This is a genomic window from Promicromonospora soli, assembly GCF_014653785.1.
Classification (GTDB): domain Bacteria; phylum Actinomycetota; class Actinomycetes; order Actinomycetales; family Cellulomonadaceae; genus Promicromonospora; species Promicromonospora soli.
The window spans coordinates 482,245-597,587 of record NZ_BNAS01000003.1 but is presented as its reverse complement, the minus strand read 5'-3'; the positions used below and the strand labels follow the sequence as shown (position 1 = coordinate 597,587).

The window sequence follows — 115,343 nt, the reverse complement described above, 5'->3', positions numbered from 1 at the left end:
CCCCTTGAGCGCCTCGATGACCGCGGCGACGCCGTCGTGCCGCCCCACCCGCAGGTTGTCACGCTGCGCGACGTCGTGGGTGAGCACCACGCGCGAGCTCTGGCCGATGCGCGACAGCACCGTCAGGAGCACGTTCCGCTCCAGGGACTGCGCCTCGTCCACGATCACGAACGAGTCGTGCAGCGAGCGCCCGCGGATGTGCGTGAGCGGCAGCACCTCGAGCATGTCGCGTGCGATGACCTCGTCGACGACGTCGGGCGAGACCAGCGCACCGAGCGTGTCGTAGACGGCCTGCGACCACGGGTTCATCTTCTCGGACTCGGATCCGGGCAGGTAGCCCAGCTCCTGACCACCCACCGCGTAGAGCGGCCGGAACACGACCACCTTGCGGTGCTGCTGCCGCTCCAGCACGGACTCCAGGCCGGCGCACAGGGCGAGCGCCGACTTGCCCGTACCGGCCCGGCCGCCGAGGGAGATGATCCCGATCTCCTCGTCGAGCAGCAGGTCGATAGCCACCCGCTGCTCGGCCGAGCGGCCGTGCACCCCGAACACCTCCTGGTCGCCACGGACCAGCCGCACCCGCTTGTCCGCCGTCACCCGCCCGAGCGCGGAACCGCTCGGCGAGTGCACCACCATCCCCGTGTGCACCAGCAGCGGCGACGCCGCCTCGACCGTCGCCGGGTCCAGCGCGGCGATCTCCACCGACTCGTTCTCCCAGAGGGAACCCATCTGCTCGTCCGACAGGTCGATCTCGCGCATCCCGGTCCAGCCGGAGTCCACCGCGAGCTCGGCCCGGTACTCCTCTGCCTGCAGACCGACGGCGGACGCCTTCACCCGCATCGGCAGGTCCTTGGAGACCAGGGTGACGCGGTTGCCCTCGGCCGCGAGGTTGGCGGCCACGGCGAGGATCCGGGTGTCGTTGTCGCCCAGCCGGAAGCCGTCGGGAAGGACCGTCGGGTCCACGTGGTTGAGCTCCACCCGAAGGGTGCCGCCGGCGTCCCCCACGGGGACCGGTGAGTCGAGACGGGCGTGCTGGACGCGCAGCTCGTCCAGCATCCGCAGGGCGCTCCGGGCGAAGTACCCGAGCTCGGCGTGGTGACGCTTCGCCTCCAGCTCCGTGATGACGACGATCGGGAGTACGACATCGTGCTCCGCGAACCGCAACATCGCCTTGGGGTCACTCAACAGCACGGACGTGTCGATGACGAAGGTCCTGCGTTCGTCACCTGCCGCGCCGGGAGCGGCGTCGGCACTCTGGTCGGACGGACGGGTGGTGTGTGCGGAATGGCTCACTGCGGTTCTCCCTCCGGCGCCGAAACGCCGTGACAGCCTCTTCGCTACCTGGCGAGCACCGCCTGTCGGCGGAACCGACCCGGACGAACCGGGGCTGGTGGATGGGCCGGATGACCGACTCGGTGCGCCGCGTCGTGGCGTCGAGCCGGGACCGGCCCTTCTCCACGGAGCGAGCACTCCATAGGTTGGCCTCCCGAAGGGGCGACTGGGTGCCGTCCCTGAGGTGGAAACTACGCGCCCGGCCAAGCCATGACCAGACCCTCGCCCCGGTGGGTCGCAAGTTGTCACGAATTGTTCACACGCTGGCAATAGCTTGACGATTCATTCAAAAAACGGCAAAACTCGCTGGAAGACGCGCCGAGACGGCAGGATGGGCCGCATGATCTGCTTCGCCGTCCTCCTGCGCGCCGTGAACATCGGGCCTGGCCTGCGCGTCACGTCCGCGGACCTGCGCGGCGCCGCCGACGACGCCGGCCTCGGCGCGGCCCGCACGCTGCTCAACAGCGGCAATCTCGTGGTCACGCCCGGCACATCGGGCGTGACGCGGGCCGACGACGTCGCGCGCCTCGTACAGGAGCAGCTCGCCGCGCGCCTGGGCCAGGACGTGCCCGCCGTGGGGCTGAGCGGCCAGCAGCTGGAGGCGATCGCCGGCGCCAACCCTTTCACGGCCGCCGCCCGGGACCACCCGGCCCAGCTGCAGGTGCACGTCCCGTTCGGCGATCTCGACGAGGCGGGCGTAGCCCGGCTCGACCTGGCCAACGCCGGCCGTGAGGTGCTCGCGACCGCCGTCGGCGTGCTGTACGTGCACTACGCGGACGGGATAGGCCGGTCGAAGCTCACCCCGAAGGTCATCGACCGGGCGGTCGGCGCGCCGACAACGGCGCGGAACTGGAACACGATCACCAAGCTGCGCAATGCGTGCGCGGAGCTGGCGTCGGAGTAGGACCATGTGTGGGCAGGTAGGGTAAGACGCAGGGAGTGCCGGGAAGTCTGGTCGGCGTGGACCGGGTCGACCGGTCCGTCTCAGACGACCCGCAAACCCGAGAGGCCAGCCGTTGATCATCAACGCTCCTGCCCCCACCCGAGTCCAGCGCCTGCGCACGTGGATCTCCCGCGAGACGACGGGCGGCGCCCTCCTGATCGGGGCCGCGTTCCTGGCCCTCCTCTGGGCCAACTCTCCCTGGCGAGACGCCTACGAGACCCTGTCCGACACCGTGGTGGGACCCGCCGCGATCGGGCCGCTGCCGGTCCACCTCGACCTGCCTCTCTCCGCGTGGGCCGCCGACGGGCTGCTCGCGATCTTCTTCTTCGTGGTCGGCGTGGAGCTCAAGCAGGAGTTCGTCGCGGGCAGCCTGCGCAACCCGAAGGAAGCCGGCGTCCCCATGATCGCCGCGGTGGGCGGCATGGCCGTGCCCGCCCTCATCTACGTCGGCACCCTTCTGGCGCTCGGCGACTCCAGGGCCCTGCATGGCTGGGCTATCCCGACTGCAACCGACATCGCGTTCGCCGTGGGTGTCCTGGCGATCTTCGGCCGGGGGCTGCCTGCCGCCATCCGGACCTTCCTGCTCACGCTCGCCGTGGTGGACGACCTGCTGGCGATCGTCGTGATCGCCATCTTCTACACCAGCGAGATCCACTGGCTGTCGCTGCTCGGCACGCTCGTCTGCGTCGCGCTGTTCTGGTGGCACGTCCGCTCGCGCGGGCCCCGGTGGTTCGTCCTGCTGCCGCTCGCGATCGTGGCCTGGGCCCTGATGCATGCGTCGGGCATCCACGCGACCATCGCGGGTGTGCTGCTCGGCTTCACCGTCCCGGCGATCGCCATGCACGGCGAGGCCCGGTCGCGCACCGCCCAGTACGAGCACAGGATCAAGCCCGTCTCGTCAGGCTTCGCCCTGCCCGTGTTCGCGTTCTTCGCGGCGGGCGTCTCGCTGCTCGACGGTGACGGTCCCGGCGCCGTGATCGGGCAGCCGGTCGTCGCGGCGATCGCCGCCGGCCTCGTCCTGGGCAAGCTCGTGGGCGTGCTGGGCACCACGGCGCTGATCACGCGGATCACGCCGCTGCGTCTGCCCGACGGCATCGGCGTGCGCGACCTGCTGCCCGTCGGGTTCCTGGCCGGCATCGGGTTCACCGTGTCGCTGCTGATCAGCGAGCTGTCCTTCGGGGACTCCGAGCACGCGGACGGCGCCAAGATCGCGATCCTCGGCGGCTCCGTGGTGGCAGCGATCCTCGGCGCTGTCTCGTTGCGCTGGGACGCGCGGCGCGCGCGTACGGCGGACATGAACCTCGACGGGCGCGCCGACGAGGTCCGCGAGTACATCGGCGACGCCAAGGACCGCGAGACCCACTGACCGCGGCTGGTGAGCCCCCGCTGGTCGAGCCCCCCGCTGGTCGAGCCCCCCGCTGGTCGAGCTTGTCGAGACCTGGGTCTCGACAAGCTCGACCAGCGACGTCAAGCTCGACCAGCGACGTCAAGCTCGACCGCAGGGCCTCAGAACTCCAGGAGCAGGGCCTCTCCCTGGCCTCCACCGCCGCACAGGCCCACGGCGGCCCGGCCTCCCCCGCGCCGCGCCAGCTCGTGCGCCGCGTGGACAGCGATGCGAGCGCCGGACGCCCCCACGGGGTGGCCCAGAGCGATCCCGCCGCCGTGCACGTTGACGATGTCCAGCGGCAGGCCGAGAGCCTTGGCGGACACCCCGACCACCACGGCGAACGCCTCGTTGATCTCGACGAGGTCGAGGTCCTCCGCCGTCCACCCCTCCCGGTCAAGGGCCTGGGCGATCGCCTGCGCCGGCTGGGAGTGCAGCGAGTTGTCCGGGCCGGCCACCTGGCCGTGCGAGCGAACGGTCGCGAGCACGGGAACACCGGCCGCCTCCGCACGTCCTCGGGTCGTGAGCACGAGCGCCGCCGCGCCGTCGGAGATCTGCGACGAGTTGCCCGCAGTCAGGCTCCCCTGGCCCGCGAACGCGGGGCGCAGCTTCGCCAGCGACTCAGGTGTCGTGTCGGGCCGAACGCCCTCGTCGGTGCGTACCTCCACCGGTTCGCCTCGGCGCTGCGGCACCAACACGGGCGCCAGCTCCGCCTCGAACACGCCGTCCTTCGCGGCCGCGGCGGCGCGCTGGTGCGACGCGGCAGCAATCTCGTCCTGCTCCTGCCGCGACACGAACACCGAGCCCGAGTTGTGGTCCTCCGTCGAGACACCCATGGAGACGCCATCGAACGCGTCCGTCAGGGCGTCGTGGGCCGTGGCGTCCAGCAGCTCGGCCGTGCCATAGCCGAACCCGAACCGGGACCCGGCCAGCAGGTGCGGGGCGTTCGTCATCGACTCCTGCCCGCCCACCAGCACCACCGACGCCTCGCCCGTGCGCAGCAGCCGCGCGCCGTCGATGATCGCCGTCAGCCCGGAGAGGCACACCTTGTTGATCGTCACGGACTGCACGTCCCACGCCACGCCCGCGGCCACCGCGGTCTGCCGGGCCGGGTTCTGCCCCGCGCCCGCCTGGATCACCTGGCCGAAGACCACCTTGTCGACGTCGGCCGCGAGTGCCCCCGCGCCCTCCAGGGCACGTCGCGCCGCCACGGCGCCGAGCTCGACAGCGCTCAGCGCCGACAGGGAGCCCTTCAGCCGCCCCTGCGGCGTCCGCGCCGCCGAGACGATCACCACGTCGTCAGCGCTGTTTTTCGCGTTCAGATCAGTGGCACTCGGATCGGTGCTTGTGGCACCTCTCGGAGTGGAAATCGGGTCAGTCATGAGACCTCCTTTGGCCGTTCCTCTCAGCGTATCCCCCGGGATTCGGTGCCGGTTCAACCCGGCTTCAACATGGGCTCAACCCGGCTTCAGCCCGGCGACCCGACGAGCTCCACCGTGACCTCCGGCTCCGTCTTGTCGAGAACCTCCTCGGCCGTCACCCCCGGCGCGAGCTCCCGCAGGACCAGCCCGGACGGGGTCACGTCGAGCACCGCCAGGTCGGTGATGATCCGGTTCACCACACCCTTGCCGGTCAGGGGGAGAGTGCAGGAGCGCAGGATCTTCGGCGACCCGTCGCGCGCCACGTGCTCCATCAGGACGATCACGCGGCCGGCGCCGTGCACCAGGTCCATCGCGCCGCCCATGCCCTTGACCATCTTGCCGGGGATCATCCAATTGGCCAGGTCACCCTCCGCCGAAACCTGCATGCCGCCCAGGATCGCGGCGTCGATCTTGCCGCCGCGGATCATGCCGAACGACATCGCGGAGTCGAAGATCGACGAGCCGGGCAGCAGGGTCACCGTCTCCTTGCCCGCGTTGATCAGGTCGGGGTCCACGGCGTCCTGGGTGGGGTACGGCCCCACACCGAGAATCCCGTTCTCGGACTGCAGCACCAGGTGCCTGCCCTCCGGCACGTAGTTCGGTACGAGCGTCGGCAGCCCGATGCCCAGGTTCACGTACATGCCGTCGGTCAGCTCGCGCGCGGCGCGCGCGGCCATCTCGTGTCGTGTCAAGGCCATGGTTCAGGCTCCCTTCGTGTCCGGGGTGGTGTCCGACGGCGACGGAGCGACCGTGCGCCGCTCGATCCGCTTCTCGATGTCGGTGCCGACGTGCACCACGCGGTGCACGTACACGCCCGGCAGGTGTACGGCGTCCGGGTCGATCTCCCCCGGCTCGACGAGCTCCTCGACCTGCGCGATGCACACGCGCCCCGCCATAGCCGCGAGCGGCGAGAAGTTGCGGGCCGACTTGTTGAACACGAGGTTCCCGTGCCGGTCGCCGCGCAGGGCGTGCACCAGCGCGAAGTCGGTGCTGATCGCCTCCTCCAGGACGTACTCGGCGGATTTCGCGCCGGCGCCGCTCCCGGTCGTGAACGTGCGGACCTCCTTGGGGGTGGACGCGATGGACACGCCACCGGCTCCGTCGTACTTGCGCGGGAGGCCGCCGTCGGCCACCTGGGTGCCGACGCCCGTGCGGGTGAAGAAAGCGGCGATGCCCGCGCCACCGGCGCGGAGCTTCTCGGCGAGCGTGCCCTGCGGGGTGAGCTCCACCTCGAGCTCGCCCGAGAGGAACTGGCGCTCGAACTCCTTGTTCTCACCGACGTACGAGCTGGTCATCTTGCGGACGCGCTGGGCGCTCAGCAGCACGCCGAGCCCCCAGTCGTCGACGCCGCAGTTGTTGCTCACCACGGACAGGTCCGTCGTGCCCTGCGCCAGGAGCGCCTCGATCAACGCGATCGGGTTGCCGCACAGGCCGAAGCCACCCACGGCCAGCGAGGCCCCGTCGGGGATGTCGGCGACGGCCTCGGCCGCGCTGGCGACCACCTTGTCGAACCCGCTGCTTATCGCAGCGCTACCCGTCCCAGCACTACCGAGCTCAGTCATCTTCGACTCCATTCCGCTTCTGTGATCAGGTTCCGGTCGGGTTCCCGGTCAGGCTCCGGGCCCGACGATCAGCAGGGCCACGCGAACACGATCCCGCACTCCTCATCATCGCGCGCTCCATCCGCCGTCCATCGTCCACGAGGCGCCGGACACCATCGCGGCGTCCGGCCCCGTGAGCCACCCGACCAGCGAGGCCACCTCACCGGGCTCGACCAGCCGCTTCACCGCGGACTCCGCGAGCATGACCTTCGCCAGCACCTCGGACTCCGGGATCCCGTGCACCTTCGCCTGCTGGGCGATCTGCTTCTCGATCAGCGGCGTGCGGACGTAGCCGGGGCTGACGCAGACGCTGGTCACCCCGTGCTCGCCACCCTCCAGGGCGGTCACCTTGGACAGGCCCTCCAGTGCGTGCTTGGCCGAGACGTACGCCGACTTGAACGGTGAGGCCACCAGGCCGTGCACCGACGAGATGTTGACGACCCGGCCCCAGCCCCGCGCGTACATGCCGGGCAGCGCCGCCCGGACGAGCAGGAACGGCGCCTCGACCATGATCCGATGGACCAGCCGGAAGTCGTCCGGCGCGAAGTCCTGGATCGGGCTCACCCGCTGGATGCCGGCGTTGTTCACCAGCACGTCCGCCTCCAGCTCGAGGGTGTCGAGCGCGCGGGTGTCGGACAGGTCCACCACCCACGCCTCGCCGCCCACCTCCTCGGCGACCGCCTTGGCGCCGTCGCCGTCCAGGTCGGCCACCGTGACGTACGCTCCGCGCGCGGCGAGCTCACGTGCGCACGCGGCGCCGATGCCGCTCGCACCGCCGGTCACCAGGGCCCGGCGGCCCTCCAGGGTCGGGTTCATCGTCCGTCCTTCTCCTCGGTCGTGCTGTGGTCGATCGGGTGCGCTGGGAGATCGCGGGCCGGGCCGTCGCGGGCCAGGACATCGCGGGGCAGGACGTCGTGCGCCGGCTCGGCCCGCACTCAGTCGTCCTGCAACGCGAGCGCGCGCTCGCGGGCCTGGTCCTCGGCGTCGAGGGCATGCAGCGAGGCACCCCGAGTCTCGCGGAGTGCGAGCGCCGCGACCAGCGTGATCGCCGCCGCGATGGCCATGTAGACGGCGGTGGGCCACCAGGAGCCCGTGTTCTTGAGCCAGGTGGTGGCCAGGATCGGGGCGAGGGAGCCGGCCACGATGGACGTGACCTGGTAGCTGATCGAGACACCCGAGTACCGCATCCGGGTCGGGAACATCTCCGACATGATCGCCGGCTGCACCGCGTACATCATGGCGTGGAACAGCAGGCCGGCCATGAGGACAGCGAGGATCACCCACATGTTCCGGGTGTCCATCGCCGGGAAGGCGAACCAGCACCAGGTCGCGCCGAGGATGGCGCCGGCCACGTACAGCGGCTTGCGTCCGATGCTGTCGGCCAGGCGCCCCACGACGAGGATCACCACGAAGTGGAACGCGTGCGCCGCCGCGACGACGCCGAGGATGCCCGTGGTGTCCATGCCGAGCGCCGTCCCGAGATAGACGATCGAGAAGCTCACCACGAGGTAGTACAGGATGTTCTCCGCGAACCGCAGGCCCATGCCGGTCAGCACGCCACGCGGGTAGCGCCTGATCACCTCGAGGACGCCGTAGCTCTTGGTGCCATCGGAGATCTCGGCCTTCGTCTCCTCGTAGATCGGGGCGTCCGAGACCCTGGTCCGCACGTAGTAGCCGATGACGATGACCACGGCGGAGAGCCAGAACGCGACGCGCCAGCCCCAGGCGAGGAACGCGGCGTCACTGAGCGTGCCGGACATCGTGTAGAGCACCACCGTCGCGAGGAGGTTGCCGCCGGGGACGCCCGCCTGCGGCCACGCCGTCCAGCGGGCCCGCTCGTCGTCCTTGCTGTGCTCCGCGACGAGCAGCACTGCGCCGCCCCACTCCCCGCCGAGCGCCACACCCTGCACGAAGCGCAGGATCACCAGGAGCGCCGGGGCGAGGAACCCCACCTGCTGGAACGTCGGCAGGCAGCCCATGAGCACGGTCGCGGCGCCGATGAGCAGGATCGTGAACTGCAGGGTGTGCTTGCGCCCGAGCTTGTCGCCCAGGTGGCCGAAGATGACGCCGCCGAGGGGACGGGCGAGGAAGCCCACGGCGTAGGTCACGAACGCCGCGATGATCGCGTCGTACTCGTTGCCCGTCTCGGGCATGAGGACCTTGTTGAACACGAGCGCCGAGGCGGTCGCGTAGAGGAAGAAGTCGTACCACTCGACGACAGTGCCGGCCATCGAGGCGGCGACGATACGCCTGATCAGCGACCGGTCCTCCGGTGCCGTGGTGCTCTGCTGTGCAGACATGCTGCTCCTAGGTGTCGACTCTGACACGGGTGTGACCTGCCTGAGTGTTCCCGGGAAGCACTGTGCGCAGCAATGACGAAGTCGGCAGACCACGTGTGCACGAATGCACACCTGGTGCTTGGTACTGTCCCCGCATGCCCGCCCGCAACGATCCGCCGGCCGGCCAGGTGGCCGACCAGCTCCTGGTGCTGCTGGAGGTGGCCCGCACGGGCCGGTACACGACGGCGGCACGGGCGCTCGGCGTCAACCACACCACCGTCGCCCGCAACATCACCGCGCTGGAACGCGCCCTCGGCGGCCGTCTCCTGGTGCGCGGCGCGGACGGCTGGGAGCTCACGACGTTCGGCAGGCGCGCGGCACGGGCGGGCGAGGCGGTGTCGGACGCCGTCGACCGGCTCATCGCGGGCGATACCGAGGCCGATCCGATCACCGGCGTCGTCCGCATGACGGCGACCGACGGGTTCAGCGCGTACGTCGCCTCCCCCGCGATCGCCCGGCTGCGGGGCGCGCACCCGGAGCTGTCCGTCGAGCTCGTCACGGTCACCCGCGTGGCGACCCACCACCGCTCGGGGGTCGACATCGACGTCGTCGTGGGTGACCTGAGCGTCCAGCGGGCGAAGGCCGTGCGTCTGGGCGAGTACGTGCTCGGGATGTACGGCTCGCGCGACTACCTGGCGCGACACGGCACGCCCTCCACGGTCGCCGAGATGTCCCAGCACGGGCTCGTCTACTTCGTCGACTCCATGCTCCAGGTGAACGACCTCGACGCGCCGCGCCGCCTCGTACCCGGCATGCAGGACGCGCTGGCCTCCACCAACGTGTTCGTGCACGTCGAGGCCACCCGGGCCGGGGCGGGGCTCGGATTCCTGCCGTGCTTCATGGCCGACCGGCACGACGACCTGGTGCGGCTCATGCCCGAAGAGGTCACCGAGCGCCTGCCCTACTGGGCGGTGATCCGCAGCGAGTCCTGGCGTCGGCCCGCGGTGGCCGCCGTCGTCCAGGGGCTGGCCGAGGAGATGACCCGCCAGCGGGACCGCATGCTCGGTGTCCGGCCGGACAGCTGACCGGCCGCCTCAGCCGTCCGGAGCGTGTCGTCCGGAGCGTGTCGTCCGGAGCCCTGCCCGTCGTCAGTCCTCCGGAGCGTGCCGCTCCAGGAACCGGTAGACCTCCGTGGTCTCCACCCCCGGGTACGCGCCGGACGGCATCGCAGCCAGCATCGACGCGTGGGGGCGCGCGGAGGGCCAGGCGAAGTCGCCCCACTTGGCGGAGAGCTCCTCGGGCGGACGCCGGCAGCAGGACTCGTCAGGGCAGCGCGAGGCGTTTCGCTCCGTCGTCTCGCGCCCCTCGAACCACTTGACGTGCGCGAACGGCACGCCCACCGACACGGAGAAGGCGCCGTCAGGTGTGTTCTCCACGCGCGACGTGCACCAGTAGGTGCCCGTGGGCGTGTCCGTGTACTGCGCGTACGGGTTGAACCGGTCCTCGATGTCGAACACCCGGCGCGCCGTCCACTTCTTGCACACGTGCTGCCCCTCGACCGCGCCCAGGGCGTCCGAGGGAAACCGCACGCCGTCGTTCTCGTACGCCTTGTGCAGGATCCCCGACTCGTGGACCTTCATGAAGTGCACCGGGATGCCGAGGTGTCGCGTCGCGAGGTTCGTGAACCGGTGCGCCGCCGTCTCGAACGACACCCCGAAGGCGTCACGCAGGTCCTCGATCGCCATGGAGCGCTCGTCCTTGGCGTCGCGCAAGAACTTCACGCCCGGCTTCTCCGGCACCATCAGTGCCGCTGCCAGGTAGTTGGCCTCGACCCGCTGGCGCAGGAACTCGCCGTAGTCGCCAGGCTCCGTGTGGTCGAGCACGTGAGAGGCGAGCGCCTGCAGCAGCGCCGAGCGGGTGTTCGAACGCCCCCGGAACCCCTTGGACGGCAGGTAGAGACGCCGGTTCCGCGTGTCGATGACGGAGCGCGTCGAGTGCGGCAGGTCGCTCACGTAGTGGAGCGTGAAGCCGAGGTGCGCCGCGATCTCGGCGGCCATGCGCTGCGGCAGCGGCCCGGACGTGTGCCCGACGTCGGCGAGCAGCTCCTTCGCGACCTGTTCCAGCTCGGGCAGGTAGTTGTCCTTGGCGCGCATCTCGTCGCGGAGCTCCCCGTTGGCCCGACGCGCCTCCTCCGGCGTGGCCGCGCGCTCCGTGTGCAGGCGCTCCAGCTCGCGGTGCAGCGCCAGGATCGTGGCGAGCGCGTCGTGGGGCAGCGACTTGCCGATGCGCACGCCCTCGATCCCGAGCGACGCGAACAGCGGGCCGCGCTGCGCCCGCTCGAGCTCGATCTCCAGCGCATCCCGCTCCGACGGCGGCTCCGCCGACAGCAGGTCGTCGACGTCGGCGCCGAGCGCCCGCGCGATGGCCTGCAGCTGGGAGAACTTGGGCTCCCGCTTGCCGTTCTCCAGCGTGCTGACCTGCGACGGAGCCCGGTCGATCGCGGAGGCGAGGTCTTCGAGCGTCATGCCCTTGCCCGTCCGCAGGTGCCGGATGCGGCGTCCGATCGTGAGTGCGTCCGGCTCGGCCTGCGGGTGCCCGAGGGCCAGCCCGGACGCCTGACCGGGAGCCTGTCCGGATCGCTGGCCGGATCTCTGTCCGGCCGGCTGCCCGGATCTCTGTCCGCCCGGCTGCCCGGTTCCTTGCCCGGCTGCCAGCCCGGATCGCTGGCCAGAAGCCTGCCCAGGACCGTTCTGCGCGAGACGCGAGGATGTCGCGTTTCGCGGGGTTCTGTGATTCTCGGTCGTTCCTGCCATGCCCGAGGGTGACATACGGACAGCCTTCCGATCAACAGAAGAACTCCAAATCTTCTACTCAGTTCTGCTTGAGATGTGGGTTGCGCAGGACGGATGGTCGTTACACGTCACCCGGCAGCGCGGTGACACGTTCCGTCCGAGAAGGAGACCCGCCATGAGCGCACCCACGATCGATTCCACGTCAGAGGCCACCGCGTCCACGACAACTGGGTCCGAGACGACTGCGGCGACGCCCGTGCGCACCGGCGACCAGGTGCAGACCGCTGCGGACCTGCAGCAGTCCTGGGAGTCCGATCCCCGCTGGGCGGGCATCGAGCGCACCTACACCCCCGAGGACGTCGTGGCGCTGCGCGGCTCGGTCGGCGAGGAGAGCACCCTCGCCCGCCGCGGCGCAGAGCGCCTGTGGCGGCAGCTCCACGAGGAGGACTACATCAACGCCCTCGGGGCGCTGACCGGCAACCAGGCGGTGCAGCAGGTCAAGGCGGGCCTGCAGGCCATCTACCTGTCCGGCTGGCAGGTCGCCGGCGACGCAAACCTCTCGGGGCAGACCTACCCCGACCAGTCGCTCTACCCGGCCAACTCGGTGCCGGCCGTCGTCCGCCGCATCAACAACGCGCTCCTGCGGGCCGACCAGATCGACGTCTCGGAGAACGGCACCCCCACCCGCGACTGGCTGGCCCCGATCGTGGCCGACGCCGAGGCGGGCTTCGGCGGCCCGCTCAACGCGTACGAGCTGATGAAGTCGATGATCCAGTCGGGCGCCGCGGGCGTGCACTGGGAGGACCAGCTCGCCTCGGAGAAGAAGTGCGGCCACCTCGGCGGCAAGGTGCTCGTCCCGACGCAGCAGCACGTCCGCACCCTGAACGCGGCCCGCCTGGCGGCCGACGTCGCCGATGTGCCGTCGATCGTGATCGCCCGGACCGACGCCGAGGCGGCGACCCTGATCACCTCCGACGTCGACGAGCGCGACCGCCCGTTCATCACCGGGGAGCGCACCAACGAGGGCTTCTACAAGGTGACGAACGGCATCGAGCCGTGCATCGCCCGCGCCAAGGCCTACGCGCCGTACTCCGACCTGATCTGGATGGAGACCGGAACGCCCGACCTGGAGCTCGCCCGCAAGTTCGCCGAGGCCGTGAAGGCCGACTTCCCGGACCAGATGCTGAGCTACAACTGCTCGCCGTCGTTCAACTGGAAGAAGCACCTGGACGACGACACGATCGCGAAGTTCCAGCGTGAGCTCGGCGCGATGGGCTTCAAGTTCCAGTTCATCACCCTGGCCGGCTTCCACGCGCTGAACTACTCGATGTTCGACCTGGCCCACGGCTACGCCCGCGAGCAGATGTCGGCGTACGTGCGGCTGCAGGAGGCCGAGTTCGCCGCCGAGGAGCGCGGTTACACCGCCACCAAGCACCAGCGCGAGGTGGGCACCGGCTACTTCGACCGCGTGGCGACGGCGCTCAACCCCGACTCCGCCACCACCGCCCTGGCCGGTTCTACCGAGGAGGCGCAGTTCTGATGACCGCCACCATCGACACCCGAAGCCAGGGCACCAGCCCCTACGACGCCGACGCCGGCCTCGCCGGGATCGGCACCCCGCCGGCGTCGCACCTCGACTCCGCCCCGGTCTCCAGGAGCTCGGCACCGAGCTCGCTGCTGGGCGGCGGGGTGGGTGCCTCGAGAACCGGCACCCGCCGCGGCGTGATCACTGTGACCGGTCCCGTCGGGCCGCGGTACAGCGAGATCCTGACCCCGGACGCGCTGGCGTTCCTCGCTCTGCTCCACGACCGGTTCGACGCCGCCCGCGACGAGCTGATCGCGCAGCGCCAGCTGCGCCGCCAGGACATCGCTGACGGAAGCGACCCGGACTTCCGGGCCTCCACGCGGCCGGTGCGCGACGACCCGCACTGGCGCGTCGCCGGCTCGCGTCATGCGCCCGGCCTGGAGGACCGCCGCGTCGAGATCACGGGACCCACCGACCCGAAGATGACCATCAACGCCCTCAACTCGGGCGCCAGGTGCTGGCTGGCCGACGCGGAGGACGCGTCCAGCCCCACGTGGCCCAACGTGGTGGAGGGGCAGCTCGCGCTGCACGACGCCATCCGCGGCACGCTCAGCTTCACGAACGAGGCGGGCAAGGAGTACACGCTGCGGTCGGCCGACATCGTGGACCTCCCGACCATCGTGTTCCGCCCCCGCGGCTGGCACCTCGACGAGGCCCACCTGCGCTACACGGACGCGAACGGCATCACGAGCAGCGCACTGGGCAGCCTCGTCGACTTCGGTCTCTACATCTTCCACAACGCAGCCGAGCTCATCGCGCGCGGACGCGGTCCGTACTTCTACCTGCCCAAGCTAGAGGGATACAAGGAGGCGCGGCTCTGGAACGAGGTGTTCGAGGTCGCGCAGGACGCGCTCGGCATCCCGCGCGGGACCATCCGCGCGACGGTGCTCATCGAGACGCTGCCCGCGGCGTTCGAGATGGAGGAGATCCTCTATGAGCTGCGCGACCACTGCGCCGGCCTCAACGCCGGCCGCTGGGACTACCTGTTCTCGGTGATCAAGTGCTTCCGCACGCGCGGCGACTCGTACGTGCTGCCGGACCGTGCGCAGGTCACCATGACCGCACCGTTCATGCGTGCCTACACCGAGCTGCTCGTGGCCACGTGCCACAAGCGCGGGGCGCACGCCATCGGCGGGATGAGCGCGTTCATCCCGGACCGCCGCAACCCGGAGGTCACCAGGCAGGCGTTCCAGCAGGTCGCCGGGGACAAGAAGCGCGAGGCCGGCGACGGCTTCGACGGCACGTGGGTGGCCCATCCCGACCTCATCCCGGTGGCCGAGGCCGAGTTCGACGCCGTCCTCGGTGACGCGCCGAACCAGGTCTCGCGGCAGCTGCCCGACGTCGCGGTGGGGCAGCACGAGCTGCTCGACGTCGCGTCGGCCCGCCGCGCGGGGGCGACGGTGACGTCGGCCGGACTGCGGTCGAACGTCTCGGTGGCCGTCCGCTACATCGACGCGTGGCTCCGGGGAACGGGAGCCGCAGCGCTCGACAACCTCATGGAGGACGCCGCCACGGCCGAGATCTCGCGGTCGCAGGTGTGGCAGTGGATCGCCTCGGGCACCGTGACCGACGACGACCAGCTGCTGGTGACGCGCGAGCGGGTCGAGGCGATCCTGCTCGACGTCGTCGCCACGCTGCCGCACGATCGCGGGAACCGGATCGACGACGCGGCTGCGATCTTCCGCGCGGTCGCCCTCGAGGACGACTTCCCGGCGTTTCTCACCAGCCCCGCGTACCAGGGGTACCTGGTGGGCTCGCCCGTCGACCGGCCCTGAGGTCAGGGGCGCCCCGTCACCGGGGCGTGCGCCCCGCCGCTCATCCCCTCCCCCCTCTCGCGTCTCGCTGTTCCGGAACTTCTTCCAGATTTCTGTTCGTGGCGCCTAGGCGCCAACCTCAAGCCGCCCGACGCCGTGCCGGTCGCCGATCTCTCTCCGCTCCCCACCACCCCAGGGGTTAAGCCGGCCCGGCGTCGGGCTTTCGCGCGTCCGCAGGAGCGCACGACCGCTCTGCCACCCCCTGTTGAGCCCTCGAAGGGTTATCCACAGATTCTTTATTGGCCCATCGGTGCGCACGTTTGTTCGATAGGATCGGGGGTAGGTCAGGGAGCCCGACTGGGGCTCCCGGTGTGCGTGGCGGGAATGGGGTGGGGAGCATGCCGGCAGGCCGGTACGACGGCGGTGTCCCGCGCCCGGTGGAGGAGGTCCTGGACGACGTGGACGGGCTGCTGGACGAGCTGGCCGCGGCGTTGGGTCCGGAAGCACGGGACGGCCACCGTGCCGGCGCTGGTGCTGGCGGTCTTGTCCCGGCCGGGCCGGTGGCGGTCTCGCGTCTGGTGGGGGTCTCGGCGCGGCTGCGGGTGGCGGGTGCCCGGATGGACGCGGTGCGGTGGTCGGTGCTGCCCCGGATCGAGGCCGAGGGGTCGTGGGCGGTGACCGGGGCGAGGTCGTTCGCGGTCTGGCTGGCGCGGGTCGAGGACGTACAGACCCTGACCGCACGGAGAGACGTGCGTACGGCCCGGGCTCTGCGGGACCATCTGCCGGCGACGCTGACCAAGGTCCTGGCCGGGAACATCGGGGTGGACAAGGTCCGCGCCCTGGTCGAGGTGGCGACCACCAGCACGCCACGCACCGACGCCCTCGGTGCGCCCGCGATCGACCTGCCTACCACCGGACCCACAACCCCGACACGACCGGCACGGGACGGCACGGCTGGCACGGCCGGCACGGACAGCGACACCAGCGGTGACGCGGACAGTGACCCGGCCGGTGACACGGCTGGTGACGCGGCTGGTGACACGAGCGGTGGTATAGCTGGTGAGACGAGAAGCGGCCCGGGTGACGGGCCCGCGCCCAACGGTCCTGCTGGTCCTGCTGGGGTTGGGTCGCCGACGTGGGAGGAGCAGCTGCTGGACTGGTCGGCCGACAACGGCCCGGACCGGTTCCGGGGACTGGTGCGCTACTTCGCCCGGCACGCCGACCCCGACGCCGACGAACGCGGCTACACCAAGACCAAGGACCGCGAATACCTGGACGTGTCCCCCACCCTGGGCGGGTACCACCTGTCCGGATTCCTGACCGAGGAGCACGGGCAGGGCCTGACCACCGCGATCGGGTCCGTCATGGGCGCCCCGGCCGCCGGGGACGACCGCACCCCCGGACAACGCCGCGCCCAGGCCCTGGCCGACCTCGCCCGCACCGTGCTGGACAACGGGCACACCGGCACCGGCGCCTCCGTGCGCCCCCACCTGACCGTGACCGTCTCCTGGACCGAGCTCCACATCCTCGCCCGCACCACGAACACCACCACAGGCACCACCAGCACGGGCAGGACGGGCACGGGCGCCAACGGCACGACGGGCACGGCGGGCCTGGGTGCCACCGGCAACGGCCTCACCAGCACGACCGGCACGAACCAGACCGGCACGCTGTTCACCGGGACCGGCGACGTCACCGAACCGACCCGGCCGCCGGGAGCCAGCGCGCCCGAGCCGGGCGCGACCGGTGTGTTCGGCGGCGTGATCAACACGACCACGACAGGCCCTGCCAGGCCCGGCCCCGACCGGGTGCAGCGTCCGGCGGTGTTCACCGAGACCGGCACCCCCGTACCGAGCACGCTGCTACGCCGGATCGCGTGCGACAGCGAGATCACCCGCATCGTGTTCGGACCCGACTCCCAGGTGCTGGACGTCGGACGCGCCCAACGCACCATCACCGGACAGCTACGCCGAGCCGTCATCGCCCGCGACCAACACTGCGTCCTGGGACAGTGCGACCAACCACCCTCGCGCTGCGAAGTCCACCACGCCCTGCGCCACTGGGCCGATGGCGGCGAGACCAGCGTGAGCAACGCCGCCCTGCTGTGCTGGCACCACCACGACCTCGTCGACAGCCAAGGCATCACCATGCACTACGACAACGGCTGGCACTTCACCGACCGACACGGCAACCCCATCCACACCACCAAACCCACACCCAAGACATGACACACCGGCCGCCCGACTGGGCCCGGGCGGCTAGCCCGCCACCGCCTCAGCACCCGACCACTCGTCATGAGCGGCTACGCATGCGCCTGACCGAAGCTCCGTATTCGCCAGCGCACAGCACCAGCGGTACGCGAGCCGTGGCGGTGTCGCCTTTCGAGCCGTCCACCGAGCGGCGAAGGGAATCAGCGCATATCGGGAGAATGCGTTGTTGCGTGGAGCGTCAGTATCGCTACCCTGGGCGTCCTGAACCGACGGCATCGGGGCCGCACCCTGCATCGATACTCATTTTGGTGGGTTGGCTCGACCGCTGCTGTCGCGGACATGTCCGGGGCGTAAGGGGGCGTTGACCAGTGATTGAAGGACCAAGCGAGCGCAAGAAAGTCCGTGCAGCGACAGGCGACACCGAAGCGAGCAGGCCCGAAGCGAGCAGACGCAAAGCGAGCGGGGCCAGAACGGGAAGCCCTGAGCCAAGCGGCACCAAAGCAGGCAGTGCCGAGTCGAGCAAGCAGAAGCTGAACCACCAGCTGCCGAGCGAGCACCTGCCGAGCGGGCAAGAGGCGAGCGAACAACAGGCCAGCGAACAACAGGCCAGCGAAGACCTGGCCGGCGAACACAGTTCGAACAAGCACCAGCCGGGCGCCGCGTTTCTGCGGAAAGGTGGAGCGAATCCGCGCCGCGCAGCGGCCGGCCGACGCGCCCGCACCGCCTGGACAGGAGCTGTCGCTCTGGCGGTGACCGGCGGAGTTCTGGTCAGTGCGTCGGCGAGCGCGCCGACGTCGGGCACCGTGGCATCAAGTTCAGCGGCAGCCAACTCGGTCGCTTGCGCGGCATCAAACATGGCGACGTCACACGCAGAGACGGGCACCGATCAACCGCGGGCGGGGCTGAGCGGCGTGAGCCAGGACGCACTTGCCGCCCCAGCCGCGTCCATGGGCGTCACGGTCAGCCAGGTGCTCGCGGTCCTGGACCGGGCCGAGCGGACGCTGCGGCAGCGGGACTCGTCGCTCAGCCCGAGCATCGCGCAGGCGGCGGCAGAGCTCGGGATGCTCTACACCACGTATCAGGCTCAGCAGCTCGCGCTCGCCCAGGCCGACGAGCCGCTCCGGGTCGATACCGCCCCCGCTGCAGGCAAGGCGAGCACGCGGGAGGTGGCTGACGCCCCGGTGTCAGCCGAGCAGGTGTCGTTGCTCGTGACCGAGAAGGCTGAGCGGGTGTCGTCGGTCGTACCCGAGCAGGCCCAGCGCGGTCGGGCCCAGCCGACCCAGCCCCAGACCCAGACCCAGACCCAGACAATTCCAGCCTCGGCACGGACGGTGTTCGAGGCACGGCCGTCGTCACGTCCCCACACCGAGGCGCAAGGCCCTGGCTACGTGACCTTCGACGAGGTGGCCGTCGCGGCGATGCGGCTCGCCAACATGCTTGATCCGTCGTCGCCTACCGCGCTGATCGAGACGCTGCCAGACGCCGGAACCTCGCTCCGCCGGAATCTGCTGCAGACTGTGGCCGCTTATGGCAGCTCCACCGTCGGGTACGCGAACGGCCGCATCCCCGCCGACGTGCTCTGCCCGCTCGAGTTCGCGCCCGGGCACCTGCTGCGCTGCGACGCCGCGGAGCGGCTGACGGCGCTCAGCGCACGGTTCGAGAGGGAGTTCGGCTACCCGATCCCGCTGACGGACTCGTACCGCTCCTATGAGATGCAGATCGCGGTCAGGGACACAAAGCCCCACCTCGCGGCGATCCCGGGCACGTCTAACCACGGCTGGGGCCTCGCGATCGACCTGGACGACCCCATTGCCGGCGGCAGCTCACCCGAATACATGTGGCTACGCCTCCACGCGCCCGACTACGGCTGGGACAACCCCTCGTGGGCCCAGCTCGGCGGCGCCAAGCCTGAGCCGTGGCACTTCGAGTTCTTCGCAGCAGGCTCCATCCCGAACCGCGCCATCAACCCGTCCGACGTCGGTACCTGGGCACCCGCAGGCGTCGCGAACCCGGCCTTCCTGTCGACCGCCGCCCAGCGAGGGGCCGGAAGCGACCCCGCGTCCGGCGGAAGCACGGGTAGCGACGACGGAGCACCCGCCGCCACCGGCAGCTCGTCGGAGAGGCGGACCGAACCGGAGCCGGAGGCGCCGGCCCCGCCGCCGTCGGAACCTGCGCCGTCCGAGCCGCCCACACACGGGGACCCGGACGACGCCCCTGGGGACACCTCTCCGGCGGACCCGGGACTCGTCGAGGACGTGCTGGCCGGAACTGTCGAGCTGGTCGACGGGACCGTCGACGGAGTCGTAGGTAGCGTGGTCGGCGGCCTCCTCGACAGCGGTGGCACACAGACCGACAGCACGAACAGAACCGCTACGAAGACTACCGATACCGACTGAAGCGCCACCAAACGCCCGGCTCAAACCAACTACCAATGGTGCAAATCGCCCAGAGCACCCGCGCCAAACCTTCCTTGCACGGGCACTCTGTCCTACGGTGTCCCGCGTCACGTTTTCTTCACATAAGGGAACACACATATGCCTCAGGGGCCTTCCGAACGGGGAGCACGCGTATGAATCGCAGCAGGTACCTCGGAGCGCTCGCCGCGCTCGCACTGGCTGCCGGCGGGGTCACCACCCAGGGCCTCGTAGCCCAGGGCGCGACGGCCGGGCTGGAGACCAGCGCCATCGACCCGATTGCGCCGGTGCACGACATACCGAGCTCCGTCGACAGCACGCTGGTCAACGAGACCAAGGGCTCGTGGTTCGTCGAGCTGGAGAGCGAGCCGGCGTCGTCAGGCACGGACGCAGAGACCCTGACGGCCGAGCGCCGGGACTTCCGCGCGGCCGCCAACGACGCGGGCGTCGACTACTCGGTCCGGCGCACGTTTCACACCCTGTTCAACGGCTACTCCATCAACATGGACTCGGCCCAGCTCGGGCGGTTGCAGCGCACCGAAGGCGTCAAGGCGATCTACCCCATGACGCAGATCGAGATCCCGGAGACTCCCGCCGGCGGCCCCGGCAACAAGCCGGATCTCGCGACGGCGCTCGGCATGACAGGCGCCGACATCGCGCAGAACGAGCTCGGTTTGACGGGCGAGGGCGTGAAGGTCGCCGTCATGGACACGGGCGTCGACATCGACCACCCCGACCTGGGCGGCCCCGGCTTCCCGAACAGCCGCGTGGTCGCGGGCTACGACCTGGTCGGCGACGACTACAACGCCGCTTCGAGCGACCCCGACAGGCGAGTCCCGCACCCCGACGCCGTACCGGACGACTGCCAGGGCCACGGCACCCACGTGGCGGGCATCGTCGGCGCGAACGGCGAGGGCCGGGACGGCGGGATCACGGGCGTGGCGCCCGGCGTCTCCTTCGGGGCGTACCGCGTGTTCGGCTGTGAGGGCTCCACCGACGCGGACATCATGATCGCGGCCATGGAGCGCGCACTGGCGGACGACATGGACGTGCTGAACATGTCCATCGGCTCCGCCTACTCCTGGCCGACGTACCCGACGGCTACCGCGAGCAACCGGCTCGTCGACCGCGGCATGGTCGTGGTCGCCTCGATCGGCAACTCTGGGGCCTCCGGCCTGTACTCGGCGGGAGCGCCCGGCCTGGGCGAGAAGGTCATCGGCGTCGCGTCGTTCGACAACACGCACGTCACCGCACGATCCGCTGTCGCGAACCCGTCAGGCACGTCCGTGCCCTACCTCGGGCTGAGCAGCGTCGCTGCCCCGCCCACCGAGGGCACCACTGACCCGCTGGTCGACGCCGGAAAGGTCTGCCCCAGCGTCGGCATTCCGCTGGAGGCCGACGTCGCGGGCAAGACCGCGCTCATCGCACGCGGTTCGTGCACCTTCGAGGAGAAGTACGCGACGGCGGCCCAGGCCGGTGCCACTGCTGTCGTGATCTACAACTCGAGCCCGGGCCTGTTCTCCGGCGGTGGCGTCGTGGACCGCGGCATCCCGGGAATCGGGATCTCGCAGGCGGAGGGCCAGGCACTCGCGGCCGAGCTCGCCGCCGGCACCGAGGTGACACTCACCTGGACCGACGACGAGGTGTCCGCGCCAAGCCCGACGGGCGGCCTGATCAGTTCGTTCAGCTCGTACGGCCTGTCGCCCGACCTGGCCCTGAAGCCGGACATCGGCGCCCCCGGCGGCAACATCAACTCGACCCTGCCGCTGGAGCAGGGCGGCCACGGCGTCAACTCGGGCACATCGATGGCGTCGCCGCACGTCGCGGGCGCCGCAGCCCTGCTGCTCGAGGCGAACCCGCGCCTGCGGGCGTGGCAGGTCCGGGACATCATGCAGAACAGCGCGGACCCGGCGAAGTGGTTCGGCGCGCCGGGAGCCGGGTACACCGAGAACGTGCACCGGCAGGGTGCCGGCATGCTCGACATCCCGGGTGCCGTGCAGGCGGGTGCGAGCGTGCTGCCCGCGAAGCTCGCGCTCGGTGAGAGCGCCACCAGGACCGGAACGACGACCAAGTGGGTAACGGTCCGCAACACCACTCGCGCGACGGCCACGTACACCGTGTCGCACACACCCGCGCTCGCGACGTACGGCAACACCTTCGCGCCGTCGTTCGCGGATGCTTACGCGGACGTGTCGTTCAGCCGCGAGTCGGTGACGCTGCAGCCGGGCCGCTCCGGCGTCGTCGGCGTGACGGTCACCCCGCCCGAGGCGACGGATGCCGACCAGCTGATCTATGGCGGATACGTCGTGGTCACGTCCGACGACGGCACCGCTTACTCCGTGCCGTACGCCGGATACGCGGGCGACTACCAGGCCATCGACCCGATCACGCCGATCCTGTCGAACGGCGAGGTGGTGGCCGATCTGCCGTCGGTCGCGAGCATCACAGCGTGCGCCGAGCTCATCGAGCTCGACTGCATCGACCCGCAGGGCGACTACGAGCTGATGCCGGACGGCGGCACTTACACGCTCGGTACCGTCGGCGGGCTGCCCGACGTGCCGTACACGCTGGTCCACTTCCAGCATCAGGTGGAGAAGCTGCAGGTCACGGTGCTCGACGCCGCGACCGGCCGCCCTGTGGACCGCCGCGGTGCGTACGCCGTCGACGTGACCGGCGAGAGCCGGAACGAGACCGCCGGAGGGTTCACCGCCTACGCGTGGGACGGCACGTACACCACGGTCCGCGGGGACACGAAGAGCGTGCCCGACGGCGACTACGTGCTCTCCCTCAAGGCGCTGAAGGCCGACGGCGAGTTCTGGAACTCCGACCACTGGGAGACCTGGACCTCACCGACGATCTCTATCGACCGGCCGTAGTCGGAACCCGGCCCCCGCTGCTCGCCTCGCGCGACCGGCGGGGGCCGGCAATCCGTCGGGTGAACTTCCTGCGATCGGCTGGCTTTGGCGCTTTCCGGCCATTTTCGGCCGGTACGTTGCCCGCATGTCCGACGACGAGAGCGCGCGTCCCGCCGCTGAACCGGCCGCCCCGGCCGAACTGACTGCATCAAGCCCCACTGAACCAACGCCGGCCTCTGGACCCACACAGCCCGCCGAATCGGCATCGCCTGCTCAGCCGGCACTGCCCACTGAGCCGGCATCGCCTGCTCAGCCAGCATCACCTCCGGCGCCCGCACAAGCTTCCGAGCTCGCGCCCGAGCCCGAGTCCCCTGTGCCGGCGCCGGCCGTCGCCGGGCCAGGCCGTGCGCCCGGCAGAGCCGTGGCGTTCCTCAAGGCCAACGTCGCGGCGCTCGTGCTGGCGGTGCTGCTGGTCGGCGCGATCGTGTGGGGCGTGCTCGGTGCGGTCTCGGCCAACGAGTGGGAGTCGCGCGCCGCCGCGCTCTCGGCGGGCCTCGCCACTGCCGAGGAGAGCCTCGCCGAGGCAGAAGCCTCGATCGAGGACCTCGAGACGGCCAAGGAGCGAGCCGAGAGCACGGCCACGGCCTGCATCGGTGCGATCGACGACGCGGACGCGATGCTCGAGGTCTCCGAGAAGCTGGACGAAAAGACCCTCACGTACGTGGAGGGGCTGAACGACTTCATCGCCGCCGTCACCGTGGGCAACGTCGAGGCGGCCGAGGCCGTCGGGGCGGAGATGGACAAGCTCACCGTGCAGATCGAGGACCTGACCAAGGAGATCGACGGGCACATCGACGACTACGGCGATTCCGCCGAGGGCTGCCACGTGGACGACGCGCAGAACGCCTGACCGGAGCACCCGGCCAGAAGCACATAGCCGGAGCACCTGACCGGAGCACCCGGCCCGAAGCACCTCGCCGGAGCACCTCGCCGGAGCACCTCGCAGACGCTCTCGACCCCGGGCCGACGCCGGGGGTCGAGAGCGTCAGCCCTGGTCGAGACCCAGCAGGTCGTCCTCCGTCTCGCGGCGCACCAGCACGCGCGAGACGCCGTCGGACACCGCGACCACCGGTGGGCGGGGCAGCATGTTGTAGTTAGACGCCATCGAGCGGCCGTAGGCGCCGGTCGCGGCGACGGCGAGCAGGTCGCCCGCACGAACGTCGGCGGGGAGCTGCACCTCGTGAACCACGATGTCGCCGGACTCGCAGTGCTTGCCCACCACGCGCGCCAGTACGGTCTCCGCGGCGGACGACCGGCCCACGACCTCCGCGTGGTACGCGGCCCCGTACAGGGCGGGGCGGATGTTGTCGCTCATCCCGCCGTCGACGGATACGTAGGTGCGTGTGAAGTCGGCGCCGCCGTCGGCCGAGACCGTCACTGCCTTGACCGTGCCGACCGTGTAGAGCGTGAGGCCCGCAGGGCCGACGATCGCCCGGCCCGGCTCGATCGAGAACCGCGGAAGGCTCGTGCCCAGCTCGCGGCACACCCCGGCCACTGACTGCGCGATGTCCTTGGCCACCCGCTCCGGGTCGAGCGCGACGTCGCCCGGCAGGTAAGCGATGCCGTAGCCGCCGCCGAGATCGACCTCGCCGACCAGCACGCCCGACCTCTCGGCCAGGTCCGCCCGGAGGCGCAGCACCACACGGGCGGCGGCCTCGAACCCGTCCGGGTCGAGGATCTGCGAGCCGATGTGCGAGTGGATGCCGAGCAGCTTCAGCTCGGGATGCTTGAGCACCTCCAGCAGCGCGACCATCGCGGGGCTCTCGCCGCGCTGGTCGGGGCCGCCCACCGGGTTCACGGACAGCCCGAACTTCTGGTCCTCGTGGGCCGTCGCGATGTACTCGTGCCCGCCCGCGTGCACCCCCGTGGTCACCCGGACCATCACCGGCGCCACCAGTCCGCGCTCTGCCGCGAGCCGCGCGACCCGCTCGATCTCTACCAGCGAGTCCACGATGATGCGGCCCACCCCGGCGTCCAGGGCGCGCAGGATCTCGCCGTCGGACTTGTTGTTGCCGTGCAGCCCGATCTCCGCGCCGGGAACCTCCGCGCGCAGCGCGATCGCGAGCTCGCCGCCCGACGCCGTGTCGACCCGGAGGCCCTCCTCGCGCGCCCAGCGTGCGACCGCCACGGTGAGCAGCGCCTTCCCGGCGTAGTACACGTCCACGCCTGCGCCCACGGCGCCGAAGGCCGCCTCGAACGCCGTGCGGTAGGCGCGGGCCCGCATGCGGAAGTCGGCCTCGTCCAGCACGTAGGCGGGTGTGCCGTGCTCGGCGGCGAGGTCGCGAACGTCGACTCCTCCGACTGCGAGCGCACCGTCGGACAGCCGCCCGACGCCGCTCGACCAGGGCGCGCCCGTCACATCCGCTCCGGCGCGCTCACGCCCAGCAGGTCCAGGCCGTTGGCGAGGACCGAGCGGACGGCGTCGTTCAGCCAGAGGCGGGCGCGGTGCGCGTCCGTGACCTCTTCGTCCGGGTACGGGGTGACGCGCAGCTTGTCGTCGTCGTTGTACCAGGCGTGGAAGTCACCGGCGAGCGCCTCGAGGTACCGGGCCACGCGGTGCGGCTCTCGCAGCTCGCCGGCCTGGGCCACGATCCGCGGGAACTCGGTGAGGCGCCCGATCAGTGCCGTCTCGGAGGCGTGCGACAGGTACGACGGGTCGAACCCGTCGGCGCGGCGCACGCCACGCTCGACGGCCTTGATCCCGATCTGGACCGTGCGGCTGTGCGCGTACTGCACGTAGAACACGGGGTTGTCGTTGGACTGCTTGATCATGTCCTCGCCCTGCAGCTCCAGCGGCGAGTCCGCGGGGTAGCGGGCCAGGGAGTAGCGGACGGCGTCCTTGCCGATCCAGTCGACCAGGTCGCGCAGCTCGATGATGTTGCCCGCGCGCTTGGACAGCTTGGCGCCGCCGACATTGACGAGCTGGCCGATCAGGACCTCGATGTTGGTCTCCGGGTCGTCCCCCGCGCAGGCCGCGATGGCCTTGAGGCGGTTGACGTATCCGTGGTGGTCGGCGCCCAGCAGATAGATCTTGCCGGGGAACCCGCGGTCCTTCTTGGACAGGTAGTAGGCGGCGTCGGAGGCGAAGTACGTGGGCTCGCCGTTCGCCCGGATCATCACGCGATCCTTGTCGTCCGTGAAGTCGGTGGTACGCAGCCAGACCGCGCCCTCCTTGTCGAACACGTGACCCTGCTCCCGCAGGCGGGCCACCGCCTTCTCGACGGCGCCCGAGCTGTGCAGCTCGCGCTCCGAGAACCAGACGTCGAAGTGCACGCCGAAGTTCGCCAGCACGTCGCGGATCTCGGCGAGCTGGTGCGCGTAGCCCGCCTCGCGAGCGACCGCGACGGCCTCGTCGCGCGGCAGCTCCGGCAGGTCCGGGCGGTCCGCGAGCACCTTGGCCGCGAGCTCCTTGACGTACTCGCCGCGGTAGCCGCCCTCGGGCACCTCGCCGCCCGTTGCCCGCGCCAGCACGGACTCGCCGAAGCGGTCCATCTGCGCACCGGCGTCGTTGATGTAGTACTCAGCGGCGACCTCGGCGCCGGCGGCCCGGAGGATGCGCGCCAGCGAGTCGCCCAGCGCTGCCCACCGCGTGTGCCCGATGTGCAGCGGACCGGTCGGGTTGGCGCTGATGAACTCCAGGTTGATCACCTGGCCGGCCAGGGCCTCGCCCCGGCCGTACGCAGCGCCCGCCTCCACGATGGTGCGCGCGAGCTCGCCGGCCGCTGCGGCGTCGAGCGTGATGTTGAGGAAGCCCGGGCCGGCGACGCCCACCGACTTGATGCCGGGGGTCGCACCGAGGCGGGCGGCCAGGTCCTCGGCCAGCGCACGCGGCGTCGTGCCGGCCTTCTTCGCGAGCTGAAGGGCGACGTTCGTGGCCCAGTCCCCGTGCTCTCGCTGCCTGGGTCGCTCCACGTGGACCGACGCCGGGACGGCGTCGGCGGGCAGGGCGAGTGTGCCGTCGGCGACGGCCGCGGCAAGGGCAGCGCTCAGCGCTTCAGAGAGCTCGGAAGGTGTCACTCGACGATTCTACGGGCGAGCGCCGACACACAGCCCACACTTTCCACAGGCCGGGAACGTGATGTCCGACGGCGGTGGCGCGCCCCGTGCTGGTGCGCGCCACCGACGTCGGACACGGGTGTCAACCGGTGGCTATCTCGAGGCTGCCGAGGATCTGCCAGAAGCGCTCCTCGAACTCGGGGCCGGACCCGCCGTCGTAGCCCACCATCAGGTGGCTGCCGTCAGCCAGACGGATCTCGGCATGAGCGCGGAACACGCCGAGCTCCCCGTACTCCGTGTAGTCGCCCATCCTGATGGTCGCCTGGTCAGCGCCCGGGATGTCGAGGCGATACCCGCCGACAGGGATCTCGTCGAAGCCGGTGACACCGGGTTCCACCAGCATCGCGTCGACGCTCTCGTCCGGCCCGGCATCCGACGGGGCGTTGAGCAGGATCTCGCCGTCCTGGGTAGCGCCCGGGTCGGCCCAGCCCGGCGGTACCCGCAGGCTGAAGCCAGCGCCCTCCACGACCACCCAGTCCTCCGGGATCTCCGGTGCGTCGTCGATCAGGGGCTGGGCGTCCGCCAGGTCCGCATAGGAGGGCACATCGTCCGCCTCGGCCGTGAACTCCAGGCTTCCGGCGACCGTGCTCACCAGGCGTTCGCCGTCCTCGCCCTCCGGGACCTGCATGTCGATCGAGTAGGTGCGGCCCCCGGCCTTGCGCACCTCGAGCCAGGCGGTGAGCGTCCCGCCGTCCGGAGTCAGCTCGGCGCCTGCCCGGTCGGCCCCCGGCGGTGGCTCGAAGACGTACATGTAGCTGTGCTCCTCGTCCGAGTCGAACGTGGACGAGAGAACGGTCGCCTTCAGCCGGAACTCCCCCGCCGCGTCGTTCATCGACACGGCCGGCCAGCGGGCGTCCCGGGCAGCGGAGGTGTCGTCCTCCACCCAGTCCTCCGGCACGGCGAACGTCAGGCCCTGGTGCTCCTGAGTCTCCCACCCGGACGGAAGCTCTTCCACGACGTCGAGAACGGGCTGCTCGTCCTCGGGCATCGCCAGCGTGCTCTCGTCGAAGGACGGGTCGACCTGCACGGTGCCCACGAGCTGCTCGAGCATCCCCTCGGGGTCCGGCACATCGGCCAGGATGATCATGAGCCGGATCGTCCTGCCGGACTCCAGCTCGACGTCCAGCGCGCCCTCGAGGTCGCCGAGGGCGTCTTCCTCAGTAGTCCATGCGTACTCGGCCGACGCCGCGCCGGGCACTTCCGTCTCGACCGGCTGGCTGTACGTCTCGGGAAACGGACTCTCGTCCGAGAGCGGCCAGGGCTGGACGATCACCGCGGAGTAGTCACCGAACTCGTCGTCCTGCTCCGGTTCGACGACCCAGCCGACGCCCATCTCCTCGTAGGGCTCGAAACCCTGCGGGACCGCCAGCGTCAGTCCGGCTTCGGACACCTCGGTCCAGCCGGCCGGCGCGTCTCCGGACGTCCCCCACCCGGCCGGCAGGAGCTGCCGTCCGCCGGCGACGAAGGCGCCGACGGCCGCGAGGGCCAGGACGGCGAGAACCACCACGCCCCCCAGCACACCGCGCCGTGGCCGCTGACGGCGGGTCACCCGCGCTTCCAGCGCAGCGCCGTCGGTCTCCTCCAAGGGGCCGACCTGGCCTGCGGCGTCTTCACTCGCCATCCCTACCACCTCGTTCGTCGATGACCGCACACGTCCGTACGCGGACAGGGTTCGGCTCTTCGTAGATTCACGGCACACAGACGCACGCAGCCTCAGGAAAGTTGCCTGGTGAGCGTGGGAATTTCGCGGATCGTGAATGTCCGACGCCGGCCGGTGCAGCTGGGTGCACCGGCCGGCGTCGGACAGGGGTATCGGACAGCGGTCAGGACACGTCCAGATCGCCTGCGTCCAGCGACGCGAGGATCTGCCACCACCGTTCCTCGGTCGCGCCCGAGCCCTCGTACCGGACCTCGAACGACTTGCGCCCGTCGGCCGTCAGCCAGAAGGTGGCGTGCCCCAGGAAGCTCTCGCCGGTCTCGGGGTCAGTCCCGACGGTCACGACCCCGCGTGCTGTACCGGGCGGCTCGTACCGGTACCCGCTCTCATCGAGGTCGAAGGGCTGCTCGTACGCCTCCAGATCCCAGAGCGAGATCGACAGGTCCTCCCAGGAGTCCGGGGAGTCGCTGTTCCAGATTCCCCACGACCCCTCGTCGCTCTTGAGCTCCTGCGGCAGGCTCATCTCAAGGCCCTCGAACGTGACCGGTTCCCAGTCCGACGGCGGGTCCTGCAGCAGCGGGTCCGCGGGATCCAGGTCGTCGTAGGCAATGGCTCCGTCCTTCGACGCCGCGGTCAAGCCGAGGCTGCCGAGGAGCGCCGCGAGGTCGTCGTCGAGGTCCCCGGCACCGGGGCGACCGAAGAAGTTCACGATGTAGCCCCTGCCGCCGGCGCGACGCACCTCGATATAGGCCTGGTACTCGCCGTCGAAACGCTCGATCCGGACCTGCGCCACGTCCGAGCCCGCCAGGTCGAAGCGGTAGTAGTCCCCGAGTTCATCGCCGAGCTCGGCGTACTCGGCGGCCATCTGGGCGTTGTCGAGGTACATCAAGTGGTCGGTCAGCTCCATCCGGAGCTCCACCTTGCCGTCGGGCCGCTTGAGGATCTGCGTCTCGCCAACGTTCTCCGCGCTCAGGCCGGTCCCCCAGTCCCCGGGCACCGCGTACTCCAGACCGTGGAACTCTGCCTCTCGCCATGACGCGGGCACTTCGCCCGTCTTGAGGAGCGGCAGGTCCTCCTGGGGAATCATCGGCAATGTCTCCGGGCCTTCGTACTCCTCGTCGATCCGAACCGTGCCGACGAGCCGCTCGAAGGTGGCCTGCGGCGTGGCGTCGTCGTGGAGCTTCATGGTGACCCTCACCACCGTCCCGTCGACGAGCTCGACGTCCAGCTCGCCCACGAAGTCGCCCGCGTCCGCCGTGAGCTCGTCGGCCATCGGCTCGCCGGCGCCGTCCGCGGTGTACCAGGAGTACTTTGCCGCCACCGCCCCGGGCACCTCGGTGTCGACCACCGGGTTGCCGACCTGCCTGCCCACGAGCGGCACACCGTCCACCGGGTCGACGGCGACCCACGACTCAGCCGACGGAAGGGAGTCCATGTCCAGCTCGCCCGGGATCACCGGGTCGAGTCCCCACATCGGGTCCCCCGTGGGGCTGAACTCCTCGTAGTCGTCCGGCACCTCGAAGACGAGGCCGTCCGAGCGAACCTCGTCGTGCATCCACGGCAGAACCGCCGGCAGCAGCGGTCTTTCGGTAATCCAGGCCGTTCCTACGGTGCCCAGGGTCACCAGCACGATGGCTACGGCGCCCCCGATCACACCTCGACGCGTGCGCTCGTGGCGGATCGCCCGCCGTGCCATCGCCTCACCATCGATTCCGTCCAGGGGCCCGACCTGACCCGCGGCGTCGTGGATCAGCTTCACCAGGGTGTCGCTCTGCTCCTTCATCACTTCGCCTCCTTCCGCGTGGTCGTGTCGTTCGTCGCCGTCGCCGTCGCTGATCGTGGGATCCCCTTGCCGAGGATCTGCCGCAGCCGGTCGAGGCCGCGCGACGCGCCAGACTTCACGGCACCCACGGAGATACCGAGGTCCTCGGCGGTCTGCTTCTCCGTGCGGTCTAGCAGGTAGCGCAGGACGACGATGCGCCGCTGTCCTGCCGGGAGCTGACGTAGTGCCCGCACCAGTTCGTCGCGGTCGACGACGTGCTGCGTGCCGTCCGATGCGGAACCCGGGCGAAGGTCTGCCGGGGCCACGAGCACGTCGTGCTTGGTCCGCCGCCAGGAATCGATCCGGGCTGTGGCGATCACCCTCCGGGCGTAGGCGAACGGATCGCCGTCGCCCACCCGGTTCCAGGCCCGGTACGTCCGCTCCAGTGCGAGCTGCACCAGGTCGGCTGCCCGATGCACGTCACCGCACAGCAGATAGGCGATGCGGGACAGCTCGGGTGATCGCTCCCTGGCGAACGTCGTGAACCGGTCGGCCCGCGTGCCCGTGGTCACCACGATGGCACGGGGGTCATCCAGGACCACCGCGTCGTCACTCACGTGTCCACCTCTGGTCGTCGTCACCTGCGTACACGTCCGTACGCAGAACGGGTCGGGCTCTTCGTCGATTCACGGCACACAGACGCACGCGGCCGTAAGAAGGTTGCCTGGTGAGCGTGAGTATGTGCCCGACGGCGACTGGTGTGCGCGGGTGCGCCGGTCGCCGTCAGGCACGATGCTCGTCACAGGTATCAATGCACGCCCCAGGTCCGTCACCTGGTAGTCTCGTTTCGGCCGATACGGTGAGCACCAGCTCCTGGACGTCGGCCACGCGCCTGTAGCTCAGTGGATAGAGCATCTGCCTCCGGAGCAGAAGGTCGGGGGTTCGAATCCCTTCAGGCGCACCACCAGGTAGGGCCTCTGATCTGCGACAACGCGGACCGGGGGCCCTTCGCCATTTTGGCCCCCGGGCGGTTCGAGGCACCGGGCTACCGATCACATCCAAAGTGCCGCTAGTGTCCCGGTATGCCCGACGAGTCCGTGGACTTCTATCCGTCCCGCGCGCACGTGCTCACCCTCGCGCTCGCCACTCTCGCGCTGGTGGTGCTGTGCGCGATCGCCGCCCGCCTCGGCTTCGACGCCGCGCAGACCACCGGCTCACGGTTCGCGCTGGTCGCCGTGTCCGCGAGTGCGATCGGCGTCCTGGTCTTCACCGGCATGGGCCTCATCGTCGTGCGCCGCCTCTTGCTCCCCGACTGGCCCGTGCTCACGCTCGACGACGACGGCCTCACCGACTGGCTGCCCAACCTCGGCGTCGAGCAGGTGCTCTGGTCGGAGGTGACCGGCATCCGCGAGACCCGGCTGGCCTTCCGGCGGGTGCTCGCCGTGGACGTCTCGGACCCGAGGGCCGTCGTCGTCCGCCAGCGGACGTTCGTCCGGCGCATCGCGGCCTCGGTCAACGCCCTCGTGGTCGGGACGCCGGTGGTCCTCAAGCCCGGGAGCATCGACAGCCGCCCGGAGGAGCTCACGGCGGCGCTGAGCGAGTTCGTTGCCGGCTACACGCCCGGCCACACGCCCGGTCACGCGCCCGGTCACACGCCCAGCGCGAAGCCGGTTGCGTAGACTCCTTAAATCATCTGCAGACAGTCGTCTGCCGAGCATGGCAAGCGAGCAGGACAGGGACCTCTCATGAGCGACGATCGCTTCGACGAGCCTGCCGCGGCCGACCCCGACCGCGGCTACGCCGACTTCGAGTTCGAACGCCGGTTCTTCGTGCGCGACCTCCCGGCCGAGCTCCGGGACGCGCCCGCCCTCATCGTCCAGTCGTACTTCCTGGCCGACGACGGCTACGCCCTCCGCGTCCGCGTCCAGGCCGGTGACATCGACGCCGACCTGACCGCCGACACCGACCCTGCCGAGATCCTCAGGGCGCATACCGCGGACATCGACTTCGCCGCCGTGACCGTGAAGGGACCGGCGGTCGGGGGCACCCGCTACGAGGCGGAGCGCGAGCTTGACCCGCGCGTCGGCCTCGAGCTCGTCCGCCGCGGTGGAGCCCCGATCGTGAAGATCCGGTACGCCGTCTGGCTCGGGGCCGACGGCTGGTCGATCGACGTGTTCGGCGGAGCCAACCACCCGCTCGTGGTGGCCGAGTGCGAGCGCTCCGGGCCGGTCACCAGCCTGCAGATCCCGGACTTCTGCGTCACCGAGATCACCGACAACCGCCGGTTCTCCAACGAGTCGCTCGCCATGGAGCCCTACAGCGCGTGGGCGCCGGCGTTCGCCGCCGAGCTCGCGAGCGACGGACCGGTCTTCCGCCAGGACTTCGGGCCGAACACCCACCTGCGTCTCTGAAGTACTCCCGGCAGCGCTACCGGCGCAGCGGCACTACCCGCACAGCAGCACTACCCGTGCCACTCGCCCTTCTCGACGACGCCCGACACGAACTCCCAATGCCACGGCTCGTACTTGCTGCCGCCGAGCTGCGCCCACGAGGGGTTCTGCCAGCCGTAGGACGGCGCGTTGGCCCAGAGCCACGCGTAGACGTCGCTGTCCCTGGTCTCCTTGGAACAGAGGTCGATCGCGAGGCCCCAGCCGTGCATGGAGGTACCCGGCGAGGCGGCCCAGTAGCCAAGGGATGCGCTGAGCTGGTACTGCGTCCCGAGGTCGCGGTAGCTCGCCACGAGACACAGCTCACGGCCGAACGCGGCGCGGAATGCCTCGTTGAGCGCGCTGAGCGACATCGCGGCATCCGGACGCAGGTACTCCCCCGCCTGCCACAGCTCGCACAGCGAGTGGTCCGCGAGCGCGCCGTTCGTCCCCTCGACGGGGGCGTTGACGTCGCAGCTCGGCAGCGGGCTGCGGTCGAGGGAGCGGCTCGCCGCCGACTCGGGCCGCGTGATTGCCTCGGCACGCACCACTGACGCGGAGGTCGCGGGCCGCTCCACGGGCTGCGTCACGAGGTCCAGCATCGTGGGCCCGGAGTGCGGCGCTTCGACGTCGAACGGGGAGTCTCCCGGCCTGTCGGCGGCCTGCGTGAGCGGCGCCGCGATGGTCGCGGCGGCCAGCGTGCCGATCACCGTGGCCCGGGAGATGAAGCGTTGCCCGGAGGGCACCGAGGACGTCGGCTTGGAGGCCTTGGGGACGGAACCCGTCACCAAGCGGTCGAACGACGTCGTCCTCCGGGTCGCCTGCGCGCGCGTCGCCTGAGTCTGCTGCTCCGCCTCACGCCGCGCACGGCGCGTCGTGAGGGCGGGCTGCATGCTCGTCACAGCCGTGGACTCCACTGGTCCTCCGTTGTCATGTATCCGCGGCCCCTCGCGGTAGGTATGTCGCACGAGACCCTAACCGGGGTCGGCGGGCCTGCCAACCCCGGCCTGTGGATCTCCAGGTCCGAGGATTACCCGATCAGTGCCTGTCCAATGCCTGCTCGGCGACGTGCCTGCTCGGCATGCCTGCTCAGCGACGCTGCATGGCGTCCCGCACCTCGCCCACGAGCTCCTCCAGGATGTCCTCGAGGAAGACGACGCCGAGCACGTCACCCTCCGGCCCCTCGACCCGCGCCAGGTGCGAGCCCGACCGCTGCATGACCCGCAGGGCGTCCTCGACCTCGTCGTCCGGCGCGACAGCGGCCAGAGCGCGCACGCGCCAGACGGCGACCGGCTCGAACCGGGCCGGTCCCGTGGCGTACAGGACGTCCTTGAGGTGCAGGTACCCGACCAGCTCGTCACCCTCCGGCCGGCGCCTCACGACGGGGAACCGGCTGAAGCCGTGCCTCGAGACGAGCCGCTCGACGTCGTCGGGCGTGCTGGTCTCGTCGACGGCGACCAGGCCGTCGACCGGCACCATGACGTGGCCCGCCGTGCGGTTGGAGAACTCGATGGCGCCCGTCAGGAGGCCCTGCTCGTCGCGCAGCACACCCTCGGCCTGGGAGTGCTCCACGATGGACTGCACCTCCTCGGCGGTGAACGCCGAGGCGACCTCGTCCTTGGGCTCCACGCCCGCGAGCCGCACCGCGTGGTTCGCTATCCAGTTCAAGGCGCCGATGACCGGGCTCAGGGCGCGGCCGAGGTAGACCAGCGGCGGGCCGAACCACATGACCGCCTTGTCCGGACCGGAGACCGCCAGGTTCTTCGGCACCATCTCGCCGAGCACGACGTGCAGGTACACGACGAGGGACAGCGCGATGACCAGCGCGATCGGGTGCGTGAGGTCCTCGCTCACCCCGATGCTGTGCAGCGGACCCTCAAGGAGGTGGGCGATGGCGGGCTCTGCCACGATGCCCAGGCCCGTCGAGCAGACGGTCACGCCCAGCTGCGCGCAGGCCAGCATGAGCGAGACGTGCTCCATGGCCCACAGGACCGTGATGGCACGCCGGTCGCCGGCCGCGGCGAGCGGCTCGATGGCGCTGCGGCGCGCCGAGATGACGGCGAACTCCGCGCCGACGAAGAACGCGTTCCCCGCGAGCAGCACGAGGCCGATGACGAGTGCGGTGGTCGTGCTCATCGGCTCGCCCTCCTCTCGCTACGCGCCCTGTCCGGGCGGGCTCTGTCCGGGCGGGCTCTGTCAGGACGGGCTCTGTCCGGGCGGGCTCTGTCAGGGCCGGCACCTTCCGCACCGGCCCCGCCGTCGTCGGGCATGGGGCGGACCCGTAGGCGCTCGACGCGGCGTCCGTCCATGGCCTCCACGCGCAGCGTCACGCGCGCGTGCCGGCCCTGGACGGCCGCGTGCCCCACGGTGACCTCGTCGCCGACGGCGGGCATGCGGCCCAGCTCGGCCATCACGAGGCCGCCGAGCGTCTCGTACGCGGCACCCTCCGGGACCTCGATCCCGGTGTACTCGTCCAGCTCGTCGGGGCGCAGCACGCCCGGCACGATCCATGAGCCGTCCGCGGTGCGGGAGGCGCCCGCGCGCCGGGGGTCGTGCTCGTCCGCGACGTCGCCCACCAGCTCCTCGACGACGTCCTCCAGCGTCACGACGCCTGAGGTGCCGCCGTACTCGTCGACGACCACTGCCATCTGCAGCCCGAACCCGCGCAGCTCCACGAGGAGCGGCCCCAGGCGCACCGTCTCGGGGACACGAGGCGCGTCCACCATGAGGGCGGCCGCCGGCACCTCGCTGCGGCGGTCGTGCGGCACGCCCACGGCGCGCCGCAGGTGCACCAGGCCGACGACGTCGTCCCGGTCGTCCCCGATCACGGGGAACCGGGAGTGGCCGGTGCGCCGGGCGAGCGCAACGACGTCATCCGCGGTCGCATCGCGGTCCACCACGGACATGCGCAGGCGGTCGGTCATGACGTCGCGCGCGCTGAGCGTGTCCAGCTCGATCGAGTTGGTCAGCAGGGTCGCCACGGACTCCTCGAGCGTGCCCTCCTCGGCCGAGCGGCGCACCAGGAAGGCGAGCTCCGACGCGGACCGCGCACCGGACAGCTCCTCCCGCGGCTCCACGCCCAGGCGGCGCAGCAGCGCGTTGGCCGAGCCGTTGAGCACGATGATCAGCGGCTTGAACGTGATGGTGAACACCCGCTGGATCGGCACGACGAGGCGCGCGGTGGCCAGGGGCGCCGAGAGCGCGAAGTTCTTGGGGATCAGCTCGCCGCACACCATCGAGAAGACGTTCACCAGGACGACGGCCAGGACGCCGGCGAGCCCGGCGGAGACGGCAGTCGGTACGGATGCCGCGCCGAAACCGGCCGAGAGCAGGGAGTTCAACGCCGGCTGGGCGGTGTAACCGAGCAGGATCGTGGTCAGGGTGATGCCGACCTGGGCGGAGCTCAGCTCCGTGGAGAGGTGCCGCAGCGCGGTGCGCACGCTGCGGTCTCGCAGGCCCTGGCCGAAGGCCGGCGGGGAAGAGGACTGGGATGAAGAGGACTGGGAAGCAGAAGACTGGGAAGCAGAAGACTGGGAAGCAGAAGACTGGGAAGCAGAAGACTGGGAAGCAGAAGACTGGGAAGCAGACCTGGTCCGGCCGGGTCTGTCTCCCTCCGAGTCGTCGGAGTCGCCCATCACGGCGGGGTCGAGGGTGACGAGGGAGAACTCCCCGGCCACGAAGACAGCAGTACCTGCCGTGAGGAGAACGCCGACGGCGACCATGATCCAGTCGCCGGTCATCTTGCGCTCCGGAGGGCACTCTGGGGGTCCGGCGTCTTCCAGGGTTTTCGGTCGGGATATCGCTCGATCATCGTGCGATAGATCGTAGCCGGAAGACCGCGCCGACGGCTGCTGATCGAGCACAGGAGGGCGGTGCGCCGAGCACCTCTTGGTCCGACTCTCAGGGTGGCTTCAGTGTCTTATCAGGCAGGTGCGGGCATGATTGACCTATGTCATCTGGTATTCCCCAGCCGTCTGGTGCCCCGCAGCAGCCCGGCCCGGCGTCGGCCACGGCCTCGACCGGTCAGCAGAGCGCGACCGTCCTCGTGGTGGAGGACGAGCCCACGATCGCCACCGCGATCGCCCAGCGGCTGTCCGCCGAGGGCTGGCGCGTCGAAGTCGCACGCGACGGCCTGTCCGGCGTCGACGCCGCCTCGCGGCTGCGCCCGGACCTCGTGGTGCTCGACGTGATGCTGCCCGGCATCGACGGGCTCGAGGTCACACGACGCATCCAGGCCGAACATCCGGTCCCCATCCTCATGCTCACGGCACGCGACGACGAGACCGACATGCTCGTCGGTCTGGGCGTCGGCGCGGACGACTACATGACCAAGCCGTTCTCCATGCGCGAGCTCGTGGCCCGCATCAAGGCCCTGCTGCGCCGGGTGGACCGCGCGGCACAGGCCGCCGCCACGACCCCCGCGGACCCGCCCATGACGATGGGCGACGTCACGGTGGACCGCGCCCAGCGCCGCGTCTACCGAGGGGGCGAGGAGGTTCACCTCACGCCGACGGAGTTCGAGCTGCTCGTCATGCTGGCCGGCTCCCCCAAGACCGTGCTCACCCGCGAGCGCCTGCTCGCCGAGGTATGGGACTGGGCGGACGCCAGCGGCACGCGCACGGTCGACTCCCACATCAAGGCTCTGCGCCGCAAGCTCGGCCCGGACCTGATCCGTACGGTGCACGGCGTCGGGTACGCCTTCGAGCCGCCCGCGAACCAGTAACGCAGGTGTTCCGATGAGACCGCACGTGCCCCGCGTCCCCGACGTGCGGCCGCTCGACCCCCTGCGCTCCCTCAAGATCAAGCTCGGTGTGCTGGTCGCGGCCACCGTGACGGCCGCGGTACTGATCACCTGGCTCGGCCTCCAGGCCTCCCTGGGGCCGAGCCGTACGTTCCCCCTGGCGATCATCCTGTCGCTGCTGGTCACCCAGATCCTGGCCCGCGGCATGACCTCGCCGCTGCGGGAGATCACCGAGGCGGTCCAGGCCATGGCCGACGGCGACTACACGCGCCGGGTGCGCGCGACGAGCAGCGACGAGGTGGGCCAGCTCGCGCACGCGTTCAACCGGATGGCCGAGGACCTGGCCTCTGTCGAGCAGACCCGCCGCGACCTCATCGCGAACGTGTCGCACGAGCTGCGCACGCCCATCGCGGCGCTCCAGGCGCAGCTGGAGAACATGGTCGACGGCGTGGTGCAGCCCACCCCTGCCGCGCTGGAGCAGGCGCACGCGCAGACCGAGCGGCTGACCCGGCTCGTCACCTACCTGCTCGACCTCTCGCGGATCGAGGCGGGAGCCTCGGCGCTCAACGTCGGCAAGATCGCCGTGGGCGACTTCCTCGAGAAGTGCGCGGAGGACCTCTCGATGGTCGACGCAGCGAAGGACCTGCACTACGTCGTCGACGTCACGCCGGAGGACCTCACCATCGAGGGCGACGCCGAACGCCTGCACCAGGTGGTCATCAACCTGCTGCAGAACGCGATCCGGCACTCCCCGCCGGGCGGCGTCGTCCGCCTTGACGCATACCCCGTGGACGGCACCGAGGGGGCCGACGTCGTGCTCGAGGTCAGCGACGAGGGTCCTGGGATCGCCGCTGCGGACCGCGAGCGGATCTTCCAGCGGTTCGTCCGCGGCACAGGGTCGACGGGTGACCGGACAGCGGACAGGACGGGGGACAGGACTGGGGACAGGAAACGGGACAGGACGGTAGACGGCACGGGGCGGAACGGCCCCTTGAGCGAGACGTTCACCGACACCGCCGGCAGCACCGTCGGGTCGAGCGGCGGGACCGGGATCGGCCTCGCGATCGTGCGCTGGGCGGTCGAGCTGCACGGCGGGCATGTCCAGGTCGTGGATTCCGACCGCGGCGCGACGATGCGGGTCACTCTCCCAGCGCGGGCACATCCGGCACCGGGTGTCACGACGACGCACACGGTCTGAAGATGCACATGCATGCGGGAAACCGAGAAGCCTAGGGGCGCGGACGGTCAAAGCGTGAGACGGAGTTCCGTGATTTCTGTCACACGCGCAAAGGTTGTCCGGCCCGCAACAAACCCTCGTAACGCCGTGTTGGCGACTTCCAGGCCCAACGTTGCCCGCGTTTTGCTCTGGGTGCGAGAAACATGACGAACCGTCTTCTTTGGCGCTGCGACGCCCCGCACCGGTCGTGCGGCCAAGCCCACCGACGAGCGGGAAGGGCCTAGGCTTGGAGGGTCCGAAATCATTCGGGCTTTGTGCGCTGCGACAAGGGTGGCGCGCAACGAAACGCAACTGTGGTGAAGGTGGGCGATCCGCGCGTGTCCCCTAAGGCTGGTTCAGAGTCGATCAGCGTGGCGAGCTCGTCATTCGGAGCCAACGAATGGCTTGTGGACGAGCTCTACCAGCAGTACCTGAAGGACAAGAACGCGGTGGACCCCGCGTGGTGGGACTTCTTCGCCGACTACACGCCGAGCGAGAACGGCCCCACCAAGGACGGCGCTGCTGTCGCCGCCCCGACTCCGACCTCTCCGACGGCCGCGGCTCCGGCCGCGCCCCCGGCGTCGGCCCCCACCGCTCCGCCGGCCGAGGCTCCGGCGACGGCGGCCGCTCCGGCGGCTCCCGCCCAGCAGGCCGCCACTCCGGTGACGGGCGGCACCGCCGCCGCGGAGGCCGAGCAGCCGGTGCGTGAGAAGGCCCTGCCGGCCGACCCGAAGGTCAACCCGGCAAGCCCGATCGCGACCCCGCCCACCACGCACTACGCGGACACGTTCGAGCGCCCCGTGGCGCACCCGGACGCCGTCGACGACATCCAGAAGCTGCGCGGCCCCGCCGCGCGCGTGGTCACGAACATGGAGGCCTCGCTCGAGGTCCCCACCGCCACCTCGGTGCGCGCCGTGCCCGCCAAGCTGATGGTCGACAACCGCATCGTCATCAACAACCACCTCAAGCGCGGACGTGGCGGCAAGATCTCGTTCACGCACCTCATCGGCTTCGCGCTGGTGGAGGCGCTGGCCGACATGCCCGTCATGAACGCCCACTACGAGGAGGTGGACGGCAAGCCGGGCGTGAACCAGCCGGCACATGTCGGGTTCGGCCTCGCGATCGACCTCGCCAAGCCCGACGGGTCGCGCCAGCTGCTGGTGCCGAGCATCAAGAAGGCCGAGGAGCTCGACTTCGCCGAGTTCTGGGCGGCCTACGAGGAGCTCGTCCGCAAGGCCCGCGGCAACAAGCTCACCGTGCCGGACTTCCAGGGCACCACGATCTCGCTGACCAACCCGGGTGGCATCGGCACCGTGCACTCCGTGCCGCGCCTCATGCAGGGACAGGGCACCATCATCGGCGTCGGCGCCATGGACTACCCGGCGGAGTTCGCCGGCGCGTCCGAGGAGCAGCTCGCCCGGATGGCCATCTCGAAGGTCATGACGATCACGTCGACCTACGACCACCGCATCATCCAGGGCGCCCAGTCCGGCGAGTTCCTCAAGATCATCTCGCAGAAGCTGCTCGGCCAGGACGGCTTCTACGACCGCGTCTTCGCGGCGCTGCGCGTCCCGTACGAGCCCGTTCGCTGGGTCCGGGACAACACGGTCGACGCCGACGTCGAGGCCGCCAAGCCGGCCAAGATCGCCGAGGTCATCCAGTCGTACCGCTCGCGCGGCCACCTCATGGCGGACACCGACCCGCTCGCCTACCGCCAGCGCAAGCACCCCGACCTGGACATCCAGAACCACGGTCTGACTCTGTGGGACCTGGACCGAACGTTCCCGACGGGTGGTTTCGGCCCCAAGCCCAAGGCGACGCTGCGCGAGGTCCTCGGCCTGCTGCGCGACTCGTACTGCCGCACCATCGGCATCGAGTACATGCACATCGCCGACCCGGCGCAGCGCAAGTGGCTCCAGGAGCGCCTGGAGGCCGGCTACGCCAAGACGCCGCGCGAGGACCAGCTGCGCATCCTGCGCCGGCTCAACTCCGCCGAGGCGTTCGAGACGTTCCTGCAGACGAAGTTCGTCGGCCAGAAGCGCTTCTCGCTGGAGGGCGGCGAGTCCCTGATCCCGCTGCTCGACGCGATCCTGTCGCGGGCGGCGGAGGGCGGCCTCGATGAGGTCGGCATCGGCATGGCCCACCGCGGCCGGCTCAACGTGCTGGCGAACATCGCGGGCAAGAGCTACGGCCAGATCTTCAAGGAGTTCGAGGGCCAGCTCGACCCGAAGAGCGTCCAGGGCTCGGGTGACGTGAAGTACCACCTCGGCACCGAGGGCATGTTCACGTCCGAGTCCGGCGCCACCACGCGCGTCTACCTCGCGGCCAACCCGTCGCACCTGGAAGCCGTCGACCCGGTGCTCGAGGGCATCGTCCGCGCCAAGCAGGACCGCATCGACCTCGGTGGCGACGGTTTCTCCGTGCTGCCGATCCTGGTGCACGGCGACGCGGCGTTCGCCGGCCAGGGCGTGGTCCCCGAGGTGCTGAACCTGTCGCAGCTGCGCGGGTACCGCACGGGCGGCACGATCCACGTGGTCGTGAACAACCAGGTGGGCTTCACCACCGGCCCGACGGCGTCGCGCTCGACCACGTACGCGACGGACGTCGCCAAGGGCTACCAGGTCCCGGTCATGCACGTGAACGGGGACGACCCCGAGGCCGTGGTGCGGACCGCCGAGCTTGCCTTCGCGTTCCGCGAGCAGTTCGGCCAGGACGTCATCATCGACCTCATCTGCTACCGCCGCCGCGGGCACAACGAGGGCGACGACCCGTCGATGACGCAGCCGCTCATGTACAACCTCATCGAGACCAAGCGCTCGGTGCGCAAGCTCTACACCGAGAACCTGGTCGCGCGCGGTGACATCACCGTGGACGAGGCCGAGGGCGTGCTGCGGGACTACCAGTCGCAGCTCGAGCGGGTCTTCACCGAGACCAAGTCCGGCTTCACGCCTGCCCCGCAGACGGAGCACCTCGCCGGCCTGGAGCGCCCGGAGTCCCAGCGCGAGGACGCCGGCACGATGGTCGGCTGGCAGACGGCGATCTCGCACGACGCCCTGCAGAGGGTCGGCGACGCGCACACCACGCCGCCGGAGGGCTTCACCGTCCACCCGAAGCTCGCCCAGCTGCTCGAGAAGCGCCAGCTCATGGCGAAGGAGGGCGGCATCGACTGGGGCTTCGGTGAGCTCGCGGCATTCGGCTCGCTGCTCATGGAGGGCACCCCGGTGCGCCTCGCCGGGCAGGACTCCCGCCGCGGCACGTTCGTGCAGCGGCACGCCGTGCTGCACGACCGGGACACCGGCGCCGAGTGGACCCCGCTGCTCTACCTGGCGGGCGACCAGGCCAAGTTCTGGATCTACGACTCCTCGCTGTCGGAGTACGCGGCGCTCGGCTTCGAGTACGGCTACTCCGTGGAGCGCCCCGACGCCCTGGTGCTGTGGGAGGCGCAGTTCGGCGACTTCGTCAACGGCGCCCAGACGGTGATCGACGAGTTCATCTCGTCCGCCGAGCAGAAGTGGGGCCAGTCGTCGTCGGTGGTCATGCTGCTGCCGCACGGCTACGAAGGCCAGGGTCCGGACCACTCGTCCGCCCGCATCGAGCGGTTCCTGCAGCTGTGCGCCGAGAACAACATCACGGTCGCTCAGCCGTCCACGCCGGCGTCGTACTTCCACCTGCTGCGCCGCCAGGCGTACGCACGCCCGCGGCGCCCGCTGGTGGTGTTCACGCCGAAGCAGCTGCTGCGTCTCAAGGCGGCGGCGTCCGCGGTGGAGGACTTCACCTCGGGCACGTTCCAGGAGATCATCACCGACCCGACGGCGGACCCCGCAAAGGTGGACCGCGTGCTCCTGTGCACCGGCCGCGTGTACTACGACCTGCTCGCCGAGCGCACCAAGCGCGGCGACGACGGAGTGGCGATCGTCCGCCTGGAGCAGCTCTACCCGTTCCCGGAGGCGCAGCTCCGCGCGGAGATCGCCAAGTACGGCGACGCCGACGTGGTCTGGGTGCAGGACGAGCCGCAGAACCAGGGCGCGTGGGGCTTCATCCACCTGGCGCTGCCGCTGGACGTGCCGTACGTCAAGGTGGTCTCCCGCCCGGCGTCGGCATCGACGGCCGCGGGTACCGCGAAGCTGCACCAGGCTCAGCAGAAGACGCTCCTGGAGCAGGCCTTCGCGCACTGAGCTTACCGAGGTAGAACTGTGGCGAGATAGAACTGGGGCCGGAGCGCTGATCAGCGCTCCGGCCCCAGTTCTATCTCGCCACAGTTCTACCTCGGCAGGATGAGCTCACCACTTGTCGTGGACGTGCTTCTTGATCATCTCGTCGTAGATCTCCCGCACACCCGACATGAACAGGGGGCCCAGCGTGTCCGCGTCGCCTGCTGCAGCGTTGGCCCTGGCCTGCTCGACGTTGCGAGCACCCGGGATCACCGAGGAGACGCCCGGCCGCTGCCACGCCCAGGCGATCGCTGCCTGAGCCGGGGTCAGGGTGTCGCCGGCGACGTCCCTGGCCAGCTCGGTGAACCGGGCCGCGGCCTCGAGCCCCACCTCGTAGGGCACGCCGGAGAACGTCTCGCCGACGTCGAACGCGGCACCGTCGCGGTTGAAGTTGCGGTGGTCGTTCTCCGCGAACACCGTCTCCTTCGTGTACCGGCCGGAGAGCAGGCCGGACGCGAGCGGCACGCGCGCGATGATGCCGACGCCGGCCGCCGAGGCCGCGGGCAGCACCTCGTCGAGCGGCTTGAGCCGGAAGGCGTTGAGGATGATCTGCACAGTCGCGACGTTCGGACGCGCGATGGCCTCCAGGGCCTCCGAGGTCTTCTCGACGCTCATGCCGTACGCGGCGATGGCGCCCTCGGACACGAGCTGGTCGAGCGCGTCGTAGACGGCGTCGGTGGAGTAGACAGCAGTGGGCGGGCAGTGCAGCTGGACCAGGTCCAGCCGGTCGACGCCGAGGTTCTGCCGGGACCGGTCGGTCCACTCGCGGAAGTGCTCCATGACGTAGTTCTGCGGCACCTGGTCCATGCGCCGCCCCATCTTGGTGGCGACGGTGATACCGGCGTCGGGGTGGTCCTTGAGGAAGGCACCGATCGCCTGCTCGCTGCGGCCGTCCCCGTAGACGTCCGCCGTGTCGAAGAAGGTCACCCCGGCCTCGAGCGAGGCCTCGAGGACCGCGCGGGCGTCGCCCTCGCTCACTTCTCCCCAGTCAGCGCCGAGCTGCCAGGTGCCCAGGCCCACAGCCGATACCAGCCGACCGGTCCGTCCGAGTACCTGCTGTTCCATCGTTCCTCCTACCGCTGGGGCGGGCAGACTTGCCCGCGCGGACCCGCCTTCGGGTCCCGTTTCTAGCGGGGCCTTGGACATGTGTCCAACTCGACCCCCAGTCTGCCGTCTCACGCTACGTGGCGCAGGCGCATATTGCCCTACGGTTACGGTGTGAGCGTGACGACAGAAATTATTCCCGTAGATGCCGCGAGGCCGCATCCTTCCGGGGACCAGTTCCACATCAGCCACGATGGGCCTGGCCAGCAAAGACACCGAGCGACAGTCACCCAGGTGGGTGCGGCGCTGCGGGAGTACTCGGTCGACGGGCGCGACGTCGTGGTGCCCTTCGGCGCCGACGAGATCAGCCCCGTGTTCAACTGCGCGGTCCTGCTCCCCTGGCCCAACCGGCTCCGCGACGGTTCCTACGAGTACGACGGCGTGACCCACCAGCTGCCCCTCACGGAGCCCGCGCGCAACACCGCACTGCACGGTCTCGCGGCGTGGGAGCGCTGGTCGGTGGTGGAGCACACGGGCTCCACCGTCACGCTCGAGCTCGAGCTGGTGGCCCGGCCGGGCTACCCGTTCCAGCTGGTGGCGCAGATGCACTACGCCCTGTCCGACGCCGGCCTGGAGGTCAGGCTCGACGTCACCAACGTGGGGCCGAGCAAAGCGCCCTACGGTTGCGGGTTCCACCCGTGGCTGTCCACGGGCGGCGCCGACCTCGACGAGTGCACGGTGCGGCTCGACGCCCGGACCCGCGTCACCACGGACGAGCGGCTGCTCCCGACCGGCACCGAGCCGGCGTCGGGCAGCTACGACCTGCGCGAGCCGCGCAGCGCGGCCGGCCTCGACCTCGACGACGCCTACGTTGACGTCGTCCGGGACGACGACGGCCGGTCCTGGGCCCACCTGACCGGCCCCGACGGCCGCACGGCCGCCGTCTGGATGGACGAGTCGCAGGATGTCTGGCAGGTCTGCACGGGCGACCACATCGCTCCGGCGTACCGTCGCATGGGTCTGGCCGCCGAGCCCATGACCTGCGTCGCCGACGCGTTCCGCACGGGCGAGCGCCTCGTGCACCTCGCCCCGGGCGAGCGTCACGGGGTCCGCTGGGGGATGACTCTGCTCTGACGGCTCTGCTGTGACCGCTCAGCCGACGACCAAGACGACCAAGACGACGACTCAGACGCGCCAGACGACCCAGTCCCGTAACTCCGCTCTGATAACACTGCTCCTATGCGGGCGCATGGACGTCGGCGCGTTGTCGGGACTGGCTACGGTCCGTGCAGCACAATGAGGAACCGGCTGTCCGCCAGGCTGCCAGGAACAGGCCGGTAACAGGCAAGGAGAGTCCGTTGCAGGATCGCGAGGTGCGCATCTGCGTCGTCGGTGACGAGCTGGCCACGGGTGTCGGAGACGCCCGGGCCCTCGGCTGGACCGGCCGCGTCGTCGCGCGCACCCACTTCGCCCGGCCCGCCATGCTCTTCACCCTCGCCGTCCCTGGCGAGACCAGCACCCAGCTCGGCGCCCGCTGGGAGGCGGAGACCGCCACGCGGTTCGGCCCGGACTCGGAGGTCGAGAACCGTCTGGTCGTGGCCCTGGGGCGGCATGACGTCGCCTCCGGGCTCACCGTCGCGCGCTCGCGCCTGAACCTGGCGAACATCCTCGACGTCGCGGACGCCAACCGCACGGCGGCGTTCGTCGTCGGGCCGCCTCCCGGATCGCCCGCCGAGGGCAGCCGGATAGCGGAGCTCTCCGACGCGTTCGCCGACGTCGCCAGCCGACGCCGGGTGCCGTACGTCGACACGTACACGCCCCTGGCGCAGCACGAGCAGTGGCTCGCCGACCTGGCACAGGGTGGGGGCACCTACCCCGGCCAGGCCGGGTACGGGCTCATGGCGTGGCTCGTGCTGCACACGGGCTGGCACGCCTGGCTGGGCCTCCCGCAGGACGAGGTCGCCTGACCGCCGTGCCGAAGTAGAACGGTGGCGAAGTAGAACCAGGGCGAAGTAGAACCAGGGCCGGAGCGCTGATCAGCGCTCCGGCCCCGGTTCTACTTCGCCACGGTTCTAATTCGGCGTCAGCCGCGGGTGATCGTGGCCGTTCCCGAGACCGTGTTGGTCGAGACGTACGCCGCCGCTCCCGGCTCCGCGTGGTCGACGACGACGGTGCGGTGCGCGCTGGACGTCGCCTGCGCCCCGTCGATCATCACCTTGCCCGTGACGCTGCGTGCACGGAGGTTGACGGGCGACCCGGCGTCGAGCTGCACCGCCGCCGAGCCGGAGACCGTCTTGGCGTTGACGAGCGGCGTCGCCCCGATGGCGGTGACGTCGACCGCGCCGGACACCGTCTGGACGGAGACCCGGCCCAGTGCGCCGACCAGCGAGACGGCGCCCGAGACGGTCGAGGCGGACACGTCGCCGGCGTGCTCGGTGATCGTGACGGCCCCCGTGCCGGACTTCGCGGCCACGGACCCGGTCGTGCCGGAGATCTTGATGGCGCCTCCCGCGGTCTTGACGTTGACGCCGGCCTGCGCCCCGGTCACCACCACCTCGGCGCCGACGGTCGCGACATCGACGACGGACGTGGCCGGCACGGTGACCCGTACGACGGCGCTGTCCTGGTCCTTGAGGCCGCGGAAGCGGTCGACGAACCCCTCGAGGCCCGGGAAGTCGTAGGCCACGCGGAGGTTGCCGTGCTCGGCGAGGACCTGCAGCGGCCGCGTCGAGACCTCGAGGACCTCCACGAGAGCGCCGGACGTGCGGTTCGGGTCGGCCACGATCTCGGCGCGGCCGTTCGTCAGTCGGACGGTCAGGGTCGTGGCGCCGTCGACCTCGATGGTCTGCGGGGCGGCCACGCTCCAGGACTCGGTGGTCATCGCTGTGCTCCGTTCATGGGGATGGGGATCACTGAGGGTGGGATCGCTGATTGCGGGTGGTGCGGGATCACTGGTGTAGGTCACTGAGGATCGGTGTGGTCTGTGCGGTGCGGCGGAGAGCTCGTGCTGCTCGGCAGCGTCCCACGGATCGCGGCACGTGCCGAGTCGAGGACGGTGCGCAGCGTCTCGACGGTCAGCGCCGACACCGTACCGGCGACGTCGGCCTCGCGCAGATCAGCCAGGACTTCGTTGCGGAACCGCTGCAGGGTCGCCTCGGCCTCGTGCCGCAGCGAGTTCGACTGGGTGCGGCGCGGGTCCGGCGTCGTGCCCGGACCCGGTCGCGGCCGGGTACGGACCTCCTGCGCGGCCGCGGCAAGCTCGGCCCGCAGGCCGCGCATCGTGTCACGGATGTCCGCTCGCACCTCGTCCGCGAGGCTCCGCACCGTCTCGGCGACGCTGCGCTCCAGGCGCCTGACGTCGTCGAGGCGGGCGTCGATCTCGGCCCGGCCGGCGGGCGTGAGCTCGTATGTCGCCTTGCGGCCGGCACCCGGAGAGCCGGGTGCGCCCGGCTCCGGTGCGCCCGGCACGGAGCGGCGGACCAGCCCCTCCTCCTCGAGCCGGGCCAGGCGCGGGTAGATGGTCCCGGCGCTGGGGCGGTAGGTCCCCCCGAAGCGCTGGGTGAGCTCGGTGATGAGCTCGTACCCGTGCCGAGGCCCGTCCAGGAGCAGCACCAGCAGGTACAGGCGCAGCTCTCCGTGGGCGAACACAGGTGGCATTACAGCTCCACAGGCGCGTGGTCCGCAGGAGTGGCACCGGACGGAGCGTCGGAGACGGCGTCCCGCGGCCCGCCGATGACCGTGACGTCCCCGGAGACGCCGGTCACCCGGAGGTGCATGACGCCCGGCCGCGCGGACCCGTCGCCGCCGCCGGTGACCTTCGCTCCGCCGCCACCGGTGAACTGCAGGCCGCCCATCGTCACCCGCCCGCTGACGCTCTGCACCGACACCTCGACGGCACTCTCGTCGGGGACCCGCAGGAGCATGTTCCCGGACACCGAGTTGACCCGGACCGACCGCGGCTGGTTCACCAGGTCGAACGTCACGTCCCCGGAGACCGACGACGACACGACGGAGTCGGCCGAGCCGCTCACCACGACGTCGGCGGACACGGTGTTGCTCGTGATGTCGCCCACGTGGTCGCGGACCGTCACCTCGCCGGAGACGGTGCTCAGCTTGAGGTCACCGGCCGTGCGGGAGACCAGCAGGGACCCGGACACGGTGGACGCGGAGGCACCCGCCGTCGTGCCGGCGAGAAGGCCCTCGCCGCGGACCGTGCCGAGCCGCACCGTGGTGCCCGCAGGCACGGCGACGTGGATGTCGGCGCGCGCCCTGCCGCCGAAGTCGACGAACCGCTTCATGAACGAGCCCCAGCCCGACAGGCCGGTCTCGTGCCCGATCACCAGGCGACCACCCTCGAGGCGCACCTCGATGGGCCGGCCCTCGACGGAGTGCACCTCCACGCGGGCGACGAGTTCGTCGTGGGCCACGATGTCGAGCCGGCCGTCGACGACGCGGGCATCGACGGTGGTCACACCGTCGAGCTCGATGGTCTGCGGACCGGTGACGGTCCAGCTGTCCGTGCTCATGGTTCCTCCGGTGCTCGTGGCGACGGTTCGGGCTGCCTGGACTTCGGACTGTCGGGCTGGACGCGATATATCGCGTCGACGCGAGACACGATATATCGCGTCCTTGGGCTTGGCAACCCCTTGGGGCCGGAGATCCCCCTGATCTGTGGGACCATTGAGCCATTCAGTCCGTCACCTGTCAGGAGACACCTATGAGCAAGCGCGGTCGCAAGCGCCGTAGCCGCAAGGGCTCGGCCGCCAACCACGGCAAGCGCCCCAACGCCTGAGCAGGTTCTGGTGTCCGTCAGGACTCCGAGCCGCCCAGCAGGGCACACGAAAGGGCCGGAACCCCTGAATTGTTTCCAGGGGTCCCGGCCCTTCGTCATGCCCGGATGCTGCGTCCCGCCGCCTCGCCGCTCTGCGTGGCGCCAGTGCCGCGGTCAGCCCGACACCGTCACTCGATGACGGCCATCCCGGTCAGCTGCTCACGGATGCGCACCCGTAGGGTGTCCGGCGCGCGCTCGCTGCACGACCGCCGCACGAGCTGCTTCACCAGGTCCTCGACGCTCAGCTCGGCCAGGCAAGGCGAGCAGTGGGCGACGTGCGCGCGCATGCGCTGCTCGTCGTCCGGCGTCATCTCGGAGTCCAGGTACTCGTAAAGGTGCTTCAGTGCGTGTTCGCACTCGGACTCCCCCGCGGTGTCGTGCGGGATGGGTTTGATGTTGTTCACTGCGCACCTCCGGGCGCCTGGCTGACGAGTCCTCGCTGGGCGGCGTAGTCGGCGAGGAGCTCACGCAGCTGCCGGCGTCCGCGGTGAAGACGGGACATCACAGTCCCGATCGGAGTCCCCATGATCTCCGCGATCTCCTTGTAGGGGAAGCCTTCGACGTCGGCGTAGTACACGACCATCCGACGGTCCTCCGGGAGCTCCGCGAGCGCCCGCTTCACATCGCTGTCCGGGAGCCGGTCCAGCGCCTCGGCCTCGGCCGAGCGCAGGCCCCGCGAGGTGTGCGACGCGGCCCGCGCGATCTGCCAGTCCTCGACGTCCTCGGTCTGGGACTGCTGCGGCTCGCGCTGCTTCTTGCGGTAGCTGTTGATGAAGGTGTTCGTGAGGATGCGGTACAGCCAGGCCTTCAGGTTGGTACCCGGCCGGTACTGGTGGAACGCCGCGAACGCCTTGGCGAACGTCTCCTGCACCAGGTCCTCGGCGTCCGCCGGGTTGCGCGTCATGCGCAGCGCCGCGGAGTAGAGCTGGTCGAGGTACTGCAGAGCGTCCCGCTCGAACCGCGCGGCACGGGCTGTCGCGTCCTCCTCCTGCGGGGATCGCTCGGTACCCTCGTCCGCGCTGTCCTCGTCGAGCCTGTCCTCGCCGTCGGTCTCGCTGGTGCCCGCGCTGGTGCTCTCGGCCGCGGTCGGATCCGCGGTCCCGACAACGCCCTCGCTCGCCTTCGTGTCGGGGCGCGCCCCGACATCGGCGCCGACGGAGTCGCTGCCGATGCCCTGATTCTGTCCGCGGGAAGTGTCAGTCATCGCAGTTGAGCCTAGCCTCGTCGGCCAGCCAGTGTTCGCCAGGTCGCCCCCCAGGCCGCTCGACAGTGTGCGCGAGAGCGCCTCTGCCCCCGACCTCGCCGAGTCCGTGGTGTCCAGCAGATGCGCCGGGACCGCTCCGAACATCAGGGCGGCGCCCTGTACGCCCGGCGTCGACCCGGCGGCCGGGCTCGTCGCCGCGCCCGCCACCTCGCCTGTCAGCGCGCTGGTGGCCTTGCTTGTAGCCGTGCTTGTCACCGTGCCGATCACCGTGTTCTTCACCGCATCCTTCTTGAGGCATCGCTCCACCTCCCGTTCAACCCCCGCCCGCAGCATCGAATTCCCCGGCGTGTCGGGGACCGTCCGCGATCGGGTCATGCCGGCCCCGCGCCGCCGGGTCTGCCGCTGGGTCTGCCGCCGGTTTTCGTTGCTTTCCGCCGCCCGGAACCAGTCCGCGCCGTCATCCTGCTGCGTCGAACGCCCTCATCTGCCATGGTGGAGACATGCTGCTTCGACACATTGCGCGACCCCTGCTGGCCTCATCGTTCATCTACGACGGCGTGCGGGCCGCCCGGAAGCCGAGCGAGCACGTGGCCGCCGCCAAGACCGGATCAGACCTGGCCACCCGAGCGCTCGGGGCGAAGCCGCTCAGCGAGGCGCAGGTCACCGCGCTCGTGCGCGCGCACGGGATCGCGACCGCCACCGTCGGAACGCTGCTCGCGCTGGGCAAGGCGCCGCGCGCGTCCGCCATCACGTTGGCGCTGCTCACGCTGCCGCTCGCCGTGGTGAACCAGCCCTTCACCGCCCCAAAGGTGGACCGCGGCCCGCGCGCCGACCGGTTCCTGCGCAACCTCGCCGCCGTCGGCGCAGCCCTCATCGCAGGCGCCGACCTCGAGGGCAGGCCGGGGCTGTCGTGGCGCGTCCAGCAGGCACGTGCGGCACGCGCCGAGGCGAAGGCAGCCGCCTCCGAGGCGTGACCCGCCTGGGCTAGGCCTACACGTCTCTCGGGGGACCGTACGTCTGGCACGTACCTCCGACACAAGCAGCCGTCAGACACGGAGCTGCCCGAGACAAAGCCGCTGTTCCGGCGCGGTCCGCGATAATCTCGGCACATGACTTCCTCCACCACCGCGCCCGCACCCACCTGGGAGGCGCCGCTGGCCGGCGCCCCACTGGACGCGACGGTCGAGGTACCGGGCAGCAAGTCGCTCACCAACCGCCTCCTGGTGCTCGCGGCCCTCGCGGACGCCCCCGGCACCCTGCGCGGAGCCCTGCGCAGCCGCGATGCCGACCTCATGATCCGCGCCCTGCGCCAGCTGGGCGCGCACATCGAAGAGGGCGACCACCCGAGCACCCTGCACGTGACGCCCGGGCCTGTCACCGGCGGCGTCGACATCGACACCGGCCTGGCGGGCACGGTCATGCGGTTCCTGCCGCCCTTCGCGGCCCTCGCCGACGGCCCGGTCCGGTTCGACGGCGACCCCGAGGCCCGCGTCCGTCCGATGCTCCCGGTCCTCGCGGCGCTGCACGCGCTCGGCGTCAGCGTGCACGACCCGTCGACGGCCGACCTCCCGACCCACCTGCCCTTCACCGTCGAGGGCCGGGGCGGCGTGCGGGGCGGAGCCGTCGACGTCGACGCCTCCGAGTCGTCCCAGTTCGTGTCCGGGCTGCTGCTCGCGGCGCCGCGCTTCGAACGCGGCCTCACACTGCGGCACATCGGCGCCACGCTGCCGAGCCTGCCGCACATCGAGATGACGGTCGCCACGCTGCGCGACGTCGGCGTTGTCGTCGATGACTCCCGCGACGGCATGTGGGACGTCTCCCCCGGCCCGATCGCCGGCCGCGACGTCCGCGTCGAGCCGGACCTGTCCAACGCGGCACCGTTCCTCGCCGCCGCCCTGGTGGCGGGTGGCACGGTCCGGGTCCCCGGCTGGCCGACGCTGACCACTCAGCCCGGCGCCATGGTGCCCGAGCTGCTGGAGCGCATGGGCGGCACCTTCACGCTGGCTGACGGCGTCCTGACGGTGACGGGGACGGGCGAGGTGCACGGGATCGACGTCGACCTGCACGCCGGCGGCGAGCTCGCGCCCACGTTCGCCGCGCTGGCCGCACTGGCGGACTCTCCGTCGAGGCTGCGCGGGATCGCACACCTGCGTGGCCACGAGACGGATCGCCTGGCGGCGCTGGCACGGGAGATCACGCGGCTCGGCGGGCAGGCTGAGGAGACCCGCGATGGTCTGGTCATCACCCCGCGGCCGCTGCGCGGCGACGTCGTGCGCACGTACGCCGATCACCGCATGGCGACCTCGGCCGCGCTGCTCGGCCTGCGCGTGCCGGGAGTGCTGGTGGAGAACGTCGGTACCACGGCGAAGACCCTGCCCGACTTCACGGGCATGTGGCTGGCCATGCTGGGCTCGGCCGCCTGATGGGCGTCTGATGGGCCGGCGCGATCTCGACGAGTCCGACTTCCGCTCCCGCCCGTCGAAGCGCGGCTCCCGGCCCCGGACCAAGCAGCGTCCGGAGCACTCCGATGCCGTGACCGGCCTCGTCACGGGCGTGGACCGCGGGCGCTACACGCTCCTGGTCGGGGGTGCGACGGGCGGGGCGACGGACGGAGAGCCGGCCGACGAGAAGATCGTGACCGCGATGAAGGCGCGCGAGCTCACCCGGACGCGCGTGGTCGTGGGCGACCGGGTCGACGTCGTCGGCGACGTCTCGGGCGGGGACGGGTCGCTCGCGCGCATCGTCCGGATCCAGGAGCGCACCTCGACGCTGCGCCGCACCGCTGACGACACCGACCCGTACGAGCGGATAGTCGTCGCCAACGCGGACCAGCTCGTCATCGTGACGGCACTTGCCCAGCCGGAGCCCCGCACCGGCATGATCGACCGCTGCGTCGTGGCCGCCTACGACGCCGGCATGTCGGTGCTCCTCTGCCTGACGAAGGCCGACCTCGCCTCCCCCGACGCGCTGCGCGAGCTCTACGAGCCCCTCGGGGTCGAGGTGGTGGTGACGCAGCAGGCGCCGTCCGGCGGCGATGCGGCCGGTGGGGCGGATGGCCGAGCGGCTGGCGGGCCGGTCGATCGTGCCGCCGGCGGGCTGGTCCTTGCGCCCGGGTCCGTCGAGGAGGTGCGTGGCCGGCTGCGCGGCCTCGTATCGGTGCTGGTGGGCCACTCGGGGGTCGGCAAGTCCACGCTGATCAACGCCCTGGTGCCCGATGCCAAGCGCGCGACCGGGGTCGTCAACGACGTGACGGGCCGCGGCCGGCACACCTCGACGTCGGCGGTGGCGCTGCGGCTGCCCGTCGGGGGCTCGGAGCCCGACGAGGCCTTCGACGGCTGGGTGATCGACACCCCGGGCGTGCGCTCGTTCGGCCTCGCGCACGTCGAGGTGGCGCACCTGCTGCACGCGTTCGAGGACCTCGATGAGGTGGCGCAGGAGTGCCCGCGTGGCTGTACGCACCTCGCGGATGCCCCGGACTGCGCCCTCGACGACTGGATCGAGGCCTCCCCGGAGGACGAGCGGCCGGCCCGCGCCGCCCGGCTCAGCTCGTTCCGCCGGCTGCTCTCCTCGAGGACGGGCTCGGACGCCTGACCGCGCCGGTCATGCTGGACCTCGCCCACGTCAGAATGTGCGGGTGACCGACGAAATCAGCACAGACCATGTCAGCCGTCATGCGGCGCCCACGCAAGGCCGCGTCGTGCGCTATGGCGCTGTGGACGTGCAGTACCTGGACGACGGCGGGGCGCGGGCAGCGCTGGTCGTCGCCGAGGACGCCACCTTCAGCGCGGTGATCGAGGAGCGCACCGTGCTCGTCGAGCGGGTGGCGGAGTACCGGCCCGGAAAGTTCTACGAGCGTGAGCTGCCGCCGCTGCGGCAGGTGCTGTCCGGCGTCGCGCCGCTGGACCTGCTGATCGTGGACGGATACGTCGACCTCGACCCGGTACGGAGCCCCGGGCTGGGCGCCCACGTGGCCGACGCCGGACTGGCGCCCGTAGTGCTCGGCGTCGCCAAGACCCGGTTCCGGGCCGCGACGCACGCCGTCGAGGTGCTGCGCGGCGAGTCGGCCCGCCCGCTGTACGTCACGGCGTCGGGGATGGCGCTCGACGCCGCAGCGGACCTGGTACGCGAGATGACCGGCGACGCCCGCTTCCCCGACGCGCTGCGCCGCGTGGACCGGCTGGCTCGCGGAGCCACCCCAAGGCAAGCACAGGAGCTGGCGCCCAGCTAGCGAGTCACCTCAGACACCGAGTCACCTCAGACACCGAGCCACCTCAGACACCGAGTCACGGCTGGAGGAACATCCAGCGGTGGCCCTCCACGTCCTCCGCCCGGTACAGCCGGCCGTACGGGGCCTCCTCGATCTCGGAGAGCAGCCCGGCGCCGGCTGCCCGCGCGCGAGCGTAGTGGGCGTCGACGTCGGCCACGTGGACCAGCACGCCGTCGATCACCCAGGGTGTCGAAAGCCAGGCGTCCGCCGCGGTGCAGTGCTTACGGTGCGCCGTGGGCCCCTCGTACGACGCGAGCTCCGAGAGCATCACCCGCCCACCGCCGGCGTCGAGCTCGCCGTGCGAGAGGTGACCGTCGTCGTCGAGCCAGCGTTCCGCCTCGGTGAAGCCGAACGCCTCGATGAGCCAGTCCATGGCTGTGACACCGTCCTGGTAGGACAGCATGGGGATGACCGCCGGTTCGACGGCACGTTCGGGTTCGGCAGCAGTTGTGGGTTCGGGCATGACAGACCTCCTCGCTCTCGAACAAATGTACGAGTGTTCTGGTGATCTGTCGAGCGCTCCGTCGCTACTCCACCTGGAAACCGAACAGCTCCACGGCCCATGGGTCCAGCCGGCCGGCGGACGGCCCGCCGTCGTCAGCCCCTTCGCTGCTGAAGCCGAAGAACTCACGCAGGGCATGCTCGCCCAGGAGCAGCGGGTGGAACGGGAACGGGTAGGCGTCGCCGGACGACGCCGGGTGCTCGCCCGCCCAGAACGGCTCCTCGAAGGCGAGGCGCGCTCCCGTGTCCTCCAGGATGCCGTCGTCCGGGGACAGGCTCAGGGAACGCACGAGCGCCCCGTCCCGCCACACCGCGAAGGCGAACCAGTCCACGGCGCTGTGCATCGCGTGCAGGTACAGGGTGCGGCCCAGGCTCGCGTCGACCAGGTGCGGGGGCAGCTGGGACGGCCGGTCGAGCATGAGCGCCTGGTCGCACAGGACGTCCACCTCCGGCGTCGACAGCGCGCAGGCCCGGCCCGCCGGCGGAAACACCGCGTCGCCGAGCTCCCACGGCTCCTCCCCGTCCGGGCGGATCCGCGCCGGCGGCCAGAGCAGGCCGAGCAGCGCGGCCGCGCTCGCCTCGTCCGCGAACTCCGCCGCTCCCGTCAGCCCTGCCGCCACGTCCCCGTCCGCGTACACGAGCATCGCGGTCTTGGCACCCATCTCGTCTCCCGCCCTCGGCTGCTACACCTACCGTCCGCGTCCCGCCCCGACGTCGCACACGAGAGTACGGGCACCCTGTGACACCGCCACTCAGGGTTGCCCGATCACCGCTCGGCGACCAGCCGGTCCACGGCGTCCGCAGTGAGGATGCGCTCCAGGATGAGCCGGACCCCGCCCAGCGCCTCGGCCGAGGGGCCGCCGCGGCCCTCGCGCACGTCCAGCACTGCCGAGACGATCGGCAGGCAGCGCAGGAAGAGGACGCCGCGCACGGCGGCGACGAACGGCGCCGACGTGGACAGCACCCCGCCGAACGCGACGGCATGCGGGTTCAGGAAGTTCACGACCCCGGCGAGCACCTCGCCGACCCGGCGACCGGCTTCCCGGAGCTCGGCGACCACCTGGGGGTCTCCGGCCCGCGCGAGCTCGAGAAGCGCCGCAGTGCCCGGCACGTCTCGTCCCGCAGCGCGGAGCCGTGCGGCCACCGCGCTCCCGCTGGCGACCGACTCCAGGCAGTCGTCGGTGCCGCACGAACACGGGATCGCTGACGTTCCGCCCGTCGGCGTGTGGCTGAACTCGCCGGCGGCACCGCTCGCGCCCTGGTGCAGGACGCCCGCGGAGATGATGCCGGAGCCGATCCGGCTCCCGACCTTGACGGCAAGGAGGTGCTCGACCGCAGGACCGGCCAGCGCCGCCTCAGCGACGGCGAGGAGGTTCGCGTCGTTCTCGACGAGCAGGGGAGCATCCGTGTGCGCGCCGAGGAGCTCGTAGACCCGGACCTGGTCCCATCCCGGAAGGTGCGACGGCGCGAGCGCCCCGGCACGTGAGTCCACCGGGGCGGGGACACCGAGCGCGAGCCCGCGCAGCGCGTCGGGCTCGAGCTCTATCGCCGCGAGGCCGACCTCGACCCGCCGCCAGATCTCGTCGATCAAGGCATTCGGCCCGACGGCGACATCCACTGGCTGCTCGACGTCGTACAGCACGGCCGCCGACAGGTCCGCGAGCATGACGCGCAGGTGGTTCGAACCGAGGGTGGCCGCGACCACGACTCCCGCGCGCGCACGGACCTGGAGCTCGCGTGCCCGCCGGCCGACCGTGCCCGCCTCGCCAGCCAGCTCTTCCAGCAGGCCTGCCTGGATCAGCGTCTCGACCCGGAGGGAGACGGTCGACGGCGCGAGGCCGGTGGCTCTGGCTATCTCGCCTCGGGTGCGCATGCCCTGCCGGACCAAGGTGAAGATCTCGCCGAGCGACGCCGGAGGCTCGGTGCGCTGACGCGGTCGCGGTTTTTTCACGACCACACGGTAGTGCTCCGCCATCAACAGCCTCCCTCTCGCGCTAGTTTTTTCGGTTTTCGAACTGTAACGTGCGAGAAACCACGCGTGGTATTCGGACCTCATAGTGTCAGCGTCAGTGAGGACGCTCGGATCGGCCACGGCCACCGGAATGCAAGGGAGCACACCTTGATCGACACGCCCGCGGCCCCGGCCGCCCGGCGCATCGCCCACCCCGGAGGGACGGTCAACCGGCACCGGCGCGCGGAGGGGAGAGCGGGCTACCTGCTCGTGGCGCCGACGGCGGTGCTGCTCTCGGTGTTCTACCTGTGGCCGCTCGCGCAGACCGTCGTCTTCTCGTTCACCGACTGGAACCCCGGCACAGGGCTCGTGACCACGTCGGTCGGGCTCTCGAACTTCGCCCACGTGCTCACCGATCCCGAGTTCGGACGGGCCGTGGCGAACACCCTTGTCTACGTCGTGACGGTGGTTCCGTGCTCGATGGCACTCGGGCTGATCTTCGCGGCCCTGCTCGCCACGCCGTTTCGCGGACGTGCGCTGTACCGGACGATGATCTTCACCCCGTACATCGCCCCGATCGTCGGCAGCGCACTGATCTTCAGCTTCCTGCTGACGCCGCTGGGCGGGCTCGTCAACCAGGCCCTCGGGATCTTCGGCGTCCGCCCGATCGCGTTCCTGTCGTCCGAGCCCTGGGCGATGGTCTCGGTCGTGATCTTCTCGACCTGGCAGCTCGTGGGCTACACGATGATCATCTACTCCGCCGCGCTCTCCAACGTGCCGCAGAGCTACCACGAGGCTGCGACGCTCGACGGCGCCGGCCCCATCCGCCGCTTCTTCTCGATCTCGCTGCCCCTCGTCACCCCGACCAGCGGCTTCCTCGCGATCACCGGTGTCATCAGCTCGCTGCAGGTCTTCACCCAGGTGTACGTGCTCACCGGTGGCGGCCCGCTCGGCTCCACCGAGACCGTCCTGTACTGGATCTACCAGCAGGGCTTCGTCTTCTTCGACGGCGGTTCCGCGAGCGCCGGGGCAGTGCTGCTGCTCATCTTCGGGGTCGTGGCGTCGGTCGTGCAGCTCACTGTCATCTCCCGCCGCGACTCCGTCGAGATGAGCTGAGGCGCAGATGGCACGCATGACGCGAACGGCACCTCCAGCACCTCGGGCACTTCCAGCACGCAGACCGCTCCATCGCACGCTTCCGCACCTGCTGCGGCACGTAGTCCTCATCGTCGCGTCGCTGGTGTCCTTCGGTCCGTTCGTCTGGATGGTTCTGGCCAGCCTGAAGTCCTCCCAGGAGGCGCTCTCCTTCCCCCCGACGTTCCTGCCGCAGGAGTGGCGCTTCGACAACTACCTGAGCCTCTTCGACGCTGTGCCGTTCGGCCTGTACTACGGCAACAGCATCTTCGTGACGGTCGCCGCCACCGTCGGGCAGGTCGTCACGAGCCTCGCCGCCGGGTACGCCTTCTCGCGCCTGCACTTCCGGGGCCGCAACGTCCTGTTCGTCGTGCTCCTCGCGGCGCTCCTCGTGCCGTTCGAGGTGGTGTTCACGCCGCTGATGAGCCTCCTGGCGTCGCTGGGATGGCTCAACACCTATCAGGGCCTGATCATCCCGAACATCCCCTCGATCCTCGGCGTCTTCCTCTTCCGTCAGTTCTTCGAGGGCTTCCCGAGCGAGATCGAGGATGCGAGCCGCATCGACGGCGCCGGGGTCTGGCGGCGGTTCCGGTCGATCATGGCGCCGATGGCAGCGCCGATGGTTGGAAGCTTCGCGATCCTGGCGTTCGTCTACAACTGGAACAACTTCTTCTTCCAGTTCCTCGCGGTGAACCGGACTGAGTTCTTCACCATCCCGATCGGGCTCTCCCAGCTCCAGTCGACCCACGGTACGAGCTTCAACCTCCTCATGGCGGGTTCGACGCTCGCCATCCTGCCCGTCTTCGTCGTCTTCCTCTTCTTCCAGCGACAGATCGTCACCGCCATGTCCGGCGGTCTGCGCTAGGAGTGCGCCCCTTTGGGGCGCGCAGGTATCTCTCACCAGCTCAACCCCCCGGAATACCCCTCGGAACACCCCCAGGAGGAATCCATGTACCAGCGAAACAGCAGCTCCACGATCCGGCACCGCGGCACCGTCGCCGCGCTGGCCTCCCTCACTCTCGCGCTGACCGCTTGCTCGACCGGCGGTATCGCGGAGGGCAACACCGAAGACGAAGGGGGTCCCACACCGATCCTGGTCTGGACCGGGGTCAAGGGTGAGGCGGAGGCCAAGCTCGCCGAGCTCGTCGAGCAGTACAACTCCTCGCAGGACGACTACGTCGTCGAGACGCAGTTCTCCGGTCCCGGCGACCAGCTGACGGCCAAGCTGCTCAACGCCGTCCAGAACGAGCAGGGCCCGAACATGCAGCTGGGCGACTCGACCCCGCAGATGCTCGCGCAGGTCATCGAGACGGGGAAGGTGCTCCCGCTCGACGACCTGATCGACGACCCGGAGGCGGAGATCTCCCGGGACAGCTTCACCGAGGGGATGCTGGAGACCGGCACCTTCGACGGGACCGTCTACTCGCTCCCGACCGAGGCGGGCGACTACGCGCTCGTCTACAACAAGGAGATGTTCGAGGAGGCCGGCCTGGAGGTGCCGACCACCTGGGACGACGTGGCCGAGGCCGCCGAGGCACTCACCACGGACGACCGCTACGGCATCTACCTGCCCATCGGCACGGGCGAATGGCCCGTCTTCACGTGGGAGACGATGCTGTGGAGCGCCGGCGGTGAGCTGCTGAACGAGGAGGGCACGGAGGTCGCCTTCAACTCGCCCGAGGGCGTCACCGCCCTGAAGACCTGGACCGACCTCGTCGACTCGGGCGTCGCCTATCCCTCGAGCCTGCAGACGGACGCCGACGGGCAGGGCATCGCGAGCCTGCAGACCGGCCAGGTCAGCATGGTCATCACGGGCGCGTACAACCTCGGCATCCTGGACGAGGCGCTCGGGGCGGAGAACGTCGGCGTCGCCACTTTCCCGGAGATCGAGGTGCCGGCCATGAACACGGGCACCAACAACTCCTACATCCTCGACGGGACCGACGCGGAGGAGGCCGGGGCGTGGGACTTCCTGCAGTATTTTCTCTCGCCTGACGTCCAGGCCGAGTGGTGCATCGCGTCCGGCTACCTGCCGACCAACATCGAGACCGCGCAGACCGAGACCTTCACCAGCTTCGTCGACGAGGACCCGCGCGTTCAGGTGTTCGTGGACGAGCTCGAGTACGCCAGGGCGCGCCCCTCGATCCTGGCGTACAGCGGGATCAGTGCCGCGCTGTCGACCGAGATCGAGAAGGCGATGCTCGGCAAGTCGACGCCCGAGGAAGCCATCGAGACCGCAGCGAAGAACGCCCAGGCCGCACTCGACGAGCAGCAGTGATCCACCCGGTGTCCACCGAGGTGTACGAAGAGACGAGGCGGAACCACTCATGACCACTGTCGGACTTCTCGGCGCCGGCGGAATCGCAGGCGCCCACATCGCCGGCTGGCTTCAGCTCGGGGTCGACGTCGTCGTCCACAGCCTCAGGGGCGCTCCTGAGCTCGTCGCCCGGCACGGCGGCCGGCTCGCCACGTCGCTCGACGACCTGCTGGCCAGCTGCGACGTCGTCGACGTCTGCACCCCGACGTACACGCACCGGGCCATGGTGGAGGCCGCGGCGGCGGCCGGATGCGACGTGGTGTGCGAAAAGCCGCTCGCCCTGACCGTCGAGGACACCGAGGCGATGATCCGGGCCTGCGAGGAGGCCGGCGTCACCCTCTACCCGGCCCATGTGGTGCGCTTCTTCCCCGAGTACACGGCGCTGCACGACGCCGTCGCGGGCGGCACGCTCGGGACCGTCGCCGTGCAGCGCTACGACCGGCAGGGCGGCTTGCCGGTCTCCCCCTGGTTCCACGACGAGAAGCTCTCGGGCGGCATCGTCATGGACCTCATGCTCCACGACATCGACTTCGCGCGCTGGAACGGGGGACCCGTCGCCTCCCTGCGCGCGGTGCGCTCCGCGCCGGACCCGTCCGGCACGGTCGCCGCTCAGGTGGTCCTCACCCACGCCTCGGGCAGCGTGAGCAGCATCGGCGGGATCTGGTCGGCCCGGCCGGTGGACTTCCGCACCCGCTTCGAGGTGGCCGGTACTGGCGGTGTGCTGCGGCACGACTCCGCCACGAACCCGGCAACCTGGACCAACGGCGGCGCGGCGGCCGGCGCCGACGGCTACGCGCCGAAGGTGGCGGCGCTCGGCGAGAGCCCGTACCTGACCGAGCTGCGGGAGTTCCTTGCGGCACTCCGGGGCGGCCCGCAGCCCCGGGTCTCCGCGGCCGACGGACTCGAGGCCGTCCGCCTCGCCGAGGCCGCACAACGCTCGCTCGCCCTCGACACGGTCGTCACCCTGGAGGAAGCCCGATGAAGGTCGCCCTGATGTCGTTCGCGCACACGCACGCGCTCGGCTACGCACGTCTGCTCGCGGCCATGCCTGACGTCGAGCTGCTCACCTCCGACCCCGACAGCGCCACTCGCCCTGCCGGTGAGTCCGGCGGTGCGGCGCTCGCCGCGGAGCTCGGTGTCGACTACGTGGCAACCTACGACGAGCTGCTGGCCTGGGGACCGGACGCCGTAGTCGTCTGCTCCGAGAACACCCGCCACCGCACGCACGTCGAGGCAGCGGCGGCGGCCGGCGCCGCAGTGCTCTGTGAGAAGCCGCTCGCGACGTCGGTCGCAGACGCGACCGCGATGGTCGCAGCCTGCGAGGCCGCGGGGGTGCCGCTCATGGTCGCGTTCCCGGTCCGCTTCTCTCCCGCGTTCGCCGACCTGCGCGACCAGTACCAGGCGGGCACGCTCGGCCGGGTGCACGCGATCACCGGCACGAACAACGGCCAGGTACCGGCCGCACGAGCCTGGTTCACCGATCCCACGCTGGCAGGCGGGGGTGCGATGACCGACCACACCGTGCACCTCGTCGACATGGTCGACACTCTCCTGGGCGGTGTGCCCGCCGTCCGGGTGCACGCCACGGCAAACAAGCTGCTGCATCCGGACAGCGCGGTCGAGACTGCCGGCATCGTGACGGTCACCTACGCGGACGGGACCAACCTCACGATCGACTGCAGCTGGTCGCGGCCGGCCTCGCACTCGATCTGGGGCGGCTTGACGCTCTCGGTGGTGTCCGACGCCGGCCTGATCGACGTCGACCCGTTCGCGGCCCGCGTCTCCGGCTGGTCTCAGATCGAGGCCAACGAGCTGTCGCTCGGCTATGGGCCGAACCTCGACGAGACCCTTCTGGCGACCTTCCTGGACGCGGTCCGCACCGGGTCGACGCCCCAGCCCGACGGTCATGTGGGCATCCGCACCACTGCGATCGTCGAGGCGGCCTACCGGTCCTGGCACGAGGGCCGCACGGTCGAGGTGGCCCTCGCCGGCCGCCCCGCGTCCGCAGTCGTGTGAGAGTGGCGGTGCCGTGGCTGCCACGCCAGCGCCTGATCAGCGGCACACTGAGCACATGCGCATCTACGTGCCCGCCACGCTCGACGAGCTCGACGCCGTCACCCACGCCAACGACGCCGCCCGCTGGACCGTCGCCCCACGCAGCGCGCACGCCGTCACGAAGGACCTGGAGGCCGTCCTGCCCGACGAGGACGCCGAGGGCCTCGAGTACGTCGCCGCGCTCAACGCTGCCGACGACTCACTGGCGCTCATCGCCGGCCGTCCCGACGCCCCGCATCAGCGCGTGATCATCACGGTGGAGATCCCGGACTCGGCGATCGGCGCGCCGGGCAGCACCGCGCTGAGCGGCGAGGGCTCCGACGACGACGAGCCGGTCGCCTCCGAGATCCAGGTGACCAGCACCGTCGAGAACGTCGCGATCGTGTGCGTGCACGTGGACGAGCCGGAGGCGGCCCCCGACATCGCGGACGTGCTCGCAGCCGCCGACGAGGAGAGCGACGCCGAGGCGACCGCCGAGGTCGGCGAGGAGTCGGATGCCGCGCTCGACGAGGCGCTGCAGCGCGTCACCGACCGCGACCTGCTCTGGTACGACTGGAGCGAGATCAAGAACATCCCGCGCGTCTGACGGTTCTCGACAGGCCCGAACGGCAGTCAAACGCTCAGGCCAGAAACTCGAGCGCTTCCTTGTGCAGCTTGCCGTTGGTCGCGACCGCGTTGCCGCCCCATGGGCCCGGCGTGCCGTCGAGCGCCGTGAAGGTGCCGCCGGCCTCGACGACGATCGGCACGAGCGCGGCCATGTCGTACACCTCGAGCTCGGGCTCGGCGGCGATGTCGACGGCGCCGTCAGCCACCAGCATGTACGACCAGAAGTCGCCGTACCCGCGGGTACGCGCGCAGGCCCGCGTCAGGTTGAGGAACCCCTCCAGCGAGCCGCGCTCCTCCCAGCCGCCGATGGACGCGTAGCTGAAGGACGCGTCGGCGACGCGGGAGACCCCGGACACGGACATGCGCGACGCGGCCGCCAATGACTTGCCCGTCCACGCGCCCGAGCCCTGCGCGGCCCACCAGCGCCGGCCCAGGGCGGGGGCGCTGACCAGGCCCACGACGACCTCGTCGCCGTCGGCCAGAGCGATCAGCGTGGCCCAGACGGGGACGCCGCGAACGAAGTTCTTGGTGCCGTCGATCGGGTCGACGATCCAGCGGCGCGCACCACTGCCGGCCGACCCGTACTCCTCCCCGACTATCGCGTCGCGCGTGCGGGCGCGGGCGAGCTGCCCTCGGATGAAGTCCTCGGCTGCGCGGTCGGCGTCGGACACCGGTGTCAGGTCCGGCTTGGTCTCCACCTTGAGGTCCAGCGCGCGGAAGCGGGACATGGTGATGGAGTCGACCTGGTCGGCGATCACGTGCGCGAGACGCAGGTCGTCGGCGTAGTTGTGCTTCGTCACGGCGGCCACGGGCTCAACTTAGCGCCGGATGTCATATTTCGGTCGTCGAGCCGCGCCGGACGGACGGATTGTTACGCAGGAGACCCGGATGAGGGTCCGCGCCGCCTCACCGCGGCCTCACGCACCGCGATTCACGCCGGCGCGGGCACCAGCTCCCGGACCCGGTCGGCAAGCCCCAGGAACGCGGCCCGCGCCGGCGATGCCGGCGCGCACTCCGCGAGCACCCGCCCCGCCAGGAGTGCGGCGTCGAGCCCGGCCGGGTCGTCCGGCACGAGGTGCACGTCGTCGACTCCCCCGTACCGTGCGAGGGCGTCGCGCACCTGGGACTCGGCCCGCCGTCCGACGGCGGAGGCACGCACCCGGTTCACCACGACGAGGCGCGCCGCGGGCACCGGGACGGCGGCGTCCCGCAGGTCCTCCAGGCCCCGCACCAGGCGCTGCAGCCCCACGGGGTCGGCCCCGCCGACCACCACGACGATGTCCGCCGCCTGCAGCGCGCTGAGGGTCGCGCCGTTGCGCTGCGGCGCCCGGGTGTCGTACATGAGGAGCTCGTCGGCCTCGAGAACCGGGCCGCAGTCCACCACCGTCCACGAAGCGAGCTCGCGGCACCGCTCGAACACGACCTCGAGCGAGCTCGCAGGCAGCTCGGGCCAGCGCGACGCGCGGGTGATGCCGGTCAGCACACGCACGCCCGGCAGCACGACCGGGCTGTGGCCGGCCAGCGTCACGACGTCGAGCACGCCCTGCCCGGCGGTGCGGGCCGCGGCGGCCAGGCCGGGGGCGTCGTCGAGCAGCCCGAGGCGGGCGGTCACGGAGGACGCGTAGGTGTCGGCGTCGGCCAGGAGCACCGTGCCCGATCCGTGGGGCGGCGGCGCTGAGCGAGACCGGCGCAGCAGGCCGGAGCGGCGCGGGGCCGCGGCGCCGACCCCGGCGAGGGCGGCCGCGAGCTCGATCGCGGTGGTGGTCCGGCCCGGCGACCCGGCCGGACCCCACACGGCGACGAGCGTGCCAGGCCGGCCCCCGAAGTCATGCGGCGCTGGAGGCGGCGCGGGTTCGGCGATCTCCGGCGCGTCTCCCCGCACCGCAGCGACCAGGTTTTCCGCGTCCCCGCCGGCGACGACGACGTCGCACCCCAGCCCGGCGAGCCGTTCCACCGGCGTGGCGGGGTCCTCGATGGCGACCACCCGCAGGCCGGCGCCACGCAGCCGCGCCACGGCTTCACGGTCCAGGCCGGGCAGGTCCCCCGAGACGACGGCGGCCGTGCCGGCGCCCGCCTCGGCTGCCGCCAGGAGCTCGGTGAGCTCGGCACACCGCCGAGCCACGGTCACCCGCGGCTGCGCGCCGAGCACGGTGACCGCCGCAGCCTCCTCCTCGGGTGCGTGCACCGCGACCAGGACCGTGACCGCCCGCTCCGCGCTCACCGGACGCCGCCCGCCACGGGCACGACGGCGACTGTGCCGGCGTCCGAGAGCGCGGCCAGCACGGTCGGCAGGGAGTCGGCTGGGACGAGGACGTGCAGCGTGACGGTGCCGTCCACGACTATCGCGCCGTCCTCGGCGTCGACCTGCTCGACCACGACGTTCTGCGCCAGCGTGCTCGGGTCCGGCTTGTCGGGGACCTGCTCCGGCGTGACCGGCACGTCCGGCACGAACCACAGGTCCACGACCGCCCCCGCACGTATTCGGTCCGAGAGCCCGGAGGCGACCGGTACGGCGACCGATCGGACGTCGGCGTCCGCACCGAGGGCGGTCAGTGGGACGAGCTCGCCGTCGTCCACCACCCGGAGCGCCACGAGGTCCGTAGGCAGCGGTTCGTCCGCGCGGAGGTAGCGGCCCGTCCCCGCGCCGAGCCGGACGTCGACGGCGCGGAGTACGTCCGCGGTGAGGATCTCCCCGGGAGTCAGCGCGCCGTCCGCCACGAAGACCGGGACCGTGCGGCTCGCCGCCGAGACCACCCATGAGCCGAACGCGACCGACAGCGCGACGATGACGACGCCGGTCAGGAGCCGCGGGTCGCGCCAGCTGGGCCGGCGCAGCCGGGCTGCCGCAGGCTCGGGAATGCCCTGACTGCCAACGGTGGGCGCTGAGGCGGCCGGGGCATACGTCATCTCGGTCCTTCCGCGTACTTTGGTGGACTTTGGGTAGACCTTCGACTACAAGTTGAGGGCGAACCCACACAGAATGGTGCAAGGCATGGTGCACAGCCTGGGCAGAGCGCCGGAACCATAGTGATCGAACGCCGCCGATCCGGCATCAGATAAGCACTTCTTGTGGATAACCCCCTCATGTCGGTGTCTCGTGCCACACTGGACCCATGGAAAAGCGCTTTCTCTCTCTGGCCGATGTGGTCGAGACCCTGAACATCTCGATGGCGCAGGGCTATGCACTGGTTCGCACCGGCGACCTTCCCGCCATCCAGGTGGGGCCCAAGAAGGTCTGGCGCGTCGAAGCGGCGGAGCTCGAGGCATACATCGAGCGCATGTATGCAAAGAGCCGTGAGCGACTCAAGGGTTCTGCGGCCGCGGACGGCTGAAAGGCCTCAGTCGCACACCGACGGGACCGGCGCACTCCACGCGGAGTGGCTCCGGTCCCGCTCTCCATTTACCGGCTTTCTCGACGGCCTCACGGCGCCTCGCTCACGACCAGCAGGGCCGTGAACGGAACCAGTCGAGTTCCGCGATCATCGAGCACATCGATGTCCAGATGGTCACGGCCGACTCGCCCGATCCGGCCGCCCACTACCCCGCTCAGCGTCCGCACCGTGACACGCGCCCGGTCGCGCTGGAGGGTCCGCAGCACGGGCCCCAGCCCGAGCCCGTCCCGCCGGGACGTCGCCGACGCCGCCTGACGAGCCAGGCCGTGCACGCCCGCCGTCGCGGCCAGCGGCACGAGGTGCTGGCTCGCCGGCTCGGGCCTGACCCCCTGCAGCAGCACCCACTCGTCCGCCACCTCCCGCACGACGCCGCGCAACGGCGCACCGTCGAGCAGCTCCAGCGTGACCACCGCCCCGACGCCGGCGCGGAACCGGTCAGCGAGCGTCATCGTCGCGTGCTCGGCGCGCGTCAGCTCGGACACGAGCGCGTCGGCCTCGGCGGCTGACTGCGCGCGAGCCTGCGCCTCGAGATCACCGAAGAGCGCCTCCCAGCGCGTGGGACCAGCCGGATCCACGGTTGTCATGGGGTCACCCTGCGCTATCCACAGGCATCTCGCCCTCCGGTAGACACCCTGTCGGTACGGATGTTGAATATCGACCACCGGACGACACCAACAAGCATCAAACTAGCCATACAGCTCTATCGTGCCCAAAATTTGATCGCCACAGGGGGAACCATGTCGAGTACTGCCCTCAACCACGCAGCGCCATCGAAGCACGTTCGGAATCGCCGGACAGGACCTGAGGAGGTCCGCACGCCGCAGTCCGCCGAGAGCGCCGCCGTGAATACCACGGAGGACGCGAGTGCCGCCGAGCAGCGGGAGGGCACCTGGTGTGGGCTCCTCGGGCTGCTGACCCTCAGCCTCGCGCTGGCCGCGGCGGCCGGCACGCTCGGAGCACGCACCTGGCAGGTCGGCACGGGGCTTGGCTCGGCGCTCTTCCCGGTCGAGGACATCGTCGAGCTCGCAGCGGTCGCCGTCGGCACGGTGGTGGCGGGCCGGGTCGGGCTGCATGCGCTCGTGGCGCTGGTGTGCGTCCTCGCAGATCGGCGAGGGCGGCGCTGGGTTGCGGGCGAACGAGCCGTGGCACGGCACGCGCCGGCCCTCGTCCGTCGCCTCGCCCGCGCGGCCGCCGGTGCGGGGCTCGGCCTCGCCCTCGCGACACCCACGGCAATGGCTCTGCCCAACACGCTCGGGGTTCCCGTGGCCGCGAACGCCGGCCCTCCCGTCGTGCTTGACCTCCGCTGGCAGCCAACGGACCCCGAGACGACAGATCGGCGCCCGGCACCGGAGCGGGCATCGCTGGTCAACCGGAGCCAGCGCACGGGGATGCAACGCGAGCCACTGGTGGTGGTCGAGCCGGGCGACACCCTCTGGGCGATCGCCGCCGATCAGCTCGCCACCGATCAGACCGCCACCGATCAGACCGCCGACGCCGAGATCGCTGCCGCCGTCACGCAGTGGCACAACACCAACCGCGCGGTGCTCGGCTCGAATCCCGACCTGATCCGCCCGGGCACGGTGCTCCGCCTGCCCTGAGGGCCCGCCCTTTTCCCCGTCCCGCACGACCCCGCACGCGTCCCCAGGAGATCCCGCATGACCACCATCGACACCCGCCCCGACGCTCCGCGCGACGCCCCGCCCGACCCTGCAACCACGCGGCGCCGCCCCGCCACAGCGGCAACCGCACCGACACCAGCGCCTGCCCCGACGCCGACGCCGAACCTGGCTAACGCTCCGGCCGCGCCGCCGCCTGCCATCAGCACGCCGCCGCGCGCCAGCACGGTGCTTCGCGCCGTCAGCACGGCGCCGCGCATCGTCAGCACGACGGCGCCCACGCGACGGCCTGTCACCCCGGCCGTCACGTCGCCGGCCGGGCCGGTCACGGGTCCCGGGATCGGTCAGCGGCTGCGGCGCATGCGGATCGGCGGCACACCGTACCCGGAGCTGCAGAATGCGGCGGCCGCGCTCGAGGCGCTCTCCGGGCGCCCGGCTCCCGAGCCGGACCCCACCCTGCCCGATCCCACCGCGCAGGTGTGCCGGGTGGTCCGCGCCGCGGTAGAGGTGCTGCGCGGCGAGCGCCCCGCGACCCAGCTCACCCGGTGGGTCACGCCGCAGGTCTACGACCAGCTGCTGGAGCGGGGTCGGCTCATGCGGGAGGCCCGGCAGGCGCGGCCGCCGCGGCCCAAGGCACACCCGGCGGCGGTCCGGCGCGTGCGGATGGTCCGGCTGGGCGCCACGTCCGCGGAGGCGACAGTGATCCTGCACGACGAGGGCCGGGTGCGCGCCGCGGCCGTGCGGCTGGAGGCGCGGCGGGGAGTCTGGCGGGTCGCGGTCCTCGAGATCGGGTGAGTGAGACCACGTCCACGGTCAGACCGGCGGCCCACGACCGGACCCCGGTCCACGATCAGACCCAGTCCACGACCAGGTCCGCGGCGTCCCGGGTGGTCGCGATCAGGTCCGCGTTGCGCTGGTCGGTGCCGCAGGCCCAGGCCTCGGCGTCGGGCAGGGGCTTGCCGAAGGCATGGTGGCGAGCGACGAGGCGCCGCAGGCGCTCGGCGTCGGGCAGGTCGATGTACCAGACCTCGGCCATCCGAGCGCGGGCGGCGGGCCAGGCGCCGCTGGGGGCGAGCAGATAGTTGCCCTCCGTGATCACCAGGGGTTCGCCGGTGACGGCAGTGCCGGCCGCTATCGGCTCCTCGATCTCGCGCCGGAACTCTGGCGCGTAGACCGGCGGGCCGCCCAGGGGGCGGCCAGCGATCCGGTCGATCAGGGCGGCGTACCCGGCGTCGTCGAACGTGTCGATGGCGCCCTTGCGGCCCCGGCTGCCGTGGGCCTCCAGCACCTTGTTGGACAGGTGGAAGCCGTCCATGCCGACCACGACTGCCGTGCCGGGTGCCATGCCGTCGGCAAGGGCGGCGGCGAGCGTCGACTTTCCCGCACCGGGCGGGCCGGTGATCCCGAGGACGCGCGCCTCACCCGAGCGGGCAGCGTCGATCGCGAGCCCGGCCGCGCGTTCGACGAGCTCGGCGGTGTTCAGACGCACGAAAGGTACTCCAGCCAGGAGCGCGGTCCGATGTGCTGTACCCGGATGGACGCCACGCGCACCGCCTCCTCGACCGCGGCTTCCAGGTCGGCGCCCCGGGCGAGCGCGACGGAGAGCGCACCGTGGAACGCGTCGCCCGCGCCGAGGGTGTCACGCACGTCGACGGTCGGCACCTCGGTGGATCCGCGCCGCCCGTCCTTGTCGCACCAGGTCACGGGCTCGGGGCCGTGCGTGGCGACGACGGCACGGGATCGCGCGACGTCGGCCGGCGCGCGGAAGTCCGCGGACCTGGCCGTCACGTCCGCCGAGCCGAGGAGATCGGCGAAGACCGGACGCCACCGGCCGGCGTCGAGCACGATCAGCGGGCGAGGGTCGAGAGACTCCGCGTACGCGAGCACGCTCCGGGCCAGGTCAGGGTGGTGCCCGTCGAGCAGGACCACGTCGGGCCGGGGCAGGGTGTCGAGAGCCTGGGGCGTGACGTCGAGGCCGTCGGCGAGCGTGGCGTCGGGCGAGACGACCGACCGGTCGCCGGTCTCGTCGTCGACCATCACGGCCGAGACGGCGAACGGGATCACGCGGCCCTCCGCCGTGTCGTGGATCTCGACCCCGTGGTGCTCCAGGTCGCCCCGCGCGGCCGAACCCACCGGACCTGAACCCATAGCGCTGATCAGCAGCGCCCGCGCACCGAGCGTCGCGGCGGTGACTGCCGCGTTGGCCGCGGGCCCGCCCGCGGACACGTCCTGGCGAACGGCGGTGATCTTCTGGTTGGGCCCCGGCCGAACGGCGCTCCGGTGGATCACGTCCAACGTGGTGAGACCAGCGAACCAGCAGGTCACGGACGGTTTTTGATGGGCGTCGGCCGGGGCGTCGGGCATGTACTGAGGCTACCTTCGAAAATCTGCGAAAACCTTTGAATCGAAGTGTCAGACACGGAAGGTACCTTCACAGCATGACGACGACCGGGCCGGCCACCCCCTCGGCAGCGCCGCCCCCCACGACGGTGTGGCGTGACCTCCTGCTGGACCAGCTGAGCTTCTACTTCGACCACCACCTGTGGCCGCGCCTCGAGGGCCTGACCGACACCGAGTACCTCTGGGAGCCGGCGTCGCCGGCGTGGAGCGTCCGCCCGGGACCCGACGGCGAGCCCCTGCTCGAGCAAGAGGTGCCCGAACCGGAGATTCCGCCGGTCACCACCATCGCATGGCGCATGGTGCACGTGGGCCGCGACGTGTTCGGGCGACGCGCCCGGGCGCTGTTCGGCCCCACGGACGCGCCGCCCGACGCCGGCATGTTCGACCCCCGACACTGGCCGCAGACCCCGATCACCGCCGAGGGCGGCCTCGCCATGCTCGACGAGGGCTACCGGTCGTGGCGGGACGCCATCGCGACGCTCGACGACGAGTCCCTGATGCACCCGATCGGTCCAAAGGGTGACTGGTTCGCCGAGTTCCCGATGGCGGCGCTCGTGACCCATCTCAGCCGCGAGGCCATGGCGCACGGCGGCGAGATCTGCCTCCTTCGCGACCTGTACCGGGCTCAGTACTCGCCGTCGGCGTAGGCCCGGTCGGCGTAGACGCGCAGCACGTCGCGCACGAAGGCCGCGCCCTCGGTGCCGCCGTAGTTCGCGCCGAACCGCTCGTCCGCCACGTACATGTCGGCCAGGCCCAGCAGGTACTCGCGCTCGGGCCGCCCCTGCTCGTGGCCGGGCGTACCCGGGATGGACCCGAGCCACTCGGCGTGCCGGGCGGCGACCGCCTGCGCCTCGTCGGAGGCCGGGTCGTGCCCCGCCTGGGCGGCGTCGGTCCAGGCCTTGCTCAGCGCCTCGGCCTTCTCCTTCCACTGCCGCTGGCCGTCCTCGCCGAGGCCACGCCACCACGCGTCGCTCTTCGTGTACGCGTCGCGGCCCCAGCGCTCGGTCACCTCCTGCTCGTACTGCGTGTGGTCGAATCCGTCGAGCATGTCCTTCGCCATGATGTCCTCCTTCGCTTCCGGGTCCTCCTCGAGAGCCGCGACGGTCCGTTCGACCGACGCGATCTGCCGCTCCAGCCGGTCCTGCTCCGCCCGCAACGAGACGAGGTGGTGGCGCAGCGCCTCCGCCTCGTCCTGGCCGGTGTCGAGCACCTCGGCGATGTCGCCGAGGCCGAGACCGAGGTCGCGCAGCAGCAGGATCCGCTGCAGCCGCACCAGGGCGGTGCGGTCGTAACGGCGTGGGCCGCTCGCCGTCGTCCGGACGGCGGGCAGCAGCCCGACGGCGTCGTAGTGCCGCAGCGTGCGGCTCGTGACGCCCGTCAGGCGGGCGATCTCCTGGATGGACCATTGCATGTGCACCACGGTAGAGGTTGACGCCGCGTCAACTTCAAGCCTCGATTTCGAGGGATCCTGGCGCATCGCCAGAGAGTGCCTGTGGATAACCCCCATCAACTGTCAGCATCCGGGCTAATACTGGTCTCCATGACATCATTGAGCGGGATCGTCCCGAACCAACCGCTGGCCGACGACGCGGCCCTGCTCGCCTTCGCGAGTTTCCTGCACGACGGCGTCCCGCCACGCTGGCGGACGCTGTGGTTCGTCATGCTGGACGGCGAGCGCCGTGCGCTCCCGGTGATCGTCCCCCTCGACCACGTGCCGGACGAGCCCGACGTGCGCACGGTGAACGAGCTCGGCCACGCCTGGCACGCGATGCTGCACGGCGAGCCCGGCGCGTCGATCCTGCTCATGCTCGAGCGGCCGGGCTCGGCGGACGCTTCGTTCGAGGACCACGCCTGGGGCGTGGCGCTCCGGGCGGCGGCCGCCGAGCAGGACCTCGCGGTCGCCGGGTTCTTCCTCGCGACGGCGGACGGCGTTGTCGCCCTCACGCCCGACTGAGTCGCCCGCGACGCCACCCGGCGCGCGCTCAGGCCTCGAGCCGCTCCCACTCCTCGTCGGTGAACAGGCGCGACCGGATGAGGAACCGCACGCCCTCGGGCGCCTCGACGCTGAACCCGGCACCGCGGCCGGGGACCACGTCGATGGTGAGGTGGGTGTGCTTCCAGTACTCGAACTGGTTCCGGCTCATCCAGACCGGGACCGTGAACGACCCGCGGCCCGCTGCAGCAGAGTCCTCGCCAGCAGAGCCCTCCCCAGCAGGGCCCGCCCCGACGGCTAGGTCGCCGAGGTGCACGTCTGCGTCGCCGGTGATGAAGTCGCCGTCCGGATAGCACATGGGCGACGAGCCGTCGCAGCAGCCGCCGGACTGGTGGAACATCAGCTCGCCGTGCTTGTCCCGCAGCCGCACCAGCAGTGCCGCCGCGTCATCGGTCAGCGCAACACGCGCAACTCCAGCCCCCGGAACGTCGTGACCCATCACTCCTCCAAACCGTCGACCATGAACTGAGAGTCCGGCGAGCACGAGGTTGGTGCCGATGCTCGACGCCGGCACCAACCTCATGCTCGACCCTCGGGGACCCCTCTCTAGAAGAAGCCCTGCTTGGTCGGCGCGTAGCTCACCAGCAGGTTCTTCGTCTGCTGGTAGTGGTCGAGCATCATCTTGTGGTTCTCGCGTCCCACGCCCGAGCCCTTGTAGCCGCCGAACGCCGCCGCTGCCGGGTAGGCGTGGTAGCAGTTGGTCCACACGCGGCCGGCCTCGATAGCGCGCCCCGCCCGGTAGGCGTCCGCGCCGGACCGCGTCCACACGCCCGCGCCCAGCCCGTACAGGGTGTCGTTGGCGACCTTGATGGCGTCGTCGAAGTCCCCGAACTCCGTGACCGCCACCACGGGGCCGAAGATCTCCTCCTGGAAGATCCGCATGGAGTTCTTTCCCTCGAAGATCGTGGGCGTCACGTAGTACCCGCCCGCGAGGTCACCCTCCATCTCGGCCCGGAACCCGCCGGTGAGCACCTTGGCGCCCTCCGCCTTGCCGATGTCGAAGTAGCTGAGGATCTTCTCCAGCTGGTCGTTGCTGGCCTGCGCCCCGATCATCGTGTCGGTGTCCAGCGGGTTGCCCTGCTTGACCGCCTCGGTGCGCGCGACGGCGTCGGCCAGGAACGACGCGTAGATGTCCGACTGGATGAGCGCACGCGACGGGCACGTGCACACCTCGCCCTGGTTGAGGGCGAACATCGTGAAGCCCTCCAGTGCCTTGTCGTAGAACTCGTCGTTCGCCGCCGCGACGTCGCTGAAGAAGATGTTCGGCGACTTGCCGCCGAGCTCCAGCGTCACGGGGATGATGTTCTGCGACGCGTACTGCATGATCAGGCGGCCCGTCGTGGTCTCGCCCGTGAACGCGATCTTGCGGATCCGGGACGAGCTCGCGAGCGGCTTGCCCGCCTCCGCGCCGAACCCGTTGACCACGTTCACCACGCCCGGCGGCAGCAGGTCCGCGATGAGCTCCATCAGGTACAGGATCGATGTCGGCGTCTGCTCGGCCGGCTTGAGCACCACCGCATTGCCGGCCGCGAGCGCCGGTGCCAGCTTCCACACCGCCATGAGGATCGGGAAGTTCCACGGGATGATCTGCCCGACGACGCCCAGCGGCTCGTGGAAGTGGTAGGCGATGGTCTCGCCGTCGATCTCGCTGATCGAACCCTCCTGGGCCCGGATCGCGCCCGCGAAGTAGCGGAAGTGGTCGATGGCCAGCGGCAGGTCCGCGTTGAGGGTCTCGCGGACGGGCTTGCCGTTCTCCCAGGTCTCCGCGACAGCCAGCTCCTCGAGGTGCTCCTCCATGCGGTCGGCGATCTTGTTCAGGATGATCGCTCGCTCCGTGACGGACGTGCGCCCCCAGGCCGGCGCGGCGCCGTGCGCGGCGTCGAGGGCCCGGTTGATGTCGTCGGCGTCGCCGCGTGCGACCTCAGTGAAGGTCCGCCCGTTCACAGGGCTGGGGTTCTCGAAGTACTGCCCGTTCGCTGGGGCCACGTACTCGCCCCCGATCCAGTGGTCGTACCGGGGCCGGTAGCTAGCGATGGCACCTTCGGTACCTGGGGCTGCGTACACGGTCATGGTCTGCCTCCTCGCAGGTTCTCGTGCCCGCCGTCGGCTGACCGACGGCGGAGCCACACGCGGGTGCAGCGGCGCACCCGGGTGGGGCGAGGTTAGGCAGCGGGGCGTTGCATCGGGGTTGCAACCCGACCGTGACCTCGGGGCGGCAAGCCGCACCGGCCACGGAACAGATGGACTTCAGAGGGCAGATCGCCGGACCACACGAATCCGAACACGAAGCCGGACACGACGCCGAACACGATGAGAGGCCTCCCGATGACTTCCGCACCCCACCAGTCCCGCCCCGGCGCAGACGCGCCAGCGCACCCGGCACGACGGCTGACCGCACCGCCGGCGGCGCTGGCAGCGCTGCTGACCGCGACCCTGGCACTCGCAGGCTGCACCGCCGACGGCGGCGGGTCGGAGACGGCTTCCGACTCGGCGGGGCTGTCAGTACCGGCCCCCGCCCCCGAGGCGCTGAGCGACGCCGAGATCGCGCCGCTCCCCGGCCCCGATCCGACCGGCCCCGCTGCCGACCCGCAAAAGCCGGCCGACCAGGGAGAGGAGTACGACGACTCTCCCGAGACACCGTTCCAGGACGTCGCCACGAGCCCGCTGTCCACGTTCTCCGCCGACGTCGACACGGCGTCGTACTCGAACCTGCGCCGCCAGGTGAACCAGGGAGTGGCGCCCGAGGGCGTGCGGATCGAGGAGCTGATCAACTACTTCGACTACGACTATCCGGCGCCCGACGCCGGCGCGGAGCACCCGTTCTCGGTGACGACCGAGGTCGCGACGGCGCCGTGGAATCCCGAGCACCAGCTGGCCATGGTGGGCGTGCAGGCCACGGAGGCGGTACCGACGTCGGAGGGCAACAACATCGTCTTCCTGCTGGACGTGTCGGGGTCGATGGACGAGCCGAACAAGCTGCCGCTGCTGGCGGAGTCGTTCGCGCTGCTCGTGGAGCAGCTCGGCGAGGACGACCGGGTCTCGATAGTGACCTACGCGGGCGACAACCAGGTGGTCGCGGACTCGGTGCCCGGCTCCGAGCACGGCGTGCTCGTGGACCACCTCCGGTCGCTGCGGGCCGGCGGGTCCACCGGCGGCGCGGACGGCCTGCGGACTGCGTACGAGCTGGCCGAGAAGAACTTCGTCGAGGGCGGCAACAACCGCGTGATCCTGGCGACCGACGGCGACTTCAACGTGGGCCCGTCCACGCCCGAGGAGCTCACCGAGCTGATCGAGACCGAGCACGAGTCCGGGGTCTACGTGTCCGTGCTGGGCTTCGGCATGTACAACCTGAAGGACAACACGATGGAGGCGATCGCCGACCACGGGAACGGCAACTACGCCTACATCGACACTCTGGCCGAAGCACGCAAGGTCCTGGTCGACGAGTTCGGCTCGACCATGTTCGTGGTGGCCAAGGACCTCAAGCTGCAGGTCGAGCTCAACCCGGCCACTGTCGGCTCCTACCGGCTGATCGGGTACGACAACCGGCGACTGGAGGACGAGGACTTCGACGACGACGCCAAGGACGCGGGCGACGTCGGGGCCGGCCACTCCGTGACCGCGTTCTACGAGCTCGTCCCGGCCGCCTCGGCCGCCGATGACGGCGGTTCGGACGACTTGAAGTACTCCGACCAGGAGGTCGGCACGAGCAGCGACTTCATGACCGTGCACGTGCGGTACAAGGCCGCGGGCGGCGGCGAGCCAACGGCGTCCAGCACCGAGGTCGAGTTCCCGGTCGGATCCGACGCGTTCACGTCGGCGCCGACGGCGGACTTCGCCTTCGCCTCGGCAGTGGCCGAGCTCGGGCTGATCGCCACGGGCTCGGAGTACCGGGGCGCGGCGAACCTCGACGCCCTCCGGGAGCGGGCGTCCGGCGCCCTGGGCGAGGACCTGTACGGGCTCCGGGCGGAATTCGTCGACCTGGTGGACGCCTACCGCGACGTGGCCCCCGACGACGGGGCGTGACGCGTTGGGCTTGAAGCTCTCGAGAGCTTCGCACGCGACCGCTTGGCAGAAACGGACCTCCGGAATCCGACCGCAGAATGCGCTGGAAAGAGGTTTCGACGAGCAGAAAGGCCCGGAAATTTAGAACGCCATCAAATGACAGCGCAGACTTGTCAGGATCCCTCGCGCGACGTAAGGATCGTCCGGTTTCCTACCGGCTCGCGGGAGTCCAGGGCGCGCTGGGCGCCCTGCGACTGCTGGACCATGTCGACGGCGACACGTAGGTCCTCCGTGGCCCAGTCGAGCGAGTCCTCGATGTGGGTGGCCTGGGCGAGCAGGGTGCTGGCCTGCGTGACCGAGGACGGCGGGGCGTCGGTGACGCGCTGGGCCACGGCGGCGCGGGCATCGTCGATCGCCTGGGCGAGGACATCGCGCGTGGCCGGGTCGGCGACCTGACCCTCGGAGTATTCGTAGACCCGCTCGGCCGTGTCCATGACGGCGGCGAGGTCGTGCGACCGGGCCGCAGTAGTGCTGACCTGGCTGTCGATCTGCGACGTCAGCGTCAGCAGGCGACTGGTCTCGTCGGCGTGGGCCGACACGGCCCAGAGGCTTATCGCGACGGCGACGCCGGTAACGATCGCGGCGCCGAAGGTCCAGCGCCTGCGGCCGCGGGCGCCCACGAGGTCGATCTCCGGCTCGTGCCCGGGCTTGAGGGGTGGTGGTTCCGGCACGTCGAGCGCGGGTAGCCGGGCCGGTTCCGGTGCGGGCGATGAGGCCCGACTGTCCCCGGGGTCTTCGTCTGTTCCAGATGTAGCGGGTTCCAGCCTCACTAAAGCGACGTGGTTCAACTCTTCCCCCAAAGAGAGTTCCCATGAAAACAAACTGCCGGGCTCGTGGGCCCTTTAACTACCGGCGTGAATGACGCTAGGACTACTTCTTCAGTCCCGCACGGCGAGATCGTAATACAGCCGTGATCTGTGGATAAGCACCTGGCGGCGCGGGCGGCTTGGGGATTTCGATGCTCAACTGTTGAGGTTCTTGGCCTGGTGCCTACACTGGCGTGGTTCGACGACGGCGTCGGAACAAGGTCGGGGGCAGCATGACGCAGGTGCCACACCGGGACGCGCAGTGGGTTCGCGCCGCGTACGAGAGCTTCGTCAGTTCGGCCGGCTCGCAGGAGCCCAACGGGATCGACCCCGTCGTCGCGGCGTCGTGGCGGCGGTGCCTGCGCAACGGCGTGGACCCGGACCGGCCGCGCACGGTCGCCGTCGCGGCGTCGGGCGACCTCGACGACTACCGCCGCGCCCATCCCCTGGCCGCTGCGATGCCGCTCGTGCGCGACCTGGTGGGCGGCGCCACGAGCGACGGCCTGGTGGTCGCGGTGTCCGACGACGTCGGCCGCCTCCTCTGGATCGAGGGCCGTGGGCCGGTGCGCTCCGCGGTGGACCACGTCGGGTTCGTCGAGGGCGCAGTGTGGCGGGAGGAGTCGGTCGGCACCAACGCGCCCGGCACTGCCCTGACCACGCGGCGCCCGGTCCAGGTGCTCGGGGCGGAGCACTTCGCGCGCCCCGTCCAGCGGCTGAGCTGTACCGCGGCCCCTGTGCGCGACCCGGCCGGCGGGATCGTGGGTGTCCTCGACCTCACCGGCGGCAGCGCCGCCGGGTCCCACGTCGCCCTCGCGCTGGTGCGGGCTACGGTCGCGATGGTGGAGCGCGAGCTCGCCGCCCGGGCGGACGGCGTGGCCGAACGCGCCCCCGACCTGCGGCTGCTCGGCCCGCCCGCGCTGCGGGGGCACCGGCTCTCCCTGCGGCACGCCGAGATCCTGCTCCTGCTCGCGGAGCACCCCCGCGGCCTCGGCGCGGAGGAGCTCGCGGTACTCCTGCACCCCGGCGACCTGTCGCTCGTGGCCGTGCGCGCCGAGATCTCGCGCCTCCGCCGGGTGGCCGACGGCGTCCTGGACGGCCCGCTGCTCGCGGGGTCCCGCCCCTACCGGCTCGCGCGGGCGCTTCGGTCCGACGTCGACACCGTGCGGTCCCGGCTCCGGCGCGGCGACGTGCGCGGCGCACTCTCTGCGTACCCCGAGGCGCTGCTGCGCCGGTCGGTCGCGCCGGGCGTGGAGCGGCTGCGTGAGGAGCTCGAGGCGGAGGTCCGCGGGGCGGTGCACGCCTGCGACGACGCGGCCGCCGTCGAGCACTGGACCGCCCGCGACGAAGGCGCGGACGACCACGCCGCCTGGACCCGGCTGGCCCGGCTGGCGCAGCCGGGCGGGCCGCAGGCGGCTCGGGCGTGGGCGCACCTGGGCGTGCTGGAGCGTCGACTGTCCTGACCCGTCAGGCAGCCGGGATCTTTTCGCCACGACCGCGTGTTCATATGCTCTACCAAGCACGTCCATCGAGGAGGAACCATGCCTGCCCCCATCGACCCGTCGGACAAGATCGCGCAGTACGCCCACCCCGAACGGCTCGTGAGCACCACCTGGCTGGCCGATCACCTGAAGGATCCGGGGGTCGTCGTGGTCGAGTCGGACGAGGACGTCCTCCTCTACGAGACCGGGCACATCCCGGGCGCCGTGAAGGTCGACTGGCACACCGAGCTGCAGCACCCCGAGATGCGTGACTACCTGGACGGCGCGGCGTTCGCCGCCCTCATGGGCAGCAAGGGCATCACACGCGACACCACCGTCATCCTGTACGGCGACAAGAACAACTGGTGGGCCGCGTACACGGCCTGGGTTTTCACGCTGTTCGGACACTCCGACGTGCGCCTGCTCGACGGCGGCCGCGGGCTGTGGAGCGCCCAGGGCCGCGAGCTCACCACCGACGTGCCTGCGCCCGCGCCGGTCGAGTACCCGGTGGTCGAGCGCGACGACGTCACGATCCGCGCCTTCCGCGACCAGGTCCTGGCGCACCTGGGCAGCGGCCCGCTCGTCGACATCCGCTCCCCGCAGGAGTACACGGGCGAGCGCATCGCCATCCCGGACTACCCGGAGGAGGGCGTGCTGCGCGGCGGCCACATCCCGACGGCGCGCAACGTCCCGTGGGCGACGGCGGTCGCCGAGGACGGCACCTACAAGACGCGCGCCGAGCTCGAGGCGATCTACACGTCCGGCCTGGGCCTGGCCCTGGACGACGCCGTGATCACCTACTGCCGCATCGGCGAGCGCTCCAGCCACACCTGGTTCGCGCTCACCTACCTGCTCGGGTATACGAACGTGCGCAACTACGACGGCTCTTGGACCGAATGGGGCAACGCGGTGCGGGTCCCGATCGCCACGGGCAGCGAGCCGGGCACCGTCTGACAGGTCACGCGCGCCCGAACTGCTTGCGCAGCTCGTCCTTGGCGCGCTCGAGGACATTGCGCTGGTCCGCGTCGAGCTCCTTGCCCGCCCGGTTGACGTAGAACGTGAGCATCGACATCGCCGAGCGGTACGGGGAGCTCTTGCGCCGGTCGCTCGCCTCTGCGGACCGCTTCAGGGACCGGGCGATCCGCGCCGGGTCCTTCCACGTGAAGACGCCGTCCTCGAGATCCAGAGCGTCGCTGCCCTCGGTGACGCTCTGGGACCAGCGGTTGCGGCCCTCGTCAGACCGCTTGTTATCGGCCATGTACCAACCGTACGACGCCGCCCGGTGGCTCGCCCGAGCCCTGCGGGCGGTGGGAGGATGACCAGATGAGCACCCACGACGTCGACCTGCCCGAGGCCCTCGCCGAGCTGCGTGACGCCTTCCTAGAGACGCCCGAGCGCGACCGCCTCCAGCTTCTGCTGGAGGTGTCGCGCGAGCTCCCGCCCCTGCCCGCCAAGTACGCGGACGCGCCGGAGAAGCTGGAGCGCGTCCAGGAGTGCCAGTCCCCCGTCTACGCCATCGCCGAGGTGGACGACGCCGGAGTGGTCGCCTTCCACGCGACGGCACCTGAGGAGGCGCCCACCACCCGCGGCTTCGCGTCGATCCTGGCGCAGGGCCTGACCGGGCTCACCGCGCAGCAGGTGCTGGACGTGCCGGAGGACTTCCCGCTGCAGCTCGGCCTGACGAAGGTGGTCAGCCTGCTGCGGCTCAACGGAATGGCGGGCATGCTCACCCGCGCCAAGCGCCAGGTCCGCGAGCAGCTAGCCGCCGCACAGGTCTGACCTGCGCGATCAGGCGTCGGCGCCGCCGAAGCGGTCGCGGTAGCCCTCCAGTTCCTCGTCGGTGATCTTGGCGAACAGCACCGGCGGCACGGAGAAGGCCGTCCCGGCGGGAACGGCGTCGAGCGACATCGCTGCCTCGGGCGTGACCCAGGTCGTTGCGTCGCCGTCGAAGGCGAACACGTTGCGGAGCGTCGCGGCCGTCTCCGGGATGAACGGCTCGGAGACCACTGCGTACAGGTGGATCAGGTTCATCGCCGTCCGCAGCGAGACCGCGGCGGCCTCGGGATCGACCTTGACCTGCTTCCACGGCTCCTTCTCGACCAGGTACGCGTTGCCCGCCGACCACAGCGCGCGCAGGGCGTTCGTCGCCTTGCGGTACTGGAGGGCCTCCATGTGCTCCTCGAGCTCCGCCAGGAGCCGGGCCACCTCCGCGCCGAGCCGCTCCTCCGCCTCACCCGGCTCGCCGCCGGCCGGGACTGCGTCCCCGAACCGCTTGGCGGAGAACGTCAGCACCCGGTTGACGAAGTTGCCGAGCGTGTCGGCCAGGTCCTTGTTCACCGTTCCGGCGAAGTGTTCCCAGGTGAACGACGAGTCGTCCGACTCGGGCGCGTTCGCGACGAGGAAGTAGCGCCAGTAGTCGGCCGGCAGGATCTCCAGCGCGGCGTCGGTGAAGACTCCCCGCTTCTGGGACGTCGAGAACTTGCCGCCGTAGTACGTGAGCCAGCTGAAGCCCTTGACGTAGTCGACCATGGTCCACGGCTCGCGGACGCCGAGCTGGGTGGCGGGGAACATCACCGTGTGGAACGGGACGTTGTCCTTGGCCATGAACTGCGTGTAGCGGACGTCGTCGGCCTGGTACCACCATGACTTCCAGTCCCGGGTCTCGCCGCCCGCTCCGCCGTCCGGCCCGGCCACCGCGGCGTCGGCCCACTCCTTGGTGGCGCCGATGTACTCGATCGGGGCGTCGAACCAGACGTAGAAGACCTTGCCCTCCGCGGCGAGCTCCGGCCACGTGTCGGCCGGGACCGGCACGCCCCACTCCAGGTCGCGCGTGATCGCGCGGTCGTGCAGCCCTTCGGTGAGCCACTTGCGGGCGATCGACGTCGACAGCAGCGGCCAGTCCTTGCTGTTCCCGTCGAGCCACGCCTCGACCTCGCCCTGGAGCTTCGACTGCAGCAGGAACAGGTGCTTGGTCTCGCGGACCTCGAGGTCGGTCGAGCCGCTGATCGCCGAGCGCGGGTCTATCAGGTCCGTGGGATCCAGGACGCGGGTGCAGTTCTCGCACTGGTCGCCACGCGCCCGGTCGTACCCGCAGTGCGGGCAGGTGCCCTCGACGTAGCGGTCGGGCAGGAAGCGGCCGTCGACCGGCGAGTACACCTGCCGGATCGCCCGCTCCTCGATGAAACCGTGCTCGTGCAGGCGGCGCGCGAAGTGCTGCGTCAGCTCGGCGTTCTGCTGCGACGAGCTGCGCCCGAAGTGGTCGAACGAGAGCCCGAAGCCCGCGTAGATCTTCTTCTGCGTCTCGTGCGCCTGCGCGCAGAACTCCGCGACCGGCAGGCCCGCCTCGGTGGCCGCGAGCTCGGCCGGCGTGCCGTGCTCGTCGGTGGCGCAGATGTACAGCACGTCGTGGCCGCGCCGGCGCAGGTACCGCGCGTAGACGTCGGCCGGGAGCATCGACCCGACCATGTTCCCCAGGTGCTTGATGCCGTTGATGTACGGAAGCGCACTGGTGACAAGGTGGCGAGCCATCGCTTGATGCTCCAATTCGTGGGTTCTGACCGTCGGCTGGACCGGCTCGGGGAGCGAGCCGTCGCCCAAGCGTAGGTCTACTCCGCGCTGCGGACGCGGTCGCGGTCGCGGTCCGCGTTGATCAGCGCTGCGGCGGGGCCAGCTGCGGCACAAGGACGACGGTCCGGTTGGGGATGGTGGCGTCGGCAATCGCCTGGAGCATGAGCATGCCAGGGACGTGCGAGCACACCTGGTCCACCGTTTCGATGACGCCGCGCGCAACGAGGGTCTCCCCCGCCGCGGTGTACGCCCTGTGCATCATTTCCCGCTCCTCGGCGGCAAGGTCTCGGTGGAGCTCCTCAAGGCTGGTGCGGTACCGGGTGAGCACAGACTCGGCGACTGCTTCGCGCTGCGTGGAGACGTCGTCGACCAGGCGCTCAACGGCACTGTGCTCCTCCGTTCCGAGACGGATCCAAGTCACCGTGACCAGCGCGGACGCCGCGCAGCAGACCCCGGCGAGCACGAGGTTCAGGCCGAGCGAGGTGCGTGCCGCCCCCGGGAGCTCCGAGAAGGTGATGAAACGGAGAAGGAGGAGCGGAGCTGCCGCCGCGGCGGTGGCAAAGCCTGCGAGCAACCACGAACGCTGGACGAGACCACTCGTGGCCGGGGCCGAGCGTCGGACCGGGAGCAGCGCCATCAGTACACCGACAGTCCCGACCGTGAGGAAGGCCGACGACCACGGGAGGATGGCGAGCATGTCGAAGTCGGCTCGGCTGAAGAAGAACGCGAACGCACCACCGATGCCGAGCGCGCCGAGCACGGTGCCGACGGTACGCCGAGGGGAACGGAGATCGGCCACCGCGGGATCCACGCGGCGAGTCCGAGCGTCGATCTCCTTCCACGCGTCCCGGACCTCGACGTGGTAGTCGCCCACGACCGTGTCGACTGCGGCCGCGTGGTGGGGCAACCCTCGCAACACCTGTCGATCCAGCTCGGCGGTCCGCCGCCAGAACGCCGCTGGCGAGATCTCCTGGGCCCAGTGTTGGGCGAACCGGCTCGACCACATGTTCTCCACGGCGGCAGTCTGCCAGCGCTGGGGCACTTGGCGAACAAGTCCGCCAGGCTCAGTGACCTCACTGGCGGAGCCGATCGAACCGGAAGGGCTGGAGGGCGTCGGGACGGCGGCCCGTCAGGATGTATTCGGCGAGCTTGTGCCCGGTGACGGGGCCTAGCGTGACGCCCAGCATGCCGTGGCCGGTGGCCGCGAAGGCGTTGCTGAGGCCCGGCACGCGGTCGATCACCGGCAGCCCGTCGGGGAGGAACGGCCGGCCGCCGACCCAGGGATCGCGGATCTGGCTGACCAGGTCGTCCGGGTCGTCGAACCACCGGCCCACGTACTGCCGGCTCGCCAGGGCGACGGCGACGATCCGGCGCCAGTCCAGCCGGTTGTTGTTGCCGCTCAGCTCCATCGTGCCGCCGATCCGCGTGGTCCCGCCGATCGGCGAGGCGACAGCCCTGCGCTCCCCGAAGTACAGCGTGTGCCGGGGCGCCGGGTCGAGGTCCACCGAGAAGCTGTAGCCCTTGCCCGCCTGCAGGGGCAGCGAATGCCCCAGGGAGCGCAGCAGCCCGGGAGAACGCATGCCGGCCGCGACGACGACGCCCGCGCAGGAGATCTCGTCCTGAGCGGTGCGCAGCGCCGTGACGCGGCCGCCCTCGGACCGGAATCCGGTGACCTCCATGTTCTCGTGGATCTTCACCCCGGCGGCGATGAGCGCCTCCCCGAGTGCGCGGGCGAACGCCTCCGGGTCCACCACCCCCTCACCCTGGACCAGGTAGGCCGCCCGCACGTCGGGCGACAGGGCGTCGTCCAGCAGGTGGGCATCCTCCCCCGTCGTGACGTCGTCGGGCAGCGGGTATCGGCCGTCCGCCATCTGCCGCTGGATCGCGAGGTGGTGCCGGGCCTCGCCGGGCGACAGGAACGCGTGCACCATGCCGGGGCGGCTCAGCGTCGTCTCGACGCCGGCGTCGTGCAGGCCGTCGAACAGGCCGAACGTGTGGCGGTTCAGCTCCGCGACCGCCGCGTAGCCGCGCCGGAAGGCTGCTGGTGTGCTGCTGCGCCAGAACCGCCACAGCCATCGGACGAACGCCGGGTCCGGCAGCGGCCGCAGGTAGAGCGGCGAGTCCGGGCGTCCCAGCGACCGCAGCGCGTACCGGACGATCCCCGGGGCCGGGACGGGGGTCGAGTGGCTGAGGCAGACCCAGCCCGCGTTGCCCCGCGACGCCCCGGAGCCCAGGCCGCGCCGCTCGACCACCTCCACCTGCAGGCCGGCCGAGGCCAGGTAGTACGCCACGCACAGCCCGACCACGCCGCCCCCTACGACGACGACGGGGCCGTCACCGGCCGACGCCGTGGTGCCGGCACCCGTCATGAGGTGGACCCGTACGAGGCCAGGAACTCCCGGGTCCGGGCCTGGGCAGGGTTGCCGAGCACGTCGTCCGGGTGCCCCTCCTCGACGATCCGGCCGCGGTCGAGGAAGACGACGTGGTCGGACACCTCGCGCGCGAAGGGCAGCTCATGGGTGACCAGCATCATGGTCATCCCGTCCGCGGCGAGCTCCCGCATGACGCTCAGCACCTCCCGGGTGGCCTCCGGGTCCAGCGACGACGTCGGCTCGTCGAAGAGGAGCACGTCCGGCCTGAGGGCGAGGGCGCGCGCGATGGCGACGCGCTGCTGCTCGCCCCCGGAGAGCTGTTCGGGATAGGCGAGGCCGCGGTGGGCCACGCCGACCCGGCGCAGCAGGGCGACCGCTCGCTCCAGCGCCTCCTGCTCCGGCACGCCCGCCCTGCGCTGGGCCAGGACGACGTTCTCCACGGCCGTGAGGTGCGGGAACAGGTGGAACCGCTGGAACACCATGCCGACGGTGCGACGCAGGCCGGGAAGGTCGCGGCAGACCATGCGGCCGTCGTCGTGCACTACCTCACCGGAGACCTCGACCCGGCCCTGGTCGGGGCGTTCCAGCAGGTTGACGCAGCGCATCAGGGTCGACTTGCCGCCGCCGCTCTGCCCGATGACGCTCACGATGCGGCCCCGGCCGACCTCCAGGTGAACGTCGTCGAGCACGAGCCGGCCGTCGAAGGACTTGCGCAGCCCCTCCATCCGTACGACGACCTCGGGGGCCGCCTTGGCGTCGCTCGTCTCCGTGGCCGCTGTGACTGGCTCGCTCATGCCGCCGCCTCCTTCAGGCCGAGGTCCGTGGAACCGGGGCCTGAGGAGCCAGAGCCCGCGGAACCGGAGCCCGCCGAGCCGATGTCGGCGGCGAGCAGCGCGCGGGCCGCCCGCATCCGGCGCCGCCTCCAGGGGGTCAGGGGCACGCCCGCCCGTACCTTCCGCTCCAGCCACAGCAGGACCTGGGACAGGGGGTAGCAGAGGGCGAAGTAGATGGCCGAGATGACGATGTAGACCTCCAGTGCGCGGAACGTGGCCGACGTGATGAGCCGCCCCTCGGACATCAGCTCCGCGGCGGAGATGGTGACCAGCAGCGAGGTGGACTTCAGCAGGTCCACCAGAAAGGTGTTCGTGCCGGGCAGCGCCAGCCGCAGCGCCTGCGGCATGACGACCTGCCCGAAGATGCCCGTCCGGCCCAGCCCCAGCGCCTCGCCCGCCTCGGTCTGCCCCGCGTGCACCCCGCTGATCGCCGAACGGAAGGTCTCGGACAGGTACGCGGCGTAGAACACGGTCAGGCTGAGGGCTCCGGCCATGAACACGTCCAGCCGGATACCGACGGAGGCAAGGCCGAAGTAGGTGAGGAAGATGATGGCGAGGAGCGGGACGTTCTTGAACACCTCGGTGTAGACGGCCGCGACCACGCGGGCCGGCCGGGCCCGGCTCAGCCGCAGCAGCGCCACGACCAGGCCGAGCACGACGGCGCCCGCGAAGCTGACCACCGTGTAGAGGACGGTGCGCAACAGGGCGTCGGTCAGCTCCGACTGGTAGTCGGCCCAGGGCACCTCGAACAGGCCGGACATGTCATCCCCTCGCCGCGATGGTCGGCGGGGTCCAGTCGTCGGGCCGGTCCACGCCCGCACGAGCGGTGGCGAACGCGTCGGTGGGTGTGAGGAACTGCTCGGGGTCACCGCCCCACTTCTCGACGAGCTTCTCCATCTCGCCGTTCTCGTACATGGCGTCGATCTGCTCGGAGACGGCCTTCTCCAGCTCGGTGGCCTCGGGGGGCAGGTAGAAGCCGGTCTGGTAGGGCTGGAAGTACTCGTAGGCGGGCTCGGCCGCGACCTGCTCGGCGGTCGGGGGCGTCATGTACAGGGTGCTGATCTCCAGCTCCGGCCGCTCCGCCTGCGCCGCGGTGACCAGCAGCGGGTCGAGGAAGCCGACGTCGAGCCGGCCCGCCGCGAGGTCGTCGAACACCCCGTTGGCGTCGGGGTAGGCGTGCAGCTCGGCGCCGGGCACGGCCTGGATCGACTCGACCCAGACATAGCCCTCGACGGTGCCCAGCTGCAGGCCCTCCAGGTCGTCGACCGTCTGGTAGGTCTTGTCACCCTTCACGGCCATCACCGGCGGCGAGTAGTAGGGCGGGTCGGTGAACAGACCCTCCTTCTGCCGGTCCTCGCTCCAGGCGACGCCACCGATGGTGATGTCCACCCGGCCGGACTGGACCCCGGCGAGCATGCCCGCGAAGTCGGTCACCTCGGGCTGGATCTCGAGGCCCAGCTGGTCGGCCACGTAGCTGAGGATGTCCCCGTCGAGGCCGACGATCTTCCCGTCCTCGACGCTGGTGTACGGCGCGTACGGCTGGACGGCCACCTTGAGCACGCCGGGCTCGATGGTGCCCAGCGCGGCCGTGTCGGCGGACACGTCCTTCGGTGCGGATTCGCCCGATCCGCCGCAGGCAGCGAGCGCCGGCAGCAGGAGGACGACGGACAGGGTGGTAAGCAGAGAGCGCACACGAGTCATCGGCTTGGTCCTTTCGTTCGTTGAGGAACCCGCCGTTCACCGCGCTGTGCGCGGCGGGGATGCCCGTGAAGGTGTGCATACGCTATTGAGGGCTTGTGCCGTGCGTCACTGGACATCTCGTACGAACTTGTGGTCGAAGGAACAACCGCTGCTGTACGGTTCGTCCAATCTCCCGGCAGCTCCTTCCACGGGAGGAAGGCCAATGCTCAGCCCGTCACTCGCCCAGGAGATCGCCGGGGACACCTCCGCGGTCATCGGCTTCAACGTGCTGATCACCGACGCCGAGGGCATGGTCATCGGCAGCGGCGACGACAGCCGTGTCGGGAGCTTTCACGAGGCGTCCGTCGAGGTCATCCGCACCCGGGAGCTCGCAGCGCACAGCGCGTCGCAGGCGCAGCAGCTACGCGGGGTGCGCCCCGGGATCACCCTGCCGGTGATCATGGACGGGCAGGCCGTGGGGACGGTCGGCATCACGGGACCGCCTGTCCAGGTGCGCCGCTTCGGGCTGCTCGTCAAGCGCCAGACGGAGATCCTGCTCCGCGAGTCGGTGATGCTCCGTTCCCGCCTGCTCGCCGAGCGGGCCGCGGAGAGACTGTTCGCCGACGTCGCCTCGTACGACCCCCACGTCGTGGAGGACGAGTTCCTGGTGTTCCGCGCCGCCGAGCTGGGCTTCGACCTCCGGCTCCGCCGGCTTGCGGTGGCGTTCGAGATCGCGGTGCCCGGCACGGACAGCCGCCGCCAGGGCGCTCCCGGCCGCGACATGGTGCTGGTCCGCTCGGAACTGCTCCGCACCGTCCGCGATGTCTTCGCCGGGCCTCAGGACATCGTCGCGAGCACGGCGCCGGGGCGGATCGGCGTGCTCCACCGGCTCCCGGCCGGCCAACCGGTGACGTCGCTGGTGGACGACTGCCGGCGGGTCGCCGACGTCATCGCCGCTCAGGACGGCCTGACCACCCGGGTGGGCATCGGCGAGCCGGCCGACACGGTCGCCGGGCTGCACGAGTCATATCAGGACGCTCGCGACGCGCTCCGCCTGGGCGCGCGCGTGGCCGGGGGTCCCACCATCCACCTCATCGCCGACCTGCGCGTCCACCAGGTCCTCACGGCAGCGGGCCAGCCCGCCCGCCACCGCCTGCTCGACCTCACCGCGGCGGCGCTGCGTGCCGAGCCGGACTGGCCGCTGCTTCGCGACACGATCACGGCCTGGTGCGAGAGCGGGTTCAACCTCGTGCGGGCCTCCGCGGCCCTGCACATCCACCGCAACACCATCGTGTACCGGATGGGCAAGATCGAGCAGATCACCGGCCGTCCGCTCCGGGACCACCGGACCACCATGGCCCTGTACCTCGCCTGCCTCGCCGATCAGCTCGACGGCGAGGACGGCGCCGATCTCTGAGCGACGTCCTGGGGCGCCGGGAGTCTGCCGACGTCCGGCTACCCCGCGTCGTGCAGGCGGTCGCGCAGCCACGGGATGCAGGCCTCTGCCTGGATCCGCTGGAACGCCCGCACGTGCGGGATGCCGGGCGGCGGGTCCTCCAGCGAGGTGCGCACGAAGTAAGCGGTCTGCACAGCTACCCACACGGTGACGGCCTCGGGCTCGACGCCCGCCCCCAGCGGCGTCCGCTCCAGGACCTGCTCCGGGGCGGGGCCGCCCGTGGCGTGCACGACCGGGAGCATGCCGGTCTGGTCCAGGAACTGAGCCCCGCGCACGGCGTGCGGCCAGTCCACGGCCACCGCCTCCTCCACTCGGTCGGGCCCCTGGACGATGAGCGCGTTGTCGGCGCGCAGGTCGGCGTGCACCAGGTGCGGGCCGCCGAATGCCTCGGCCTGGCGTTCGGGCGCGGCGATCTCGGCCATGCGGTCGAGGTTCGCCGCGAGCCACGGGTCGTACGTGGCCAGGCCCGCAGGCCGTTCGTCGGCCAGCAGGGCGGCCTCGGGGAAGGCGTGGTCGCTGAAGGCGGGGAACACGCCGACGTCGGGCACCTCGTGCTGCGCGATGCGGCCGGCCAGGTCGAGCAGGCGGTCGAGGTCGTCCAGGTCCCACGGGTCGGTCCGGGGCGCACGCCCGTGCACGACGTCGGAGGCGATCACCACCCACGCACGGTCCGCCGCCTCGGCGTCGGGCAGCTCCATGATCCAGCGGAACCCGGGCGCGGGGACGCCGTCAGGCAGAGCCGCGGCGCGCGCCGCCTCCTGGCGGTGCAGGCGTGCCGCGATCTCGTACTCGGTCGACGCGACCTTCACGAAGACGCTGCCGGTCGCCGACTCCAGCGTGAGCGCCCAGCCGGGCGAGTACCCGCCGTCGTGCGACGTCCACGCCGTGACGGGGCCACCGACCTTGGCGACTATGGCGTCGCGTACGTGCGCCGGGAGGTCGGGCCAGGTGGGTCGGACGCGGGTCATTCGGCGATCATGCCAACCGGCGGTCGGACCTGACGAGGAGAAATCGACACAGGCATGGCTTCAACGCACGAGCCGCCGCATGTCGCCGGCGATGCCCTCCAGCGGCGACCTATTGCCGATGGAAGCGAACCAGTCCCATAGCTCCAACGCGTGGTAGAGCTGGTAAACAGCAAGGCGCTCGCGCCAGTCTTCCGGCAGAGCACCGTAGCCGTCGAAGAGCGCATTGCGTTTGGTCTCGTCGCCGCGCATCGAGTAGGACTCGGTTTTCGCCAGATCGAGGAGCGGGTCGGCGGCGATGGCATTCTCGACGTCGATGAACCCGGTGACGGTCCAGTCACCCTGGACTCGGGTGACGAGGATGTTGCCCTCATGGAAGTCGTTGTGACAAAGCACCGGGGCCGGGCAGCGATGGAAGAGCCCGGCCTGTTCCGCTACTCGTGCCTCCACGGCCCGATGGAGTTCTGGGTCGCCGCCGAGATCGGCAAACTCGTTGAGCTTCTTCGCGAACTGGCGTGCCATGTACACGGCGTTGGTGGGCGCCGGGTCCACGATGCCGGTCACCATGTAGCCATACGCGTCCTGTCGGATGCGGTGCACCGAGGCCAGCAACTCGCCCATCTGGCGATAGATCTGCCGTATCGCTGCGGCGTCGAGCCCTGCGCTGACCTCGGACAATGGCTGACCGTCCAGGAGCGTCATCAGCGTGAAGGCCTGATTGTCCGGACCGCCGGCGCTCTCGCTGTAAAGAATGGCCGGGACACGGCTGACGCTGTTCCCGGCCAGCACCTGATAGACGTGTACTTCCTTCTCCTGCTTCCAGACCCACTGGTCGGAGTAGATCTTGATGATCAGCCGGAGCGTCGGTTCGGTGCAGCGCACCTCGTAGACGGTGCTCAGGTGCCCGCCGGTGCGTTCGACCACCTGGGCAACGGACGCGGAGGGATAGGCCTTGTGCAGGAGGCTCTCCGCCATCTGCACCGTCAACGTGCTCGGGTGATGGGACACGGGGAAACCGTATTCACCAGCCGCTCCCGACGACACCCATTATCCGCCGCACCGCCTCGTGCAGGCGGTCCGGGGTGTTCGCGGCGTAGCCGATCACCAGGCCCGGCGGCCCGGCGCCCACCCGGTGCGCCGACAGCGGGTGCACCCGCACCCCGGCCTCGGCGGCACGCCGGGCCACGACGGCGTCGTCCACACCGGGCGGCAGCGTCACCAGCAGGTGCAGGCCGGCGGCCACGCCGTGGGCGGTGCCGTCGGGGAGGTGAGCCGCGAGCGCCGCCAGCAGGGCGTCGCGGCGGGCGCGGTGTCGGCGTCGGACCTGGCGGAGGTGCCGCTCGAACCCGCCCGAGGTGATGAAGTGCGCCAGCGCGAGCTGGGGCAGGGCGGGGCTCGCGAGGTCGGTCCAGTACCGGGCCTCGACCAGCTCGGACCGCAGCGCTGCGGGCGCGAGCAGCCAGCCGATCCGGATGGCGGGGGCGAGCGTCTTGGAGACGCTGCCCAGGTGCACCACGTGGTCGGGCGCCAGGGCGCGCAGCGCCGGGACGGGCGGTCGGTCGTAGCGGTGCTCGGCGTCGTAGTCGTCCTCGATGACCAGGCGGCTCGGCATTCCGCCCTGGCCCGACGTCGGTTCGGAGCGCACCCAGGCGATCAGCGCCCGACGCCGTTCCGGCCCGAGCACGACGCCCGTGGGGAACTGGTGCGCGGGCGTGACCACGACGGCGTCGAGCCCCGCGTGCTCGAGGGCCTCCACGTCGAGCCCGTCCTGGTCCACCCGGACGGGGACGGGCTCCAGGTCCCACCGCCGGAGGTGCTCGCGCGCGCCGAACGAACCCGGGTCCTCGAACCCGATCCGGTCCACCCCGCGGGTGATGAGCGCCCGGGCGAGCAGCATCAGGCCTTGCGAGACGCCGTTGACCACGAGGATCTCGTCCGGGTGGGCGCGCAGCCCGCGGGTGCGGGCGAGCCAGCCCGCGAGCGCCTCGCGGAGCGCGGGCAGGCCACGCGGGTCGCCGTAGCCGAGCTCGCTCGACGCCAGGCCGGTCAGCGCCGCCCGCTCGGCGCGGGCCCAGGCGGCGCGCGGGAAGGCGGACAGGTCGGGCAGGCCGGGCGAGAGATCGATCAGGTCGGTTGCCGGGCCGGCCAGCCCGGACATCGGCCCCGCCGGGTCGGCCAGGCCGGGCATCGGGCCGGCCGTGCCGGACGGCGCGGCGCGCACCGCCCCGGCGCGGGGCCGGATCTCCGGCGCGGGCGACGGCGTCCATGCGGCACGGACGGTGGTGCCGCCGCCGTGCCGCCCGGACAGCAGGCCCTCGTCGGTGAGACGCCGGTAGGCGTCGACCACCACGCCGCGCGAGCAGCCGAGCTGGTCGGCGAGCACCCGGGTAGCGGGCAGCCGGTCCCCCGGGACGAGTCGGCCGTCGGAGACCGCGCTCCGCACCTCCTCGGCGAGCCACGCGGTGAGGCTTCCGGGCGGAGCCTGCGCGGGATCGAGCTGGAGGAAGTCGGCCCCGCCCATCTTGGTCTCCTTCTTCGTCATGAACTTGGCTCTGTCAGGTATACCAAGAAGCAGGCAGGCTCACGGCCATGACAACTTCTACCCGGCCGGCGGCACGCAGCGAGACACGACCTGGCCGGCCGGCGGCGTCCTGGTCGGGCCCGCTGTTCGCCGGGCTCGGCATGGCCCTCGTGGGCAGCCAGGTTGCCGTGTCGGGCGTGCTCGCCGACGCACCGCTCTTCGCCGTGCAGGCACTCCGGTACACGCTGGCCGCGCTGGTGCTGCTCCTGGTCCTGCGGGTCACCGGCCGCACGGTCCCCGCGCCGCGCGGCCGGGAGTGGGTGTGGCTGGCGGGTGTGGCGCTGAGCGGGCTGGTGCTGTTCAACGTGGGTGTGGTGCGCGGCGTCGCGCATGCCGAACCGGCGGTGATCGGCGTGGCCGTCGCCGCAGTACCGGTGCTGCTCGCGCTCGCCGGTCCGCTGCTCGGCCGGACCCGGCCCACCCCGTCGGTGGTGGTCGGAGCGGTGGTGGTGACGCTGGGCGCCGTCCTGGTCACCGGTGGTGGGCGCACGGACGGCGCGGGCCTGGGGTACGCGCTGCTGACGCTGCTCTGCGAGGCCGGTTTCACGCTCCTGGCGGTGCCGGTGCTGCGCCGGCTCGGGCCGCACGGCGTGTCGCTCCACGCGGTCTGGATCGCAGCGGTGGCGCTGTGGGCACTCAGCCTGACGACGGAGGGTCCGGGCGCCGTACTTTCCCTGCGACCCGAGCACGTACCGGCCACGCTGCACCTCGCGCTGAGCGTCACAGTGGTGGCGTTCCTGCTCTGGTACACGGCGGTGGGGCTGATCGGCCCGGGACGTGCCGGCCTCTTCACCGGTGTGGTCCCGGTGGCCTCGGCCGTGGGCGGCGTGCTGCTCGGCGCCCCGGTGCCGGGTCCGGTCGTGTGGCTGGGTGTCGCGGTCGTGGTGGTCGGGGTCCTGCTCGGGCTGAACACCCGCCCTACTCGGCAGGCTCCGCCTCGAACCGGTACCCAGCTCCCGGGTGGGTGAGGATATGGCGCGGGTGCGACGGATCATTCTCCAGCTTGCGGCGCAGCTGCGCCGTGTAGACGCGCAGGTAGTTGGTCTCCGTCGAGTACGCCGGGCCCCAGACCTCGTGCAGCAGCAGCTTGCGGTCCACGAGCCGTCCCCGGTTGCGGACCAGCACCTCCAGCAGCGCCCACTCGGTGGGGCTCAGCCGCACGTCGGCCCCTCCGCGGGACACCTGCCGCCGGGCCAGGTCGATCCGTAGCTCCCCCGCGACGACCACAGGCTCCTCCGGGTGAGCAGGCTCCGCCCGGCGGACCGCGGCGCGCAGCCGCGCGAGCAGCTCGTTCATCCCGAACGGCTTCGTCACGTAGTCGTCGGCTCCGGCGTCGAGGGCGTCGACCTTGTCGTCGCCGAGCTGCCGTGCCGACAGCACCACTATCGGCACCCGGGTCCAGCCCCGGATCCCTTCGATGACGTCGAGCCCGGGCATGTCGGGCAGGCCCAGGTCGAGCAGCACCACGTCCGGCCGGGCCGACGCGACGGCGTCCAGCGCCGCCGCACCCGTCGGCGCGGCGGTCACTTCCCAGCCGTGCGCCCGCAGGTTGATGACCAGGGCGCGGGCCAGCGCCGCGTCGTCGTCCACCACGAGCACCCGGTTGCCCGACCGCTCGCCCCCGCCGTCCGGCTCATCGATCACTGCGCCATCCCATCACGCGGCACCGTGAGCACCATCGTCAGGCCGCCGCCAGGAGTGTCCTCGGCCGCGATCCGGGCGCCGACGGCGGCAGCGAGCCCCGACGCGACGGCCAGCCCGAGGCCCAGGCCTCCTGAGCTCGTGTCGTCGAGCCGCTGGAACGGCTCGAACATGGTGGCCTTGCGGTCGTCGGGCACGCCCGGCCCGGTGTCGGCGACGCGCAGCTCCACCGAGTCGCGCGCCGCCGAGGCAGTGAACAGCACCTTCGCGCCGGGCGGGGAGTGCCGCACCGCGTTGGAGACCACGTTCGCAACCACCCGCTCGAAAAGGCCGGGGTCGGTGTGCACGAGCGGCAGGTCCTCGGGCACGTCCAGCGTGAGCTCGGACAGCCACGGCTCGACTGCGATCGGCACCACCTCCTCCAGCGACGCGGCGCGCAGAGCGGGCCGGACGGCGCCGGCCTGCAGGCGCGACAGGTCCAGGAGGTTGCCGATGAGCCGTTCGAGCCGATAGGTCGAGTCCGCGATCGTGGCCGTGAGGATGTCGCGGTTCTCCCGGTCGAGCTCGACGTCGGGCGAGGCGAGGCCGTCCACGGCCGTGCGGATCACCGCGAGCGGGGTGCGCAGGTCGTGCGAGACGGCGGCCAGCAGCGCGGTGCGGGTGCTCTCGGTCCGCTCCAGCACCTCGGCCTGGGCGGCCTGCTCGCGCAGTCGCCGGTGCTCCAGCACTATGCGGGCCTGCGCGCCGAACGCCTCGACCACCTGCCGGTCGCTCGCGGGGAGCACCCGCCCGGCGAGCAGGAGCCGGTGCCGGTCGTCGATCGCCACCTCGGTAACGGTCTCGGCCTCCCCAGAGCCGGCGTGCGCCACCGTCGTCCACGGCGAGCGGTCGTCCTTGCGCTCCTCGAGGCGCACGTCCGCCATCGCGAAGGTCTGGGCGAGGCGCTGCACAATCGCCTGCGCGGTGTCCTCGCCCGACAGCACGGAGCGCGACAGCGCGGCGAGCGTGGACGCCTCGGCGCGCGCCCGGTATGCCTGGGTGCTGCGCCGCGCGGCCAGGTCGACCACCGAGGCCACGGAGCCCGCGACCAGCACGAAGACGACGAGCGCGATGACGTCCCCCGGCTGGTCGATGATCAGGAGCCCGGTCGGCTCGGTGAAGAACCAGTTCAGCACCGCGAACGAGACCACCGACGTGACCAGGGCCGGCCACAGCCCGCCCACGAGCGCCACGGCCACGACGCCCGCGAGGTAGAACATCAGGTGGCTCGGCAGGTTCTGCTCGTCGCGGCCGAACAGCAGCAGCACGAGGGTGAGGGCCACGGGAATGAGCACCGCCGTCAGCCATCCCGCGACCCGGCGGGCCGGAGAGAGCGAGGAGTACCGCGACCGCACGCCCGCACCGGTGCCCGCCTGCTCGTGCGTCACGAGGTGCACGTCTATGGCGCCGGACAGCCGCGCGATCTCCGCGCTGGAGGAGCCGAGCAGCGCCTGCCGCAACACGCTGTGCCGGGACACGCCCACCACGATCATGGTCGCGTTCACACCGCGCGCGAAGTCCACGACGGCGGACGGCACGTCCTCCCCCACGACCGTGTGGAACGTCCCGCCGAGCGACTCCGCGAGCGTCCGGTACGCACTGATAGTGGCCGACGGCGTGGACGGCAGCCCGTCCGTGGGCAGCACGTGCACGGCGAGCAGCTCGGTGCCGGCGGCCCGCTGGGCGATGCGCGCGCCGCGGCGCAGCAGCGTCTCCGTCTCGGGGCCGCCCGTGACGGCCACGACTATGCGCTCGCGTGCGGGCCAGGTGCCGTCGATCGCGTGGTCGGCGCGGTACCTGGTCAGGGCGTCGTCGACGCGGTCGGCAAGCCAGAGCAGGGCGAGCTCGCGCAGCGCCGTCAGGTTCCCCACGCGGAAGTAGGACGACATCGAGGCGTCGATCTGCTCGGCCCGGTACACGTTGCCGTGCGCGAGCCGACGCCGCAGCTGCTCCGGCGAGAGGTCCGTGAGCTGGATCTGGTCCGCGTCGCGCACCACCTGGTCGGGCACCGTCTCGCGCTGCCGGACGCCGGTGATGGCCTCGACGTCGTCGGTCAGCGACGCCAGGTGCTGCACGTTGACCGTGGTGACCACGTCGATGCCGGCGTCCAGCAGGTCGTGCACGTCCTGCCAGCGCTTGGGGTGCTCGGACCCGGGCGCGTTGGTGTGCGCGAGCTCGTCCACGAGCGCCACCTCGGGCGCCCGCTCCAGCACGGCCGGCACGTCGAGCTCCGTGAGCGTGGACCCGCGGTGCTCGACGTGTCGCCGCGGGATCATCTCCAGGTCGCCGATCTTGGCGATCGTCGCCGCCCGCCCGTGTGTCTCGACCAGGCCGATCACGACGTCGGTGCCTCGCGCACGTCGCCTGTGCGCCTCGTCGAGCATGGCGTAGGTCTTTCCCACGCCTGGGGCCGCCCCGAGATACACGGTGAGGCGGCCCCGGCGTCCGGTGGTCATGTCCTCAGTTTGCGGCATCGAGGGCAAGGTTGAGCTCCAGCACGTTCACGCGGGGCTCGCCCAGCACGCCCAGGTCGCGCCCGACTGTGTGCCGCGCGACCAGGTCCGCGACGTCGGCGTCGGACAGACCGCGCGCCTGCGCGACGCGCGCGACCTGGATGGCGGCGTACTCCGGGCTGATGTCCGGGTCCAGGCCCGAGCCCGACGCCGTGACGGCGTCCGCCGGGACGTCAGCCGGGGCCACGCCGTTCTCCTCGGCCACCGCTGCCTTGCGCTCCTCGATGGAGGCGACCAGGTCGGGGTTGAGCGGCCCTAGGTTGGACCCGCCGGAGGCGAGGGTGTCGTAGCCGTCGCCCGCTGCGGACGGCCGGGGGTGGAAGTACTCCGCGCCCTTGAAGCCCTGGGCGATGAGCGCGGAGCCCACGGCCTCGTCGCGCGAGGTGGTGCGGGCGCCGTCGGACTGGACGAGCGAGCCGCCCGCCTGCCAGGGGAAGGCCACCTGCCCGACGGCGGTCATCGCGAGCGGGTAGGCCAGCCCCGTCACGAGGGTGAACGCGAGCAGCATGCGCAGCCCCGCCATCGAGTGGCGGGTCAGCGTCGCGAGGTCGCTCGCCACAGTGGTCGTTGCCATGTGAGTTCCTTTCCTTCTGAGGGCTACAGGCCCGGGAGCAGCGAGACGACGAGGTCGATGAGCTTGATGCCGAAGAACGGGGCAATCAGGCCGCCGAGGCCGTAGATCAGCAGGTTGCGCTGCAGCAGGGACGACGCCGATGCCGGCCTGTACCGCACGCCGCGCAGCGACAGGGGGATCAGCGCGAGGATGATCAGCGCGTTGAAGATGACGGCCGACAGGATCGCCGAGCCCGGGCTCGCCAGGCGCAAGATGTTCAGCACGTCGAGCTGCGGGAAAACCGTCATGAACATGGCGGGCAGGATCGCGAAGTACTTCGCGACGTCGTTCGCAACGGAAAACGTGGTCAGCGCCCCGCGCGTGATGAGGAGCTGCTTGCCGATCTCCACGATCTCGATGAGCTTGGTGGGGTCGGAGTCGAGGTCCACCATGTTGCCCGCCTCTTTCGCGGCGGACGTCCCGGTGTTCATCGCGACGCCGACGTCGGCCTGGGCGAGCGCCGGGGCGTCGTTCGTGCCGTCCCCGGCCATGGCGACGAGCTTGCCGCCCTCCTGCTCGCGGCGGATCAGGTCGAGCTTGTCCTCGGGCGTGGCCTCCGCCAGGACGTCGTCCACGCCCGCCTCCGCGGCGATCGCGCGCGCGGTCACCTGGTTGTCGCCCGTGACCATGACGGACCGGATGCCCATGGCGCGCAGCTCGTCGAACCGCTCGCGCATGCCCTCCTTGACCACGTCCTTGAGCCGGACGACGCCGAGCACCCGCGCCGGCGCCTCACCGACCTGCTCCGCGACGACGAGCGGCGTGCCGCCCATCCGGGAGACGGCGTCGACGTGCCGCTCCAGCTCGGCTGCCTCCTCCGCCGTGACGTGGGCGCCCGTGCTGTGCACCCAGCGCTGGATCGCGCTGCCGGCACCCTTGCGGATGCGGAGCGTTTCGACAGGCTCAACCCGCGAATCGGTGACCGCTGGAGCCGGCAGGTCGACGCCCGACATGCGGGTCTGGGCGGTGAACGGCACCAGCTCGGCGTCCAGCGGCAGCTCGTCGCCCGCCCCAAACTCACCGTCGACCAGGTCGACGATGCTGCGCCCCTCCGGGGTCTCGTCGGCCAGCGAGGCGAGGCGGGCGGCCTTGGCGAGCTCGCTCGGCGTCACGCTGCCCACCGGCAGTACCTCGGTCGCGCGCCGGTTGCCGTAGGTGATGGTGCCGGTCTTGTCGAGCAGCAGCACGTCGACGTCGCCCGCCGCCTCCACCGCCCTGCCCGACATAGCCAGCACGTTGCGCTGCACCAGCCGGTCCATGCCAGCGATACCAATCGCGCTGAGCAGCGCGCCGATCGTCGTGGGGATCAGGCAGACCAGCAGCGCCACCAGGACCAGCAGCGACTGCCGCGAGCCCGAGTACACGGCGAACGGCTGCAGCGTGGCGACCGCCAGGAGGAAGACGATGGTCAGCGACGTGAGCAGGATGTTCAGCGCCACCTCGTTCGGCGTCCTCTGCCGCTCGCTGCCCTCGACCAGGGCGATCATGCGGTCCACGAACGTGGACCCGGCGGGCGCAGTGATGCGCACGACTATCTGGTCGGACAGCACCACGGTGCCACCCGTGACCGCGCTGCGGTCACCGCCGGACTCCCGGATTACGGGGGCGGACTCGCCGGTGATCGCCGATTCGTCCACCGACGCGACACCCTCGATGACATCGCCGTCGCCCGGGATGGTCTCGCCCGCCGCGACCACGACGACGTCGCCCACCCGCAGCGTCGAGGACGGCACCTCGACGGTCGGCAGCAGGTCCAGCCGTGAACCCGTCTCCAGGGTGTCCTGCGGGGCGCGGACCTTGCGCGCCGTCGTCTGCTTCTGTGTCGCGCGCAGCGTGGAGGCCTGCGCCTTGCCGCGCGACTCCGCGACCGACTCCGCGAGGGTCGCGAAGAACACCGTCGCCCACAGCCACACCGCTATCCACCAGGCGAACACGCCCGGCTCGATGATCGCCAGGACTGTCGTCACGAAGGCGCCCACCTCGACTACGAACATGACCGGCGACGTGTAAAGCACCCGCGGGTCGAGCTTGCGCAGCGCGCCCGGGAGCGCCGCCCGGAGCTGCGCCCCGGTCAGGGCGCGCGGGCTGGTGCGCTTCGAGTGGTGCCGCGTGCCGGCGTCGGGCGCGGGCTCCTGGGTGGGGACGTCCGGAGTGTTCCGGGTGTCGATGGTCATGACAGGGACTCCACGACGGGACCGAGGGAAAGAACGGGGATGAAGGTGAGCCCCACGACGACGACCGTCACCGCGGCAAGCAGGCCCGCGAACAGAGGGCGGTGCGTCGGCAGGGTGCCCGACGTCGCCGGGACCGTGGTCTGGCTCGCGAGCAGGCCGGCCAGGGCCAGCACCAGCGCGATCGGGATGAACCGCCCGGCGAGCATCGCCAGGCCCTGCGTCACCTCGTAGAAGGGGGTTCCGGTGGCGAGGCCGGCGAACGCCGACCCGTTGTTGTTCGCGGCCGACGCGAACGCGTACAGCACCTCCGACAGGCCGTGCGCTCCCGGGTCCTGGATGCCTGCCAGCCCCGGCTCGACGACGACGGCGACCGCCGTGCCGACCAGCACCAGTGCGGGCACCGTCAGCACGTACAGCGCGACGACCGTCATCTCCGGGCGGCCGATCTTCTTGCCCAGGTACTCCGGGGTGCGGCCCACCATCAGGCCCGCCACGAACACCGCGACCACTGCCAGCATGAGCATCCCGTACAGGCCCGCTCCCACACCGCCCGGCGCGACCTCGCCCAGCAGGATGTTGAACAGCAGCATGCCGCCGCCGGGCGCCGTGAACGATTCATGCATCGAGTTCACCGAACCCGTCGAGGTCGCCGTCGTCGACACCGCGAACAGGGCGCTCGCAGCAAGCCCGAACCGGGTCTCTTTGCCCTCCATGGCGGCGCCCGCCGCCTGGGGCGCTGCGCCGGGGCCCGCCATCTCGGCCCAGGTGGTCAGCGCCAGCGACGCCGCCCACAGCCCGGCCATGACGCCCAGGATCGCCCAGCCCTGGCGCTTGTCGCCGACCATGATGCCGAACGTGCGGGGCAGCGTGAACGGGATGAGCAGCAGCAGGAAGATCTCGACGATGTTGGTGAACGGCGTCGGGTTCTCGAAGGGGTGCGCGGAATTCGCGTTGAAGGGGCCGCCGCCGTTGGTGCCGACATCCTTGATCGCCTCCTGGGATGCGATCGGGCCGCCCAGCACGTGCTGCGTGGCGCCCTCGACCGTGCTGATCGCGGTGTGCGGGTCCAGGTTCTGGATCACGCCGCCGGCCATGAGGATGATCGCCGCCACCACGGACAGGGGAAGCAGGATCCGCGTCACGCCGCGGGTCAGGTCGGTCCAGAAGTTACCCACGCGGGCGTCGGTCCCCGAGCGGGCGAAGCCGCGCACCAGGGCGACCGCGACGGCCATGCCGACTGCCGCCGAGACGAAGTTCTGCACGGCCAGCCCGGCCATCTGCACCAGGTGGCCCGCCGCCGCCTCGCCCGAGTACCACTGCCAGTTGGTGTTCGTGGTGAAGCTGACCGCGGTGTTCCAGGCGCCCGCCGGGTCGAACCCCGAGAAGCCGAGGCCCCACGGCAGGTACGACTGCAGGCGCAGCATCCCGTACAGGAACAGGACCGAGACGAGCGAGAAGCCCAGCAGCGACATCAGGTAGGTGGTCCAGCGCTGCTCGGCGTCCGGATCCACGCGCACGGCGCGGTACCAGAGGCGCTCGACCCGCAGGTGGTCGGGGCGGGTGTAGGTGCGCGCCATGTACGCACCCAGCGGCGCGTGCACGGCGGCGAGGGCGGCGACCAGGACGAGGATCTGGGCCACAGCTGCGAATACTGGGGTCAAGGTGGTCACCGCGTACGGTCCGCGCGGATCAGCGCGATGAAGAGGTACACGAGGCCGGCCAGCGTGAGCGCCAGGCTCACGACGTCAAAGGGGTTCACTTCCGCCTCCCCAGAGGGGTGACGGCGGACTCGTGCGTGGCGGCGCGACGCGCCACCACTGCCACCACGGCAAAGAACGCCACGGTCAGGAGGATGAAGGCCAGATCGGTCATGCCACCGGTCTATTGCCGACGGCGGCCCGTGGCGGGACTCCTTGACGGAACGTTGACGCCGGACGCGAAGACCCTGACGACACCTTGACGGCGCCTTTCGCGTGCGCGCATCGATCTCGGACTACGGTAAACGTCGGGCGCCAGGCGGACACCCATGAGACCGCCCGTTGGGTGACTAACGAAGGACGACGGTAGCCAGATGCGGTTCAGCAGCCCTGAACATCGCGAGCGGAGCCGGGGCGTGTCTCTCCAGCGGCGGCCTGGCCAGCTCGTGATCGTGGGCTTCCTCGGCGCCATATCGGTCGGCACGTTGCTCCTGCTTCTCCCGATCTCCGCCTCCGGCGAGCCGGCGTCGTTCATGGAGGCCCTGTTCACCGCGACGTCAGCCGTGTGCGTGACGGGGCTGATAGTGACGGACACGCCGGTGTTCTGGTCCGGGTTCGGCGAGGCGGTGATCCTGGTGCTGATCCAGATCGGCGGCCTGGGTGTCATGACCGTGGCGTCGCTGCTGGGTGTCCTGGTCTCCCGTCGCCTCGGCCTGAGCTCCCGGCTGGTCGCGGCGGCCTCGACCCGCACGGTGGGCCTTGGTGACGTGCGTCGCACGCTGGTCCGGGTGGTCATCCTCGCGGCCGTCATCGAGACGGTCGTCGCGACTGTGCTGACCGTGCGCTTCGCCGTCACCTACGACGAGCCGCTGGGCCGCGCGATGTGGGACGGGGTGTTCCACGCGGTCTCTGGGTACAACAACGCGGGCTTCGCCCTGTTCTCGAACTCGCTGATGGACTTCGTGGCCGACCCGTGGATCTGCGTGCCGATCGCCGTCGCCACGATCGTGGGCGGGCTGGGACTGCCCGTAATCCTGGAGGTGCTGCGCGAGCGGCGAGGGCCGAGGCACTGGAGCCTGCACTCCAAGATCACGCTGCTCATGACGGTCCTGCTGCTGGTGGGCGGAACCGGGTTCTTCCTGGTCACCGAGTGGGACAACACCGCGACCATGGGCGCCTTGAGCACTGCGGACCGGGTCCTGGCTTCCTTCATCCATGCAGCCAACGCACGCACTGCGGGGTTCAACTCCGTGGACACCGGTGCGATGCACACCGAGTCTTGGCTCGGCACGGTCATCCTGATGTTCATCGGCGGTGGGTCTGCCGGAACCGCAGGCGGCATCAAGGTGACCACGTTCGCCGTGCTCGGCGTGGTGATCTGGTCCGAGCTGCGGGGCGACCCGGACGCCACCCTCTTCGACCGCCGCATCTCCCCGGCCACGCAGCGGGAGGCACTCACCGTGGCGCTGCTCGCGGTGGCAATCGTGGTCCTGCCTACCCTGTGGATCACGGCACTGTCACCGTTCACAGTGGACGAGATCCTGTTCGAGGTGGCCTCCGCATTCACCACGACCGGCCTGTCCACCGGCATCACGGCGTCGCTGGCCTGGTACCACCAGTTGGCGCTCGTGGTGCTCATGTTCATAGGGCGACTCGGGCCGGTCACCCTCGGCACCGCGCTCGCGTTGCGCGCCCGCCGGCGCTTGTATCGGCTCCCGGAGAGCGCACCGATCATCGGCTGAGCCAACGGAGCTTGCCGACCGGCGGTCGGCCCCTTGTCCAGCACGATTGTTAGTGACTAACATTTCAAGCGTGCCGACACCCCGCACCCTCCGCACCCGAGCCCGCATCCTCGATGCGGCGCTCGACCTCTTCGAGCGCCAGGGCTACTCCGCCACCACGGTGAACCAGATCGCCGACGCCGCCGGCGTCACCCCCATGACGTTCTTCCGGCACTTCCCCACCAAGGACGCCGTGCTCGTCACCGACCCCTACGACCCGCTCATCGCCGACGCCGTCGGCGCCCAGCCGGCCGACCTGCCGCCGTTGGAACGCGTCCGCCTCGGCCTGCTCTCTGCGCTCGGCGACATCACGCCCACGGAGGACGCGACGGCGAGGCGGCGGGTTGCCCTCGTCGCGCAGTCCCCGTCGCTCCGCGCCGCGGTGTCGGTCGGCACCGAAGCCACCCAGGAGGCGATCGTCGAGCGGCTCGTCGCCGACGGCGTCGACCGGCTCGACGCCGCCATCGCCGCCTCCGCCTGCCTCGCCGCAACCACCGCCGCCCTCCTTGCCTGGGGCTCCGCACCCGGCGACATCACGCTCGCCCATCTCGTCCGCCGCGCCCTCGCGCAGCTCGCCCCGGCAGGAGCCACTTCATGACCGCCCTCGTGCTCGACGACGTCTCGCACAACTTCGGCAGCCGGGTCGCCCTCGACCACCTCACGCTGACGGTCCGGCCCGGCCGGGTCACGGCCCTGATCGGCCTCAACGGCGCGGGCAAGACGACGGCGTTGCGCGCGCTCACCGGCCGCCTCCGTCCCACGCGCGGGACGGCAAGGATCCTCGGCCACAACCCGGCTGACCTGCCCGGCGACGTCGCAGCGAGGTTTGGCCACGTGGTCGAGTCGCCACTCGTCTACCCGGAGCTGACCGTCACGGAGAACCTCTGTTGCGCCGCCCGGCTGCACGGGCAGCCCGGGCGAGCGACCGCACGGGGGGCGAGCGCCGCCGTCGGCCGCATGGGACTCGGCCCTTGGCGGCACGCACTGGCCCGAACCCTCTCGATGGGCAACCGTCAGCGCCTGGGGATCGCGTGCGCGACCCTCCACCGGCCGACCGCGCTGATCCTCGACGAACCGACCAGTGCCCTCGACCCGCAGGGCGTCGTCCTGGTACGCGAGCTCGTCCGCGAGCTGGCCGACGACGGCGCGGCGGTGCTCGTCTCGAGCCACCACCTCGACGAGGTGGCACGCATCGCCGACGAGATCGTCGTGCTGCATGCCGGGCGCGACGTCGGGCGGCTGGAACCCGGCGGCACCGACCTGGAACAGCGGTTCTTCGCCATGGTGCTCGCCGCAGACAGTAACTCCGCCAAAACCCGCACTGCCGATATGGAGTACCGGGCATGACACCCGCCGCCGCACTCCGCGCCGCCCTGGCCATCGAGGCGCTCAAGCTGCGCCGCTCCGCCGTCGCGCGTATCGCATCCGTGCTGCTGGTGGTGCTGGTGCCGCTCGCGAGCGTGGGGATGGTCGCGCTGGCCCGCTCGCCCCAGGCCGGGGGCCCGACCGCGGCCAAGCTCGCGGACTACGCGACCGGCGACCTCGCCACCACACACCTGATGGTGTGCGCCCAGGTCCTGTCCGTCGCCGCACTGGCCGCCGGCGGGTTCTTCGTCGCGTGGTCGTTCGGGCGCGAGCTCGAGAGCGGGACCGCGGGCGCTCTGTTCGGCCTCGCCGTGCCACGCAGCACGATCGCCCTGGCCAAATGCCTGGTCACGCTGGCCTGGATCGCGGGGTGCGTCGTGCTGACCGTGGCCGTGACCGTCGCCGCCTCGGCCGTTGTCGCCGCGGTCTCGGGCGCGCCCTTTGCGGCCTGGGCCGACGTGCGGACCGCCGTTGTCGCCGGGCTCCTGGGCGGGGGCCTTGCCCTGCCGTTCGCCTGGGTCGCGACCGTGACGCGCAGCCAGCTCGGCACCGTCGGCGGCCTCGTCGGCGTGGTTGCGCTCACTCAGATGGTGGTGCTGCTCGGCGGTGGGTCGTGGTTCCCCTACGCCGCGCCGTCCCTGTGGGCGGGCATGGGCGGGGCCGACGCCGCAGCCGCGATCGGCCTGCCCAACCTGCTGCTCGCCGCGGCCGGCGCCCCGTTGGCGATCGCTGCCGTCGTCGATGCCTGGCGGCGCCTGACGAACGTGTGAGCGGGCGGGGGTCTACTGTCGTCACTGGTGTGCCGGGAAGCCTGGTCGGCGTTCAATTCGTCGACCCTGAAGGAGCTTTCCGATGAAGGCGCTGATCATGTCCCTGGGTACCCGCGGTGACGTGCAACCGTTCGTCGCGCTGGGGCGGGCACTGGGCGCTGCTGGCCACGAGGCGGTGCTGTGTGCGCCGCACCGCTTCGCCGAGCTCGCCGCCGGGAACGGCGTGACGTTCGCGGGGGTCGACGACGGCCCGCTGCGACAGCTCGACTCGCCCGCAGAAGCGGGCGAGGCATTTGCGGGCGGTGTCCGGACGCGGCTACGACAGATCCGCGAGATGCCGTCGATGTTCGACGAGGTCCTGGCCGACTCCTGGCAGGTCGCCGGCCACGGCGCCGGGGCGGGGGCGGACGTCGTCGTACACAACGGGCAGATCCTGGCCGGCCAGCACGTCGCCGAAGCACTCGGGATCCCGGCCGTACTGGGCCTGCCGCTGCCTATGTACGTCCCCACGCGCGAGTACCCGTGGCCAGGCCAGTCACTGCCGTTCGGCCTACCGGGATGGCTGAACCGGGCCACGTTCGGCGGGATGCGGCTGCCCACCGCGATGTTCGGCCGGGTGATCGACCGGTGGCGGCGGGACACCCTCGGTCTGTCGCCCAGGCCAGGCCGGCACGACCCGGCGGTGCGGCCCGACGGCGGCCCGGCCACGGTCCTGCACGCCCACAGCCCGTCGGTGCTGCCGCAGCCGGCGGACTGGCCCGCGGGAGCCGAGGTCACCGGGTACTGGTTCCTCCCACCCGAGCCCCGGCTCCCGGCCGACGTCGAACGGTTCCTGGCAGACGGTCCCGCTCCGTTGTTCGCCGGCTTCGGCTCGATGTCGGGACTGGCCCCGCAGTCGAGCACCCGGGCGGTGGTCGAGGCTGCTGCCCTGACCGGTAACAGGCTCGTGATGGCCACCGCCTGGGGCGGACTCGACGCCGAGACGGCGGACGCCGCAGCGGCCGAGCGCGGTGTGGAGCTGCTCGTGGTTGGCGACGTCGACTATCAGGCGCTGTTCCCGCGCATGGCCGCGATAGTGCACCACGGCGGAGCAGGGACGACCGGCACCGCGTTCGCGGCCGGTCGGCCCCAGGTCGTGTGCCCGTTCGTGGCCGACCAACCCTTCTGGGGGCGCGTGACCCATGCACGCGGCGTCGCCCCGGAGCCCTTGCCGCAGCGCAAGCTCGCCGGGCCCGCGCTAGCCACACGGATCGCCGAGGCGTGCGCACCGGCCGCGGTGGCCGCGGCTGCGGAGCTCGGCGAACGCGTCGCCCGAGAGCGAGGCCTGGACCGGGCGGTCACTCTCATCGAGCGCACGGCCGAGGCTCATCGATGACCCCGGCGAGCTCCGTGTCAGGGCCGTGTCAGGGCCGTGTCCGCGGACCGGGGAAACATCTGCGGCATGGAGAACACACAGAACCTCACAGACATAGCACCAGACACTCGAACGAGCCGAGTAGTCGAACGGCTGCTCGCGGACCGCCACTCCGTGCCGCTGTCCATCGCGCTCCACCTCGTCCCCGGCGCACTGATCGTCGCTGTCTACGCGTTCATCGCCGCACCGCTCACCCGGGCGACCGGCTTCCCGATCTTCCTCGCCTGGGCTATCGCCTTGGCCGTGGTGCTCTTCCCGATCCAGTTCGGCCTTCTGTGGCTGGGCCGCAAGCGCACCGGCCGCTACTCCCTTCGCGGGGTGCTGCACTACCTGGACAAGCCGTTCTCGCGCGGCAAGATCGCCGCGATCGGCATCGGCCTCATGGTGTACATGACCGTGGTGTCGCTCGCGCTCATCCCGCTGGACAGCCTCGTCTACGACACGGCCTTCACCTGGATCCAGTACGAGGGCGCCGGCCCCTCCGCCACCACCTACCTCGACGGGTACTCCCAGCAGTCGCTGGTGACCACGCTGCTGATCTGCCTGCCGTTCACCGGCTTCACCCTGCCGCTGATCGAGGAGTACTACTTCCGCGGGTTCCTGCTGCCCCGCCTTCCCCAGCTGGGCAAGTGGGCTCCGCTGTTCAACACGGTCCTGTTCTCGGTGTATCACTTCTGGGCGCCCTGGACGGTCCTGTCGAAGATCGTCTTCCTGTTCCCGGGCGTCTGGTTCGTCTGGCGCAAGCACGACATCCGGGCGTCGATCTGGATGCACCCCGGATCGGCACTGCTGGCGACCACTGGCGGCCTCGTCGCCCTCTCGATGGGCCTCCTGTGATGGCGACCTCAGCGATCGCGGTCTCCGGACTGCGCAAGGCATTCAAGGACAAGGTCGTGCTCGACGGCATCGATCTCGACGTCCGCGCGGGCACCATCTTCTCCCTCCTCGGCCCCAACGGGGCGGGAAAGACGACGACGGTGAACGTGCTGACCACGTTGATGAAGGCCGACGGTGGGGCGGCACATGTCGCTGGGCACGACGTCGCGACCGACGCCAAGGCGGTGCGCGCCGCGATCGGCGTCACCGGTCAGTTCGCGGCGGTCGACGAGCTGCTGACGGGGCAGGAGAACCTGCAGCTGATGGTGGACCTGAGCCCGGTCTCCGCCAAGGACGGCAAGCGGGTCGTCGCCGACCTGCTGGAACGGTTCGACCTGGTCGAGTCGGCGCAGAAGCCCGCGTCCACCTACTCGGGCGGCATGCGCCGCAAGCTGGACCTGGCCATGACGCTGGTCGGCGACCCGCAGATCATCTTCCTGGACGAGCCGACGACGGGACTGGACCCCCGCAGCCGCCGCACGATGTGGTCGATCATCCGCGACCTGGTCGCCGACGGCGTGACCGTGTTCCTCACGACCCAGTACCTCGAGGAGGCCGACCAGCTCGCCGACCAGGTCGCCGTGCTCGACCAGGGCCGCCTGGTCGCCCAGGGCACCCCCGACGAGCTCAAGCGGCTGATCCCCGGGACGCACATCCGGCTCCGGTTCGCCAACCTGTCCCTGCTCGATGCGGCCGCGCTGCTCTTCCCGGGCTCCGCGCGGGACGACGACGCGCTCGCCCTGCGGGTTCCCGGCGACGGCGGCTCGACCTCTCTGCGGGCAGTGCTGGACCGGCTCGACGAGTACTCGCTCAGCGCGGAAGAGCTCTCCGTGCGCACCCCCGACCTCGACGACGTATTCCTCGCCCTGACGGGCCGCACCACGGAGGCAACTAAGTGAGCCACAAGCCTCACGCGATAGTGATGCTGCGCCGCAACTTCATGCACATCGCCCGCAACCCGACCTCCGTGTTCAACGCGGTCCTGATGCCGATCATCATCATGCTGATGTTCGTGTACATGTTCGGCGACGCGTTCGACGTCGGCGTCGACTACATCGACTACGCGACGCCCGGACTGATGCTGCTGGCCGTCTGCTACGGGCTGGGGTCCACCGCGACGGCGGTGAACTCCGACATGACCAAGGGCATCATCAACCGGTTCAAGGTCATGGACATCTCCCGCGGCGCGGTGCTGACCAGTCACGTCGTCGCCAGCGTGCTGACCAACGTGATCGCCATCGCCGCCCTGATCGGCGTGGCCTTCCTGCTGGGCTTCAGCCCAGCGGCGAGCCTCCTCGACTGGCTCGGCGTCGTCGGCCTGGTCGTGGTGCTCGGCTTCGCGACCGGCTGGCTGACGGTCGCCCTGGGACTGTTCGCGAAGTCTCCGGAGACAGCGGGCCTCGCCTCGGTGCCGCTGGTCATGCTGCCGTTCTTCAGCAGCGCTATCGTCCCCGCGGAGACGATGGGGCCGGGCCTGCGGGAGTTCGCGGAGTATCAGCCCTTCACGCCGATCATCGAGACCATGCGCGGGCTGCTCGCCGGCGCACCGGACACGGGCGACGCCGTCACCGCCGTCGCCTGGTGCGCCGGGATCGCTCTTGTCGGGTACCTGTGGGCGTCGTCGACGTTCACGAAGCGAGCGTGACCGCGACCAGCTGATCCCAGCTCGTCTCCGTACCCTCCCGAGCCGCCTCGGCGAACCCCGCGTCGCCGAGGCGGCTCCGCGCTGCCTCCTCGATCCGGGCCAGGTCCGGGTCGGAACGGTCCCGCAGCCCGCGCACGACGGCGCTCGCCGCGAGCAGCCGCGCGGCCTGCTCGTGCTGGTCGCGCCGCAGTGCCAGGTCCGCGACCCCGACAAGCGTCTGCGCGAGCATGGGTGCGTACCCCGCCTCGGCCGCGGCCCTGCAGGCCGCGGCGCGATGCTCGCGAGCCTCGCCGAGGTCGTCCGTGAGGTAGCCCAGCTGGTGGTGCGTCAGCGAGCGGAGGTTCGACGCCTGCTCGCCGAACATCGTCGTCGCGATATCGAGCTGCCGGCGAGCCTCCTCGGCGTCCCCGCCCCAGCGGGCGAGCTCCGCCTTGGCCAGGGCCACCTCCGCCAGCGCCTCCGGCCACGTGACCCGCTCCGCGAGCCGTGCCGCATCGGCTGTCGCGGCCGCGCTCGCGTCCTTGTCGCCCAGCAGCCAGTACAGCCGCGCCTGTCCCGACCGCATCCGGATGACGTCCTCGACGGCCCCGACCTCGGTCACTACCGCGATCGCCTGCTCGTAGTACTCGGCCGCGGCGGCGAACTCGCCGCGCGTGGCGATGCGGTCCGCCAGCTCGGTCAGGGCGAAGGAGATCCCGAACCGCTCGCCCAGCGCCCGGAACTCGGCGAGCGCCGTCTCGAGGTGGGTGTCAGCCTCCTGCCCGGCGTGACCGAGCATCACCCGCATCTTGCCGAGCTGCAGCCGGGCCAGCGCGCGTGCCCAGGGGTCGTCGTTGTCGAGGGCCGACTCCCACGCGTTCAGGGGGTCGGACCCCTGCAGCATGCGTTCCAGCGGGATGATCAGCCCCAGCAGCGGGCTGTGCGGCCCGTCGCGCAGGCTGAGCTCGTAGGCCTTGTGGATCCAGTCCGCCGCCTGGCGCTCGTCGGCGGCCCGCCCGGAGCTGGCGAACATCACGACCAGCGAGTACACGGCGGACCGGGTCTTGTCGTCGACATCGCCGGGGAGCTCGGCGGCCGCGGTGACCAGCTCCTGGCCCTCGGACTTGTGCCCGCTGAGCCACCAGTACCAGCCGGCGCCGGCCGCTAGCCGCATCGCCGCGTGCGTCTCGCCGGCCGCGAGCGCACCGCGCATCGCGGCGCTGATGTTGTCGTGCTCGACGGCGAGCGTGCCGATCCCCTGCCGCTGCTCCGCCCGGCGAAGGCGCGGCTCCACGGTTTCGGCGAGGTCGGCGAAGTGTGCGAGGTGCGCCCGGCGGGCCAGGTCCGACTCTCCCGCCTCCGCAAGGCGTTGCGCGGCGTACTCCTTGATAGTGCCGAGCATCCGGTAGCGCGGAGTGCCGGCGGGCTCGGCGACCAGCAGCGACTTCTCGGTCAGTGCCGTGAGCAGCTCGAGCACCTGCTCCGGCTCGGCCGTGTCGCCGGCGCAGACCCGCTCGGCCGCCTCCAGGCTCGCCCCGCCCGCGAACACCGACAGCCTGCGCAGGGCCGTCCGTTCGGCGTCGGTCAGGAGCTCCCAGCTCCAGTCGACCATCGCGCGCAGCGTCCGGTGTCGCGGCAGGGCGGTGCGGCTGCCGCCGGTCAGCAGGCGGAACCGGTCGTCGAGCCGGTCGGCGAGCTGGTCGATGGACAGGGTGCGCAGCCTGGTCGCGGCCAGCTCGATCGCCAGCGGCATACCGTCCAGCGTCCGGCAGATGCGGGCCATCGTCGGCAGGGTGGACGCGTCGACCGCGAGGTCCTGGCGCGCCGCACTCGCTCGCTCCCGCAGCAGCCGGACGGCCGGCGCCGATGCGATCTCGTCGAGGCCGGCGTCCGCCTCCGGCAGGCCCAGCGGCAGCACCGGCCAGAGCGCCTCACCGGTGATGCCGAGCGGCTCCCTGCTCGTCGCGAGGATCCGCAGCCGGCGGCACTCCCCGAGCAGGCGGTGAGCGAGCGCCGCCGCCGGCTCGATCACGTGCTCGCAGTTGTCCAGGACCAGGACCATCTCCCGTTCGCGGATCGCGGCGACCAGCCGCTCGGTCGGGTCGAGGTCCGGCGCCTCGCCGAGCAGCGCGTCCCGGAGACCGAGCCCGGCGAGCGTTGCCTGCGCCACGTCGCCGTCGGCGCCGATCGCCGCGAGCTCCACCAGCCACGCGCCGTCCGGGAGGTCGTCAGTCAGCGTGCGCGCGGTCTCCGTGGCCAGCCTGGTCTTGCCCGCGCCGCCCGGCCCGATCAGGGTGGTCAGCCGATGCTCCCCGACGAGGTCGCGGACCGCGGCGACGTCGGCGTCCTTCCCGACGTACGTGGTCAGCTCGGCACGTAGGTTGGTCTTCCGGTTCTCGTCGGGCCGCCCCACCTCGCCGCGCAGCAGCGCGACGTGCAACGCGGACAGCTCCGGTGAGGGGTCGACGCCGAGCGCGTCGGCCAGGGCCTCTCTGGTGCGCTGGTACAGGAGCAGCGCGTCGGTGTCGCGACCGGTCGCGGCGAGGGAACGCATCAGCGCGGCTACGAGCCGCTCCCGCACCGGGTGCGCGGCCACCAGGTCGGTCAGCTCCGGGACCAGGTCCGCGCCGTGGCCGAGGGCGATCTCCGCGTCGAACCGGTCCTCCATGACGCTCAGCCGCAGCCTGTCGAGGCGCGTGACCGCCGCGTCGAACGCCGCGCTGCCCTCCAGGTCGATGTCCTGCATGGCCGCGCCGCGCCACAACGCGAGGGCGTCGCGCAGCAGCTGGACCCGCCGCGGACCGTCGTCGGCGCGGGCCTTGCCGACGAGCCGCTCGAACCGCACGGCGTCGACGGCGTCGGGTTCCACCCGCAGCCGGTAGCCGCTCGGCTGCCCCTCGATCGATCCGTCCGGCAGCACCTTCCGTAGTCGGGAGACCAGGCGCTGCAGGGCGTTCGCCGCGTCCGACGGCGGGTGCTCACCCCAGATCCAGTCGACGAGCGTGGCCTTCTGGACCGCGCGACCCGGGTTGAGCGCAAGCGCGACCAGCAGCGCGCGCAGCCGGGCGCCCGGCACATCGGCGACGACGCCATCGTCCAGGCGCACCTCGAACGGTCCAATCATCCCGATTTGCACCCGGTTGATTCTGCCACGGGCGAGCTGGACGCCCTCGGCGTCGGCCGAGGTGCTCGACCGGCCCCGTAAGGGTTGCGTCAACACCAGCCGGTGCGGCGTCACCCACGGATACGGTGTCGGCGTGATGCAGCACCTCCGTGTGGTCAGCCCGTCCGCGGCCACGGCCGACGTCGTGGACCTGTTGCGGTCCAGTCCCGCCGCGACCAACGTCGTGGTGCTCCCCGACTGCGCGGTCGACCCGCCGGGCGACGTCGTCATGGCCGACGTCGCACGCGAGGCGCTCAGCCCGATCCTGGACCGCCTGACCGATATGGGTCTGGGCCGCGACGGCTCCATCGCCGTGGAGTCGGTGGACACCTCTCTCTCGCACCATGCCACTCGAGCGCAGGACGCCGCCCCCGGCCTGCCGGAGGACGCGCTCGTGTGGCAAGAGGTCGTGGACCGCACCGAGGCCGAGTCGCGCACCTCGTTGGGCTACCTCGCCCTCATGGCCTTGGCCACCACCATCGGCATGATCGGCGTCCTGTTCGACCAGCCGATCCTCGTCGTCGGCGCCATGGTGACCGGCCCCGACTTCGGCCCGCTCGCCGCGATCTCGGTCGGCCTGGTCGGGCGGCGCTGGCGCACGGCCGGGCGAGCCGCGGCCACCCTGGCGGCCGGGTTCGCCGCCGGGTTCGCGGCGTCCGTCCTGATGGCACTGCTGCTCCAGGCGTGGGGCCTGGCGGACCAGGCGACACTGCTCGCCGACCGGCCGCAGACGTCGTTCATCTGGGCACCGGACGCACTGAGCTGGGTGGTCGGCGCGCTCGCCGGAGCGGCCGGCATGATCTCGCTGACGTCTGGCCGGTCAGGGGTGCTCGTGGGCGTGCTGATCTCCGTGACCACCGTCCCGGCCGTGGGTAACGCCGCCGTCGCGCTCGCCTACGGTGTGGGCGAAGAAGCCACGGGCTCGCTGGCCCAGTTCGCCATCAACGTCGCCATGATCGTGGCCGGCGCGGTGGTATGCCTCCTGATCCAGCGGACCTGGTGGCGCTTCCAGGGAAGGACCGCTTCCGGCCAGGTCAGGGCCACGAGCGACTCGTAACGCTCAACGACAGTGCCACCACCCCGGTAGCCCAAGCGCGCGTGACACGGGTCACAGCGCTGCCGGCGTTAAGGATCCGTCAAAGACCGCACCGACAGCGGTGGGTTGGCTTTGTAATGGCGGACGTGACTGTCACCGCGCCCCCGGCCGCACCCCCTCCTGCGCCCTCCCGACTGAGGTCGTGGCTCCTGGCGGGACAGGAGCTCCGGGCGGACAAGCTCGGGGCCTACGCCCAGGAGCCTCCGCCGGAGAAGGCGCACTCCTGGTGGAAGGTGATGTGCCTGACGGGCGTCGACTACTTCTCGACGCTGGGCTACCAGCCCGGGATCGCAGCGCTGGCGGCAGGGCTCCTGTCCCCGATCGCGACCCTCGTCCTGGTCGCGCTCACCCTCCTGGGCGCACTGCCCGTGTACCGCAGGGTCGCCGCCGAGAGCCCGCACGGGCAGGGCTCGATCGCGATGCTCGAGCGGCTGCTGACCTTCTGGCGGGGCAAGCTGTTCGTCCTGGTGCTGCTCGGCTTCGCCGCGACGGACTTCGTCATCACCATCACGCTGTCGGCAGCGGACGCCGCGGAGCACGCGGTGGAGAACCCCGCCGTCGCCGACCTGCTGCACGGCGGCAACCTGTGGATCACGCTCGGCCTGATCGCGCTGCTCGGCGTCGTGTTCCTGGTCGGGTTCACCGAGGCCATCGGCATCGCCGTCGTCCTGGTCGCGGTGTATCTCCTGCTCAACGTGGTGACGATCCTGGTGTCGTTCGTCCATGTCTTCACCGAGCCCCAGGTCATCAGTGACTGGTCCACCGCGCTGGTGACCCAGCACGGCAACCCGGTCATGATCGTCGCACTGGCACTGCTCGTCTTCCCCAAGCTCGCGCTCGGCATGTCCGGCTTCGAGACGGGCGTCGCCGTGATGTCCCACGTCAAGGGCGACCCCACCGATACCCCCGAGCGTCCGGCCGGCCGGATCCGCAACACCAAGAAGCTGCTCACCGCCGCCGCGGTCACCATGAGCTGCTTCCTGGTGACGAGCAGCCTGGTCACCACCTGGCTCATCCCGCAGGAGGAGTTCGCCGACGGCGGCGCCGCGTCCGGGCGGGCCCTCGCCTACCTCGCACACTCCTATCTCGGGCCGGTGTTCGGCACGGCGTACGACCTCGCCACGATCGCGATCCTGTGGTTCGCCGGTGCCTCGGCCATGGCCGGCCTGCTCAACCTGATCCCTCGCTACCTGCCCCGCTACGGCATGGCGCCCGAGTGGGCCTCGGCGGCCCGGCCGCTCGTGCTGGTGATCACCGCCATCGCGTTCCTGGTGACGTGGATCTTCAACGCCGACGTCAACGCTCAGGGCGGCGCGTACGCCACCGGCGTCCTGGTCCTGTTCTCCTCGGCCTGCGTCGCCGTCACGCTCGCGGCCCGCAAGGCGGGGCAGCGCCGGCTCACCGTCGCGTTCGCCGTGATCACGCTGATCTTCTTCTACACCACCGCGCTCAACGTCATCGAGCGGCCCGACGGCGTGAAGATCGGCGCCGTCTTCATCGTCGCGATCGTCCTCGTCTCGCTGGTCTCGCGCCTGACGAGGTCGTTCGAGCTGCGGACCACCGGCGTCGTCCTCGATGCTCGCGCCGAGCAGTACGTTCGAGAGTGCGCCAGACGCAACGTCCGCCTGGTCGCCAACGAGCCCGACGCCGGAGACGCCCAGGAGTACCAGGAGAAGGTCGCCCAGATCGCCTCCGACAACGATCTTCCGCGCTCCGACGACATCATCTTCGTCGAGGTCACGCTCACCGACCCGTCCGACTTCGAGTCGGTGATCGAAGCCACGGGGGTCGTGCGGCCGGGCGGGTACCGCGCCATCACCCTGGAGGCGCCCAGCGTCCCCAACGCGCTCGCCGCCCTGCTGCTGCACGTGCGCGACGTGACCGGCGTACCGCCGCACATCTACTACGAGTGGACCGAGGGCAACCCGATCAACCACCTGCTGCGGTTCCTGCTCTTCGGCGCGGGCGAGGTCGCACCCGTCACCCGCGAGATCCTGCGCCGTGCCGAGCCCGACCGCACCAAGCGCCCCCACGTGCACGCCGGCTGAGAGTCCGGGTCCGCCAACCCGTCAGGCCCGCAGCTCGCGCGAGCTGCGGGCCTGACAGGTCGATGGACGTGGTCAGAAGTCGAAGAGGTCCTCGAGGAAGGACTCCTTGCGCTTCTTCTTGTACCGCGGGTCGTTCCGGCGGTCACCGTACGAGTCGTACCGGCGGTCGTCGTCGTACCGGCGGTCCCGGTCGTAGCGGCGGTCGTCGTCGCGCCGCCGGTCGTCGTACCGCGGGTCGTAGGCCGGCTGCGGGGAGCCGTAGGCCGGGCCGGCCTGCACGGGGTTCGGCACGGGCGGCATCGGCGGAGCGGGAGCCGAGGGTGGGACCGGCGTCGTCGGCCGGTTCTCCGCGGCGATCTCGGCCTCTACCGAGCGGTCGATGACCTTGTCGAGCTCACCACGGTCGAGCCACACGCCACGGCACGTGGGGCAGTAGTCGATCTCGATCCCCTTGCGCTCGGACATGACGAGCGTGGTCTGGTCGATCGGGCACAACATCGTAATGGTCTCCTTGCGGTCGTCGTCTGCCGGTGGACCAACGGACGGGCCAGACGTGCGGTTCCTCAGAACCCTGGATACAACTCTGGATCCACGTAGAACCCCACGCTCTCACGGGCGCCCGGATCGCCCAAGTGCCCAGCGGCCGCGGCGAGCGCCGTGCCGCCGTCCTGGGATGCCAACACCGCCCACACGATCGCGCCGACCAGGACCAGCCC

Annotated in this window: 102 protein-coding genes and 1 tRNA gene (2 of these 103 only partly in view); 49 read left to right on the top strand and 54 right to left on the bottom strand. The window is 71.1% G+C overall.

All coding sequences use genetic code 11. The annotated features are described in order from the left end of the window. A protein-coding gene (gene phoH2 / locus IE250_RS12755; protein ID WP_229872423.1) for an RNA 5'-3' helicase PhoH2 crosses the window boundary here: on the bottom strand, nt 1–1,167 show its 5' portion. Its footprint begins 93 nt before the window's first position; the window shows 1,167 of its 1,260 coding nt (coding positions 1–1,167); its start codon is at nt 1,165–1,167; the stop codon falls past the left edge of the window. Nucleotides 1,168–1,672: 505 nt separating this feature from the next. Here phoH2 and IE250_RS12750 point away from each other — a divergent pair. Further along, nucleotides 1,673–2,236: a DUF1697 domain-containing protein gene (locus tag IE250_RS12750; RefSeq protein ID WP_189669627.1), complete on the top strand. Its 564-nt coding sequence runs from the start codon at nt 1,673–1,675 to the stop codon at nt 2,234–2,236. Nucleotides 2,237–2,348: 112 nt separating this feature from the next. Beyond that, the gene (gene nhaA / locus IE250_RS12745) at nt 2,349–3,641 is read left to right on the top strand and encodes a Na+/H+ antiporter NhaA (protein ID WP_189669626.1); all 1,293 of its coding nucleotides are present in this window, start codon (nt 2,349–2,351) and stop codon (nt 3,639–3,641) included. Between the two features lie 140 nt (nt 3,642–3,781). Here nhaA and IE250_RS12740 read toward each other — a convergent pair whose 3' ends face one another. The 6 genes from IE250_RS12740 to IE250_RS12720 all read right to left on the bottom strand — a co-directional run bounded on the left by IE250_RS12740 (nt 3,782) and on the right by IE250_RS12720 (nt 8,981). Further along, the gene (locus IE250_RS12740) at nt 3,782–4,954 is read right to left on the bottom strand and encodes an acetyl-CoA C-acyltransferase (protein ID WP_373301681.1); all 1,173 of its coding nucleotides are present in this window, start codon (nt 4,952–4,954) and stop codon (nt 3,782–3,784) included. A 173-nt stretch (nt 4,955–5,127) separates the two neighbouring features. Next, the gene (locus tag IE250_RS12735; protein ID WP_189669625.1) at nt 5,128–5,778 is read right to left on the bottom strand and encodes a CoA transferase subunit B; all 651 of its coding nucleotides are present in this window, start codon (nt 5,776–5,778) and stop codon (nt 5,128–5,130) included. Between the two features lie 3 nt (nt 5,779–5,781). Next, nucleotides 5,782–6,642, bottom strand: a complete 861-nt coding sequence (locus IE250_RS12730; protein WP_229872405.1) for a CoA transferase subunit A — start codon at nt 6,640–6,642, stop codon at nt 5,782–5,784. A 105-nt stretch (nt 6,643–6,747) separates the two neighbouring features. Continuing rightward, nucleotides 6,748–7,497 (bottom strand): 3-hydroxybutyrate dehydrogenase, encoded by a 750-nt coding sequence (locus IE250_RS12725; protein ID WP_189669624.1) that lies wholly within the window; start codon nt 7,495–7,497, stop codon nt 6,748–6,750. Further along, complete coding sequence (locus IE250_RS24855; protein WP_268247821.1) at nt 7,494–7,616, bottom strand: hypothetical protein; 123 nt, start codon at nt 7,614–7,616, stop codon at nt 7,494–7,496. Before IE250_RS24855 ends, IE250_RS12725 begins: the two co-directional genes overlap by 4 nt. Beyond that, nucleotides 7,617–8,981 (bottom strand): MFS transporter, encoded by a 1,365-nt coding sequence (locus IE250_RS12720; protein WP_189669623.1) that lies wholly within the window; start codon nt 8,979–8,981, stop codon nt 7,617–7,619. It lies immediately after the preceding gene. Between the two features lie 134 nt (nt 8,982–9,115). Between IE250_RS12720 and IE250_RS12715 the strand changes: the two genes are divergently transcribed. Continuing rightward, nucleotides 9,116–10,045: a LysR family transcriptional regulator gene (locus IE250_RS12715; protein WP_189669622.1), complete on the top strand. Its 930-nt coding sequence runs from the start codon at nt 9,116–9,118 to the stop codon at nt 10,043–10,045. Nucleotides 10,046–10,108: 63 nt separating this feature from the next. On the opposite strand, the gene IE250_RS12710 is transcribed toward IE250_RS12715, so the two are convergent. After that, a complete protein-coding gene (locus tag IE250_RS12710; RefSeq protein ID WP_189669755.1) occupies nt 10,109–11,566 on the bottom strand; it encodes a helix-turn-helix transcriptional regulator in 1,458 nt (485 codons plus the stop codon). A gap of 361 nt (nt 11,567–11,927) precedes the next feature. Between IE250_RS12710 and aceA the strand changes: the two genes are divergently transcribed. The 6 genes from aceA (at nt 11,928) to IE250_RS12675 (ending at nt 23,480) form a co-directional block, all read left to right on the top strand. After that, the gene (gene aceA / locus IE250_RS12705; protein WP_229872404.1) at nt 11,928–13,292 is read left to right on the top strand and encodes an isocitrate lyase; all 1,365 of its coding nucleotides are present in this window, start codon (nt 11,928–11,930) and stop codon (nt 13,290–13,292) included. After that, entirely contained in the window at nt 13,292–15,112 is a 1,821-nt protein-coding gene (gene aceB, locus IE250_RS12700; RefSeq protein ID WP_229872403.1) for a malate synthase A, read from the top strand. The genes aceA and aceB overlap by 1 nt, the downstream gene beginning before the upstream one ends. A 377-nt stretch (nt 15,113–15,489) precedes the next feature. Continuing rightward, nucleotides 15,490–17,319: an HNH endonuclease signature motif containing protein gene (locus IE250_RS24540; protein ID WP_229872402.1), complete on the top strand. Its 1,830-nt coding sequence runs from the start codon at nt 15,490–15,492 to the stop codon at nt 17,317–17,319. 893 nt (nt 17,320–18,212) lie between these two features. Then, nucleotides 18,213–19,697, top strand: coding sequence for a M15 family metallopeptidase (locus IE250_RS12685; RefSeq protein ID WP_189669621.1), 1,485 nt, complete (start codon nt 18,213–18,215; stop codon nt 19,695–19,697). A 173-nt stretch (nt 19,698–19,870) separates the two neighbouring features. Beyond that, on the top strand, nt 19,871–22,591 hold the full coding sequence (locus tag IE250_RS25060; protein ID WP_189669620.1) for a S8 family serine peptidase: 2,721 nt from the start codon (nt 19,871–19,873) through the stop codon (nt 22,589–22,591). A 400-nt stretch (nt 22,592–22,991) separates the two neighbouring features. Beyond that, complete coding sequence (locus IE250_RS12675) at nt 22,992–23,480, top strand: hypothetical protein (protein ID WP_189669619.1); 489 nt, start codon at nt 22,992–22,994, stop codon at nt 23,478–23,480. A gap of 135 nt (nt 23,481–23,615) precedes the next feature. Here IE250_RS12675 and lysA read toward each other — a convergent pair whose 3' ends face one another. The 5 genes from lysA to IE250_RS12650 form a co-directional block, all read right to left on the bottom strand. After that, nucleotides 23,616–24,989, bottom strand: coding sequence for a diaminopimelate decarboxylase (lysA, locus tag IE250_RS12670; protein ID WP_189669618.1), 1,374 nt, complete (start codon nt 24,987–24,989; stop codon nt 23,616–23,618). Continuing rightward, nucleotides 24,986–26,647 (bottom strand): arginine--tRNA ligase, encoded by a 1,662-nt coding sequence (argS, locus tag IE250_RS12665; RefSeq protein WP_189669617.1) that lies wholly within the window; start codon nt 26,645–26,647, stop codon nt 24,986–24,988. The genes lysA and argS overlap by 4 nt, the downstream gene beginning before the upstream one ends. A 121-nt stretch (nt 26,648–26,768) precedes the next feature. Then, nucleotides 26,769–28,307, bottom strand: a complete 1,539-nt coding sequence (locus IE250_RS12660) for a hypothetical protein (protein ID WP_189669616.1) — start codon at nt 28,305–28,307, stop codon at nt 26,769–26,771. Between the two features lie 202 nt (nt 28,308–28,509). Next, nucleotides 28,510–30,126, bottom strand: a complete 1,617-nt coding sequence (locus IE250_RS12655; RefSeq protein WP_189669615.1) for a hypothetical protein — start codon at nt 30,124–30,126, stop codon at nt 28,510–28,512. Beyond that, a complete protein-coding gene (locus IE250_RS12650; protein ID WP_189669614.1) occupies nt 30,126–30,722 on the bottom strand; it encodes a SigE family RNA polymerase sigma factor in 597 nt (198 codons plus the stop codon). The genes IE250_RS12655 and IE250_RS12650 overlap by 1 nt, the downstream gene beginning before the upstream one ends. 271 nt (nt 30,723–30,993) lie before the next feature. On the opposite strand from IE250_RS12650, the gene IE250_RS12645 reads away from it, so the two are divergent. The 3 genes from IE250_RS12645 to IE250_RS12635 all read left to right on the top strand — a co-directional run bounded on the left by IE250_RS12645 (nt 30,994) and on the right by IE250_RS12635 (nt 32,516). Next, nucleotides 30,994–31,069: transfer RNA gene (locus tag IE250_RS12645), tRNA-Arg, on the top strand. Nucleotides 31,070–31,187: 118 nt separating this feature from the next. Further along, nucleotides 31,188–31,784 carry an STM3941 family protein gene (locus tag IE250_RS12640; RefSeq protein ID WP_189669613.1) on the top strand — a complete coding sequence of 199 codons (597 nt, stop codon included), beginning with the start codon at nt 31,188–31,190 and terminating at the stop codon, nt 31,782–31,784. 66 nt (nt 31,785–31,850) lie between these two features. Beyond that, nucleotides 31,851–32,516 (top strand): CYTH domain-containing protein, encoded by a 666-nt coding sequence (locus IE250_RS12635; protein WP_189669612.1) that lies wholly within the window; start codon nt 31,851–31,853, stop codon nt 32,514–32,516. 50 nt (nt 32,517–32,566) lie between these two features. Here the strand turns inward: IE250_RS12635 and IE250_RS12630 are convergent, their stop codons facing one another. From IE250_RS12630 to IE250_RS12620, 3 genes are all read right to left on the bottom strand, one after another. Then, a complete protein-coding gene (locus IE250_RS12630) occupies nt 32,567–33,448 on the bottom strand; it encodes a M15 family metallopeptidase (RefSeq protein WP_229872401.1) in 882 nt (293 codons plus the stop codon). Nucleotides 33,449–33,620: 172 nt separating this feature from the next. Further along, a complete protein-coding gene (locus IE250_RS12625; protein WP_189669611.1) occupies nt 33,621–34,667 on the bottom strand; it encodes a hemolysin family protein in 1,047 nt (348 codons plus the stop codon). Beyond that, on the bottom strand, nt 34,664–36,271 hold the full coding sequence (locus tag IE250_RS12620) for a hemolysin family protein (RefSeq protein WP_189669610.1): 1,608 nt from the start codon (nt 36,269–36,271) through the stop codon (nt 34,664–34,666). The genes IE250_RS12625 and IE250_RS12620 overlap by 4 nt, the downstream gene beginning before the upstream one ends. A 209-nt stretch (nt 36,272–36,480) precedes the next feature. Here IE250_RS12620 and IE250_RS12615 point away from each other — a divergent pair, with 209 nt between their 5' ends. The 3 genes from IE250_RS12615 (at nt 36,481) to IE250_RS12605 (ending at nt 42,663) form a co-directional block, all read left to right on the top strand. Further along, nucleotides 36,481–37,254, top strand: coding sequence for a response regulator transcription factor (locus IE250_RS12615; RefSeq protein WP_229872400.1), 774 nt, complete (start codon nt 36,481–36,483; stop codon nt 37,252–37,254). A gap of 13 nt (nt 37,255–37,267) precedes the next feature. Next, nucleotides 37,268–38,470 (top strand): sensor histidine kinase, encoded by a 1,203-nt coding sequence (locus IE250_RS12610; RefSeq protein WP_189669609.1) that lies wholly within the window; start codon nt 37,268–37,270, stop codon nt 38,468–38,470. Nucleotides 38,471–38,826: 356 nt separating this feature from the next. Beyond that, nucleotides 38,827–42,663 carry a multifunctional oxoglutarate decarboxylase/oxoglutarate dehydrogenase thiamine pyrophosphate-binding subunit/dihydrolipoyllysine-residue succinyltransferase subunit gene (locus tag IE250_RS12605; protein WP_444544353.1) on the top strand — a complete coding sequence of 1,279 codons (3,837 nt, stop codon included), beginning with the start codon at nt 38,827–38,829 and terminating at the stop codon, nt 42,661–42,663. 105 nt (nt 42,664–42,768) lie between these two features. On the opposite strand, the gene IE250_RS12600 is transcribed toward IE250_RS12605, so the two are convergent. Then, the gene (locus tag IE250_RS12600) at nt 42,769–43,764 is read right to left on the bottom strand and encodes an aldo/keto reductase (RefSeq protein ID WP_189669608.1); all 996 of its coding nucleotides are present in this window, start codon (nt 43,762–43,764) and stop codon (nt 42,769–42,771) included. 153 nt (nt 43,765–43,917) lie between these two features. On the opposite strand from IE250_RS12600, the gene IE250_RS12595 reads away from it, so the two are divergent. Further along, nucleotides 43,918–44,877 carry an aldose 1-epimerase family protein gene (locus IE250_RS12595; protein ID WP_308434131.1) on the top strand — a complete coding sequence of 320 codons (960 nt, stop codon included), beginning with the start codon at nt 43,918–43,920 and terminating at the stop codon, nt 44,875–44,877. A gap of 224 nt (nt 44,878–45,101) precedes the next feature. Further along, on the top strand, nt 45,102–45,710 hold the full coding sequence (locus IE250_RS12590) for a GDSL-type esterase/lipase family protein (protein ID WP_229872397.1): 609 nt from the start codon (nt 45,102–45,104) through the stop codon (nt 45,708–45,710). 116 nt (nt 45,711–45,826) lie between these two features. On the opposite strand, the gene IE250_RS12585 is transcribed toward IE250_RS12590, so the two are convergent. The 3 genes from IE250_RS12585 to IE250_RS12575 all read right to left on the bottom strand — a co-directional run bounded on the left by IE250_RS12585 (nt 45,827) and on the right by IE250_RS12575 (nt 48,269). Continuing rightward, complete coding sequence (locus tag IE250_RS12585) at nt 45,827–46,624, bottom strand: DUF4097 family beta strand repeat-containing protein (RefSeq protein WP_189669607.1); 798 nt, start codon at nt 46,622–46,624, stop codon at nt 45,827–45,829. Between the two features lie 80 nt (nt 46,625–46,704). Beyond that, nucleotides 46,705–47,400, bottom strand: a complete 696-nt coding sequence (locus tag IE250_RS12580; protein WP_189669606.1) for a PadR family transcriptional regulator — start codon at nt 47,398–47,400, stop codon at nt 46,705–46,707. Next, the gene (locus IE250_RS12575) at nt 47,400–48,269 is read right to left on the bottom strand and encodes a DUF4097 family beta strand repeat-containing protein (RefSeq protein WP_189669605.1); all 870 of its coding nucleotides are present in this window, start codon (nt 48,267–48,269) and stop codon (nt 47,400–47,402) included. Before IE250_RS12575 ends, IE250_RS12580 begins: the two co-directional genes overlap by 1 nt. Before the next feature lie 191 nt (nt 48,270–48,460). On the opposite strand from IE250_RS12575, the gene IE250_RS25055 reads away from it, so the two are divergent. Continuing rightward, nucleotides 48,461–48,535 carry a 50S ribosomal protein bL37 gene (locus tag IE250_RS25055; protein ID WP_156968370.1) on the top strand — a complete coding sequence of 25 codons (75 nt, stop codon included), beginning with the start codon at nt 48,461–48,463 and terminating at the stop codon, nt 48,533–48,535. A 167-nt stretch (nt 48,536–48,702) separates the two neighbouring features. On the opposite strand, the gene rsrA is transcribed toward IE250_RS25055, so the two are convergent. Further along, a complete protein-coding gene (gene rsrA / locus IE250_RS12570; protein WP_189669604.1) occupies nt 48,703–48,978 on the bottom strand; it encodes a mycothiol system anti-sigma-R factor in 276 nt (91 codons plus the stop codon). Continuing rightward, nucleotides 48,975–49,778 (bottom strand): sigma-70 family RNA polymerase sigma factor, encoded by an 804-nt coding sequence (locus IE250_RS12565; protein WP_189669603.1) that lies wholly within the window; start codon nt 49,776–49,778, stop codon nt 48,975–48,977. The genes rsrA and IE250_RS12565 overlap by 4 nt, the downstream gene beginning before the upstream one ends. A 500-nt stretch (nt 49,779–50,278) precedes the next feature. Between IE250_RS12565 and IE250_RS12560 the strand changes: the two genes are divergently transcribed. The 4 genes from IE250_RS12560 (at nt 50,279) to IE250_RS12545 (ending at nt 54,006) form a co-directional block, all read left to right on the top strand. After that, entirely contained in the window at nt 50,279–50,752 is a 474-nt protein-coding gene (locus tag IE250_RS12560) for a DoxX family membrane protein (protein ID WP_189669602.1), read from the top strand. A 135-nt stretch (nt 50,753–50,887) separates the two neighbouring features. Then, complete coding sequence (gene aroA, locus IE250_RS12555; RefSeq protein ID WP_189669601.1) at nt 50,888–52,201, top strand: 3-phosphoshikimate 1-carboxyvinyltransferase; 1,314 nt, start codon at nt 50,888–50,890, stop codon at nt 52,199–52,201. Between the two features lie 10 nt (nt 52,202–52,211). Continuing rightward, nucleotides 52,212–53,369 (top strand): ribosome small subunit-dependent GTPase A, encoded by a 1,158-nt coding sequence (rsgA, locus tag IE250_RS12550; protein ID WP_189669600.1) that lies wholly within the window; start codon nt 52,212–52,214, stop codon nt 53,367–53,369. Nucleotides 53,370–53,412: 43 nt separating this feature from the next. Further along, nucleotides 53,413–54,006 carry an endonuclease V gene (locus tag IE250_RS12545; RefSeq protein WP_229872396.1) on the top strand — a complete coding sequence of 198 codons (594 nt, stop codon included), beginning with the start codon at nt 53,413–53,415 and terminating at the stop codon, nt 54,004–54,006. Nucleotides 54,007–54,061: 55 nt separating this feature from the next. Here IE250_RS12545 and IE250_RS12540 read toward each other — a convergent pair whose 3' ends face one another. From IE250_RS12540 to IE250_RS12530, 3 genes are all read right to left on the bottom strand, one after another. Continuing rightward, nucleotides 54,062–54,508 carry a VOC family protein gene (locus tag IE250_RS12540; RefSeq protein ID WP_189669599.1) on the bottom strand — a complete coding sequence of 149 codons (447 nt, stop codon included), beginning with the start codon at nt 54,506–54,508 and terminating at the stop codon, nt 54,062–54,064. A 64-nt stretch (nt 54,509–54,572) separates the two neighbouring features. Further along, nucleotides 54,573–55,208, bottom strand: a complete 636-nt coding sequence (locus tag IE250_RS12535; protein WP_189669598.1) for a DUF6928 family protein — start codon at nt 55,206–55,208, stop codon at nt 54,573–54,575. Between the two features lie 104 nt (nt 55,209–55,312). Beyond that, the gene (locus tag IE250_RS12530; protein WP_189669597.1) at nt 55,313–56,497 is read right to left on the bottom strand and encodes an ROK family transcriptional regulator; all 1,185 of its coding nucleotides are present in this window, start codon (nt 56,495–56,497) and stop codon (nt 55,313–55,315) included. Nucleotides 56,498–56,665: 168 nt separating this feature from the next. Here IE250_RS12530 and IE250_RS12525 point away from each other — a divergent pair, with 168 nt between their 5' ends. The 6 genes from IE250_RS12525 to IE250_RS12500 all read left to right on the top strand — a co-directional run bounded on the left by IE250_RS12525 (nt 56,666) and on the right by IE250_RS12500 (nt 62,589). Next, nucleotides 56,666–57,613: a carbohydrate ABC transporter permease gene (locus IE250_RS12525; protein ID WP_189669596.1), complete on the top strand. Its 948-nt coding sequence runs from the start codon at nt 56,666–56,668 to the stop codon at nt 57,611–57,613. A 148-nt stretch (nt 57,614–57,761) separates the two neighbouring features. Next, nucleotides 57,762–58,496: a carbohydrate ABC transporter permease gene (locus IE250_RS12520; protein WP_189669595.1), complete on the top strand. Its 735-nt coding sequence runs from the start codon at nt 57,762–57,764 to the stop codon at nt 58,494–58,496. 84 nt (nt 58,497–58,580) lie between these two features. Continuing rightward, complete coding sequence (locus IE250_RS12515) at nt 58,581–59,909, top strand: ABC transporter substrate-binding protein (protein WP_189669594.1); 1,329 nt, start codon at nt 58,581–58,583, stop codon at nt 59,907–59,909. A gap of 49 nt (nt 59,910–59,958) precedes the next feature. Continuing rightward, nucleotides 59,959–60,930 (top strand): Gfo/Idh/MocA family protein, encoded by a 972-nt coding sequence (locus IE250_RS12510; RefSeq protein ID WP_189669593.1) that lies wholly within the window; start codon nt 59,959–59,961, stop codon nt 60,928–60,930. Further along, on the top strand, nt 60,927–61,964 hold the full coding sequence (locus IE250_RS12505) for a Gfo/Idh/MocA family protein (protein WP_189669592.1): 1,038 nt from the start codon (nt 60,927–60,929) through the stop codon (nt 61,962–61,964). Before IE250_RS12510 ends, IE250_RS12505 begins: the two co-directional genes overlap by 4 nt. A 55-nt stretch (nt 61,965–62,019) precedes the next feature. Continuing rightward, nucleotides 62,020–62,589, top strand: a complete 570-nt coding sequence (locus tag IE250_RS12500; RefSeq protein ID WP_189669591.1) for a DUF6912 family protein — start codon at nt 62,020–62,022, stop codon at nt 62,587–62,589. A 34-nt stretch (nt 62,590–62,623) separates the two neighbouring features. On the opposite strand, the gene hisN is transcribed toward IE250_RS12500, so the two are convergent. The 3 genes from hisN to IE250_RS12485 all read right to left on the bottom strand — a co-directional run bounded on the left by hisN (nt 62,624) and on the right by IE250_RS12485 (nt 65,516). Continuing rightward, complete coding sequence (hisN, locus tag IE250_RS12495; protein ID WP_189669745.1) at nt 62,624–63,409, bottom strand: histidinol-phosphatase; 786 nt, start codon at nt 63,407–63,409, stop codon at nt 62,624–62,626. Between the two features lie 131 nt (nt 63,410–63,540). Beyond that, nucleotides 63,541–64,830 (bottom strand): CpaE/TadZ family protein, encoded by a 1,290-nt coding sequence (locus IE250_RS12490; RefSeq protein ID WP_189669590.1) that lies wholly within the window; start codon nt 64,828–64,830, stop codon nt 63,541–63,543. Continuing rightward, entirely contained in the window at nt 64,827–65,516 is a 690-nt protein-coding gene (locus IE250_RS12485; protein WP_189669589.1) for a hypothetical protein, read from the bottom strand. The genes IE250_RS12490 and IE250_RS12485 overlap by 4 nt, the downstream gene beginning before the upstream one ends. A 206-nt stretch (nt 65,517–65,722) precedes the next feature. Between IE250_RS12485 and IE250_RS12480 the strand changes: the two genes are divergently transcribed. Next, entirely contained in the window at nt 65,723–65,941 is a 219-nt protein-coding gene (locus IE250_RS12480; RefSeq protein ID WP_189669588.1) for a helix-turn-helix transcriptional regulator, read from the top strand. A gap of 89 nt (nt 65,942–66,030) precedes the next feature. Here the strand turns inward: IE250_RS12480 and IE250_RS12475 are convergent, their stop codons facing one another. Next, nucleotides 66,031–66,585: a hypothetical protein gene (locus IE250_RS12475; RefSeq protein WP_229872394.1), complete on the bottom strand. Its 555-nt coding sequence runs from the start codon at nt 66,583–66,585 to the stop codon at nt 66,031–66,033. A 258-nt stretch (nt 66,586–66,843) separates the two neighbouring features. On the opposite strand from IE250_RS12475, the gene IE250_RS12470 reads away from it, so the two are divergent. Further along, complete coding sequence (locus IE250_RS12470) at nt 66,844–67,599, top strand: LysM peptidoglycan-binding domain-containing protein (protein WP_189669587.1); 756 nt, start codon at nt 66,844–66,846, stop codon at nt 67,597–67,599. Nucleotides 67,600–67,656: 57 nt separating this feature from the next. After that, complete coding sequence (locus tag IE250_RS24525; protein WP_229872393.1) at nt 67,657–68,412, top strand: Rv3235 family protein; 756 nt, start codon at nt 67,657–67,659, stop codon at nt 68,410–68,412. Between the two features lie 55 nt (nt 68,413–68,467). On the opposite strand, the gene IE250_RS12460 is transcribed toward IE250_RS24525, so the two are convergent. Both IE250_RS12460 and IE250_RS12455 read right to left on the bottom strand, forming a co-directional pair. Then, a complete protein-coding gene (locus IE250_RS12460; RefSeq protein ID WP_229872392.1) occupies nt 68,468–69,106 on the bottom strand; it encodes a nucleoside/nucleotide kinase family protein in 639 nt (212 codons plus the stop codon). Next, nucleotides 69,097–69,981, bottom strand: coding sequence for a PfkB family carbohydrate kinase (locus IE250_RS12455; RefSeq protein WP_189669586.1), 885 nt, complete (start codon nt 69,979–69,981; stop codon nt 69,097–69,099). Before IE250_RS12455 ends, IE250_RS12460 begins: the two co-directional genes overlap by 10 nt. A 74-nt stretch (nt 69,982–70,055) precedes the next feature. On the opposite strand from IE250_RS12455, the gene IE250_RS12450 reads away from it, so the two are divergent. Next, a complete protein-coding gene (locus IE250_RS12450) occupies nt 70,056–70,664 on the top strand; it encodes a DinB family protein (RefSeq protein ID WP_189669585.1) in 609 nt (202 codons plus the stop codon). Here IE250_RS12450 and IE250_RS12445 read toward each other — a convergent pair. Continuing rightward, complete coding sequence (locus tag IE250_RS12445) at nt 70,643–71,428, bottom strand: MerR family transcriptional regulator (protein WP_189669584.1); 786 nt, start codon at nt 71,426–71,428, stop codon at nt 70,643–70,645. The two genes, IE250_RS12450 and IE250_RS12445, sit on opposite strands and share 22 nt — an antisense overlap. Nucleotides 71,429–71,557: 129 nt before the next feature. On the opposite strand from IE250_RS12445, the gene IE250_RS12440 reads away from it, so the two are divergent. Further along, nucleotides 71,558–71,971, top strand: a complete 414-nt coding sequence (locus IE250_RS12440; RefSeq protein WP_189669583.1) for a hypothetical protein — start codon at nt 71,558–71,560, stop codon at nt 71,969–71,971. Between the two features lie 28 nt (nt 71,972–71,999). Here IE250_RS12440 and IE250_RS12435 read toward each other — a convergent pair whose 3' ends face one another. Next, nucleotides 72,000–72,449: a DUF779 domain-containing protein gene (locus IE250_RS12435; RefSeq protein ID WP_189669582.1), complete on the bottom strand. Its 450-nt coding sequence runs from the start codon at nt 72,447–72,449 to the stop codon at nt 72,000–72,002. Nucleotides 72,450–72,556: 107 nt separating this feature from the next. Beyond that, nucleotides 72,557–74,080, bottom strand: a complete 1,524-nt coding sequence (gene exaC, locus IE250_RS12430) for an acetaldehyde dehydrogenase ExaC (protein ID WP_189669581.1) — start codon at nt 74,078–74,080, stop codon at nt 72,557–72,559. A 255-nt stretch (nt 74,081–74,335) separates the two neighbouring features. On the opposite strand from exaC, the gene IE250_RS12425 reads away from it, so the two are divergent. Beyond that, entirely contained in the window at nt 74,336–76,036 is a 1,701-nt protein-coding gene (locus tag IE250_RS12425; protein ID WP_189669580.1) for a vWA domain-containing protein, read from the top strand. A gap of 152 nt (nt 76,037–76,188) precedes the next feature. Here IE250_RS12425 and IE250_RS12420 read toward each other — a convergent pair whose 3' ends face one another. Continuing rightward, nucleotides 76,189–76,746: a hypothetical protein gene (locus IE250_RS12420; RefSeq protein WP_189669579.1), complete on the bottom strand. Its 558-nt coding sequence runs from the start codon at nt 76,744–76,746 to the stop codon at nt 76,189–76,191. 368 nt (nt 76,747–77,114) lie between these two features. Here IE250_RS12420 and IE250_RS12415 point away from each other — a divergent pair, with 368 nt between their 5' ends. Next, complete coding sequence (locus tag IE250_RS12415) at nt 77,115–78,341, top strand: sigma-54-dependent transcriptional regulator family protein (RefSeq protein WP_189669578.1); 1,227 nt, start codon at nt 77,115–77,117, stop codon at nt 78,339–78,341. A 78-nt stretch (nt 78,342–78,419) separates the two neighbouring features. Then, on the top strand, nt 78,420–79,313 hold the full coding sequence (locus IE250_RS12410; protein ID WP_189669577.1) for a sulfurtransferase: 894 nt from the start codon (nt 78,420–78,422) through the stop codon (nt 79,311–79,313). Nucleotides 79,314–79,317: 4 nt separating this feature from the next. Here the strand turns inward: IE250_RS12410 and IE250_RS12405 are convergent, their stop codons facing one another. Beyond that, nucleotides 79,318–79,617 (bottom strand): DUF3175 domain-containing protein, encoded by a 300-nt coding sequence (locus tag IE250_RS12405; RefSeq protein WP_189669576.1) that lies wholly within the window; start codon nt 79,615–79,617, stop codon nt 79,318–79,320. A 65-nt stretch (nt 79,618–79,682) separates the two neighbouring features. On the opposite strand from IE250_RS12405, the gene IE250_RS12400 reads away from it, so the two are divergent. Then, the gene (locus tag IE250_RS12400; RefSeq protein WP_189669575.1) at nt 79,683–80,138 is read left to right on the top strand and encodes a SufE family protein; all 456 of its coding nucleotides are present in this window, start codon (nt 79,683–79,685) and stop codon (nt 80,136–80,138) included. A gap of 9 nt (nt 80,139–80,147) precedes the next feature. Here the strand turns inward: IE250_RS12400 and metG are convergent, their stop codons facing one another. From metG to IE250_RS12370, 6 genes are all read right to left on the bottom strand, one after another. After that, entirely contained in the window at nt 80,148–81,887 is a 1,740-nt protein-coding gene (metG, locus tag IE250_RS12395) for a methionine--tRNA ligase (RefSeq protein ID WP_189669574.1), read from the bottom strand. Between the two features lie 121 nt (nt 81,888–82,008). Beyond that, complete coding sequence (locus tag IE250_RS12390) at nt 82,009–82,941, bottom strand: hypothetical protein (RefSeq protein ID WP_189669573.1); 933 nt, start codon at nt 82,939–82,941, stop codon at nt 82,009–82,011. Between the two features lie 58 nt (nt 82,942–82,999). Continuing rightward, nucleotides 83,000–84,295, bottom strand: a complete 1,296-nt coding sequence (locus IE250_RS12385; protein ID WP_189669572.1) for an NAD(P)/FAD-dependent oxidoreductase — start codon at nt 84,293–84,295, stop codon at nt 83,000–83,002. Further along, on the bottom strand, nt 84,292–85,092 hold the full coding sequence (locus tag IE250_RS12380; protein WP_189669571.1) for an amino acid ABC transporter ATP-binding protein: 801 nt from the start codon (nt 85,090–85,092) through the stop codon (nt 84,292–84,294). Before IE250_RS12380 ends, IE250_RS12385 begins: the two co-directional genes overlap by 4 nt. Next, the gene (locus tag IE250_RS12375) at nt 85,089–85,892 is read right to left on the bottom strand and encodes an amino acid ABC transporter permease (protein WP_189669570.1); all 804 of its coding nucleotides are present in this window, start codon (nt 85,890–85,892) and stop codon (nt 85,089–85,091) included. Before IE250_RS12375 ends, IE250_RS12380 begins: the two co-directional genes overlap by 4 nt. 1 nt (nt 85,893) lies before the next feature. Next, nucleotides 85,894–86,832: a substrate-binding periplasmic protein gene (locus IE250_RS12370; protein ID WP_189669569.1), complete on the bottom strand. Its 939-nt coding sequence runs from the start codon at nt 86,830–86,832 to the stop codon at nt 85,894–85,896. Nucleotides 86,833–87,034: 202 nt separating this feature from the next. Here IE250_RS12370 and IE250_RS12365 point away from each other — a divergent pair, with 202 nt between their 5' ends. Further along, complete coding sequence (locus tag IE250_RS12365; RefSeq protein ID WP_189669568.1) at nt 87,035–88,228, top strand: CdaR family transcriptional regulator; 1,194 nt, start codon at nt 87,035–87,037, stop codon at nt 88,226–88,228. A gap of 38 nt (nt 88,229–88,266) precedes the next feature. Here the strand turns inward: IE250_RS12365 and IE250_RS12360 are convergent, their stop codons facing one another. Genes IE250_RS12360 through pdxR form a run of 3 tightly spaced genes read right to left on the bottom strand, consistent with a single transcriptional unit; the run spans nt 88,267 to nt 91,774 of the window. Then, complete coding sequence (locus tag IE250_RS12360; RefSeq protein WP_189669567.1) at nt 88,267–89,235, bottom strand: aminoglycoside phosphotransferase family protein; 969 nt, start codon at nt 89,233–89,235, stop codon at nt 88,267–88,269. Between the two features lie 60 nt (nt 89,236–89,295). Next, entirely contained in the window at nt 89,296–90,240 is a 945-nt protein-coding gene (locus tag IE250_RS12355; RefSeq protein WP_229872391.1) for a phosphotransferase family protein, read from the bottom strand. Nucleotides 90,241–90,253: 13 nt separating this feature from the next. Next, a complete protein-coding gene (gene pdxR, locus IE250_RS12350) occupies nt 90,254–91,774 on the bottom strand; it encodes a MocR-like pyridoxine biosynthesis transcription factor PdxR (protein WP_229872390.1) in 1,521 nt (506 codons plus the stop codon). Between the two features lie 47 nt (nt 91,775–91,821). Between pdxR and IE250_RS12345 the strand changes: the two genes are divergently transcribed. Further along, nucleotides 91,822–92,781 carry a DMT family transporter gene (locus IE250_RS12345; RefSeq protein WP_189669566.1) on the top strand — a complete coding sequence of 320 codons (960 nt, stop codon included), beginning with the start codon at nt 91,822–91,824 and terminating at the stop codon, nt 92,779–92,781. On the opposite strand, the gene IE250_RS12340 is transcribed toward IE250_RS12345, so the two are convergent. Genes IE250_RS12340 through IE250_RS12315 form a run of 6 tightly spaced genes read right to left on the bottom strand, consistent with a single transcriptional unit; the run spans nt 92,732 to nt 100,552 of the window. Then, a complete protein-coding gene (locus tag IE250_RS12340) occupies nt 92,732–93,457 on the bottom strand; it encodes a response regulator (protein ID WP_229872389.1) in 726 nt (241 codons plus the stop codon). The two genes, IE250_RS12345 and IE250_RS12340, sit on opposite strands and share 50 nt — an antisense overlap. After that, nucleotides 93,454–95,949: a DUF4118 domain-containing protein gene (locus IE250_RS12335; protein ID WP_189669565.1), complete on the bottom strand. Its 2,496-nt coding sequence runs from the start codon at nt 95,947–95,949 to the stop codon at nt 93,454–93,456. The genes IE250_RS12340 and IE250_RS12335 overlap by 4 nt, the downstream gene beginning before the upstream one ends. A 4-nt stretch (nt 95,950–95,953) precedes the next feature. Beyond that, nucleotides 95,954–96,580 (bottom strand): potassium-transporting ATPase subunit KdpC, encoded by a 627-nt coding sequence (kdpC, locus tag IE250_RS12330; protein ID WP_308434130.1) that lies wholly within the window; start codon nt 96,578–96,580, stop codon nt 95,954–95,956. Between the two features lie 23 nt (nt 96,581–96,603). Beyond that, on the bottom strand, nt 96,604–98,793 hold the full coding sequence (gene kdpB / locus IE250_RS12325; RefSeq protein WP_189669564.1) for a potassium-transporting ATPase subunit KdpB: 2,190 nt from the start codon (nt 98,791–98,793) through the stop codon (nt 96,604–96,606). After that, complete coding sequence (kdpA, locus tag IE250_RS12320; RefSeq protein ID WP_189669563.1) at nt 98,790–100,454, bottom strand: potassium-transporting ATPase subunit KdpA; 1,665 nt, start codon at nt 100,452–100,454, stop codon at nt 98,790–98,792. Before kdpA ends, kdpB begins: the two co-directional genes overlap by 4 nt. 5 nt (nt 100,455–100,459) lie before the next feature. Beyond that, nucleotides 100,460–100,552: a potassium-transporting ATPase subunit F gene (locus IE250_RS12315; protein WP_189669562.1), complete on the bottom strand. Its 93-nt coding sequence runs from the start codon at nt 100,550–100,552 to the stop codon at nt 100,460–100,462. Between the two features lie 354 nt (nt 100,553–100,906). Here IE250_RS12315 and IE250_RS12310 point away from each other — a divergent pair, with 354 nt between their 5' ends. From IE250_RS12310 to IE250_RS12275, 8 genes are all read left to right on the top strand, one after another. Then, nucleotides 100,907–102,232: a TrkH family potassium uptake protein gene (locus tag IE250_RS12310; RefSeq protein ID WP_229872388.1), complete on the top strand. Its 1,326-nt coding sequence runs from the start codon at nt 100,907–100,909 to the stop codon at nt 102,230–102,232. A gap of 70 nt (nt 102,233–102,302) precedes the next feature. Then, the gene (locus IE250_RS12305) at nt 102,303–102,869 is read left to right on the top strand and encodes a TetR/AcrR family transcriptional regulator (protein WP_268247818.1); all 567 of its coding nucleotides are present in this window, start codon (nt 102,303–102,305) and stop codon (nt 102,867–102,869) included. After that, entirely contained in the window at nt 102,866–103,618 is a 753-nt protein-coding gene (locus IE250_RS12300; protein WP_189669559.1) for an ABC transporter ATP-binding protein, read from the top strand. The genes IE250_RS12305 and IE250_RS12300 overlap by 4 nt, the downstream gene beginning before the upstream one ends. Continuing rightward, a complete protein-coding gene (locus tag IE250_RS12295; RefSeq protein ID WP_189669558.1) occupies nt 103,615–104,406 on the top strand; it encodes an ABC transporter permease in 792 nt (263 codons plus the stop codon). Before IE250_RS12300 ends, IE250_RS12295 begins: the two co-directional genes overlap by 4 nt. 82 nt (nt 104,407–104,488) lie before the next feature. Continuing rightward, a complete protein-coding gene (locus IE250_RS12290) occupies nt 104,489–105,781 on the top strand; it encodes a glycosyltransferase (protein ID WP_189669557.1) in 1,293 nt (430 codons plus the stop codon). Nucleotides 105,782–105,847: 66 nt separating this feature from the next. Continuing rightward, on the top strand, nt 105,848–106,657 hold the full coding sequence (locus IE250_RS12285; protein WP_189669556.1) for a CPBP family intramembrane glutamic endopeptidase: 810 nt from the start codon (nt 105,848–105,850) through the stop codon (nt 106,655–106,657). After that, entirely contained in the window at nt 106,657–107,595 is a 939-nt protein-coding gene (locus IE250_RS12280; RefSeq protein ID WP_189669555.1) for an ATP-binding cassette domain-containing protein, read from the top strand. The genes IE250_RS12285 and IE250_RS12280 overlap by 1 nt, the downstream gene beginning before the upstream one ends. Then, nucleotides 107,592–108,341 (top strand): ABC transporter permease, encoded by a 750-nt coding sequence (locus IE250_RS12275; protein ID WP_229872387.1) that lies wholly within the window; start codon nt 107,592–107,594, stop codon nt 108,339–108,341. The genes IE250_RS12280 and IE250_RS12275 overlap by 4 nt, the downstream gene beginning before the upstream one ends. Here the strand turns inward: IE250_RS12275 and IE250_RS12270 are convergent. Then, on the bottom strand, nt 108,325–111,456 hold the full coding sequence (locus IE250_RS12270) for an ATP-binding protein (protein ID WP_189669554.1): 3,132 nt from the start codon (nt 111,454–111,456) through the stop codon (nt 108,325–108,327). The genes IE250_RS12275 and IE250_RS12270 overlap by 17 nt on opposite strands. A gap of 124 nt (nt 111,457–111,580) precedes the next feature. Between IE250_RS12270 and IE250_RS12265 the strand changes: the two genes are divergently transcribed. Together IE250_RS12265 and IE250_RS12260 are read left to right on the top strand one after the other, a co-directional pair. Beyond that, nucleotides 111,581–112,540: a DUF389 domain-containing protein gene (locus IE250_RS12265; RefSeq protein WP_189669736.1), complete on the top strand. Its 960-nt coding sequence runs from the start codon at nt 111,581–111,583 to the stop codon at nt 112,538–112,540. A 116-nt stretch (nt 112,541–112,656) separates the two neighbouring features. After that, nucleotides 112,657–114,627, top strand: coding sequence for an APC family permease (locus tag IE250_RS12260; RefSeq protein WP_189669553.1), 1,971 nt, complete (start codon nt 112,657–112,659; stop codon nt 114,625–114,627). Between the two features lie 72 nt (nt 114,628–114,699). Here the strand turns inward: IE250_RS12260 and IE250_RS12255 are convergent, their stop codons facing one another. Next, on the bottom strand, nt 114,700–115,125 hold the full coding sequence (locus tag IE250_RS12255) for a TFIIB-type zinc ribbon-containing protein (protein ID WP_189669552.1): 426 nt from the start codon (nt 115,123–115,125) through the stop codon (nt 114,700–114,702). Between the two features lie 65 nt (nt 115,126–115,190). After that, nucleotides 115,191–115,343, bottom strand: the final stretch of a protein-coding gene (locus IE250_RS12250) for a TFIIB-type zinc ribbon-containing protein (protein ID WP_229872385.1). 1,050 nt of this gene lie beyond the right edge of the window; only the last 153 of its 1,203 coding nucleotides appear in the window; its start codon lies off the right edge, out of view; it ends in the stop codon at nt 115,191–115,193.

Coding starts and splice junctions, on each gene's coding strand:
- IE250_RS12375 (WP_189669570.1), bottom strand. CDS start 85,892: ATGTCCGGCCTGTTCGAGGTGCCCTGGGCCGACTACCAGTCGGAGCTG.
- IE250_RS12580 (WP_189669606.1), bottom strand. CDS start 47,400: ATGCCACCTGTGTTCGCCCACGGAGAGCTGCGCCTGTACCTGCTGGTG.
- IE250_RS12610 (WP_189669609.1), top strand. CDS start 37,268: ATGAGACCGCACGTGCCCCGCGTCCCCGACGTGCGGCCGCTCGACCCC.
- pdxR (WP_229872390.1), bottom strand. CDS start 91,774: ATGACGAAGAAGGAGACCAAGATGGGCGGGGCCGACTTCCTCCAGCTC.
- IE250_RS12445 (WP_189669584.1), bottom strand. CDS start 71,428: ATGCAATGGTCCATCCAGGAGATCGCCCGCCTGACGGGCGTCACGAGC.
- IE250_RS12730 (WP_229872405.1), bottom strand. CDS start 6,642: ATGACTGAGCTCGGTAGTGCTGGGACGGGTAGCGCTGCGATAAGCAGC.
- IE250_RS12360 (WP_189669567.1), bottom strand. CDS start 89,235: ATGACCCGCGTCCGACCCACCTGGCCCGACCTCCCGGCGCACGTACGC.
- IE250_RS12480 (WP_189669588.1), top strand. CDS start 65,723: ATGGAAAAGCGCTTTCTCTCTCTGGCCGATGTGGTCGAGACCCTGAAC.
- metG (WP_189669574.1), bottom strand. CDS start 81,887: ATGGCTCGCCACCTTGTCACCAGTGCGCTTCCGTACATCAACGGCATC.
- IE250_RS12515 (WP_189669594.1), top strand. CDS start 58,581: ATGTACCAGCGAAACAGCAGCTCCACGATCCGGCACCGCGGCACCGTC.
- IE250_RS12565 (WP_189669603.1), bottom strand. CDS start 49,778: ATGACTGACACTTCCCGCGGACAGAATCAGGGCATCGGCAGCGACTCC.
- IE250_RS12625 (WP_189669611.1), bottom strand. CDS start 34,667: ATGAGCACGACCACCGCACTCGTCATCGGCCTCGTGCTGCTCGCGGGG.
- aceB (WP_229872403.1), top strand. CDS start 13,292: ATGACCGCCACCATCGACACCCGAAGCCAGGGCACCAGCCCCTACGAC.
- IE250_RS12585 (WP_189669607.1), bottom strand. CDS start 46,624: ATGACCACCGAGTCCTGGAGCGTGGCCGCCCCGCAGACCATCGAGGTC.
- IE250_RS12620 (WP_189669610.1), bottom strand. CDS start 36,271: ATGACCGGCGACTGGATCATGGTCGCCGTCGGCGTTCTCCTCACGGCA.
- IE250_RS12500 (WP_189669591.1), top strand. CDS start 62,020: ATGCGCATCTACGTGCCCGCCACGCTCGACGAGCTCGACGCCGTCACC.
- IE250_RS12405 (WP_189669576.1), bottom strand. CDS start 79,617: ATGGCCGATAACAAGCGGTCTGACGAGGGCCGCAACCGCTGGTCCCAG.
- IE250_RS12335 (WP_189669565.1), bottom strand. CDS start 95,949: ATGACCACCGGACGCCGGGGCCGCCTCACCGTGTATCTCGGGGCGGCC.
- IE250_RS12280 (WP_189669555.1), top strand. CDS start 106,657: ATGGCGACCTCAGCGATCGCGGTCTCCGGACTGCGCAAGGCATTCAAG.
- IE250_RS12535 (WP_189669598.1), bottom strand. CDS start 55,208: ATGGGTGCCAAGACCGCGATGCTCGTGTACGCGGACGGGGACGTGGCG.
- IE250_RS12385 (WP_189669572.1), bottom strand. CDS start 84,295: ATGACGGGTGCCGGCACCACGGCGTCGGCCGGTGACGGCCCCGTCGTC.
- kdpC (WP_308434130.1), bottom strand. CDS start 96,580: ATGGCAACGACCACTGTGGCGAGCGACCTCGCGACGCTGACCCGCCAC.
- IE250_RS12295 (WP_189669558.1), top strand. CDS start 103,615: ATGACACCCGCCGCCGCACTCCGCGCCGCCCTGGCCATCGAGGCGCTC.
- IE250_RS12725 (WP_189669624.1), bottom strand. CDS start 7,497: ATGAACCCGACCCTGGAGGGCCGCCGGGCCCTGGTGACCGGCGGTGCG.
- IE250_RS12475 (WP_229872394.1), bottom strand. CDS start 66,585: ATGACAACCGTGGATCCGGCTGGTCCCACGCGCTGGGAGGCGCTCTTC.
- exaC (WP_189669581.1), bottom strand. CDS start 74,080: ATGACCGTGTACGCAGCCCCAGGTACCGAAGGTGCCATCGCTAGCTAC.
- IE250_RS12540 (WP_189669599.1), bottom strand. CDS start 54,508: ATGCCCGAACCCACAACTGCTGCCGAACCCGAACGTGCCGTCGAACCG.
- IE250_RS12660 (WP_189669616.1), bottom strand. CDS start 28,307: ATGGCGAGTGAAGACGCCGCAGGCCAGGTCGGCCCCTTGGAGGAGACC.
- IE250_RS12400 (WP_189669575.1), top strand. CDS start 79,683: ATGAGCACCCACGACGTCGACCTGCCCGAGGCCCTCGCCGAGCTGCGT.
- IE250_RS12265 (WP_189669736.1), top strand. CDS start 111,581: ATGCAGCACCTCCGTGTGGTCAGCCCGTCCGCGGCCACGGCCGACGTC.
- IE250_RS12380 (WP_189669571.1), bottom strand. CDS start 85,092: ATGAGCGAGCCAGTCACAGCGGCCACGGAGACGAGCGACGCCAAGGCG.
- IE250_RS12520 (WP_189669595.1), top strand. CDS start 57,762: ATGGTTCTGGCCAGCCTGAAGTCCTCCCAGGAGGCGCTCTCCTTCCCC.
- IE250_RS12345 (WP_189669566.1), top strand. CDS start 91,822: ATGACAACTTCTACCCGGCCGGCGGCACGCAGCGAGACACGACCTGGC.
- IE250_RS12290 (WP_189669557.1), top strand. CDS start 104,489: ATGAAGGCGCTGATCATGTCCCTGGGTACCCGCGGTGACGTGCAACCG.
- aceA (WP_229872404.1), top strand. CDS start 11,928: ATGAGCGCACCCACGATCGATTCCACGTCAGAGGCCACCGCGTCCACG.
- IE250_RS12415 (WP_189669578.1), top strand. CDS start 77,115: ATGACGCAGGTGCCACACCGGGACGCGCAGTGGGTTCGCGCCGCGTAC.
- IE250_RS12300 (WP_189669559.1), top strand. CDS start 102,866: ATGACCGCCCTCGTGCTCGACGACGTCTCGCACAACTTCGGCAGCCGG.
- rsgA (WP_189669600.1), top strand. CDS start 52,212: ATGGGCCGGCGCGATCTCGACGAGTCCGACTTCCGCTCCCGCCCGTCG.
- IE250_RS12455 (WP_189669586.1), bottom strand. CDS start 69,981: ATGCCCGACGCCCCGGCCGACGCCCATCAAAAACCGTCCGTGACCTGC.
- IE250_RS12365 (WP_189669568.1), top strand. CDS start 87,035: ATGCTCAGCCCGTCACTCGCCCAGGAGATCGCCGGGGACACCTCCGCG.
- IE250_RS12640 (WP_189669613.1), top strand. CDS start 31,188: ATGCCCGACGAGTCCGTGGACTTCTATCCGTCCCGCGCGCACGTGCTC.
- IE250_RS12260 (WP_189669553.1), top strand. CDS start 112,657: ATGGCGGACGTGACTGTCACCGCGCCCCCGGCCGCACCCCCTCCTGCG.
- IE250_RS12255 (WP_189669552.1), bottom strand. CDS start 115,125: ATGTTGTGCCCGATCGACCAGACCACGCTCGTCATGTCCGAGCGCAAG.
- IE250_RS12720 (WP_189669623.1), bottom strand. CDS start 8,981: ATGTCTGCACAGCAGAGCACCACGGCACCGGAGGACCGGTCGCTGATC.
- IE250_RS12425 (WP_189669580.1), top strand. CDS start 74,336: ATGACTTCCGCACCCCACCAGTCCCGCCCCGGCGCAGACGCGCCAGCG.
- IE250_RS12735 (WP_189669625.1), bottom strand. CDS start 5,778: ATGGCCTTGACACGACACGAGATGGCCGCGCGCGCCGCGCGCGAGCTG.
- IE250_RS12600 (WP_189669608.1), bottom strand. CDS start 43,764: ATGGAACAGCAGGTACTCGGACGGACCGGTCGGCTGGTATCGGCTGTG.
- IE250_RS12450 (WP_189669585.1), top strand. CDS start 70,056: ATGACGACGACCGGGCCGGCCACCCCCTCGGCAGCGCCGCCCCCCACG.
- IE250_RS12410 (WP_189669577.1), top strand. CDS start 78,420: ATGCCTGCCCCCATCGACCCGTCGGACAAGATCGCGCAGTACGCCCAC.
- IE250_RS12715 (WP_189669622.1), top strand. CDS start 9,116: ATGCCCGCCCGCAACGATCCGCCGGCCGGCCAGGTGGCCGACCAGCTC.
- IE250_RS12560 (WP_189669602.1), top strand. CDS start 50,279: ATGCTGCTTCGACACATTGCGCGACCCCTGCTGGCCTCATCGTTCATC.
- IE250_RS12370 (WP_189669569.1), bottom strand. CDS start 86,832: ATGACTCGTGTGCGCTCTCTGCTTACCACCCTGTCCGTCGTCCTCCTG.
- IE250_RS12505 (WP_189669592.1), top strand. CDS start 60,927: ATGAAGGTCGCCCTGATGTCGTTCGCGCACACGCACGCGCTCGGCTAC.
- IE250_RS12635 (WP_189669612.1), top strand. CDS start 31,851: ATGAGCGACGATCGCTTCGACGAGCCTGCCGCGGCCGACCCCGACCGC.
- IE250_RS12440 (WP_189669583.1), top strand. CDS start 71,558: ATGACATCATTGAGCGGGATCGTCCCGAACCAACCGCTGGCCGACGAC.
- IE250_RS12485 (WP_189669589.1), bottom strand. CDS start 65,516: ATGACGTATGCCCCGGCCGCCTCAGCGCCCACCGTTGGCAGTCAGGGC.
- IE250_RS25060 (WP_189669620.1), top strand. CDS start 19,871: ATGAATCGCAGCAGGTACCTCGGAGCGCTCGCCGCGCTCGCACTGGCT.
- IE250_RS12655 (WP_189669615.1), bottom strand. CDS start 30,126: ATGAAGGAGCAGAGCGACACCCTGGTGAAGCTGATCCACGACGCCGCG.
- IE250_RS12435 (WP_189669582.1), bottom strand. CDS start 72,449: ATGGGTCACGACGTTCCGGGGGCTGGAGTTGCGCGTGTTGCGCTGACC.
- IE250_RS12575 (WP_189669605.1), bottom strand. CDS start 48,269: ATGAGCACGGACAGCTGGACCGTCACCGGTCCGCAGACCATCGAGCTC.
- aroA (WP_189669601.1), top strand. CDS start 50,888: ATGACTTCCTCCACCACCGCGCCCGCACCCACCTGGGAGGCGCCGCTG.
- IE250_RS12750 (WP_189669627.1), top strand. CDS start 1,673: ATGATCTGCTTCGCCGTCCTCCTGCGCGCCGTGAACATCGGGCCTGGC.
- IE250_RS24525 (WP_229872393.1), top strand. CDS start 67,657: ATGACCACCATCGACACCCGCCCCGACGCTCCGCGCGACGCCCCGCCC.
- kdpB (WP_189669564.1), bottom strand. CDS start 98,793: ATGACCATCGACACCCGGAACACTCCGGACGTCCCCACCCAGGAGCCC.
- IE250_RS24540 (WP_229872402.1), top strand. CDS start 15,490: ATGCCGGCAGGCCGGTACGACGGCGGTGTCCCGCGCCCGGTGGAGGAG.
- IE250_RS12510 (WP_189669593.1), top strand. CDS start 59,959: ATGACCACTGTCGGACTTCTCGGCGCCGGCGGAATCGCAGGCGCCCAC.
- IE250_RS12285 (WP_189669556.1), top strand. CDS start 105,848: ATGGAGAACACACAGAACCTCACAGACATAGCACCAGACACTCGAACG.
- IE250_RS12615 (WP_229872400.1), top strand. CDS start 36,481: ATGTCATCTGGTATTCCCCAGCCGTCTGGTGCCCCGCAGCAGCCCGGC.